Source organism: Aliiglaciecola aliphaticivorans (assembly GCF_054782055.1).
This window is the reverse complement of the sequence record NZ_BAAGTF010000094.1, coordinates 1-115,343: the sequence shown is the minus strand read 5'-3', so window position 1 is coordinate 115,343 and position 115,343 is coordinate 1. Positions and strand designations below refer to the sequence as shown.

Here is a 115,343-nt window from a genome sequence, read left to right as displayed (position 1 = left end):
AGCTTTGCTCGAACAATTACCCAATATTAAGAAAAATATAGTGACTGTCGATTTTGATATTGCAGGTGCGCCTTCCATCAATATCGATAATGAAGAGGCTGCTTATCAATCGGCATGTCTAGCAATTGGTGAACGTAAAGAAACCCCAGCTATTATAGGGTTACGTTTAGTTGCAAGTGATTTAACCTGTACGGTAGAAAATAGGCCATTGATTGGAAGCGGATATTCAATTTCGCACCGACGACTTGACGGATATTTACGTGCATTAGGGCAACGTCAAATTTCTATCGACGAAAGTCACATTTGGCATATTCCTGAAAATATACATAAATACGCAATTAAGGCAGCGAAACAAGCGCTTTCATTAACACCTGTGCCAACCATTGTGTTTTGTATGAGTGATATTATTGCACTGGCAGTAGTGAAAGTCGCGGTTCAAATGGGGATTCGTATTCCTGAAGATCTTCGGGTGGTAGGTTTTGATGGAATTGAACAAGGCCAACAATATCATCCAAAGTTAACCACAGTTCAACAATTCAGTGTTGAAAAAGGTATAAAAGCAGCAGAGCTATTCATAAGCAAAGATAAAAAGAGTCAAGAGTTTGGATTTAAAATTCTGAGTGGCGAAACGGCCCCCATCCAAGATCCAAGTTAATATCCTACGTAAAAACCAATTTTTTCTCGGTTTAAATGACCGAGGATTTATCCTTCACATTTTTGTCCTCATGTTTCATGGCCTAAAGACCATGCTACCGATTTTATATCCTGTAGTCGGGGGATTTATCCCCTACGTGTGTGTCCTTATCATTCATGGCCTAAAGACCATGCTACCGATTTTATATCCTGTAGGTAGGGGATTTATCCCCTGCGTTTTTGTTCTCATGTTTCATGACCTAAAGACCATGCTACAGGGTGGTTTTTATACCAACCTTATACTTTAGGCTAATTTTATTGTTTATTTTTTTATTAAAGATATACTTTTTTAACAGCCTAAAAGGAATGGTTTGTTTTTCAGCGGTAATGTAACTGTATGAAATTAAACAGATATTTATTTTGTTATGTGTGGTTTGCATAACACAAACAAAAGTTTGATGGTTATAATGTTATATGTTAATGTCATTATGTGGTTGGGTCATTATTGAGCATTTTGGCTAAGCTGTGTAATAAGTTAGTGCCTTTTATATGAGGCACACTCTAATTTAATAACGAATTATAATAAAAATATCTGCACCGGGAATCTATTATGAGAATAACGTTTAAAGTTACAGCCCTATCGTTAGCCATTGCATCCGTAATGAGCTCCTCCGTTGTTTCGCAAGTCTATGCACAAGAGCAACAACTTAATGAAGATGAAAGCAGTCTAGAAGTTATCATGGTAACCTCGCGAAAAGCGGTCGAGTCGATTCAAGATGTGCCATTAGCCATTAGCGCATTCAGTGCTGAAGATATTGCTAAAAGAAGTATAGAGGAACTTGAAGACGTCGCTATGTCTACTCCTGGTTTATCTTTTGAAGATTATTCCAATGGAGGTTATGGTACACCGATTATCCGTGGTGCAAGCCAATTTTCTGTTGATCAGTTAGAGCAAAATGTTTCTACCTTTGTAGATGGGGTTTATATTCCAAGAAATTACGCACTAGATTTAGGTGCCATGGACATGGAGCGTATTGAGGTTGTTAAAGGTCCTCAAGGCGCTTTATACGGTGCTAACTCGTTTATGGGGGCTATCAATTATATTACCAGCAAAGCAGATTTAGGTGGGCTGACGGGCGAAGTCGGCTTAGTTATAGGTGATGGCGGCCGTCGTGATATTACCGGTAACATCAGCGTGCCAATTATTGAAGACAAGTTAGCCGTTAAATTTAATTTTACCAACAGTGACTATGATGGTGATTGGACAAACTCTCATCCAGCGGCACAAGCCGGTGTCAGCCCAGGTACTGATGATACCTTGGGTGGTTGGGATAAAAAAACCTACAGTATTTCATTAGTGGCAGAACCCGTTGAAACTGTGCATATAGAAATGGCATATCATTCCTTTGACTCATTCACTGAAGGCAAAGCCCAGTCTCGTTTAGAAATTGGTGACTTTAATTGTGGTGGCAGTTTATTTGGTGGCCCGGTACGGGGTTATTGTGGCGAGTTACCTGAAACACCTCTAGAGTATGGTACAGATACTGAAACTGGTTTTCTCATTGACCCCAGAACCTATGGTCTAGATTCCGAAACCGAAATTTTTAGAGCTTCGATTTCAGCTGAACTAACTAATAATTTTAGTGTTTCTTATCAGTTTGCCAATATTCAAGGTGAGACTTTCAGTGCAGGCATATCTGACCGAACGCCACTTACTGGTACTGACTTAACTCCGTTTGGTATCCCCGCTTTTATGAATGCCTTTACCGTTTTACCTGTGGGTGGTTTTGACTATGACTCCCATGAGTTAAGAGCAGAATACACGGCGGATAATGGCGTTTATGCCATGTTTGGTGTGTATTCGTCTGATGGCGAAGACAGAGATACCGGCGTTTCTGGTTATTTTGCACCACTTTATACAGATAATTTGGATCCAATTACTGAAGACTCATTAGCCAGTAGCACTCGTAATAATAACATTACTATTACCGAAGCTACGGCATTATTTGGGCGAGTTGCAGTCCCTTTGATGGATGATAAGTTAGTGTTGGCTGTGGAAGGTCGCTATACCGACGAAACCAAAAAGCAGAATATCGATTATATTGATGGTACGTCATCAGATGACTATGAAGACAGTTACTTTACACCGCGTTTTACAGCAGATTACAGTATCAACAATAATCAACTGGTTTATTTTTCAGCAGCACAAGGTGTGAAATCTGGTGGTTTGAATCCTGAAATATCAGGTGGCTTGGAAGACTTTGAAAAAGCTTATCAAGCAGATGAAAATACCACGTACGAAATTGGTTCAAAAAATACCATATTAGATGGTGACCTAAGAATTAATGCGGCACTTTATTATATTGACTGGACTGAATTACAGGTGAGCCAGGCAGCAACTAATGGCGGCTTTTTCACCACGTCAATTGTGGGGAATTTAGGTTCTGCAACATCTAAAGGTCTAGAGATGGACGTTACCTATGCACTAACTGATGCGATTACCGTTAATGCAGGCCTAGCCTTAAATAATGCCAAATATGATGATGGAACAATTTCTCAGCGTTTAGCCCGAGCTGCAATTTGTGATGACATTGTATGTGCAGCCAATGGTGATGTCGGTGGTAACTCATTACCTAGAAGTTCTGATACACAATGGAATATTGGAGCCCAGTATGATGGCGTGTTTAACGACAATCTTGAATATTTTGTTCGTGCCGATCTAACTGGACAAACTGAGCAGTATATGTCTGAAGCGAATATTGCCACTTTACCTTCTAGAACACTTCTTAACCTACGTGGTGGAGTGACCGGTGAGAATTGGTCTGCTGAGTTATGGGTTAAAAACGCAACAGATGAGGAATATGTATCAAACGCGTTCTACATTCCTAGCGCGTTCTTCGTATCCGTTGTCCCGACTTGGGGTAATCAACGTCGTATCGGTGTTACTGCAGAATACCGCTTTTAATTGCATGTTGTAGGTTAGTACAAACCGATCCTTGTGATCGGTTTGTTTTTAATCTTATTTTACCCCGAATAAGCTGTGGAGATAGCGTAAATTATGGCTAGACTAATCAAGATAGTCGTGTCTTTGTGTGGCATTGTATTATTAGTCGCGTTAGGTTTTTTGGCGATTAATTATACTTACATTAGCCGTTTAAACAGCCTCGAAGGGGTTGATTTTGTTCATGATACACAATGGTATGAACCATTAGTCACAATGCAGCCTGCGAGCAATACAACCCGTTTGAATATCTCTGACGAGGCTTTTGCGCAACAAGATGAACGTTTCGCTGATGCATTGGGTTATGCCGAGCAAGTTGGAAGCAGTGCATTTTTGGTTTGGCAAAATGGAGAGCTATTGGCACAAAAATATTGGAAAAGTGAAAATGCTGATAGTTATATGCAAACCTTTTCCGTGCAAAAATCCATGGTTGCGCTGCTAATCGGTATCGCAATTGAACGCGGTGAAATCCAATCGGTGAAGGATCCGGTTTCGAAATATATTGGCCAATGGATAGATATGCCATTCGGCGAAATTACCATAGAACACCTATTAACTATGTCATCTGGTTTGTTTTTACCGCCTGTTGATTTAAATAATAGTTTTTCAGCACATAGTACCAAACTCAATTATAGTAATGATATTTCTAAGGTTGCTCGCTCTTTAGAGCAGGTTAAAGCGCCAGGTACTGTGTTTGAATATAATAATTCAAATCCACAGTTACTAGTGGACGTGCTTGAGGCTGCAACAGGTGAAAAGTTTGCTGCTTACATGGAAAAATACCTTTGGTCAAAAGTAGCTGCAAACCCTGGATATGTCTGGTTGGATGACGAGAATGGGACTGCCCATGGTTTTAGTTTCTTAATTGCTAAACCTGAAGATTTGCTGGCCGTTGGTGTCATGCTACTGAATAAGGGTGCGGTAGGTGATGAGCAAGTTGTTTCACAAGCGTGGATTAAACAAACAACTCAACCTTCGTTAAGTAATCCTAATTATGGTTATTTGACATGGCTTGGCAGTCCCTACAAACCTATGCGAACTTATCGTCCAGGCGCTAAATTCGGCGTCATTCATTCAGCTCCTTACTTCGCTGACGATGTCATCTTTTTTGATGGGTTTGGTGGACAGCGCGTCTACATCATTCCATCTAAACAGCTAGTAATTGTCAGAGTGGGGGATGTTCGTTTTGATTTTGACGACGCTGCAATACCTAACGCCGTTATTAACGCTGTTAAGTAAACTTAAATAGCATTGCAAACCGACTGCCCGCAGTGGTTTATGCACAAAATTACTAATATTTAACAGATATAATTCTATATCAGGTTAAATCAACATTTGAACTTAGAATGGCTCAAAACAATATGAATCTAAATACTAATTTTAATAAACAGAGGTCATTATGAAAAACAATCCTAAATCTGGTGGTTTTTTAGAACAATTAGGATTGTTCTTTTCAGTCTTATTTTATACGTTGTTCGCATGGCACTCGTGGTGGTCAGGTGTATCACCCAGACTTATTCGTGGTAGTGCAGAACGTGATGCTATTCATCATGCTCACTTGAACATTGGGGCAACATTGTTTGTATTACTGCTGTTGATATTTGCGGTTTGGTTATTTCGCCCTGGAACATCGGTGATAACACGTCTTAAAAAGGCGTTTTCAGATGTTTCAAATACTGCGGTTTCCTTGTTTTTTATCTTTATGTTTTTTGCCATGCTGGCTGGCTTAGGTCAGGCTTGGGCGAAAGGTGAAGTGACTAAGGTATTAGGAGTCTTTCCGCTGCATGAATTCTTAGATTGGTCTTGGAGTACATCGGGCTATATGCACTCGGCATTATCGACCATTTCTACAGCATTCTTTTCTGCTATTGTGTTTGTCTACTTGTTTACTCATTTACGCAAATATGTAAAACCAGGTGTGGCCGTTGCCTTACTTATTATTCTGCATTTGCTGATCAATTTACCTAAACCGCCATCGTTACATCCTATCGCCGATTTTGGTGCTTATGTTTTAGTCCCATCATATTATTTAATTGGTTTGGCACTTTTTTGCTGGGCTAAAAATCGTCGCTGGGTTTATATACCAATTCTAACGGTTATCGTTGTGTTCTTTTTGTATTTACCTTATTTCGCGTTTAAAGTTTTACCACCTTGGCATCAAAGCGCTGCAGAAGAAACGGTTTTCGTTGAGTCTAAGGAAGTTCTTACGCCTCCACGTCCAAAAACTGAGATTTTCCCTACCTCTGAAAATTTAGCCGCGGCTAAGGAAACGGCATCTTGGTGTACTCAGTGTCACAATGCCGTAGAAAGCAAAGAGCATTTATTGGGGCCAAATTTAGTTGGTGTGTTTAATCGACAAGCAGGCACCGCAGCGGGATATGGTCGTTATTCTAAAGGTATGGTTAAAGCTGGCGTAGAAGGCATGTTTTGGACTAGAGCGAACTTATCAGAATTTCTCTCACACGGTAAAGAATTTGTACCTGGTACCTTAATGAACCAGCAGACTGATTTATCCGATCCAGTGAAACGCAATCAAGTGATTGATTATTTAGAATATATTTCATCTAAATAGATGTAAGGATTGAAATCAATGGGCAAGACTGTCGGTAAAATTTTTATTGGTTTGTTAGCACTAGTGATGTTGGTAGGGGCGGTTTTGTATTTGCAAGATCCTCTTTTTTGGAAGCGATATTATTTAATTGCTACCGGTAAAGGTACGTTACCGTAGTCTGGGTGGGAAGGTTCAGAATATCCAGTAGAAGGTGCTGCTAAGCAACTATTTGACGTAGTCAATGAAGGGCCAGGGAGTATCCCTTCGGATGCCCTTGCTGATGTAAGTGAATATGCCGCTGAACGCCGCAGTACTTCTTTGTTAATTTGGCATCAAGGCAAATTGCGTTTTCGTGAACACTATCAAGGTATGGATGAAAATTCGTTAATTGTAGGTAAAAGTATGGCGAAAATGGTAGCGTCTTTGGTGATTTCACGAGCGATTAAAGAAGGTTACATTGCTGGCTTAGATGAGCCCGCATCGACCTATATCACTGAATGGAAAAATACCGAAAAAGCAGCCATTAGCATTCGCCATCTGCTTCAAATGTCTGCTGGTTTTGAGCGCTATTATACCCTCGATATGAGTCCATTCAGCACTTTTACCCGTTCATACCTTTCAGGTTATACAGAAGATGTGATTATTAACGACTACGAATTGGTAGACGAACCGGGCACAAAATATGACTACAGCCAGGTTGTCTCTGATTTGCTAGCGCTAATTCTAGAGCGAGCAACGCAAAGACCCTATGGCCAATATTTATCAGAATCGTTAATCAAGCCGCTACATGCCCAAGGTGGTGAGGTGATGCTTAATCGCCCTAATGGACTGGCACACAGTGGGTGCTGTTTACTGTTACCTTCTGAGTCCTGGTTACGAATGGGAATTTTGTTATCCAACGGTGGCGAAATAGATGGCAACTCTCTATTTGCAGATAATTGGATGCAAGAGTATTTAACGCCATCACCGGCTAACCCAGCCATGGGCTTGCATATTTGGTTGGGAAAACCTTATTTACCTAAGCGTGCCTGGACTGAAGTGGGTAAACCTAAAGGCTTTGGTGTGATTCACAGTGAGCCGTACCTAGCAGATGATTTATTTTTGTTTGATGGTAGCGGTAATCAAGTGATGTATATCGTTCCATCTATGGACTTGGTGATTTTGCGTACTGGTGGATTTAGCTGGGCACCTGGAAAAGAATGGGATAACAGTTACATACCTAATACTATTATTCGCAGCATTATGGAGCCGTAAACCATGTCAGACGCCAGTTACATTTTAGTGGTCTTAGTGGTGTATAAACTGGTTTTGTTGGGAATTGGTTTTTGGGCGCAACGGCGGGTAAAAAACACCGAAGATTTTTTCCTGGGTGGGCGTGGTTTAGGCCCATTTGTTGCTGCTGTAAGCTACTCAGCTAGCTCATCTTCAGCATGGAAACTGCTTGGTTTTAGTGGCGTTGTGATGGTGCTGGGGATCTCTGGTATCTGGTTAGCCTTAGGCAGTATCTTGGGGATGTTTATATCTTGGTATTGGTTTGCCCCCAGGCTTTATCACACAAGTCTTGAACAAAAAGACCTTACTGTGACTGACTTTTTGAGTTTTGGCAGCAACGGCCAGATTAAAAAACTCATTGTGGTCTGTGCATCCTTAATTATTTTAATCTCTTTTACCCTCTACGTGGCGGCCCAATTCCAAGGCGCAGGAAATATGTTCTCTGCTACCTTTGATATGCCAATGACTGAGAGTGTATTAATCGGCGCAGCGATCATTTTTATTTACACTGTGTTAGGCGGTTTTTGGGCTGTCAGTATGACAGATGCGCTGCAGGGCTCTATTATGGCCATCGCGACTTTGGCATTGCCCATTGCCGCAGTTGTAGCATTAGGTGGACCTGTAGACTTTATTACTACTCTTTTAAACGTTGCCACAGCGGAACAACTCAGTCTAACCGGTGGCAACATTGGCTTATTAGCCGCTGGCGTTATTATTGGTAACTTAAGTGTGTCGGTGTCTTCAATGGGACAACCCCACATGTTGCTACGTTTTATGGCGCTGCAAGATGAAAAGGCAATCAAAACCGGCCGTCGCATCGCCGCTGCTTGGTTTCTAATCGTTGATTTAGGGGTTGTTGTCGTTGGTTTAGCAGGGCTTGCTTTGCAAATGCAGTTGGATAACCCTGAAAATCTATTCTTTGTGCTTACCACAGAACTGTTCCACCCAATAGTTGCAGGTGTTATTACCGCAGCCGTGTTATCTGCCATCATGTCCACTGCTGACAGTCAGTTATTAGTGAGTGCCTCAGTGGTTGCCCATGATTTAGGCTTAGAAAAACGTTCTCGTTTTTCAGCCTTGACCATTTCACGACTGAGTAATTTGTTGGTTGTGGTTTTTTCGGTGTTAGTCACTTTATATATGCCTGAAGCCATATTTAGCAGAGCCATCTTTGCGTGGGTCGCACTAGGTGCGTCTTTTGGGCCTATTATTATTGTGCGTTTATGCAATCGAGATATACAACCCAAAGCGACACTATTGGCAATGATAACGGGTTTTGTGTTAGCGGTTACCTTTTACCTACTACCCAGTACCCCAGGAGACTTTTTGGAGCGGGTAGTGCCGTTTTCCATCGCACTTTGTATCGCATTTGTAGGCTCAAAACCCCGCGCTAACATCACGTAGTGGTTTTCCATCACTGACTAATTAGCCATCATTGCATCCCAATGGTGGCGCTATTTTCCCCTTAATCCAAACTTTCAATATTCATAATGTTGGCAACAAAAATTTCCTCATTTTAATCACATACCTTGATGTGGATCATTCAACTAGAACAATTTTAAACTATGCTTAGGTTTACGTTAACGCATATTGTTGAAATCACTTTAAAAAGATTACTCATTGAATAGCATTGTTAGGAAGGTTTATGAGAGATATTTTAGTTGTTATCGAAAGGAAAGAAAGCGTAAAGCCGATGTTGAAAAAAGCACTCAAGTTCGCGCCTGAGAGTATTACTGTGCTTTATATTGCAAACGACTTGCTCGATTCTAATGTTGAGGCCCTTCATCGGTTAATCGACACTGAAGTGAACCAAGCATGTAAAACAACTATTCTATTAGAAGCCGCTGAAACGGCACCTGAGCGAGAAGAGTTACTGTTAAAAACCCTCAGCAACCACCAATTTGATACAACTTTTCTGCATAGACCGCAATTGGGGCGTGAAACCCTAGACTTTTCATTGATCAAAGCGGCGCTGAAAGGCCCTGTTAAATCCAGTGTTTTACTCTGTGGAGATAATCGCTGGCGGGGACAACCTAAATTGTTAGGCACTGTTGATATTTTCACCAGAACCCCTGCTCAAAAAGAGTTGAATGATAAAGTGTTAATGACTTCTGCACATCTTGCCAATAAGTTGTCAGCGGAAGTCTCTGTGTTAGGCGTGATCCCTATACCTAGGATCAAACAAGAGTTTGATATTACTGAGCCAGGAGAGGTCATGGTTAAACGGGGTAAAGAATCGAAACAGAAACTACAACAAATTGTCGAAGAAACTGGCGTGTTTACAGACTACAACGCGAAAATTGAGGCAGGCTCTGCGTATGTGTTGATACCTTCAGTGGCCAGCAAAATGAAGGCAAATTTAGTGGTAATTGGCAATGTTGGACGCAAAGGAATTAAAGGGTTTTTAATTGGCAATACAGCAGAAAAAATTCTGAACCGATTAACCGTTGATGTGCTAATCGTTAGGCAGTAAAGGTGTCAAAGGCAATAAAGGTATCAAAGACAATAGAGGTATCAAAGACAATAGAGGTATCAACGGAAATGCAGGGCTTAGCTCAACATTAAGGTGTTTTTTGAGCCATTGTAATGGTGGCCGTTCGCCGTCCTGCTATACCTAAAATGTTTGAGGTAGATGACTTGGCTTAACAATCATAACGGAGATAATCATGGCTAAACTGACATTTTTTGGGGCTATTGAAGGCGTAACAGGCTCCATGTATTTGCTGCAATCTGGAAATAGTAAGGTATTACTCGATTGTGGATTGTTTCAAGGCCGACGAGAAGAAGAAGAGGCTAATTTAAAACCCTTACCATTCGATGTCAGTCAGTTGGATGCCGTGGTGCTTTCCCATGCTCACTTAGACCATTCTGGTCGTTTGCCACTGCTCGTTTCTGAAGGTTTAAGTTGTCCTATTTATATGACTTCGGCCACTAAAGAGTTAATAGAGGTGTTGCTCAAAGACGCAGCATCATTACAGCAACGAGATGTTGAATGGGAAAATAAGCGCCGTCGCCGCGCAGGTAAAGAGGAGCTTGAACCTCTGTATAACCTACAGGACGTAGAAACCACACTAGATGTCTGTATTGGCATAAACTACCATCAAAAACGAGATGTCGCTGAGGGGGTGACGATTCACTTTCTCGATGCGGGTCATATCCTTGGTTCTGCCATTGTGGAAGTCTTGATAGATGAGCAAGCAGGGCCGAAAAAATTAGTATTCTCAGGTGATCTTGGAAACTCACAAGCTGCGTTATTAAAGGATCCAGAATTAGTCGATTCTGCTGATGTTTTGCTGCTTGAATCGACGTACGGTGACCGCGACCATCGTTCTATGGGTGAAACACTGCAAGAGTTTGAGGATGTCATCGAAGAGGCTTCTGAAAATGGCGGAAATATTTTAATCCCTTCGTTTGCTGTTGGCAGAACTCAAGAAATCATATTTCGACTCGGCGAGCTGTATCAAAAAGGAAAACTAAAGCAACAAGCGGTATTTTTAGATAGTCCAATGGCGATCGCGGTAACTGAAATTTATCACCGCTATCAGAATGTCTTCAATGAAGAAGACCGTTCAGCAATGGGAGGAGAGAACAAACAACAAAGTTTGCATAAATTCTTGCCTGTATTGAAATATTCCAGCAGCACAGAAGAGTCTATGGCGTTGAATCAGATTGACCGTGGCGCGATTTTTATTGCTGGAAGTGGGATGTGCAATGGCGGCAGAATACGTCACCATTTAAAACACAACTTATGGCGCAATCAATCTCATGTTATTTTTGTTGGGTTTCAAGCCATTGGTACTCCAGGTCGAGCGCTTGTTGATGGTGCTAAAACCTATAAAATAGCGGGTGAAAATATTGCCGTTAAAGCACAAATTCACACCATGGGGGGCTTTTCCGCTCATGCTAGTCAAACGCAGTTGATTCAATGGGCGCAAGGATTCACCGCTAAAAAACCTCAGCTATTCCTTGTGCATGGCGAGGAAAAAGCAAAGCTGACTCTGCAACAGGCGTTCAAAAAAGTGGGGTGGCATGCAACGATTCCTACACTAAATCAAACAATTCAATTTTGAGTAAATCATTTTTAGCAGTAAACTGGCGTATCAGCATTCATTCAGCCCCACGAAAATTAAGGGTAGTTAAAAGTACGTATTATGAAAAAACAATTACCTTGGTGGGGAGAATTTAGCTTTGCACTTTCACAAACAAAGTGTTGGCGAATTAGAGAGCGATTAATTGCTATAAAGCGTGGTCAAGGTGAATGGACAATATGGAACAATGAATCTGCTGTTGAAATTGATTTACCTATTTCAACGGATAATCCGGATTCAACCGAGTCCTTCGAGCAAATTGAATTTTCACGTTATTTGCTAGGGAATACGAGCGATACGTTGCTAATTGAACCCTCTCTTGCAGATAGGGCTATGGTAGTCAGACCGAGTCGGCCACTAGTGGTTTTGCCAGGAGAGAAGATTAACGTTTATGTCAGTACACCGTTGTGGATGACTATCTTAATACCAAACCATCCACTGCCAATGGCCGATATTCCTTTTTGGCGACCTTCAGACTCTTGGTTTGGGCCTTCTACCATGGAAGGAGACCTCTGTTATTCAAAATATACAGATGCAAAAATGGATATTAATCGCTTAGAAAAACGATCTCATCGTGCGACAACCATGGTGACAATAAAAAACGCTCAGGAAAAGCCGCTGTCAATTGATAAGTTAAATTTGCCTGTACCCGCCCTGAAGTTATACGTTAACCAAGATGGCGAATTTTGGACGGATCAAGTGTCTATTATGCAGCGTTTAGAACATACCAAATCGGTTTCTCATGTGCGCCATTCTCCTCCTGACGAAATACAATCAATGGAATTGGTATCTGAATCCCGTGAATTAAGTAAAAAGTCGTCTTTTTTATCTTCTATTGCAAGCTTAATCGATTAGCTTAAACCTGAGAATTGAAATCAATGAAAGAACTAAGTGAAAGTGCGATTTTTCTAGAAATGTTGCCAGCATTTGATGTGATTAAAGCCATCATTATATTAGTTTTAGGGTATTTATTAGCCAAGTTTTTGAGTAATTTAGTATCTCGTTTTAATGTTGCAAATATGACACAACACGGGCAAGTGCTTTTGCGCCGTGCTGTTTTTTACGGTGTCATGATTTTAATGTTTATTTCTGCTTTGCGAGAACTCGGCTTTGATCTTAGTGTGGTGCTCGGTGCGGCGGGAATATTGAGTGTGGCCATTGGTTTTGCTTCCCAAACTTCTGCTTCTAATTTGATTAGTGGACTGTTTTTGATGATGGAGCGGCCGTTTTCCATTGGTGATGTGATTCGAGTAGATGAGACGACCGGAGAAGTGATATCAATTGATTTGCTTTCGGTTAAAATCCGCACCTACGACAATCTGTTTGTTCGCGTGCCAAATGAGTCAATGATCAAAGCACAAGTGACAACATTAACTCGATTTCCAATTCGCCGAGCTGATCTCAAAGTGGGTATTGCCTATAAAGAAGACATTGAAAAAGTGAAAGTCATTCTGGCTGAATTAGCAGATAAAAATCCATTATGCTTGAGTGAGCCAGCGCCACTGTTTATTCTGCTAGGTTTCGGTTCTTCTTCCATTGATATTCAATTTTCTGTTTGGAGTAAAAGAGAAAATTTCTTACTATTGAAAAACCAAATGTATCAACAAATCAAACAAGTTTTCGATGCGAACGGCATAGAAATTCCATTCCCACATTTGAGTTTGTATTCCGGTGAAGTCACTAAGCCCATCCCAGTTTCATTGTCTCAAAGTGAATTTCATGATGAAAATATAGGATCTCAAACAGCCAGCAAAACAGACACGCAAGGGTAGAGAACGCCTCTGCTCATGAATGCTGTTTGTGGGCTGCGTGTTATTGTGTAGGTTGGATTAGTCTAGGTTTTTCTTGAAGCGTAAAGACGCAATCAGTAACCCTAACAGGGTAAACATTATTAGCCAGGAAACATCAAAGGTCATATCAGTAAACTCCACATCTTTGAGGATGACCCCTCGGATCAAGCGCATAAAATGAGTTGCAGGTAAGGTTTCAGCAATATATTGGGCAATGACCGGCATGCCTTCGTAGGGAAACATGAATCCAGAGAGCAGGATTGAGGGCAGTAATATGAATATGGTCATTTGCATTGATTGCAATTGATTGGTGGCAATAGTCGAGATAACCAGCCCTAACACTAAGCTTGCGGCAATGAACAAAATGGTGACAGCAAATAAAGGGACTAAACCACCATTAACAGGCACATTGAAGACAAAATGCCCTAGACCTAAAATGATCACCACTTGCACTAAACCAATAAAAATGTAGGGAATGATCTTTCCCAACATTAACTCGATAGGCTTAATTGGTGTGGCGATTAACAATTCCATATTGCCATGCTCAGTCTCTCTCACTATGGCCGCGGATGTGAACATGATCATGGTCATTGTGAGGATAATTCCTAATAATCCCGGCACTATATTTACCGCTGTTCGTTGTTCAGGGTTGTACAACAAAGTTACTTCAAAGGTGGCAGTTGAACGGTTAGCTGCTTGCCTTTGCAGTTCTACCAACGGCATTGACCGCAAACTTTTAATTGAACTTGCGATCATAGTATCTGAGCCATCTACTATCCATTGGGCAATGGGGCGGCTAGTTTCCTCATCAGTCGAAGCAGGTAACCCCAAACCAACACTGGCACTGCGCGCCAAACGCTGACTAACGTCATGGGGAATAAATAAAATAGCGCGTACTTCTGTACGCTCCATCGCTTTTTGTGCACTGCTAACATCTTGATAATGTTTTGTGAATTCGACCACTTGTGTGGCAGAAACCGTTTGCACTAGGGCTCTACTCAGGGTGGTCTGGCTATGATCAACCAGTGCCACAGGAATATGCCTAACATTGGTATTAATGGCATAACCAAACAATATTAATTGCACTAATGGGATCATTATGACCATCCCAAAGGTCATTTTGTCGCGCTTTAATTGCGTCAACTCTTTAAATAAAATAGCTTGAATACGATATAGGCTAGTGATCATTGTCTACCACCACCTGTACAGGTAATAAATACGTCTTCTAAACTGGGACGCGTCAGATTGAGTTCATGTTTAGGCAGTTGAGTTTGATGTTGCAAATAGCCGCAAGGATCTGATATTGATTTACTTACCAAAACACGCAACCTCGCACCCAATTGAGCCGCGGTGATTACCTTAGGCAGAGACACAACTTGCTGTTTTAATTGACGTATACTTTCGGCCTGAATTTCTACTACGTTTGCCGCCATGTTATTCATCAAGTCTTCCGGGCTTCCGTCGGCGCGCTTTTTGCCATTTTCTAAAATGGCCAGTTTATGGCAGCGCTCTGCTTCGTCCATATAGTGGGTGGAAACTAAAATACTGGTCCCTTGTTCGCATAAATCAAACAGTTGTTCCCAAAATTCGCGACGGTTTTCAGGATCTACCGCAGAGGTAGGCTCATCTAAAAACAGCAGTTGCGGTTTATGCAGTGTTGCTCCTGCAAGGGCTAGTCGTTGACGCTGTCCACCACTTAAACTGCCTGCCAATTGATGTTGTTTTTGATCCAAGCCATAAATAGATAATAATTCACTCAAACGTTTTTTCTGTGCCGAACCTGAAATACCATAAATTTTAGCAATAAATTGTAGGTTCTCTTTAACCGTTAAGTTGTTATATAACGAAAATTTTTGAGTCATGTAACCCATTTTTAAACGCAGTTTTTCGGCGTCTTTAGGCAGTGTTAAGCCTAGTACCTGCACGTTTCCAGAGCTGGGCTTTAATAAGCCTGTTAGCATTCTTATTGCCGTCGTTTTGCCACTGCCATTTGGCCCTAAAAAACCGTAAATCGTGCTTTTTTCTACGTTAAGATCAAGCCCATCTATGGCTTTTAAATCACCAAAGTGACGACTTAATTGTGTTGCCTGTATGACTAACTCTGAGGAGGGGGTAGTCGTCATGGAAGTTCCACTTGCACAGCGACACCGTTGGGAAGATCTGCATAACTATCAGGTAATTGCACTTCTGCTAAATACATTAACCTTGCTCGTTCGTCTTGATTTAAGGCGTAATAAGGAGTGAAAGCAGGTTCAATTGAAATCCAGCGAACATCGCCCTTAATGGGCTCAGAAATGCCATCCACGTGGATTTGCAAAGTATCCCCAGCTTTTATTTTCACGCGATAAGGTTCAGGAACATAAATTCGTGCATAGGGCGCTTTACCAGCAAGTACAATGGCAACAGGACTCCCAGCGGTGACTCTTTCGCCTAAATTCCACGGAAGGTTATCGAGTCGACCATCGCGGGTGGCGATGATGGTTAGGTCTTCAAGTTTTTTCATTTCACTTGCCAACTCAGCCTGCATCATCGCTAAGTTGGCTTTGCCCATTTCTAAATCCTCTGGTCGGGTGCCATTGGTCAATAATAGCAAAGCTTCTTTTGCTTCATGAACCGCTGCGGCTTTTGCATCCCGTGTGGCGAGGGCTTGATCGAGATTCGCTTGACTCACTAGCTTTTGGGCGATGAGGTTTTTAGCTCTGAGGTAAGCCGTTTCGCTTTCTGTTAACGCTGCCTGGGCACCTTCTAATTTGGCGCTAGCAGAGGCCACTTCTTCAGGGCGAGCACCATTTCTTAGTTTGTCTAAATTGGCTTGTGCTTCGGCAACAGAAGCTTTTGCTTTGGCGACCTGTGCTTTTTGTTGGCGAGCATCTAATTGCACCAATACATCGCCTTTTTTGACCAACGAGCCTTGGGGGATAGGTAACTCAGTGACCACTTCGCTGACTGTGGCGGTGTGGGCAATTCTACTTCGTTCTAATGTTCCTAGGGCAAGCCCGGTTTTATCGTCTTGGCATCCACTGATAAAAATTAACAACAGTAGCGAGGTGATCATTAAAACTGCTTGCATTAGCGTCTGTTTGGTCACTAATTTTATCGACAGGAATTGCATTTGGAGCATTAGTTATCCTTACAAATGGTGTTTATCATCGGTAACCTGATCATTTAGTTGAAGGCGAGTCACAGCAAATCTCCTTTGGACACTTGGTTTTAACGACCATCTTTACCTGACTCACTTAGACTACACCTTAACCATTCGTCGATCTAGCTATCACCGAATTGTGTATTTCATTATTTTGCAAATCCTTGATATGGTAATGAAAAAGTCCCGAACAACAATCATTCTAAAAACTAGGGAGAAATATTTTGTCATTGCTCGATTACTCAATTGTTGGATTATATTTATTGGGGTTGTTGTTGATGGGATTGCTTTTCCGGCAACAGCGTAATCGAGATGATTATTTTCTAGGCGGACGAAGTATCCCTTGGCCTGCACTTTCTTTGTCGGTTATGGCCACCCAACTATCCGCTGTCAGTTTTATTTCAGCACCGGCTTTTGTTGGCTTGCGCGAAGGCGGTGGACTGATTTGGCTATCTTATGAATTGGCACTGCCTGCAGCGGTGGCATTAATGCTGTGGCGATTGTTGCCTTCATTGCATAAGTCTGGCGTGGTGAGCGTCTACGATTATCTAGAGAAACGTTTTTCCCGTTCCACGCGATTACTGATTAGTTTTGTCTTTCAATTAAGTCGTTCCGTGGCAACGGCCATTATGATTTATGCCATTTCCCTTATTTTACAAGGCACTATGGGGATGGAGCAGTGGCACAGTATCTTGTTAATTGGAGTGATTACCTTAGTGTATTCGGCCATGGGCGGAATGAAGGCTGTGGTGTATGGCGATGCATTTCAAATGATACTGATTTTTGGGGGCGCTTTAACGTGTCTTTGGGTTGCCTTAGATCATGTGGGCGGGGTTGATCAGGCATTGGCGATTATTGAGCCTGCACGCTTAGTGGCGGTGAAACCTGAACAGTTTGGCTTGTCGGGTAATGATTTTGGGTTATTGCCTATGCTGTTTGGTGGAGTGGTGCTTTATGCATCCTACTATGGCTGCGATCAATCTGAAGCTCAACGCTCTTTGTCTGCACATAATCTTGGGGATCTGAGAAAAATGATGTTAACGGTGGCAATTTGCCGTTTTCCCATCACGCTAGTGTATTGTGCTGCGGGTTTGGTGATAGGTGCTATGGTGATGACTACACCTTCCTTGCAAGCGCAAATTCCAGCAGATAATCCTGATTGGATGATGCCGATTTTTATTATTAATTATTTACCAAGTGGCATTATTGGCTTATTAGTGGTGGCGATTATGGCCGCTGCCATGTCTTCCCTTAGCTCTGCAGTAAACAGTTTAGCCGCCGTTTCAGTTGAAGATATCTGTCGTTTGTTTAAACATCAGCCAAACAATGAAACCTACATTAAATATGCACGTTTAGCAGGCATTGGCTGGGGGCTAGTAACACTGTTTTTGTCATTCATTGCCGGTGACATCGCACCCACCATTATTGAAGCGATCAATAAAATTGGTTCAGTTTTCTATGGTCCTGTTTTAGCGATTTTTCTTTTAGGTATCTACAGTAAAAAAATTGCTTCTTACGCAGCGAATACAGGGTTAGCGGCGGGGGTATTAGTGAATATGGGATTATGGTTATTTGAAAGTCCCATATTTTGGTTTTGGTGGAATTTAATCGGCTTTGTTGTCACCATTGCCGTGGGTTATTTAATGACGTTCATTACCAAACCTACAGACTCTCACCTGCCCAGCATTCGATTGTTGTCACTTCATAACGCTATATTACTCATTGGATTGAGCGGTATTCTAACCTTGTTTTGTTTAATGTTACCTAGTTTGATATCCACATAGTCTTTTGACGTTTTTACGTTTAGATTGTGCATAATTTACCGATGCACGTGTAAATATCACCCAAGTTTAGATTCTCTATAATTCTTAATCGTTGAAATACAAGGGATTTAGAGTGTTATCGGCGAGTTTAGGCATGGCATGAAAATTGGAACCTACATAATTAACCCAAACACATTTTGTTATCTTGGTTGCAACTCAATCCAAGGTAGTAGTTTAAAATTATTGTTAAGGATTATTTATGAACACCAATACAGGCCCATTAAAACTCATAATAAAAACGCCGATTTTGTTGATGCTGACGAGTCTCATTTGGGTTGGTTGTGCAAGCGTACAACCAACCGCATTTGAAGCCGCTGAAGAATATGGCGAGTTTGGCTATAGCGACAAAAAACTCAGTGAAGATCAGTATCAAATTATTTTTAGTGGCAATGCCAAGACGGATACTGTTATCGCCAAAGATTACGCCTTATTGCACGCTGCCAATCTTACACTGTCAAACGGGTTTAGCTGGTTCGAAATTATCCAAAGTGATACTGACGTTGAAACGAAAGAGGTGAGTAGGGTGGTCCCCGAGGTTTCCACTAACCCAACTACTACTTCTAGTTGTGGCGTACTGGGTTGCACAATTTCAACAGCATCTACTTACCAAGGAGGTAGCGTTATATCTAAGCAGGTGGCAGATAAAATTAATGCAACATTGGTGATTAAAATGGGCAGTGGAACACCCCCCAACCCAAATAAAGTGTTTGATGCAAAACAACTTGCTGCCAATCTTGAAAGTTAGATAAGGGGACGTCGTCTCCTTTGCTGGCTAATAGGATTTATAGGGTAAGAACTTTCCTGATAGGACGATATTCACTCTATCACCAGCTGGATTGTTCTCCCGCTGAATATCCATCGAGAAATCAATGGCGCTCATAATGCCGTCACCAAATTCCTCATGTATTAATGATTTTATGGTGGTGCCGTAAACATTCACCAATTCATACAAGCGATAGATCAACGGATCTGTTGGTACAGCCTCCTCTAACGAGCCCTTATACGGTACCACTTGCAACCAAGCAACCCCATTCTCATCCAGGTCAAACAAACTACCAATCTTTTGGGCTTGTTCTGCGCTGAATGTCATTTGTCCTAAACAACCCGCGGTTGTCCACTCTTTAGATTTGCCAATGGCATCGGCCGCTTGCTGCCAAGTAATACCATTCTTAACTTTGTTTACCAAGATTGCGGTTGTGACTTCTTCGCGACTTTTCATAATAGGATCCTCAATTATTTAATAGATAGAGTAAATAGATGTTAAGGAGCGCTAGTAGGGCACTGAACCCTTGCCAAAAAAGCAGGGGACTGCGCTCCAATAGTGGCGCTTTATTTTGTTGTAGAAACAGTGAATTAGGATGGCGTAAATCGTGGATAAATTCAGATAACGCATCGTAGCGTTTGTAAGGATCCACTTGCAAAGCTTTACGTAAACACGCATCCACCCAACTTGGAATATGTCTTTGGGCATCTAAAACCGATTGATAATTTAGCTTTCTTTGCTGTGCAAAGGTACGGGTTTTGGCTACGTGGGTTTCGTATGGATAGCGACCACTTAACATGTAATAGCTTAAAACCCCTAACGAAAATAAATCTGAACGTTGGGTACCGACTTCACCTAAAAAATATTCAGGTGCCATATACAGGGCTGTTCCAGGAAATGCCAGTTTAAGCTGCTCACGTCCCAATTCTTCAATCCCTGCTACCATTGTAGAACCAAAATCGATGATTTTAACTGTGCCATTGAGGTCAATCATAATATTCTCAGGGCGTATATCCTGGTGTAGCATCTCTAAACGGTGAAACGCCTGCAAGCCACGTGCTACTTGTTCTATGATATCTCTAACGGTTTCTAAATCTGGGGTAGGGTTGTCGAGCAACCATTGTTGAAGAGATTGACCTTCAACGTATTCTGATAAAATGTAAAGATAGTTTTTTTGACGTTCAGTTTTAGGTGCTTTTAAAACGTGCACATTGTTAATACGACGAGATATCCATTCCTCTAAACAGAAACGTTCTAAATAACCATTGTCATCTTGTAAATCCACGGACGGCGTTTTTAAAACAACGGGCTCTCCCGTTTCCATATCATGCACCAAGTAAACATGACTGCGAGCGGAGTAATGGAGTTGCCGAATGACGTTAAACCCATCTATTTGTACACCAGGTTGTAAAGGTGGCGGTAGGGGCATCTGTTCAACTAAATCACTAACTGGGCTGGTGCTTTGATGGTTTAGCCCTTGTATTTGCAGGAGTTGCATTGTGATATTGTCGTCGCTACCTTTTTCTAGAACCTGCTTCCCTAAACATTCTGCCAGCGCATCATTAACGACAGATTGTTTATTTAGCTGGGCCAATAAAGTACTGGCGTCAATAAAATCATGAAAACCATCAGTGGATAGTAGTAGTGTATCCCCCTCTAACAGGGCAATTTGCTGGTAATCAATTTCAACAATATCGCCCATACCCAAGGCACGGCTGAGATAACTTTTGCCGGCAGCTGCGATTTGGCGATGGTCATTGGTTAACTGTTGTATGCTCCCTTGACGGCACAAATAAATTCGTGAATCTCCCACATGGAACAGGTGCGCGTAAGTGCCTTTAATTACCACTGCAGCAAAAGTACACACATATCCTTTGTCGGGATCGTATCGGTATTCACTTTGTTTACTATGGGCAAACAACCACGCATTTATGGAAGTGATAACGCGTTTAGCAGAGGTTTCTACTGACCACGCATCCGAGGTCGAATAGTAATCGTGAAGAAAACTATTCACCGCTGCCTGGCTGGCGATATGGCTTACTTGACTGCTACTTATACCATCAGCCAAAGCCGCAGCAAATCCATTTAATTGGGCTTGCATTGGCGTGGGTGCAGCAAAGCCACAAAAATCCTGATTGTTAACTTTTCGGCCAGCACTTGAGTACTGGCCGGTAACAATTTTAGTTGCTTGCATTTGGTGCAACAGTGCCAGACGCAATGGTTTCTGGAGAAACTTGAGCTACTTTTCGTTTCGAGCCAGTGCGAACATGAGTGGTATATAGTGTTAATCCAGTGAAGGCTAAACCACCGACAAGATTTCCTAATGCGGTTGGAATTTCATTCCAAATAAAGTAATCAACAACTGAAAATTCACCACCTAAAATCAGGCTGAATGGGAACAAAAACATGTTCACTACTGAATGCTCGAATCCCATAAAGAAGAACAAAAAGATCGGCATCCACATGGCGATTACCTTACCGCTTACATGAGTCGAAATCATTGCGCCCACTACGCCTAGAGATACCATCCAGTTACACAACATACCGCGAATAAATATAGTGAACCAACCCGCAGTACCATATTCAGCATAGCCTAGCGTTCTAGCTTCACCAATTGACGCTACTTTTTTACCGATGGCCCCTGGGTCAACATTAAAACCGTAGGTAAAAATAAATGCCATCATAAATGCAACGGTTAAAGCACCACCAAAGTTACCTAAAAATACCAATCCCCAATTACGTAATATGCCTTTTATGGTGACGCCAGGACGTTTATCGAGCCATGCTAATGGACATAAAACAAACACGCCGGTTAACAAATCAAACCCCATTAGATACAGCATGCAGAAGCCTACTGGGAATAAAATCGCGCCTAAAAGAAACATACCTGTTTGCACTGCAATAGTTATTGCAAATACCGCTGCTAAAGCGAGTATTGCGCCAGCCATATAACCGCGAATAAGCGTATCGCGAGTGGACATAAATATTTTTGATTCGCCTGCATCGACCATTTTAGTGACGAATTCTGCTGGAAGTAAATAAGCCATAAGTACCCTCGTAAAATTAGTGTTCAAATTTAATTGTTGTTTCTCATGCCAATACATCTGGCTTGTCGTTTTCTACAGGCAAAAAAAAACGTTCAAATTCCTATACAGTGCATAGGAAGTTGAACGCCTTTGTTCGAATATTGTGACCGTAGACTCTTCGTTGAGTTACATTTTATTAAAAGCAAAAAATACGCCAAGAAATAAATCTATGTAAATCAATTCTTTAGTTTTCTGAGACCCTGAGGGTTGAGTGTTATTGGTGCAATCACTCCCTGTTTTAAATCAAAGATCCACAAAAGACTATTAATCAAGATGAGTAAAAAGCAAACACAATCTAGGTCGTTTATTGCGCCATTTAATTACTTTTAGGTAACAGCAAATTGCTGAAAATGAAGCTTCCTAACTAATCCAATAACCATTTCATGGTGGGTAAATCTTCTCCATTTCGACACTTTTCGATGGCAGAGGGTAAGCGAGTTGCAGCATTGTACATGTAACCACTGAGTTGTTTGTTTGCGACAAATGGGCGCAAAAGTCGCTCGGCAGTTTCGAGGCTGATGCAAGCATCGGTTAATCTATCTACATCTCGATACATGTAGGCTAGAATCAAATGGGAAAATGCCCAGGTAGAATATTGGGAAGGTTCGGGTTTAGCTTCTGCCAAGCGCTTTTGCTCTGCAACTATATCAATTTGTTGGGAAATCGCTTGTTCAAAGTCACCCATTTCCGCCAACAATTGTGATTTTGCTTCGCGCATTTGCATGGCAAGACGGGTAATAGAAGCATCACCTTCTTGCAAGGTTTTCAGCTTTTCTGTGGTTGCTGTGGCTTTATCCAAAAATTCTACCGACTGCTTTTGGTCATGTAAATTTGCTGCTGCTCCATAGGCGATGTAATTTGTCCAAGACAATAAATAGAGCAACATAGGGTCGTTGGGCTGATTAGCTTCCAGTGCGCTTAGCCGACGGTCCGCTTCACGAAAATATTGAATTGCTTCAACATTATTCCTGTCAATAAAATCGGCCATGGCCAACCAATAGAAGCTGTAGGCTTGGTCTTGCTTTGCAATTGCACGTTTTTGCATCGCCTTAGGCCATTGTTGGGTATCTTCCCTTAATCGATTGGCATTTTCCCGTAAGTATTGAGAATCACCAGCCTGATCTGCCCTTTCTAAATCGGTATATAGCAAACTTCGTTGGGCCAGATACCAAAGTTCACTTCTTTTGGGATGAGGGACTGATTCCAGTATTTTTCGGCCTTGTGCAATAGTCTGCTGTGCAGCTACTAAATCACTATCATCGTGAACTAAAATCATCCCTTGTGCTGCCATCAACTCTACTTTCGTGGCTTTTACATCGGGTAAGTTGGGCGCCGACGACAGCAGTTCATCCAACATCACTTGGGCTGTAGATAAGTTAGCGCGAGAAATAGTCACATCACCCAAGTTAGGTTCGGCTGGCACGCCAAAAATACGCGCTAAACGAATATATCCTTGCGCCGTTTCAAGTTTGAGCTCAGCTGATGCATTTGCCTGTTTACTCAGGTTAGCCAGATATTGTTGTCCTCTATGGGCCAAGTCAGCACGAATGCTGGTGTTTCCAGCCACGCGTTTTAAATTATCGTACAAATCAAAAATTTGGTACTTTGCCAATGCTCTAACGTCATCGAATCGAGCTTGCGCCTGCACTAAATTTTGTTCGGCACGTTGATATTGATATATTGAGGTTCCCAACGCTGATAAAATTGCCACCAGTGCCAGTCCTGCAATCATTGACGCTTTAGTATGACGCTTAATAAACTTGCTAAATTTATAGGTGTTCGAAGTGGAGTAGGCGGTTACTGGGAATTGCTGTAAGTAGTTTTCTAGTTCGACTATTAACGCATTTACTGTTTGAAAACGGTGCTGTGGTAGCGCGGCTGTTGCTTGATTAATGATTGCTTGCAGTTCTTTTGGGATGCTGCGTTGTTTAAAAATAGCTTCCAGCAATTTACCTAAAGAATAGATATCAACTAAGGTGTTATTACCGTCACCTGTTGCACGTTCAGGAGCGGCAAAGCCTGGGGTAAAACTCATACTTGCTAACGAACTTGAAGCGTCAACATTGTCACTTCGAGTCGATGTAGGTTTGGCGATACCAAAATCAATTAATTTTACTTCACCAGCTTTATCAACCAGTACGTTAGAGGGAGTAATATCTCGATGAATGATCAGGTTTTGGTGCGCATAACGAACTGCTTCACAAGCTTTTATCAATAGTTGAATGCGTGTCGAATCGCTTAAGTTTTGTTGTTCGCACCACTTGGTTAGCGGCAACCCGTCAATATATTCCATCATAAAATACGGCATTTTTTGCGGTGTTTGTCCACCGTCGTAAAGTCTGGCTATATTGGGATGGTTGAGTTGCGCTAGGGTTTGTCTTTCCCGTTCAAATCGTTCGATCAGTTTCTCAGGTAACGCCTTAGTGCGTATCACTTTAATGGCGACATCATGTTCAAAGTCACCGCTGTCACGTTTTCCTTTGTAAACTGCTCCCATACCACCTTGGCCAATTAATTTGATTATTTTGTAAGCACCAATTTTTTCGGGCATATCAATCGTATCGGAATCCACATCGACCTTTCCGGTATGCATTACATTTTCGGAAATCTCATCTTTTTCTAACAGCTGCAAGACCCGATTTCGCAATTTAGTATTTTTCCCTGTTTGCTCTGTTAGCCAATCACTGCGTTGTTCTTTAGGGATATCTAAAGAAGCTTCAAATAGTTGCATGGCTTGTAATTCAAATTGTGTTGATTCAGTGGTCATGGTTTTATCCCAGATAACGATCATTCGGGTTGCAATGGTTTTCAGTTTAAATCGTATATACAATTTAAATATTCGACATATATTACTGATTTTATTATTCTAAACTGAGCATCTATGAAATATATGCTATTTGGGTTTAGTTGCAATTGCTATTTAAGCAACCGTCTTTCGGAATAAACATGTCATCTTCTAGCTCTCATTCTAGCTCTAATACTGGCTCTGTTGAGCAAATGCTAGCTGCCTGGCGAGAGGGAGATATCAGCGCGCGCAACAGGCTTTTTGATGTGTTATACAACGAATTAACCCGCCTTTCTGCCTTTTGCCTACAACGTGAAGGTGGTGTTTCTTTATCTGCCGGCGATCTGGTGCATGAAGCTGCTATTCGTCTAGTTAATCTCGAACAAATAAAATGGCAAGATAAAGCCCACTTTTTAGCATTTTCTGCGCAAATTATGCGTCGCGTTTTAGTCGACCATGCCCGTAAAAAATACGCAGATAAACGCTCTCACCAAAAAGTGACTTTACTCACTAACCATTCTGCAGACCATGATCGTGATGATACTTTTAGTTTGTGCTTGCTCGATGATGCCCTCAACAAATTGGCCAATATCGACAAGTCACGGGCGCAAATAGTTGAAATGCGTTATTTTGGCGGCGTGTCCATTGATGAAATCGCCGCCGTAATAGGCACATCCCCTTCAACAATTAAGCGTAACTGGCGTGCATCTCGTGCTTGGTTGTTGAACGAGCTTGATATGCAAGATCAGATACCCGATGCCGAAACGTAATTTCATCGGCTTAGCTGACTATAAGCTTACGCCGCGTGAAGAACAGCGCAATTCCTGATGCAAATAACAACAAGGACTCAGGTTCTGGGATCTGACTAGGATCGCCGTCATCTACAGGCAGTTTAGCTAATCCCATAAAATCACCGGAACTAGAATAAGCATCCACTCCATCGGCAAAATTCATGTTGAATGACGCTGTGTGTAAGAAATCCGCATCGTAGGCCTCTAATCCGTCTCCGTAATCTGAATTAACAATTACATTGGTAAAAGCAAAAATATCGTAAACCTCGTAATCTGATGCAATCTCCACTGACCCCAACGCACTGGTAAATAGATCGTAGAAACTACTTTCAGCCTCAGCGTCAATAGAATCATAGGCTGAACTATACTCGTATAAAACGGGCGAAGAATCGTTAAAACCAGGCACAAAGTTATTCCACGATACTTCACCTGCATTATAGACCGCAATGCCTACATCATAAAAAATACCAGGTGATGTATCTACGCCTGGAATCAATGGTGCGCCCGCATACACCTCTAAGAAGCCTTCGATATCAAAGCCCACATCCCAGCTACTTCCTGCTCCATTTTTAATGGTCACTCTTTCACCAAAACTACCAAAAGTTTGCAGTCCATCTAAAGTTGACCCATATTCAGAAGAGTACATCTTTACGGTACCTTCACTTAGGTTAACAGTGGATTCTGAATATCCCGAAACACCTTGGCTAAGGGTGGCTTCAGTTTCACTATTTACCCTAATCCCATCTATTATTTCCCCTGCGCTTACTCTAAGGGCAGGTCTAACAAAGTAAGACGGATCATCGATTATGACAGCAGATATTGCCGGTTGAATAGCACAGACACTAAACAGTACTGCACTGCTTGTTCTTATAATGTGTTTTCTAAGTTCCATTTTCTTTCCTAATGTAAATAAATTTGCCTACTTAGTTTCCTTGCAGTACTCCAGTGTTAAACAACACAAACCTGCAAACTTCGTTTTAGTAACAGATATATTAGCGATCGAAAAAACCGCTATTTTAAGTAGGCGTAATTTTGAGAACTTAAGGTCAAAATATGTGCATTTTTTTAATAAAGAGATGTTAAAGAAAAATTTAAAACGGAATAAATGGATTTTATTGATATCAAATAGCCCCATAATAAAATTGTTTTGTAGCCTATAAGCAACACTCGTAGTCGTTTTAAAATAACCATTTTTTACTGGTTAAATGAGAACGCTACAACACTTCATATTTATCCTAAAAATTTTTCGATTTGTTCGGTTAACGAGAACGTAGTTTAGAACCAGTAGTAGTAAGGCTTGCCAACTTATGGGGATTGTTTCTGGTGTATACATTTGATCAAATTATGATCTTTTGGGTCGTTATTAGGTTGCAATAAGTGATAAATCGCCTAATATTTAATCGTTGGTGGTTTTAGGTTTTACCGCTTTAGATATAGGATTTTGCATTTCCTTCCTGAATTTATCTCGTAGTTAATAGCGAGCATTAAGAAAAAATACCCAAGGGTATTGTGATCAATATTTTTTAAATAGCAGTCTAGCAAATCTGTTCAAGTCGAGAGCATATGGAGCCTCGTGTGAATTGGGTGAGTTCATTGATCGTGGCATTTAATTAAAGTACGTGTCGATGCTCCTCAGATAAAGCTCTTATTTTTAAACAGGTTAATTGTTCAATGGATGAGACAATGTTTATGAGTGTACAGAAATGGCTGACTTTGCATCTGTAGCCGCGGTCGGAAGTAGTTTGGTACGGTTTTTAAGCCACTGCTTTGATCAACAGCAACCCATACCCGGTGGATCGAGTTCTACAGACACCACTGTTGTGCTTGCTCGAACCGAAGATTTAAATCTCGAAGATAATCCGCTTATCACACCACCATGCCTTGCTGTGTTTTTGTATCGAGTTGATTTTAACAGTACCAGCCGAGCAGCTTATTCGGGAAAAGCACTGGCTAAAGGTAGGGCGCATCTACCCTTAGAATTCCATTTCTTGATGATCCCATGGGGAATAACGGCAGACCAGGAGTATCGAATTCTTGGTAGAACCATGCAATGTTTAGAAGACAACCCGCTGTTAACCGGGCCCATGCTTGACCCTGTTACAAATTGGGCCAGTAATGACAGCATTCAATTGAGTTTAGAAGACTTATCCACCGAAGATTTGATGCGAATTTTTGATTCGCTCCCCGTTGATTATAAACTCTGTGTGCCTTACATGGCTAAAATGTTAGTGATGCATGGTCGTCGACAAGATCCACTGCGCGAAGTTGGGCTTGCAGATCAAATTCTCACCAGTGGAGTGGTGCAGCCATGACAGTTGCGTTATTCAATTCAGGTATTGTAGTGAATAAACGGCTACTACTTGGCATTTTACCCGTCGACGGGCTGACCCAAGGTGATTTGCCCTTTGCTGTCAACATTGAAGTGGAACAGCCCTCAGGTATTAAATTACTTAGGCATCCTTCAGGACGTTTTTCATTATCTTACCACGCAGATTTAAGTCGCCCCATTCAAATACGAATATTTGATGCTTACCGTCGATACGTACCCCGTAGGCTATCTATTACGGTATTAACGTTGCAACAAATTTTGGACATAGAAGCGAACCAGCCAGAAGATTATTTGCAGTCACGACAGCGACGTCCAGTGATTTTTCCAGGAGCGGCTTACCCCATTAATGCTCGCTCGACCGGTTTGCGCGGCAAAGTTATCTTTGACAATGAACCTGTGCGTTGGTGTTTCATTGAATTACGTTCGCCAACTGATGCAAACACGATTTTAGCGAGAGCAAGAGGTGATGATCGCGGTGAATTTTTAATGCTTATTCCACCTAATGCAGTGCCCGATGAAAGTTTAAATCAAACTGTTTCGTTTGAACTGATGATTTATGGCCGGACTGCTTCGATGTTACCAACAAATAATAACCTGCAGGACCCATATTGGGACTTGCCTCTTGAAATGATTACTGCACCTCAAGCAAATGATCCCGTTAGCTCTGGAGCAGAGATCCCTCCCGAATACGTGGCATCACAAAGTGTCATTCCAATAGCATTTCAATTGAGTCAGATGATGTCGAGTCACGATGTAAACGACATTGTTTTTAACCCTCCTTAAAGAACCCAGAATGGTCAATTTAGGGAGTCAATACGCTGTAAAAACGATTTAAACATCGGAATAACCGATAGGAAAGGAGCACAAGAGCCATGCCAGAATATCTAGCCCCAGGCGTCTTTGTAGAGGAAGTTAGCTTTCGATCAAAATCAATCGAAGGTGTACCAACCAGCACCACTGGATTTGCCGGAATGGCGAAATGGGGGCCGGTTTGTTATCGCGAGCAGGGAATACAAGGGCCAACCAGTTGCGAACCAAGATTGATTACCAGTTTTACTGAATTTGAACGCGTTTATGGCGCGTTAGAAACCATTCTAATTGATGATGCAGGTTCGCCTGTACCACGCCTGCCTTATCTTGCCCATAGCGCCAGAGCATTTTTTGAAAATGGTGGCAAGCGGTTGTACGTATCCCGTGTATTCGCTCCTGGCACGGGTGCTGATTCGGCTGATTTTGATACCGCGGCGGATGCTTGGGGGATTGGTCGTGTATCCATCTCAATTGCGGGAAATCCAGACGCAATTTTACAAGCCCGTTGGCCAGGTGAAATGGGAAATATGTTTGCCAAAGTGTTGGTTTCTCGGAGTAAAAATATTGCTTATGAAAATACCGATTTAAGTTTAGTGCAAGTACGAGGCGTACAAAATGGAGCTGTGGTTGAGGTGACCGCAGAGGCTGACTTGCCTGCACCAGTGGGCAATCAACCTTTGGATATCAATTCCCTCAGAGTTGTTAGTATTGATGCTGATGGGACACAAACATTTCTCTCAGGAGTGGATGGCTCGCCCATAGCACTCAATGACACCGATGTAGTCCAACTGATCCAACTGCGCATCCAAGTCACAATTGGCAGTCAAATTAATGAATATGCTGAACTTGCTACAGATCCTGGACAAAAACGTTATTTAGGTCGAATTTTTGATATCGACAACCCGGAAGATCCCGATTGTCCATTTTGGTTTAACTGGCAGCCAACGGCAGGTAATGAGATTGCCGCTGCGCAGCTTGCAGTTGATCTTCGTGGAACGGAAGGGGCAGAGGAAATTTACGGATATCGATTTGAAGGTGGCAATGACGGCGTGATGGTGAGTCCTGATGATTTAGCTGGCAGCACAGCAGATCCAGATGATGCAAGTCTCAAAGCCACAGGTCTAGAAGCCTTAGCGGAAGTGGAAGATATCGCCATTGTTGCATTGCCCGACTCGGGTGATATGGGGTCAGCGTTAATCAGTCGCGTCGCCGCTCAAAACTTGGTATCTCATGCTGAACGAGAACGTTATCGAATTGCCGTCGTTGATGGACCAATTAATAGTTCATTAAATGATATTCGTGATTTTCGAGCGCAATTTGACAGTAAGTATGCGGCTTTATATTACCCTTGGATCAATATCTTTGATCCCAATGAACGCTTTTCACAAGGTACTCCTCCGCGTCAAATTGCATTACCTCCAAGCGGCTTTATTACCGGCATTTACGCGCGAAACGATATTGAACGAGGTGTGCACAAAGCGCCTGCTAATGAAGTGATCCGCGGTTTAACGCGATTTGAATTGAATATTAATAAACCGCGGAACGAAGTGATTAATCCTGAAGGGATCAACGCACTACGTTATTTCGAAGGACGAGGTTTTAGGGTCTGGGGAGCGCGCACCATGAGCTCTGATCCTGAATGGAAATATGTCAATGTGCGTCGCTTATTTATCTTCATTGAAAACTCAATTGATCAAAGCAGCCAATGGGCGGTGTTTGAGCCAAATAACCGAATTCTCTGGGACAATATCCGGCGCATGGTAGAAGATTTTTTATTGGTTTTATGGCGCGATGGCGCACTTTTAGGGGCAAAACCAGAAGATGCATTTTTTGTACGTTGCGATCGAACCACTATGACTCAGAACGATTTGGATAATGGTCGCTTAGTTTGTTTAATAGGCATAGCGCCAGTCAAACCTGCCGAGTTTGTAATTTTCCGTATTGGTCAATATACAGCTGATGCAAGCTAACGAATTTATAAGAGGACAATTGTTATGGCGACATTTAGAGAAGATCCCTACAGCGCCTTTAATTTTTTAGTATCGCTGAATGATGGACAAGAATCCGAGTTAGTCGGTGGCTTTTCAGACGTGAGTGGCTTGGGGGTTGAAGTCAGTTATGCCGAGTACCGCAACGGTAACGAAAAAATCAATACGGTACGCAAAATTGCCAACACTTTTAAAGTGGATGATATCACCTTAAAACGCGGATTAATTGGCTCTACAGCGTTATGGGAATGGCTGACAAACGTGAGCGCAGGAGCCCATGAACCGCGTTTAGTGGTCATTACCTTACTGGATGAAGCAAGAGAAGCGGTAGCCAGTTGGGAATTGCGCAATGCCCAACCGAAAAAATGGACAGGGCCAACGTTGGCCGCCAAAGGCGGTGGCGAAGTGGCGATGGAAGAACTTAGCTTAGTCTGCGAAGGCTGTAAATACAGCTAAGTAGCTGGGTTTTTAGGAGATTCTCAATGGGCTTAGGCGTGTTACTTGGAGCACCCAATATTATATCCATAATGGATCGAACCCAAACTCAATTGGGTCAGGTCAAGATGGATGTGTGTGCCTTTGTGGGGGTTGCGCCTAAAGGGCCGTCAAGACGTCATCAAGTGTTCGCACATGAGCCATTGGACTTGCAAAGTATCGCCGATAACTGGTTACAAAGAGACAGAACGGTTGCGGTAAAGGTAACGAGTTGGGAACAGTTCAGACGCTTGTATGGTGGTTTCGAATCGCCAGCAAGATTGGTGTATGCGGTGGCAAACTTTTTTGAGCAAGGTGGTCAAGAAGCCTACATCTGCCGAATTGTTCATGAATATGAAGATGATGCAGTGAATCTTGATGCCGTAGCAAGTTGCATGCTCACAAACCTTAAAGCTGATGGCTCAAGCATAGGTTTAACTGCTAAAAACGAGGGCGTATGGGGAAATCAACTTAGCGCTGCTGCAGGTATTTCGTTAACGCCCATTGAGTTTTTAGTGGATAAAAGCAGTATCAATTCGATTTGTTTTGCCAGTACTCAAGGCCTTGAAAGAGGTGGTTTATTGCGCTTAGTTAATGACGATACCAGCAATCCAGGTACGCAATATTCTGAATATCGTTTTATTCATCAGTTTATCCGCCAAGGCGATGATCTTACGGCTTCCGAATATTGGAAATTGGATTTCAGTTCCGCACCTCTACTTAGTGTTCCAACAAAAATTGAATGGGTAGAAGGTCAGTTAAGTATTGTGGATAAAGCAACGGGTATAAGTGAAGAGTTTGCCAACTTAGGGCTTAGTCCAAGTCACCCACGCTTTATGGGGCGGGTGTTATTAACTGATTCGAACCTAGTTGATCCACAAATTGACTGGTTACTCAGTGAGATCTATCCACAGAGTTTAGATCCCTTCAACCAAAACCTTTTTTCCCTGAATAGTGTTAGCCAATTAGCAATTAATCCCAGTGCCTTTGCGGGAGGTGAAGATCGATATCAAGATATCACCCACTCAGATTTTTTTGATAAGCGATGGGTGTTAGGAGATGAACATTTTGGCAGTGGTGTGCATTGCCTGTCGAATTTGAAAGATTGTTCTGTTTTGGTGGTACCGGATTTGTATGCCCCAGAGCCGTTTGAAAAAGTCGACCACAATTTAGCTCCTGAATTGTTTTCAGGTGCGGATTTTGCACCTTGCATTGAAGAACAAACGGTAACCTTAGAGGTTGAAAAAGCCTTACCTTCCTTGCCTAAATTACGTTTAGATCCTCAGGATCCCCTAGATCGAGACGTTATTATCAGATTACAACAAGGGTTAGAGTCTTTCGCCAGTCAAATGAGAGAGTTTGTGGTTTTGCTCGATGTACCGCCGGCACAAACCCCAGAGCAAATTACCCAGTGGCGTTCTAAATTTAGTAGTGAATATTGTGCTGCGTATCATCCTTGGTTGAAAGTAAATGAATATAACGCGGATGGTCAAGTTGGTGACTCACCTAAAATAATTAATCCCTCAGCCGTGGCAGCCGGTGTTATCGCGGCCAGTGAACTGCAATATGGATTAACCCATGGCCCCGCCAATCGCCTGGCTAAATCGGTGTTTTCATTGCAAATAAAGGTCTCTGATAGCTTTCACGATCAATTACATCCATTAGGCATTAATGTCTTTGTGCAACAGCGAGATGGGATATGGCTTAGCGGTGCAAGAAGTATTAGTCATCAAAGGAAGTGGCGGCAATTGAGTGTGGTTAGATTGATGGTGATGTTGCGACGAGTGTTGTTGGAACAAATGCAGTGGGTGGTGTTTGAACCCAATACACCAGCATTATGGGTAGACGTAAAGTTCAAGCTGCAAAGTTTTTTAAAACAACTATTTGTTGCCGGTGCGTTTAAAGGCAGCACTCCTGAACAGGCCTATTTTGTGCGTTGTGATGAATTCCTAAATAGCCCCCAAGTTATCGATTCGGGCAGATTAGTGGCACATATTGGCGTGGCACCAGCAGAGCCATTGGAATACCTCATTTTACAGTTTAGTCGTGAAGCTGATGGCTCGTTAAAAATGGTGAGTAAATAATGGAACGCCGATTTTTACTATCCAATTTCAACTTTGAAATTAGCTTAATTAAAGCAGCTAATATTGAGTCTGGCAGTAACCTTGCCCCCAATCCAAATACCCAAGGTAAAGATGTGCTTGGAGATGGTGGTTTTGCAGAATGTAGCGGTTTAGAAATTCAAATGGATGTTCAGCAAATTCAGGAAGGTGGACGAAATGATGGCGTTATTCAACAAGTTGGCTACGCAAAATATCAAAATTTAGTGCTTAAAAGAGGCATGTTTTATAACAGTGATAACAAGCTTGCAATGGATGTTTGGGAGTGGATCCAAGCGGTGGTAAGTGGCAGCCTTCCGGTAACTCGCTACGACGGCATTATTAAAGTCTATGGGCATCGTCCAAGTCCATCTAAAGATGCTCCAATCATCGCAACATGGGCGTTTGATCGGGCCTTGCCTACAAAAGTCAGTGGCCCATCTTTGAATGCAAAAAGTGGCGATGTGGCATTAGAAGAATTGCACCTAGCTCATGAAGGGTTGCGGATGTTATTCGATTGATCATGTAAATAATATTAGAGGGCAGGTTAAGTGAGTAATTTAGTTAAGGCGACACTGCAAAAGGTATTGGCAGACGAGGCGGAAACCGAAGATGGTGACGCTTTTCCTGTGCAATTTAATCCATCCTCATTAAAAATTCGCATCACCAATCAAGTGGAAGGCGGTCGTTCTGCTGCCAGACAAGTCCGTCAACAAACCGGAAACAGTTCTCGTGTGCTGACCATGGAATTGGTTTTTGATACTGCTGATGAAGGCAGCCAAGATTCGCCAGTTTCGGTTCGACAGAAAACCAAACAACTGGAACAGTTTATATCCACACCTGAAAATAACCCTGATCCACCGCCTAAATTGAAGTTTAATTGGGGGGACCTTACGGTTGTCGGCATTGCAGATAGTATTGATGTCAGTCTGGAACACTTTGCCGCTAACGGTTATCCATTACGAGCCAAAGTTAATTTAAGTATAAAGGAACAAGATCCGACTATCGTTTTTAAACCCGCAGACAGAGGAACCGGCAACGCACAAAGTCCCGGTGAGAATTCCAGTTTGCCAGGGGCGGGAACGAATTCGGGATTTTCGGCAGGTATCAGTGTTGGCGCGGGAATCGGTCTGTCAGCAGGCATTGGTGTGAGTGCAGGTTTTGGCGTCAGTGCGGGCATCAGCGCCGGCGTTGGTGTATCTGCTGGGGCAAAAGTCGGTTTTGCTTTAGAAGGGGAGATGGGCGCTGAGTTTGCCGCGAGAATGGGCGTGGATCCTGCTGCGTGGCGAAGTTTGGAGGTAGATTCAAATAGCGGCGGAAGTCTTGCTGCTGGTAGTCAAATTGCCTTCAATTCGAACACTAATACAAGTCCTGGAATAGGCGTGAGTAGTGGTGTAAACGCCGAGGCGGATGTAAACCAAAAAGCGTCTTCAGGGCTAAACTTGGCAAGTGTTGAAGCAACGAACTCTCCTAAAAACAAAGGTGATGCTGACTCAGCAGGTAAAGCAATCTCAACTCTTGGTGGAATTGAGGCAACGATAAATGGCGTGAAACTACAAAATAGTCAAGGGCAAATAGAAAAGAGTGTATCGGCATTTGGCATCAGTAACGATTTGTTAAGTAAGGTTAATGTAGTAGCAGGAAAAGCCGTTGATGAAGCTGGAATAAATCAATCAATCTCCCGCTCTCCACTGGTGCGAAAGCAGGATTCAGATGTTGCTCAATCTTCCAATGGCGTTGCCCAGCAGTCTAGTTTGCTAGATCAAAGGGCAATGACCTATGGTCAGGGTATCCCGTTAGAGCCTATGTTCGGCGTGTCGCAAACCCAAAGTGTTCAGAAAGTGTATGCAAACCGCGATCTTGCCATTGATCGCCATGCCCAAGGTGTCCCTTTCACTTCCAATGCTTCAACCCCGTCTTGGATAGCCTTACCTCAAAGAGATGCGTTACGACAAGCTATTGATTCTCAATCCCAGAGTAATTCGAGTTCGGGCTTTTCGCGAGCATGCCAATGTACAGGAGCCTCTAAATGACAGCGTATATAGATCGAATTGTAACCGAAGTCGTGGTTCAGCCAGAGTCTGAGCAAGGTAAACAGGAGACCGACAACCGTTGGTTGGAGCAGCAAAAAATTGAAGCCACTGTTAAACGCCAATTTACCCTATCACAACGAACTAGAGCGGAAGGTCTGGATGATTGATGAGTTTCTATTTAATGCCAGACCAGCATTTAATGTCGACGGTGAAGACATAAGTGAATTGATCCGCGATGTGGTGTATTTGAGTGTGAAAGAGGGCTTGGACGGCATGAAAACCCTGGTCGCAAGGTTTACTGCCATTGGGCCTGTAGAAGGACAAGAAACCGAAAATTTATTGTATTTAGATGGACGCTATTTGGATTTTGGCAAACGGGTCAAAGTGGCTATTGGTGCAGGTAGTTGGCAGCGAATTATTTTTGATGGCTATATCAGTGCGTTGGAAATTCAGTTTGAAGAAGGGCTATATCCTGAGTTTAGTTTTTGTGGAGAAGATCGATTAATGGATTTACGGATGATCCGTCGTTCAAAAACGTATATTGAAATGAGCGACCAGCAAATTGTCCAGGAAGTCGCCAATGAACATGGTTTACAAAGTGAGGTAGATGCGAGTGGGCCAACTTATGACCAGATTCAACAATGCAATATGAGCGACCTTGCGTTTTTGCGGGAAAGAGCTCGTTTGCTGCAGGCTGAAGTGTGGTTAGAGGGGGAAACCTTACATTATAAAACCCGAGATAAACGCAGTGGCACTAGTTTGACCTTGATTCGTGGCACTGACTTGAGTCAGGTGCGGATAAGTGCCGATCTAGCCCATCAAAAAACCAAAGTGCAGATAGCTGGATATGACGCTACTCAGGCCCAAGCCATTGATGAATCGGCAGATGATGCAGCCATTAGCAGTGAAATTGCGGGGGGGCGCTCGGGAGTCAGTATTTTACAAAACGCCTTTGGTGAGCGCACTACTAAACGGGTTATGGAAGTGCCTTTGGAGGCTGAAGAGGCATCAACTTGGGCCTTGGCTGAAATGCAGCGCCGAGCCCGACAATTTGTCACCGTTAATGGGATTTCCGTAGGGGCTCCAGATATCGTCGTAGGCAGTACCATTCGCCTGGAAAAAGTGGGGGCACCGTTTTCCGGAGATGGTTATTACGTGACCAAGCTTGAGCATTTATACACGTTGGCAGATGGTCACCAAACTCATTTTGAAGCCCAGCGAGCATTTATTAATTAATAATTTGGTAGTACTTACACTGAATTTTATTGAGAAAAGAGCATGCATTTTAGGAGTGATAGATGACTAATCAATACGCGCCAGATGGCGGCAGGCAGCGCTATTTTGGCGTTTATCCAGCGATAGTTGTAAATATTGTGGATCCGCAAAATTTGGGCAGAGTGTTAGTAACGTTTCCTTGGTTAAGTGATTCATCTGTTGAGGGGTGGAGCACACTAACTACCCCTTATGCTGATGATGAGCAAGGGTTACAGATTATGCCTGAAGTGGATTCTCAAGTTGTTGTGGCGTTTGAAGCTGGAAATTTGCGCCGTCCTTATATTATCGGTTCTTGTTGGAATGGTGCGGCTGTACCACCGCAACAACCAGAGGATGCTAATAATATTCGTACTTTAAAAACTCGTTCAGGAAGTGAACTGACATTTGATGATAGTGAAGGTGCGAGCAAAATAACCTTAAAAACTTCTGGTGGCCATGAATTGGTATTGGATGAGGCATCAAGTGCCATCACCTTGACCCATTCAAGTGGTCACAAAATCGAATTTTCTGCATCGGGAGCCATCGAAATTACCGCGAATTCTACGGTGGAACTCAATGCCGCGGCATTTAATGTGCACGCACCAGTGGCAAATTTTGACGGCATTATCAACTGTACCACTATGATCGCCAGTGCCGCCGTGGTGTCTCCTTCCTATACGCCCGGAGTGGGTAACTTATGGTAACGCAGCTATGTTAGATACAGCAGAACATCCTTGGAAACTCGTTGCTCCCTGGTACCGACCTTCTTCATTAGGGGGCTATACCGACAGTAATACGGCCATAAACCGTTTTTCTGCGCCGATCATCCAAAAGTATGCAGATACTAATTTTGCCAATAATCTTGTGGATGAACCTCAACATTCATTGCGTTTCAATAGTGAAGATTTTGTGCAACCTGTGAGTACCAACCCTAATCAGGTGATCACCCCCATAGAGCATGCGCAGTCTCTTTCACCGTTAAAGTTGTATTTAGACACCCACAGTCGATTTTACGTGGTGATGTGTGAATTACATTGTGATGTAGCTGGCTTTCCTCAGGTTACCCGCGACAAAGTGTGTGAAGCTGGATTTGTAGTCCGTCGTCGTGTTCCCATTATCAGCCCCGAATTGAAAGATAAAGTGAACACCTTATTGGCTCAACGAAGTCAACTGCAAAATGACCTTAATAAAATTAATATCCAAACAAAAACGGCGCAATTAAATGAAGATCAGGACAGCATCAATATTAGTCGTCTATTCAAAACTAACAGTGCACGTTTGTTCTCTGGCTTGCAGTCAGGTACAACGGAAAATCTGACGCAAAAATTGCAAGATATATCAACGCAGCTAACTCAAATGACCGCAACAGGAGACTTTAAGGTCGAGCTGCAAGGCTGGTTGCCCAGCGATCTAAAGGGGGTAGGAAACTGGCAAGCAACTGAAGAAACACCTGAACAACTGATTGAACAAGTGATCCCTTTGTATCCATTAATTGCCGATCCCACCAAATCCGAGCATTCAGCCCATGGCAGAACCCTGTGGTTTGGAGTGATACCCACTAGTTTAGGTGACGTGGATGGCAATAATAATCCTAGGTTTGATGATTCAGATCTTTACGAGATTCGTTGCTTTGTGCGTCGGCATCATAGCCAATTTCCTAGGCAAACCAATCACAGTGATTGTTGTGGTGATTTGATTTGGAGTCAACCGACAGAAAGTTATCAAATCGCGGCGCATTTTGATTTAGATGGCACTAGTCATCGACCAGTGAACATCAAACTCCCAGATTTACCGGCAATTCGCGAGCAAGTGAACAATGCCCCCCCAGGTCGTGGAGCAAATGCGCGTATTATTGCGCCGCCAGAATCATCCCTTAATTTTGCTACTGATAACATGGATATGCCCCAAGGCGGCGAGCCATTGACTCGGGCTGGTCAGCAAATCTGTTTCTTCTCAATTTTTTTATTTTTTATTGTGGCCATGTTTTTGTTTCGGCTGTTTTTACCGATTTTACTGTTCATTTTCAATTTATGGTTTTTGCTAAAACTAAAATTTTGTATTCCTCCCTCGTTTCAGTTTGATGCAGGTTTAGTGGCTAGCTTGGACTTCGATGGTTCTTTTGGCGCTGATTTTGATGCTTCAATCGAAGCTCATGTCGAACTGATGACTGACTTTACAGCCGATCTCGCTGTTCAAGTGGCGGTTGAAGGCCCCGATTTAGAGGCTAAATTTGATCAGCCTAATTTCAGTATCACCGTAAATAAGGGCAAAGATAACGAAAAAACCTACACGGATGAAGCTACTTTAGCTAACGATTTAGGGTTGATGATCGCCAATGGAATAAATGCCAGTGATGACATGCGAACTAATATGAAAGATGGGGGGGATAGCCCTGGTTTAAGCAGTCTTAACATAAATGAATTGGCGGGTATTTTTGTGGCGATGCAAACAGAATATGAAGAGGTTAAACATCCTGAATTAGCAGGGACACTGGTCACTCCAGAAAGTGGTTTAGTGTATTTCTCAAAAGTTGCATTCAGTAAGGAGGTTTCATGAGTCAGTCTTCACCGCTCAAGGCATTTCTAGGTAAAGGATGGGCATTTCCTATTCAACCCAATCAAACTGACAAAACTATCGCCCATGCAGAGGGGGCTGAGAAAGTGCGGCAGTCAATTTGGATGATTTTACAGACTGAGCCAAAAGAACGAATTATGCGACCTAATTTTGGATGCGGTTTACGACGTTATTTAATGCAACCAAACAATTCAGCTACTTGGGCAGGAATTCAGCGCGATATTGAACGTGCCCTGAGTCGTTGGGAGCCTAGAATAAAGCTCGAGGAAGTCAATGTGAATGGTGGCGATGATCCATCCGTGGCAATGATCAGCATTCAATATTCTCATGTTCAGGACGGAAGTCGAGAGAACCTTGTATTTCCCTTTTATCTGGAGTAGCTAAGGATGAGCCTCAATAAACCCATTTTAGATGACCGTTCCTACCAGCAGATACGCGATGAATTGATTGCGCGTATTCCGGTTTATGCCCCTGAGTGGACGGATCATAACCCGAGTGATCCGGGTATTGCACTGATCGAATTGTTTTCCTATTTAACGGAAAATTTACTCTATCGTTTTAATCAAATACCTGATTCCACCAAGATGGAATTTTTACGACTGTTACAAATTCCTCTTAACAGTGCCCATCCGTCAACAGCGCTTTTGTCTTTTACCACCAAAGAGCTGCTCGGTGTTGCCGCTAAGTTAACCGGTGAAGTTAGTGCGGGAGACGTAAAATTTACCACTTTGCAAGAAGTGCATGTATTGCCGGTTAGTGTCTTAGGTGCACTTAAAGTGATTGACCAATTACCTGATGAAGATAGTGAAGAAGGTATATTTTACCAGCAGGCAGCAGCGAGCGTTGAAGCGAACAAAACCCAACCTTACCATGTTGAAACAATTTGGCAGGATGAGCCAGGCGTTGCAAGAGATATGGAAAGTTCTGTTGATGGAATTTTGTGGGTTGCCGTTTTGGCGGAAAAAGCCAGCGAAACTGAATTGGTAAGACAGAGTTTATTAAGTCACCCCAAAGGGCCGCTTTTACTCAATATTGGCTTTATGCCAGAGATCCGCTTAGAAGACGATTTAGATCATCATAGTGCTGACTTTGCTCAACTTTTTCGCTGTCCAGGAGATGCTGAACAAGCAAGTGGCAATCCGGTCAGTTGGCAAATATCTACGGGGCGAATTAATAGCGACAATCAACCTATTTATTACCCTTTGCAGGTACAAGGTGACACCACTAACGGCCTGGAAAAAGAAGGTGTTGTTCGCTTACAACTGCCTAGGGAAGAGCACAATATGTCGGCCTATGAATTCGCTGATATCAATATGCAAGGGGTGGGAGATTTTCCACCCATTTTAGATGATGACACCCAGTCTAGAGTCATTTGCTGGTTGCGCGCATTTCGCAATGATGACACAGCCATTGGCAAAATTATCTATGTTGGTGCCAATGCCTCGTTGGCAGAACAAGCCGTTCAGGCAAAATCTGAATTCATCGGTACCGGCAATGGTCAACCAAACCAAGTGTATAACTTGAATCACCAACAGGTATTGGCAAATTCGGTTAAATTGCAGGTAGAAGAACCCCAGGGATGGACGGACTGGCGGGAAGTGGATGGGTTTTATTCAAGTACGGAAAGTGATCGGCACTTTATGCTTGATAAGCAAGCAGGACAAATTCGCTTTGGCACAGGCATAAATGGCGCGGTTGTACAAATAGGCCAACGAGTAAGAGTGATTCACTATCGCTATGGAGGGGGAAGGGGAGGCAATGTTGCAGCCGAGGCAATTAACAAAGTGGTTGGCAATCCTGTTGTTAAAGTGACTAACCCCCTTAATGCTTATGGGGGCACCGATGCTGAAACCTTAGAAGCCGCATTGCAGCGCATCCCCAGTGAATTGCGGCGGCGTAATCGGGCTGTCACACGTTCTGATTTTCAAGAATTAGCGTTGCAATCTCCCGGTGCCGATTTAGCCCGTTCTGAAGTGTTGCCCCGTTATCACCCGCAATTACCGCAACAAGAATCGGCGGGCGTGGTGAGCGTGGTGGTATGGCCAAAAGAAGATAAACATCATCCCAATGCCCCTGTTCCAAATAAAAATCAGCTGCGCAGTGTTTGTCAATATTTAGATGCAAGGCGTCTGATCACCACTGAGATCTATGTTTTGCCCCCCAAATACGTGCCTGTGGCCATTGCGGTTGGCGTGAAGGTGAAAAACGGCTTTGGTATAGATGCCGTTCGCCACTGGGTAGAGTTAGCGTTGCGACAATTTCTCGCACCACTTCCTCCTTATGGTCCTGGAGGACAAGGTTGGCCCTTGGGACGTCGCGTTCACAGCGCGGAGTTAGAAGCTGCAGCTCATCAAGTGGAAGGAGTTGAATATTTGGAGGGGCTGCAATTGGTCGGCTGGGATGCCGCAGGCAATGAAATCTCCAATACGGTGAATTTGCAAAAGAATGAAGTTCCCGAATTAATTGGTATTACAGTTGAAAACGGAGCCGTTACTCTTAATCCTGGAGAGATGATAATGCCTTCGAAAACTGACGCTATCGCCGTGCCTGTGCCAGTCATTAAGGATGTGTGCTAATGACTCAGTTTGCGATGATAGCAGGTGTTGATCAATGGATGCGTGTTGCCCACGATAATACCAGTGTAGATGTGCAGCAACAGACAGTGCAACTGGCTTGGCAACATAAAGCCATGCAAGACTCCCATGCTTCATCGGTGCAACCCGCAGGCCTAGCCTTTGACCCTTGGTGCCGCCTTTATCACGCTATTCCTGAAGACAATCGCATAGACAAATTACTGTGGTCAGAAAAACGTCAAGGAAGTCGCGCTAGGTCTTTATTTAGCACTTCCCAGCAAATCTATGGCGAATTTGCAGGACAACAGCAGCACTCTGATTTAACTGCGCCTATGGGACTTGTAGTAGACAACAAAGGTCGCTTATTTATTGCCGATAGCGGTAATCAGCGCATCGTGATTTTTGATCTTATTGACAACCAATTAGTGCGCTGTGTTTATCTAGACGGTACTCCCAGTATTTTAAGCTGCGATGGACATCAAGTTTATGCGCTTGTATCGACGCCGCAACACTTAACTTCAACAACCTCGCCTAGCAATATACTGCTAAAATTCACTGCAACCCTTTCTCCGGTCGAGGTGAATCTTCAGCTCCCCGAGTTTATCCAAAATGACCTATTGAGCAGCGTCACAATTGCGGCCGATGGTAGGTTTTTTGCGCTCGCAGGCGGCGGAACGGAATCAGCCGTTATATGGGCAATTGATGGTGAAAATGAGTTGATTGAGGTCCCATTTGCCTGTGATATTTTGGCCACACCAGATGATATTATTGTTGTTGCTGGCGCGCCTAATGCAGATTTTCAGCGTTTTCGAGTAACGCCTAATAGTATTTCCCGTATGCCTCATCTGCAAGCGTCATATTACGACGGCAGAGGCATAGCATTGGACCCTTTTGGTAAAGTCGTCTATTGGTCGGTCAAAGGCTTGATGTATGCAACAGTCGCCAAAATTCACTATGCTAATCAAGGTCGGTTAGTGTGTTTCAGACTTGATAATAATGAAATGCAGCGTCATTGGGGGAGGGTATTTATTGATGCCTGTTTACCAGTTGGTACCTCTGTTAAGTTAGGTTTTATCGTCAGTGATGAGCAGCTTAAAGGGCCACAGATAGCAGCATCTGCGCCACAGAATATTGGTGAATACGAATTAAACCGTCCCGATCTTACTCCGCCATTGCCTTCACTTATCGCCGTTGATCAGGTATCAGTCAATCAAAAATTACATCGACGTAGCCAAAATCGTGAGCTACCTTGGTCTTTTACTGATGAACCCTGGCGCACCTATGAAGCCCCTGTTAGCGCCCCTGCTGGTCGTTATCTCTGGTTGGTCATCGATCTTTACGGAAAGTCACATGCATCACCTAAACTCAAAAATATTCGAGTGGAATATCCAGCCAAAGATTTATTACGGCGTTTGCCTCGGGTTTTTGCGGAGCAAGGTTCTGCCAGTGATTTTCTAGATCGATATTTAAGCCTGTTAAATAGTAACTTTGACGAATTAGAACAACGTTCAGATGAACGTCATCGTTTACTTGATCCTCTTTCTACACCTTTCACCGTGCTTCCTTGGCTTAGCGCCTTATTGGGACTTGAGCTAGATAATCGTTGGCCAGAAATTGCCCAACGACAACTTATTAAAGAGGCCATGTGGTTATTTAAGTTTCGCGGCACTGTCGCTGGGTTGAAACGCTTTATCGAAATCTATTTGCAGCGCAACATTACCATTATTGAACATTATCAAGTACGAGGGTTAGGTGGTGCGTTTGTAGGCGAAGATGATGCCTTCGGGGCTAATTCGATTCTCGGTGCGGGCTTTCGTATTGGCGGAAAAATAGGTGCAACCGAAGATGCTCAAGTGGCCATTTCGGATAATAACCTAGCTGGCGAAGAGCAAAATGTCACTGATACCCAAACCGCAATTTCTTATTTAGACGCTATTACACTCCACGCCCATAAATTCAGTGTCATAGTACCTTTAGTGTTAGATGAAGAGAAACGCGCGGTCATCGAGCATATATTAGAGATCCATCGGCCAGCTCATACTGTTTTTGACCTCTGCTCTGTGGACTCGGGCATGCGCATTGGCACAGGTCTGTATTTAGGTATGTCTTCAGTGGTGGGTCAAAGCTCAGGATTCGGCCAGTTGCAAATCGGTAAATCTGTTTTGGCTACCAGTGATGTTTTAGGACAAGCTAAATCTGGCACTATCGTCGGCAATAGCCAAGTGGGTCGGGATTCGAGGGTGGGATGATGGATATTCAAATTAATCAAGTATTACGTCGTTACCAGCTCAGTGAATCGCAACGCCATTATAAAATGAGGTTAGATGCGCTAACTGAGCAGCTATTTCGTGAATACCTTGATTTGGCCTTAGCCCGGCATGGATATACACAAAAAGATATTCTTTGTATCCGAAATTGGTATCTGCCAATGGAATTTGATCACCGTAAAACAGATATTGATATATTCCAAGATTGGCTTAACGAATTAGAAGCCTCGTTGCAGACGTTATTAACAACAGCTAACCCTAATCGATGGTTACATTACCCCTCAGAAGTTGAAGCGCTCAAATCCGTCGCCCGTGAGTTGGCTGTGGGTCAATTAGGCAATACATGGGCGTGGCAGCAGATGGGTGTCATTTCTCATTCTAAGGTTAGCTTGGAAGACGCGAAAGCAGCTTGGCTGGCCTATTTGATCAGGCAGCCATGGTTACTCAAAGGCGTGGTCATTGGGCTTGCGGTGGAAGCGAGACTTGACCTGTTATTCGAACACAAGTTTATTGCATTTAAAGATAGCATAGCGCTGATGGATGTTTTGTTAGAATTTGTCCCTAACTGGACAGCCATAGTGGATGATATTAACCACCAATATGCCGGTAATTTAACCGAGTTAATGGCGAGTGTTCAACCTTATTTAACTTCACAGAATACACCTCAAGGTTCTGAAATTACCGGGCTTCCCCAATGGTTTAAATATTTCTTAAAGATTAAAGGCAATTGGAGCCGTACCTATGCTGATTTTAATCAACGGGGCAATCAGCAAGCTAGTCAAATCGCCAAATGGCAAGCAAATGATGTTAAGTCTATGGTTTTCATCCGGTTTTTATTTGCCTGCTCAGTCAATGGCCATGCTCACAATATCGTTAATAATCAAGGATTGAAAACCTATGTTTGCGAACTTGTTGAGGAACTTACCCAGCTAGCTCAAATGTTCTCTGATTCTGCCATTGGCTTAGGCAGCGAACCAAAAAACCTGCAGACCAGCACATTGCAAGATGTGCATCATCTCAATCAACCAAAGCAATTAACGTCGCTATCTATTTTACCCGAAGAAAATGAAGACTTATTAAGTGAATACGCAGGGTTACTCTTTGTGTTGAATATTTTAAAGCAGCCTGAGTGGCAGCATGATTTAGCCATTTTACTTGATAACCCTTACCCAGTTATTGAACAACTAAATTTGCTAGGTCAATACTTGTTGCCTCAAGGGATGCTCGACCCTGTTATCAAAGTTTTCAGTGGTGAATTATTTGCAGCTCAGTCAACTAAAGCTGTTAGTAAACAAATCAAAAATGCGGATTATTCTGCTTACCAAAGCTTTGCTAAGCAAATTAAATTGGCGTTAATGAACCACTTAGGTGAACCACCGAATAGCAATGGGAATATGACATTTGAATTCTTATGTCGGCGTAAAGGGCGCATTGAGTATCAAGCCGGGTGGGTCAATATTGTATTTGAAATGGATACCATTGACACTCAGATACGTGGGGCAGGGTTAGATTTGAACCCTGATTATGTGCCATGGTTAGGTTACGTAGTGAAGTTCTACTATGAATGATTCATTGCAAAATTTAACGGGCGCAGCCGAAGATTCTTTTCCTGAACAAGCGATGCCGAAGCAGGCCTCCAGCGCGAGTGCTAAACCGCTAAATAGGTGTCGAGGCCCAGTATTGGAACATGTTGCCCTGCTTACCAACAAATTAATTCAGGTGTTAGAGCTTACGTTTAGTAAAGATGATCCTTATATTCAGTCTGGCCTAGATTTTTTAAATAGCTATTTTCAATCCATAATTGATTATGTGCCCGGGCAACAACCTGCCAAGCCAGGTGCAGTCGCAACAGGGTCCGTTAGCTTGTCATTTGATTTGCCTTGTTCGTCTTACAAAACCGAGGAATTAACCGATGTTAGCCCTTTGCAGCATCTTGTTAGCGGCTTGAAGCTTTCATCCTTGGAAATACACTTATTGGTGTTAGGCGGAATGGCCCAAGAACATGAAGGTTTTGCAAACTTGTTTTGTCATTTGCATCCTCAGCATCAGCCTTATCCAACACCAGCCTTGTTGGCCAAGTTGGTCTGTATGGAGCCTTCACAACGGCAATCTTTGTGCACTAGTTTAAATGAGTCGGCGTTGTTGGAGCTCGGAATAGTGGAATTGTCAGAACAAGTGCCAATTCTTACCCGTTCAATTGTGGTGAATGCGGGCATCTGGCACGCTTTAAATACAGGGGAAGCCCGCACGCTATTATCACACCCTGTGCATCTGCAAAGTTGTTTTCAGGGGCTTGATAAGTGGTTAAAAAGCCCCCTTGTAGAAGACGCAAAACAGTGTATTGCTAAATTACTTGAGTCCCATATTGTAATTCAAAATAGTGATAATTGGCTGAGTTTAAATCGAGCCCTGGCGCTACTCAATGAAACTAAGCGGTCATCAGCCGTGGTGCAACTTAATGAGCCGTTTAGCGTGCAAGAAATTAAACAGTTGGCATGTCATTGTGTGCTGAGTGCTGCTATCCCTGTTTTAGTGTGCGATTTTCAGCACAACGCTTCACCACTGGATTTTAATTTACTCAATCGCTACTGCCCATGCGTGATTATTTGTACTAGCAACAATATCAATATTGTGGGTTCAGGAAGGATCAAAATTGATCTTTGCACCCAGCGCCTTGAGCATAACGAACTTCTACTCATGTGGCGGGCGTTATTACCTGAATTTAGCGCTGATGCTGGACAACTCGCTGCATGGTTCCCACTAGATCCCTATCAAGCTAGGCAGCGGGTCAACCAGTGGATTGCTTTGCACAAAACTAGTCAAAAGTCCTATTCACTGAGCGACCTTAGCCATGCATTCAAGCAGTATTCTGGCGCTGTATTGCCCCAAGGTATTAAGCGTGTCACACCTCATTTGGGCTGGTCAGATTTAGTCCTACCACAAAGTAAATTACAGCAACTTAAAGATGCTATTGGTCGATTAAAGTTGCAATACAAGGTGTTAGATGAGTGGCAGTTTCTGCGTAACCGTCGAGGTGCGAAAGGGGTTAGATTACTTTTTTCAGGTGTGCCTGGGACGGGTAAGACCTTATCGGCAGAAGTGCTAGCGAAGGCGTTACAAGTTGATTTGTTAATTGTGGATCTGGCTGCGGTGGTTTCCAAATGGGTAGGCGAAACGGAAAAAAATCTTGCAAAAGTATTTAGTTATGCCGAGCAGACTCAGTCGGTTTTATTGTTTGATGAAGCCGATGCCATTTTCGGTCGGCGAACAGAGGTTTCTGACTCCCATGACCGCTATGCAAATCTTGAAACGGCTTATTTATTAACCCGTTTAGAAGCCTATGACGGCATGACAATTTTAGCCACGAACTTTAGAAATAATATCGACGTGGCGTTTATTCGTCGACTTGATTTCATCGTTGACTTTCGTGAGCCCAGTGTAACGGATAGGGAACACCTCTGGCGTTGCCATGTGCCGCAAACAGCGCCTTTACACAAAGATGTGAATTTTACTCAACTGGCCGCGTTATTTCCGTTGGTTGGTGGAGAAATTAGAAATGCTGCTGTTGCTGCCGCTTTTTATGCAGCGCAACAGCAACAAGATATACACCAAGACCACTTCATTATGGCTATTCGAAAAGAGTTTGAAAAAACCGGTAAAGCCTTCAGAGAAGTGAACCCATCATAAGGATTATTGGAGAATTATTGTGAGCGCAGAAGCATTAGTGAATCAAACGTCAGGAACTGCTGGCTTATCCAACCAAATGCTGCCAGTGGATCCATTTCGATCTCTGTATGTGCATTTTGGGATGCTTTTAGGGGTCGACGATTTTCAAACGTTGGATGCCTATCATCGAGGGAAAATGTGGTATCACAACGCATGGCTTCACGGCCAGGGAGTGGTTTGGGGCCTTGACGTGAGCTTGCCCCAACGGGAAAGTGAAGATACCGACGAGGTCGCATTTCTCGGCGAAGTGAAAGTCACACCTGGATTGGCTATGGATGCCGTGGGTAGAGAATTATTACTCGAACAAGCAGCATGTTTAAATTTAGCTGCCTGGTACGAAGCCAATCAAGATGACGTGGCACTGCAACAAGCTGTCACCCATGATGAAGAAACCGGTGATGTGATCTTTGATGCCCATGTAACCTTGGAGTTTCATAGTTGTTTAACTCGGCAAGTGCCTGCACTGAGTGAAAGTTGTGATGCTAGTAGCACTTCAACGGCTTATTCTCGTGTGGTTGAAACCGTAAAAGTGTATCTGAGAGCTGGCGAATATCAGGCTTCATCTGTGACAGAATATCACCGCTTAAATGTGTTATTTGGTTTGCAAGAAGCCAGAGAAGATGACGACGGAAACGTACTAGATAGTGACGCTGAAGTGTTGCAGGCTAAAGCACAGATTATGGCTGCAGAAGAACAACAAAAAGCGGCACTATGTCAAAAGTGGTTCACCCATTTCGCGGTGTTGGATGGCATGGATATCAGGCCACAAACTAATCTCGATACCAGTCAATTTGGCAGTTTTCCGCAACAACCTCCTTGCAAGGTGTTGTTAGCCAATTTACAAGGATTAAGATTACATAAACAGCAACAAAGCTGGCAGCTAATTGATGGTGTTGTGGATCCCTTCGTTCGACCGTATTTGTTGCCGACATCTACTTTGCAACGGCTATTATGTGGTAGTGGTCATTCCCCACAAACTGCAGAACCTAGTCTTCCTGAAGTTCCCGATGATGATGCCGGAGGACCGCGCATTGATGCACAAAGTGTTGCGATGCAAGGAAGCGAACATATCAATATGCAGGTTGTTGGTTCCCCGTTAATGAAAGCCAGTGTGGACGCCAAAGGGATCAGTGTAACTGCCTTTGATACCCGAGATGGCTGGGTAAATTGCGATATTAAAACAGTGTCTTACAACAGTTCTGAGAATCGTTTGCAGATTGAACTGCGAGATGCTCCCGCTGGCGTTCTAGTTAGGTTAATTGTGAAAGGGACTGGTGGAACTCCCATTTTAGGTCGTAATCGAATTCCCTTAGCGGGTGGTATAGACAGTCCTGCTGGTTCGGTTTTTCAGGGCAATGATTTTATCTACATGTTTAAAACAAGGAGTGGATCATGAGCAGTCTTAAAACGACCAGTGTTACTGGTAATATATCAAGCAATTCAACTCAGTTGGGGAACGCTAGCGGATATACTGTGATTGACAGCGCCAGTCCACTTACTCGTTTAAATTATTTTGATGGTAAGTTTTTACGCGCGCCTGATTTACAATTAGAACAAGCCGCATTATTGAATCAGATCCGCTTATCAAATCAAGCGGCAGGTGGGGGGATTGTAAATGGCTTTGATTGCAGTTTAACCTCTGGTCAACGAATAACAATTAGTGCTGGACTGGGCTATGACTGGCAAGGAAGAGCGCTGGTATTAAGCCAGGATATCGAAGTAACGGTTAACCAATTATTGGCTGACAATAGTAGTTCTGCGGCAGCACTAGCATCTAAAGAAGTGGAGACTTCTGCTACGCTGACGAGCAGCGATTTTAAAACCTTTGAATTGCGCAGTGCTGAATTGGCAGCAAATAATATTGTTGCCAATCAAGAATTGTACTTGCTCGTTGTATATCATCTGGAAGCCTACTGTGGTGAAGAAGATGTGTATGGTAAATTATGTTCCGAAGCTTGCATTAGCAGTACTCAACGTACCCACATTGTTGAGGGATTGAGTATCCGTGCTGTGCCTCTTAGATTAACCGAGGCACTTAAAGATTCTAATCAAGTGGCCTTAACCCAAAAGCATCTTCGTTCTCGCACGGTAAGTGCCTTTTTTGAGCAAGAAAAGAATACCATTTCGTCTTTGATTAGCCAGCAGGGCCTAAACGCTGCAACTTGGTGTTTGGGCGCTGAAGCGCTAACGGGGGAAGGGATTGCCATTGGTATGTTATCAAAAGTGGGTGATACCCTGGTATTTTTAGATGCTTGGGGCGCTCGTCGTGAGCGCATTGTACCACCACCGCAGCAATATTGGGCGGCACGCATGGGGATGCGAAACTGGCAAATTTATTTAGCTCAAATATTACAATTTCAATGTCAATTACGGGATTGTTTGGGGAGTTTTGATCCGCAAAACCCACCTGTTACCAGTGATCCTTGTGCTGAAGAGAAAACCCTGATCAAAAGTGCAGCAGCCGACATGCAACAGTTATTGAGTTATTACACCAATGTGTCAGCAAAGCTCACCCAGATTGAGAGACTGCCGGGAGCCACAGAAGTACCGGGAGCCACAGAAGTGTCGGGAGCCACAGAAGTGTCGGGAGCCACAGAAGTGTCGGGAGCCACAGAAGTACCAGCAGCAAGTAAAGTGTCGGTAGCCAATGAAGTGCAATTTGCCAGCAAAGAGACACAAGCCAGTATTATTTCAAAAGGCAGTATTACCCCGCAGAGTGATAACCTATCTCAATTCAATATGACTGGCATAGATGTGCAAGAATTACAGGCCAGTATCGACCGACTGCAAGCCGTTGGAAACAGTCAGTTGAGTCAGCAATTACTCATCGATTGCGGGATTGTCGAGTTGCCCAGCGCTGGCTATCTACCTGTGGTGGCTGATTCATCTCTATCAATTAATCATCAAGTTCGTCAATTAATGGGCCCAGGAGTCGATTTACGGTTCTGTGCTGTGCGCCCTGATTTTGTTCATCATGCTCTAGAAGAAGCACAACATATGCAACGCATATGTTTGTTATCAGGTTTGGATAATCCCGAGAACTTGCAAGAGGTGGATATATTGGTTCCCGAAGGGCAAATTAATCGCTCTAAACCAGTGCAAAATCAACCTGCTTTCCAAGGGCATATTGATTCATCAGATACTATCCTTGGCATGATGTTGCATTTAGTCGCCGACGCATTTAAAGACTCATTGGACAAAAATAGTATTCGTGACGAAATGGTCATGCGTTCTGCATCATTGAGCTCTCGTGCAAGTGTGAGCGAGGTAAATTTGTCTGCAGGCAATCTAGACTTTGGTAAAGATATGACAGGCGCAGCCAGAGGCGAAAATCTAGACGATAAATTGGGCTTTTATTTAGCCACTGAAAATTCTGCGTCTACCCAAGTTGACGGTCAAAAAATAAAAACAGATATTAATTTATGGGGTCAGTTGCAATCTGATAAAAATGTTTTCGTCCTAAACTCAGGTGCAAGAGCACAAGTATCAGCCCGTTTTATTTTGGAAATGAGTTTAGTGTATGCCGGCAATGATCGAGATATTACCCTTGATACCATAGTTGAGTTAAATATCAGTGGGCAAGTGATTATTGAAAATGTGGCCCAGCGCGAGCAAACCAGAAGATTAGTAGGTCGTTTTGTGGGCGACAGTATATTGCAGTACACCACCACCCATAACGGCGTTCCTAAAAAACAGGTATCAAGCGCTAGTCTTAACGACGATATCGTACTTAGTCGAGAAGTTACCGATAAAGGCGCAAATATTGTCATTAATATTCCCAGTCCGTCACTATTTGGAAACTCGGATTTAGTCGACATGACTTATACACAAACCTGGAATGAGGCCGGAGAATGTGAAGTCGTCGGACAGCTAAGTACCCTTGTAGAGGGAAAACCTAGCGAAGTTAACTTTTTATCGGCAAGGTTTGTACCTGATGATCAGGTGCTCACCCCAGGAAACCCTTTTTATAACAAGTCTTTGGTGGCTCTCAATCAAATAGCTGGTGCCCTTGATAACCCTGGGTTTGTAGAAAGTGCCAGTCATCTATTATTTCCCCCACCGGTTAAAATGCCCGATGAGTTGATAGTTAAAGGGCAATACCCCTGGGTTTTATTTCATCGAAGACGAAGTAAAATTTGTGAGGGGGATTCCGTCCCAGAGGTTGTGCAAGAAACCAGACAATATCAAATTTATCTTGTGGAAGTCACAGAAGATACCAGTACTGAAAAATTACTGGCCGCATTGGACAGGGCATTCGAGACTACTGTAGACAAAGCAGAGCCAGTCGTTGAGGTTATATTCTCTGCTAGTTCAGCGGTGATAAATAGTTCTCACAACACTTTGCAAGAAGCATGGAAGTCCATGCTGCCTGGTCAAGGACAAACCATAATAGCCGCTATTGCAAGCACCGGTGATGTGGTTAAAGAAGGTAATGCTATTGCAACTTCACGGGTGAATAGTACTAGCGCCGTATTGGATGATGTGAGCAATTTCGCAACGAATATGCCGATTGTGGTCAAACAGACATTACCCTCATCGTTGAATGCACAGGGGCGCGACGGTGCCATAGTGTATTTTATTAAGCAAGCTGAGCAACAAGTGGAAACTGATTGCCACAGGGTATATCAAGTTGTTACTTCTAATCCCGAGGACGTGTTATTTAGGATCAACACTTTCGTAGAAAAATATGAACCGGGATCAAATATCACCTTAGATAATGTGTTTGAATTTGATAATGCTAGTAAGTTAAATGTGAAACCGCTGTTTAAGACAGGTACCGGGGAGTTTACCTCACAACAACAAGGAGATGATTTAAAAGCGGCTTGGCAGGAAGCGGGGAGTTTCACCACGACCCATGCAGGTGCGCTGCATCCCCTAGAAGACCCCAATAACGCACACATAACTTTTAAGCAAACCAATCAAATTGTGAATACCCTTGGAATAGCCAGTGACAATCCTGACGACAATATGGATACCATTAGCATTCCGCTAGGTATGTTTGATGAGTGCCAAAAAGCCACGGTTCTTGTTAGTGCCACCCAGTGTCATCAAGTGTATTTAGTTACATCCGCGGCCTTCGATATTGAAATTATTGCCGGACAACAAGTCGATGAGGCGCAAAGGGCAGCACTAGATATTATTCTGATTGATTTTGACATAGATGTCGGTCGCAACCAGGCGGCTTACTATGACCTTAATGCCTTGCAATTTTATTGGGATACCGCTGAATTTGAAGCAAGTTCTAAACAACTATTTAGCAATAACTGGCAATCTCACCTAAGCAACAATATTGCCCTGCAGGAAATCTTGAGTAGCTCCAATGCAATTTCATATTTTTCCAGCATCAAACCAATAGTCGATGACAACGGCAGTTTTTATCACAAACCCAACGAGGAACATACGCAACTACAAAGCCAAGCCATTGCTGAGTTACTTAACCTAAATAACGATTCAAATCATGTGGTTCAAGGGAGTCAGCGTGATTCGTTTCCGAGTAATTGCCCGGTGATCACTTTTATTTTGGTAGCGCCTGGCAAAGTGATTAATGAGGTACCAGGAAATTTGGCGCGGGTGGTTAGGTTTGATGAAAACAATCAAGTGATTCGAGACGACGAGTTAGAGAAGGAATTGCAGAGTTTAAAGGATTCTTCTACGCAAATTAAAAGTATTGAACTCATTAGTGAAGATGACTCTGCTGAATCGGTAAAAATCGCTGATACCCAAGCGCGATCATTAAAAAAGGTGTTGCAAGATGCCGGGGTAGCAACCCGCATGGCAAAAATAGACGCGCATATTCCCACTGCAACAGATAAGAACATGAATAAGAATTTGTTCTTAAAGCTTAACTAGTCAGGTTAGGGGAAGTCTTATGTTGAAAGCTCAGTCAACGGGTGACAGTCAGCATCAAACCTGTGCAGCGAAAGCGGCAAAAAAGCCTGCTGATGCTTTCCATTCAGGTAATTTCCCTGAGCATACATCAAGCAAGCAAGGGGGAGTCGGATCTGGGATTAGAACATCAGTTAATCCCTTGTGGGAGCGGTTGGCTAGCAACAATATGCCAAGCAACGTCATTCAACGTAAGTGTGAACACTGTGAACAAGAGCAGGAGGAGCCTTTATCGGTACAACCAAAATTAACCGTGAGTGCAGCCAATGATGTTTATGAGCAAGAAGCCGATGCTGTTGCTAATCAAGTGATGAGCGGCAATAGCAGCAAGGTGAGTCATATTTCTCGTCTTCATTCTCCACAGGCATCGACCAAGAAGGATAACGCAGCTGCCAGGCAGTCTGATTCTCAAAATCAACAGCCCAACCGATTGAGCTCTTACGTTAATAGCTTAAATGGTAAGGGAAGTCCTTTGTCTACTGCGGAGAATCGATTTTTCTCTAGCCGCTTTAACCATTCATTTGAAGGGGTGCGATTACACACCAACAGTGAAGCAAATCAAGCGGCCAAAGGAATACAGGCGAAAGCTTTTACCTATGGTAATCATATCGTTTTTAATCAAGGAGCGTATCGGGCTCATCATCCAAATAGTATGCATTTGTTAGCTCACGAATTGACTCACGTAGTCCAACAAGGTGGGGCTAATGGTGTTGTTAGTAAAAAAAGCGATGATGCCAGTGGCTGGATTCAAAGAACCCCTGAAGGTGATTTAACCCCAGAACAAGTCGGTCAAGATCCTGGCTTACTCTTATGTTTTATTCTATGTGAACTAGGAGTACCACCGTCTATTTGGCGAGATTTAACGGGTTTATTACTACAGGCAGTTTGGGAAGAATACAAAGCGACCTATTCACAGGCGCAGGCCAGTGTGGCATTTAGACGCTTTGAATTAGCATTTCAAACCTATACTCCGCTAAAAATTGTGCAATTACTTTTAACGTTCATTGTGCATGGAAAAATCGGTCTTGTGGCGGTCAGAGCGGCCAGTGCAGAGGCCATTCGGGCTAGATTAAGAGCTATGTTAATCTCCCGTGGGGCCTCATCGACTGCCATCATTGGTGCTGAACAAATTGCTAGAAAAGTGGTAATTGTGATTGAAGTGGCAATTGCCGCAGGTTGTGCTGTGTATTGCGGTTCACTAGCCCTAGGTAGGGCAATCGTTGAACTAACCCAAGCAGCCGCAGAGGGGATTATTGCATTTGCAGAAGGATTAGAAGCTGCGGGTGAAATAGTAGGCTCAATAGTTGGAGGCATTGCCACTGAAATCTTTGTCCGTCCTATTCTTACAAGTTTAGCCATGGCTGACGTGTTTAATTGGGATGTAAATGGGTTGCCGTCGTCTACTAGAGCCGACACTGTTGTAATGGGGCTGTATTTATCATCGCAATTAAATGGCGAAGATATGGATACACTACTGACTCAATTAGCTAAACCAATAAATCAATATCCAGATGATTTTCAACATTTAATTTCGTCCACTTTTGCTGAAATTGTCACCGAGCGACAAACTCTCAATGAAGAACCCTTGCCTTATACTGCTCAAGAAATTCTACAACTGACTCCCATCGCTTTTATTCGACTGCTTAATGAACGAGCCTACCTACTGTTTGATCAAGATCCTAATGATATTGCCGATAGGATGATCAATGGTGGAGTAGAAGCTGATGATACAGAGTGAGGCGTTTAGCTGACAGCTTATTATTGCAGGTATAAAAGTATTGCTTTCTAGCTATCGCGACATGTTTCGTCTGAAAACTCGAATTCTATTGTGGTATGAGCGAGGTTAAATTGGGCCAATTGAGCATGAAGATCCGCTTTTATTTCTTTCATGATGGGAACGCCAATTTGTTCGTTTAAAACCAAATGTGCAGTCATAACGTGTTGCTCTCCATCCAATGACCAAATGTGTAGATGGTGCACATCATCTACACTACTAGGAGACAACAGAATACGTTTTACGGCTTCACGAGTGGTATTGTCTGGTGTGGCTTGAAGAAAAAGTACCAGGGTCATTTTCAGGTTTTTTAATACATTGATGAGAATAAATAAGGTAAAAGCGATGGATAAAATAGGATCTAAAATTGGCCAGGGTTTAAACATTAATACAACAGATACTATCAGCACAGCAACCCAGCCTAAAACGTCCTCTATTAAATGCCAATTTAATACCCGTTCATTTAACGTTTCACCATCACTTAGTTTATAAGCTGCATAACCGTTAACTAAAATACCAAAAATAGCTAAGGCAAACATCCCTTCGGTGTGGGGCATTTCAGGATTACTGAGTCTAGGTATGGCTTCAAACATAATCCAAATGGAACCCACAATAAGCACCAAACTATTTACTAATGCACCCAACAATGAAAAACGTTTGAAGCCATATGTGAATACCTGATTGGCATCTTTTTCGCCTAGTTTATTCAGGCCCCAAGCAGTACCAATTGCTAAGCTATCGCCTAAATCATGCACCGCATCGGCCATAATTGCGGTGCTGTTGGTTAACCATCCCCCAATAAATTCGATGATAGTAAAAGTGACATTTAAAAAAAATGCCCAGCCAATTCGGTTAGACGCCGTATGCTGATGAGCATGAGCATGAGCATGAGCATGAGCATGAGCATGAGCATGAGTATGAGAATGACCTTGCTGATGAGAGTGTTTACCCATGACGATTTTTGTTTTTCCTATTGGTTTATTCGTTGACGTATTTGTTGTTCTATCTCATCAATAATTTTTTGATTATTTGCAGATATTGGCAAAGGTTTAAAAGGGCTGACATTGGTGCCGCCAGTATTACCAGTGGGTATTAAGCCAATCCAGGTTTTTGTCAACGCTCCGACTAGTCGGAATGCCTGACCGGCAATTTCCATCAAACTCAGGGTTATTAAACCATGTTTTAGCATTAAGTAATGGACAAGACAATGTAAGTAAGTGGATTTTTGAGCAATGACATGGGCATCTTCTAAAAAGCTAAATGCGTTTTCTAGCTTGCCATTGTTTTTTGCCTGCTCAGCTAGGACTATTTTATGTTGCACAAAGGGTTTCGCATAATGAGTGTAGTGCATTATAGGTCACTCCAATATTGATGACTGATAAATACAAGTGTAAAGTCTATAGTTACTATAGAGTCAAGTTTTCGATGATGGAAATGAAAATAGGTCTAGTTGCTAAAAAATCCGGCTGTTCCGTGCAAACTATCCGTTTTTATGAAAAACAAGGTTTGCTTAATCAACCACTACGTAACGCGAGTAATTACCGTGCTTATGATGATGATGCATTAAAACAGTTAACCTTTATTCGTCAATGTCGTTCTCTAGGTATCTCCATAAACGAAATTAAACAACTGATTATTTTGCGAGAAGAGCCAGATAAAAGTTGTGAATCCGTCAATCAAATGGTCAATCAACATATTCAAGAAGTGTCAAAACGCATGGAAGAATTAGCGCGCTTGCAGCTCGTTTTAACTGAAATTGCATCCTCTTGTTCTGCAGGCCATTCTATTGGTGAATGCGGTGTATTAAAAAAACTTGATGTATAAACAGTTGAAAATCATATACCATTTTTAAATCTAAACCTTTACTTATGAATTGGGAAATCGAATGAAAAAGATAGAAGCGATTATCAAACCGTTTAAAATTGATGAAGTTAGAGCAGCGCTGACGGATGTTGGTGTCACTGGCCTAACCGTGACTGAAGTAAAAGGTTATGGCAGACAAAAAGGTCATAAAGAGACTTATCGTGGGGCAGAGTACAATGTGGATTTTTTACCTAAAGTTAAAATAGAATTGGTGGTAACAGATTCAGAAGTGGAACGTTGTATTGAAGCGATTATGGAAGTGGCTGCTACCGGTAAAATTGGTGACGGAAAGATATTTGTTACTCCAGTGGCGCAAGCTATTCGTATTCGTACTGGCGAAGAGAACGACGAGGCACTTTAACGCTACTGATATTAATGGGTTACGCTAGGGTGGTGTTAATCAATAATGGCGCTTTCCCTTAGCTGTTACTACTCGACGAAAAGAAGATGAATGTTAAGTTGAAATTGGATTAAGTCACTAAGGTTGTTTTGGGGTGATAATAGTCGAAGTACACCAATTTCCTTTGCTAAAAATCTATGAAATTTTAGCCAAGTAAAAAACTGCCGATATTGAATGATAGCCAACCTAAAAGGATCTGCTCCTTTTGTAGACTCAATACTTGTAAATCGAGTTGCTAGCGTCAGTAGCACAAAGCCAATCAAAATATTCAAAGCACTCATTGAATCAATCTCTAACTAATTGATAATTTGCGTATTTAATGTGATTGTTAATCAATTGTTAAGGTAGATTAGGGTAATCTATTTTTCCAATAACCAAACGCACCTCAGGCGTTGATTTTAGGTCTATAGTTTGTTTGCACTCATACAAACCGACTACAGGACTTAACCATGTTCAAACGTACGCTTCCTATTGTTGCCGCTATTTCTATTGCTTTATCGCCAGGGCTGGCTACCTATTCAGTAAGTGCTTCTGAAACTCAAAAAAACATGCATTTTTGGTGGCCGGATAAACTCAATTTACAGCCTCTACGGCAGCACGATCCGCGCTCAAACCCATATGGAAATGAGTTCAATTATGCTGAGGCATTTAAAACACTCGATCTTGATGCAGTAAAAAAAGATATTAAGGCTGTTTTGACAAACTCCCAGCCATGGTGGCCAGCCGACTATGGGCATTATGGGCCTTTTTTCGTGCGCATGGCGTGGCATAGCACTGGTACCTACAGAATGTCTGATGGCAGAGGCGGGGGCGCTGGTGGACAGCAGCGATTTGAACCCCTCAATAGTTGGCCAGATAATGTCAGTTTAGACAAAGCAAGGCGCTTACTATGGCCAATAAAACAAAAATACGGCCGAAAAATTTCTTGGGCTGATTTGATGGTATTAACTGGGAATGTTGCCATGGAATCAATGGGCTTTACGATTTATGGTTTTGCAGGGGGCCGCGAAGATGATTGGGAACCGGATATGGTCTTTTGGGGACCAGAAACGACTTGGTTAGCTGACGAGCGCTACAGCGGTGAGCGGGAACTGCAAAAGCCCCTTGCCGCGGTGCAGATGGGACTGATTTATGTCAACCCAGAGGGGCCTAATGGCAACCCTGATCCATTGCTCGCGGCAAAAGATATTCGAGATACCTTTGGTCGCATGGCAATGAATGACGAAGAGACTGTGGCGCTAATTGCTGGTGGGCATACATTTGGAAAAGCCCATGGAGCGCACAAACCCGAAGAATGCTTGGATGCAGAACCCGCTGCTGCCGGTATTGAAGAACAGGGATTGGGTTGGAAAAACAAATGTGGCAAAGGCCATTCAGAAGACACTATCACCAGCGGTCTCGAAGGTGCATGGTCGGTTAATCCAACGGCTTGGACAAGTCAATATTTAGACAATTTATTTGGCTTCGAATGGGTTAAAACCAAAAGCCCAGCAGGCGCGACCCAATGGATACCAAAAGACAACGCTGGAGCAAACTTAGTACCCGACGCCCATGACGCGTCTAAACGTCATGCACCCATTATGTTTACCACAGACTTGTCGTTAAAGGTTGACCCTATTTATCGGGAGATTGCTAAACGTTTTCAAGAGGATCCTAAAGAGTTCGAATTAGCGTTTTCTAAAGCCTGGTTCAAATTAACCCATCGGGATATGGGGCCGCGATCGCGCTATGTTGGAGAAGATGGGCCAAAAGTCGATTTAATTTGGCAAGACCCCTTGCCCCAAGTGGATTACAAAATCATAAGTGACAGGGATATTAGAAAGCTTAAAACGGCAATTCTTGATACAGATTTATCCATTGCTGATCTGGTTACAACCGCCTGGGCCTCTGCAGCTAGTTTTAGAGCCACTGATATGCGTGGCGGTGCTAATGGTGCGCGAATTCGACTCGCGCCTCAAAAGGATTGGGAAGTCAATAACCCCCAGCAATTGTCACGGGCTTTAGCTACGTTAGAGTCCGTTCAAAACGAGTTCAACAGAAAATTAAAACGAGGCAAAAAAGTATCCTTGGCAGATGTCATCGTTCTAGGTGGCGCCGCAGCAATTGAAAAAGCAGCCAAAAATGCAGGCTTTGACGTTGACGTTTCTTTTTACCCTGGCAGAGTCGATGCTACTCAGGCACAAACTGACGCCGCGTCCTTTGCCGTCCTAGAACCCGCTGCAGATGGTTTTAGAAACTATTACGCAACAAGCGCCGCTTACTCACCTGCTGTTATGCTAGTGGATAGGGCAAATACACTCAATCTAACGGTGCCTGAAATGACCGTACTGGTGGGAGGAATGCGAACCATGGGAGCTAATGCAGATCTAAGTAAACATGGGGTTCTGACTGAGGATACGAATAGTTTAAATAATGATTTCTTCATTAATTTGCTTGATATGTCCACGAAGTGGAGCAAGTCCAATGACCAAGAGGGACTATTTGAAGGTAGAGACTGGGAAAGTGGGAAGTTGAAATGGACAGCAACCCCTGTTGATCTTATTTTCGGTTCAAATTCAGAGTTGCGAGCTGTCTCTGAAGCCTATGCTTCTGATGATGGAAAACAACAGTTTGTCGATGATTTTGTTAAGGCTTGGTCAAAGGTAATGACAGCGGATCGTTTTGATATCCAGCAGTGATCAATAATCTCGGATAATTTAGCGGCAACCATTATGGTTGCCGTATTTATCTTTTCTATTTTGCTTGTGCCCGCTTAACCTAGCGCTTAGCGGTTAATTATATGCACCGCTTGAATAAATTAGCTCATAGCTGTGGCTATAAATTTCTAAAATATTGCCAAAAGGGTCTTCCATATAAATCATCCGATATGGCTTTTCACCAGGGTAATAATAGCGTGGTTCTGGCATACGTTTCTTACCGCCCGCAGCAACTATTTGTTCAGCTAACCCTTCTACGTCGGGATCTTGAACACAAAAGTGGAAGATACCTGTTTTCCAATATTCGAAGTTATTATCTGGATTTTGTTGATTGTTAAACTCAAAAATTTCCACACCTACTCGATCACCTGTGGATAAATGGGCTATTTTGAAGCTCTTCCACCCAGCACCAAACACATCAGTACACATTTCACCGATGGGGCTAGTGTCTTCGAGTATTTCTGTGGGTTCCATTATCAAATACCAACCTAGGGTCTTGGTATAAAATTCGACGGCTTTTTCTAAGTTTGGCACTGAAATTCCAATGTGCGAGAAGGCACGTGGGTATTGTTTGTTAGGTATCATTGTTGCTGACTCCATAGTCTGTTTTAACTTGGAATCCATACTACAAAGTATTTTATATTGTGGTAAATTATCAATAATTATTATTTTGATAACAAAATTTTATGAAGTTAAATCCTGTTTGGTTAAATACCTTTAAAACCTTAATAGAAAATCGCCACTTCACCCGCACAGCTGAGGTGTTGCACATGACCCAACCTGGCGTGAGTCAACATATTCAGAAGTTAGAAGCGGCTTGCGGATATGATTTAATAAAACGACAAAAAAAATCATTTGATATAACCCACTCAGGAGAGCTGTTGTACCACTATATTTTAACCAGTCAACAGCATGAATCTGATTTTTTTGAGACCTTAGGGGCTAACGACAAAACCGCTGGAACTTGCGCGTTATCCTGTTCTGGTTCTTTGGCTACATTACTATATTCTAGTTTTATTGAGCTGCAAAAAAAGTACGAAAATTTGGTTATACATTTAGAAGCAGCACCGAATAACCGAATTTTACAGCAAATTAGCAATGGTCAAACGGATTTAGGTATTGTAACTCAAAAGCCCGATCCTCTGCTTTTTTCAAGTGAAATTATAGGCAAAGAGGAGCTGGTTTTGGTGTTTCCTTCTACTAAATCACTGGGCTGGGATACCCTGGCAGATGAGATAACAAAGTTAGGGTTAATTCGCCATCCAGATATTGACCATTACCTACGTTTGTACCTTGCCCATTGTGATGAAACGATTTTGACCAACTTAGATGTGCGTAATATAAAAACCAAAGGTTATGTGAATCAGATACATCAAATTTTGTTGCCGGTTTCCCAAGGGTTGGGTTTTACCGTATTGCCGCGAAGCACAGTCAATAACTTTGCATTAGCCAGGGGATTAAAAATTTTGGACATCAATAGCGTTGTCGCGGAGACCTTATATTTAGTTAAAAAGCGTAATCGCCATATGCCAGCAAGGTTTGAAATGATTAAAAGCCAAATTAAAAGGTCACTCAATTGAATGGCTGAAAGATAACATCAAGGTCATTTTTTAAAGTGACCTATTGGGTTTTGATTTATTGTTCTCTTGGTCTTAGCTTTAATATCAAATTTGTATCAAAAAATTCACATTTCTCATTCCCCCATTGACTAGGATCAATACGAGTTTGTTAAAAAGTGCTTTACTTAAAGCTAGGGCAGGGGTTCGTCCTATTAGATTTCAGTGTGAGGTGATCCATGTCTACGCAGCAAATAAATATTAATGAAATTCTTGATGATACCTATGTTGTGCTGCTCGCGGGAGGTCAGGGGAGCAGGTTGCATGAGTTAACTGAGTCCAGAGCTAAACCTGCTTTGGAGTTTGGTTGTACCCATCGAATTATTGATTTCCCGCTGTCAAATTGCGCCAACTCAGGACTTAAAAGAATTGCTGTTGTGACTCAATATAAAGCCCAAAGCCTGATACGACATTTGGTCAACGGGTGGACGAATTACCAAAGAGGGTTTAATACTTTTCTGGAAATTATGCCAGCGTCTCAGCAACTTAATACCGACTGGTATAGTGGAACTGCCAATGCACTTTACCAAAACTTAGCATTTTTGAAGTCTAGTAACGCAAAATTCATTTTGGTTTTATCCGGTGATCATATATATAAAATGGATTATCGAACATTATTAGCCGATCACGTACGTTCAAAAGCAGATATGACAGTGTCATGTATTGAGATGCCTAAAATTGAAGCTGCAGGTAAATTTGGTGTGATGAATGTTGATAGTTGCGACAGGATCATCTCATTCGAAGAAAAACCCCAGGATCCCCAATGTTTGCAAGACTCCCCTGGAAATGTTTTAGCCTCAATGGGGAATTATGTATTTTCCATGGACTTTCTCACCCAGCAATTGGAAAAAGATGCCAATGATGTTGGTTCACAGCATGATTTCGGCAAAGATATTATTCCCAAAATCATTCAACAATCCCATATACACGCCTATCGTTTTCATACACAAAGTGATGAAAAAGAAGTTTATTGGAAAGATGTCGGTACTATTGATGCCTATTGGCAGGCAAATATGGCGTTGTTAGGGCCTCATCCTGCGGCAAAAGTAAATGATGTCCACTGGCCGATTTGGAGTAACCCCAGCTGCCATGCACCCACTCAAATTGTTAGTGACGAATTAGGGCGAAGTGCACGGATAAAAGATTCACTCTTGGCAAACGGTACATTTTTACAATTCTGCTCTATCAGTGGTTCTTTATTATGCACTAATGTGAGGGTTGAAGAGGGAGCAAACTTAGTTGATTCGGTGATTTTACCCAATGTCACTATTGGCAAAAATGTTCGGGTAACTCGATGTATTATTGATCAAAATTGTCATATTCCAGATGGTCTTAAAATTGGCATCAATATGCAAGAGGATAAAAAACGAGGCTTTCGAATTAGTCCAAAAAGGATTAGGCTAGTCACTCAGGCTATGATAGATAATTTAGTTTCCATTCAGCAGTATGAACATAACCAATCTAGTGCTCAAAAACGAACTGAAATTGATGAAACCGTAAACCTTGGGCCACATATAGTTGAACTTGAAAATGAAATTAGTCAACGGCCAATTTTATAAATATCAAATAAACATCGTATTCATGGTTTTTGTAACCAAAGACAGAAAATAACAATAGGAGGCACCATGCTAAAAACGATTCCTGATCTACTACAAGAAGCGAGACAAAATGTCCGAACTATAACTGCCAAAGAAGCGAATGCTGAGCGAGAACAGAATAATGGAATCATTATCGATGTGCGAGAGCCGGCAGAATTTGAAGCTGGTTCTGCAAGTGGCGCTGTGAATGTCCCAAGAGGACTGTTGGAAGTCAAAATGCTAGAGATGGAGAAAGATCCTAATCGTCCTATTTACTTGCATTGTGCGTCTTCATTGCGCGCCGCACTTGGAGCGGAACAATTGGCAAGAGTGGGTTATCAAAACGTCAGTGTGATCACCTGCTCCATGGATGATATTAAAAAAGCGTGTTGCTAACTGAATACGTGATGTTAAGTAAGAAGTCAGAGCAGAGTTATCTGTCACACTAAACCAAAGGTTAGCTTAATAACACAGCAACAGGGGGCTACTTGAAATGCCCCCTAGCGATAAGGAAATCACTCCGTCATGGTTTTGGCTTCTGATTCAAATATTTCAGCGATGTTCAAGGTCATGTGTTTATCTTTTGCTTTCAATATATAGACCCATTGTTTGTCACAAAAACACTTATTTATTTCATTAAGTAAGTGTATTTGGCGATTTTGCGAGTTTAAATCCCTCCGTTTAATGATTAATCTTACTTTGATGTGTCGTGCTAAACCTGTGAGAAATTGAATGTTTAACTAGAAGCCCAGTTTGAATCCCTGAGTTTCCTAAGGGATAGAGTGAACTAAGGTAAACTACATTCATCGTGAACTAAGATAGATTCAACCATAAGCGTTTGTTTCTGAAGCAGTGACAAGATAAAGTGAATGCAAACAACAGCATAGAAACAGGTTTTATGACAACTCAGCGATGGTCTATCGAATTTGACAATGTGACTTTTGGTTATCCTAGTCCACGCCCTTCGAATTTAGGGGAGGCGCAAGGTCTCACAATTGACATTAAAAAGTGGCAAGTAGAAGAAAACCAAACTGTTTTTATTTCTGGTCAATCTGGCTCAGGTAAGAGTACCTTGCTAAACCTGATTTGTGGTACTTTGCAGCCATCTAGTGGCAGTATATCAATATTGGGGCAAGCTTTTTCAGCACTTTCTGAGAGTAAGCGAGATCGATTCCGAGCAGAACATATTGGTGTGGTTTTCCAACAGTTTAATTTGATCCCTTATCTTAGTGTGAAACAGAATATTGAATTAGCCGCATATTTTGGTAAGGGACTCAAAATCGCTACAACTGAGACGATTATCAATATTTGTCAGCAACTGAACCTGCCATCTACATTGCTTCAGGCACCGGCAAGCCAACTTAGCGTTGGTCAGCAGCAACGGGTGGCAATTGCACGTGCGCTGATTAATCAACCTGAGCTACTAATTGTCGATGAACCGACTTCTGCCCTTGATTCTTCTGCGCGAGACAGTTTCATGCAACTACTGATGGATAGCGCTAAACGCTATCAGTTTACCTTATTGTTTGTGAGCCACGATTTAAGCTTGGCAGACTATTTTGAACAGCATATTAAACTTGCTGATATCAACCAAGCAGGGGAGATAAGTGAATGATACTCAGTATTGCTTTAAAGAGCCTGAATCATCGTCTAACGGCGGTACTACTCACCATGTTATCCATAATAGTGAGTGTTTCCCTGCTGCTCAGTGTCGAGCATCTCAGAATTCAAGCTAAAGACAGTTTTGGTCGAACTATTTCTGGTGTCGATCTTATAGTTGGTGCGCCAACAGGGCAATCCAATTTGCTGCTGTACTCGGTATTTCGAATAGGTAACCCAACGAATAATGTGTCTTGGGATAGTTACCAAGCGTTGGCAAAACTACCCAGTGTTAAGTGGATAATACCTATTGCATTGGGAGACTCCCATCGCGGTTTTCGGGTTTTGGGTACCAACAATAATTACTTTCAACACTTTCAATACGGCAGTAAACAACCTTTAGTTCTGGCACAAGGGACACAATTATTATCAACTTTTGATGCAGTAATAGGTGCCGCCGTTGCCAAAAAGCTCAATTATCAATTAGGGGATGAAATTGAGATGTCCCATGGCTTAGCTGAGGTTAGCTTTACTAAACATTCCCATTCTCCCTTTGTTGTAAAAGGGATTTTAGAACCCACAGGCACGCCAGTAGATCAAACCATTCATGTTAGTTTAGCTGGCTTGGAAGCTGCTCATAAAAGTGAGTCTGAAATTGACGAAATTCTTCACCAGATAGAAGCTGGTGAGCAAGTCGATATAGACATCGATGGTGTGACAGCCATGTTTATTGGATTGAACTCGAAAATGCAATTGTTTCAATTACAGCGCGGGATAAATCAATACAAAAAAGAGCCTATGTTAGCCATTATACCTGGAGTGGCATTTTCTGAATTGTGGCAATTGGTTGGCAATGTTGAGAGCATGTTGTTATTTATCTCGGCACTTATTTTGTTTTCTTCATTACTTGGCTTAGGGACGATGTTACTCACCACGGTTAGAGAGCGACGACATGAAATGGCAATTCTTCGTGCCATAGGTGCCCATTCAAGAGTGATTTTTTTGTTGATTCAGATGGAAGCAATGCTGCTTAGCCTATTTGCTAGTGTCATTGCGTTGATATTGGTTTGGTTAGGTTTTCAATTTGGTGCTAAATGGTTAAGTGCTGAATACGGTTTATTTATTGAAAATAGCATTTTAGGATTACGTTCATTGGCGATTATTGGCCTTGTCAGTGGTGCTACCTTTTTAATCGCATGTATTCCAGCCATAAGTGCCTATCGTCAATCGATTCAACAAGGATTGATTAGTAAATGAGCCAGCTTGATAACCCCAAACCGCTTACTCATCAACAAGCCATGCGTTACAGTCGGCAGATTATGTTGCCTGGGTTTGACCTAGATAAGCAAGAGCGTTTACTGACTAAAAACATCTTGTTAATCGGTGTTGGCGGCTTGGGTTGTGCAGCCGCTCAATATTTGGTGGCCAGTGGGGTAGCTGGAATAACCTTGGTCGATGATGATGTGGTGGAGCATTCAAATCTACAACGACAGGTTTTGCATCATGAGTCTGATATTGGAAAGCGTAAATGCGAATCTGCAAAAGAGAAATTAACGTCCATCAATAGTCAAACAACAATCAATACCATCCAGCAACGTTTAGATGACAAAACCTTAGAAATGGTCTTAGCCAAGCATCATATTGTATTGGATTGTAGCGATAATTTAGCCACCCGAAATCAATTGAATCGAGCTTGTTTGCAAGCAAATATTCCGTTGGTGTCTGGGGCGGCGATTCGCATGGAAGGGCAAATATTTAGCATGCAACCGCAAAACAATGATGCCTGTTATGGCTGTTTAAGTCGATTCTTTGGGGAGCCGCAATTGAGCTGCGTGGATGCTGGCGTGCTTTCTCCTGTGGTGGGGATCATTGGCGCAATGCAAGCGTTAGAAGGGATTAAAATACTGGTTGATTTTGGCCATTCGTTAAGTAATAAATTAATGTTATTTGATGCAATGACCATGCAATGGCAAACATTCGCGGTAAAAAAGCATGGAGATTGCCCAGTTTGTTCTGTTCCTACTTAAACAACGTTGTTTAGTTAACATTAAATCGATTGAGCACAACCGTCTGTATGGTGTGACATGCCAAAAAATACTACACTGGATAAAAAACGTAAAAACCTCTGTGCGGGTTAGAAATATCTGCCAAGTCACCTAAATTGCCAATTAGGCGAGTTATTTTATGCGTATAAATCCATACCCAGCATATGAATAATGGTAAGCAGTCTTGGTGTCCACTGGACGTATTTTATCAAGAACGCTTTTACGTTATAAAAATTTTAATGCTTTAAATATTGGATTGGATGTGGGAGTCACTTTGAAAATTCTATCTAAAACCAGCATGCGTGTGTTGAATTCTATTGTGGTCTTAGGGCTGTTAGCAGTGTCTTTTCAAGGGCAGTCTTTTGACGGGCAGTTGGTAAGGCAATTGTCTCAGGGCACGGTAAAAGGAGTACATCAGGGCAACAGTATTATATTTAAAGGGATCCCATACGCTGAGCCTCCTATTGCTGACCATCGTTGGCAGCCACCTTTACCTCCAGCTAAGTTTGTGGGTGAATTTTCCGCAGAACAATATGGTCCAGTTTGCCCTCAAAAAAGTCAAAAATTAACGCAAAGTGAAAACTGTTTAACCTTAAATATATTTAGTCCAGACTCAATCGACATAGAAGCGCAAAGTTTGCCCGTTTTGGTCTGGATTCATGGCGGCGGATTCGTTTTTGGATCTGGCAACATGACAGCCCAAGGACATAAAAATTGGAATGATAATGAGATTATTTTAGTCTCATTTAACTATCGTTTGGGGGCATTAGGAATTTTTGCACCTAGCGATATGACGTTGCCGAAAGGAGCGAATTTCAGTGTGATGGACATGGTTGCCGCACTGAAATGGTTAAAAGCGAATATAAGTGCCTTTGGTGGTGATCCAAATCGTATCACCATTGCCGGTGGATCTGCTGGCGGTATGGCAGTTCAAATGCTAATGGTTAATCCACAAAGCCAAGGATTGTTTCAAGGGGCGATCTCACAAAGCGGTTATGGAGCCTGGCCTTTACCAAGAACAAAGGATGCCGCAGAATTAAAGTCCAGTCCCAGTGCTGAAGAGTTATCTGATCAGATTGCTCGCAGAGCGCTAAATATAGAAGGGGAGGAGATTGTTTCTGAAAACCTGAATGAATTATTGTTTGAGGTCTCAGCGGCGTCGCTTGTGGCAGCCATTGATGGATTTCACATTCCTATTGTTGATGGCAAAACCTTACCTGAAGAGCCTGCCATTATGTTTGTGCAAGGCAGACAACATTCAGTACCCTATATTAGCGGTGGAAATAGTTACGAAGGCAGTGTTTACCCTTATTCTGGGGTCGAACCAACAGCTCTATTTTCCCTAATGGGGAAACATAAAGAACGGATAAAACAACTATATAAACTCGATGAAGTTTCCACCTCTGCGGTACCTTATCAACATTTATTTGGTGATTTACGCTATCTATTAGCCGCTAAGTTGACCTCCCAAAGCATGGACAATATTGGCCAGGCTGGATATCGATACTTTTATAATTATGTAAGTGACAAACAAGCGTTTTTCAATGGCGCTAAGCATGCCTCAGAGACCTATAAGTTGTTTCAAGCTGATAATGTGCCGGTATTAAATCAAATGCGTCAATATTGGTATAACTTTATTAAACAGCAAAATCCCAATGGTCCTAACTTACCCAAATGGCCAAACTTGAATGAAAACAACCAAGGGTGGCTAGAGATTGCTGACAAAATAAACGTCAGGCCTGAAGTCCGTGCTGACAAACTAGCCATTCTCGAAAGTCTATTTCATCAGCGTCGCGATGAGATAAAAACTGGTAACTGAGTTAACAATTTGTTCACAGTTAATTATGAATGAGGCGGCGAATTTACATATAAATCGTGCTGATTAATGTACTGCGCCACTTCTTTGGGCACTTGATTGTCGATATTTTGATGATTAATTAAATTATTTCGAACTTCTGTAGAGCGTATGGCTACGCGTTCGGGAACGACTAAAATTTCCCAATTATCAGTTACTTCCTGAGATTTATAAAATTTATGCCAGTTGACTTTATTATCAGGACCCATAACGAATGTCAGCTTGGCATCAGGGAAGTATTCAGCTTGTAAATAGGTTAGTAAATCAAAGGTATAAATAGGGTTAGTGCCATCGCTTAGTTGTTCTTCAACAGGGAATACTTCAACCTTGGGATCGTTTAGTTGCTGTGCAAATAAATGCAACATTGATACTCTGTGTTCGTAAGACAGCATTTTTTTAGAAAATGCATGGGCATATGAAGGGATAAGCAATATGCTGTCAAAACTTGGATGTTGAGCGGAAATGTATTCTATTGCGTCTTGATGCCCTAAAGTGGGGGGGTTAAATGCAGCACCAAAAATCGCTATTTTCATATTTTCAGGTTCCAATAAAAATAAGTGTAGTTGCAAATTAGAGTCAGTAAAAACACCGACTATTGAGCCATAACTTTGACCAAAAGTGTAGTCAAAACCGCGAAAAATTAGAAACATAAAAATAAATTGTTGTCAAAATGTATACTGCGTAAACGTGGTATTAAAATTCAGGGAAAGGTGTTAATGAAATCAAAAATCGCATCGATTAACGTGGATCCACAAAAAGGATTTACACCTATTTGTCCTGATGAACTGCCAGTGGAGGAGGGGGACCAAATTGTGCCTGAGCTTCTTGCCCAAAATGCATTGGCTGATTTCATAATAGGTTCAAGTGATGCCCATTGTGAACAGGCGTTGTTTCGAGTTGAACGTGATGAAGATCAGTTTCAAAGCCTAGACTACGCGAATACTGACTGTACATTTAAAATGCATTGTCGTCCTGGCACCAAAGGGTTTGAGTTACTAGATGGACTTCCAAGTGCTACTGAATATGATTTTTTTGTGTGGAAAGGGGTTGCGCCTGATCTTCACCCATATGGTGCCTGTTACCACGATCTGGCGGAAAAGTTATCTACGGGTATCATTGAATATTTGGTGTTTAACAATGTTGATACGGTAATTGTTGGCGGTTTAGCTACTGATTATTGTGTTGCGACCACGGCAATCCAATTGCAAGATTCCAAGCGTTTCAATGTCGTTTTAAACTTAGGGGCGTGCAGGGGCATTACTCCAGAAGGGGTAAAACAACAGTTGGCATTAATGGAAGCGAAAGGGATTACCATCTTGCAGAATAGTCATGCAGTAGAAACATGGCTAGGGAAGGAGGGAGCAAGTTAGTGAACTTTTCAAAGGCTTCAGTTAAGCGCAATTCTATATTTAGAAAAAACCTCAACTTTTCTACCTTAGACAACGACTACTACAAAATGAATATGTGGCAATGTTTTATGCATCAATATCCCTATATTGAAGAAGCCGAATATCGTTTTTTTATGCGCAGTGATGTGGATTTGAGGCCCTACAAAGCAGAGATCCAGCAGGAGTTACACAAACTTGATGGCTTAAAGTTCACCGATGATCAAATTCGTTGGTTAGAAAAAACACCTTGGTATACTAAAGATTTTATTGAGTGGGCAAGGATGTGGTCGTTTCAAAGTCGATTTTTGTACGTAACAGAGGTTAATGATCAGTTGGCCATCAGTGCACGTGGTCCTTTGATGCATATTCATAATTTTGAAATGCCAGTCTTGTCCACTGTAGCCGAAGTGTATAACCGCCGTAATTACCCTGATAAGTCTTATCAGGATGTGCGTAAACCGCTATTTAACAAAATCGATTGGTTAAAAGCGCAGCATCAAAAGCATGATCTCACCGGCCTAACCTTAGCCGATTTTGGTACTCGCCGAAGGTTTAGCTACGAAACTCAGTTGACTGTGGTGGATATGCTAAATAAGCAATTACCGGAGTTTTTCCTTGGAACATCTAATATGCATATTGCCAAAGAGTTAGGGGTGACCCCTATTGGTACTATGGCTCACGAGATCTTTATGTTGTCCCAGCAAGTGGGGGTGCAATTGGCCCACTCACAGAAACATACATTAGAGTGCTGGGTTAAAGAGTTTCGTGGGCAATTGGGTTACGCCCTCACCGATGTCATTGGTATGGATGCTTTTGTTAGAGATTTTGATTTATATTTCGCTAAGTTATTTGAGGGGTTGCGCCAGGATTCTGGTTGCCCGTTTGAGTTAGGTGAAAAAGCCATAAAAATGTATAGGGACCTTAAGTTAGATCCGACAACAAAAACGGTGATTTTTAGTGACGCTCTTAATTTTGAAAAAATGGTAGAGTTATTTTTACACTTTCGCGGCAGGATCCGTACTTCTTTTGGTATTGGAACCTTTTTATCCAACGACGTCGAAGGGGTAGAGCCGCTAAATATGGTGATGAAGCTGGTTAAAGTAAACGGTAAACCCGTTGCAAAAATATCTGATACTGCGGGTAAAAACTTGTGTGATGATGAGAATTTTGTGCGCTATTTAAAAGATGTCTATAACGTAACTTGGGCCTAAAAAAGTTATTTGAAAGGGGTAAAGAAAGCCTGAAGGACATAAGGTGACTAAGGTAATAAGTCACTTCAACGGTATTCAGGCTTTAGCTATTGATGATGATTAATTAATGGTTACTGCTGATAAGTTGGATAATCTTGGCTAATGCGATAAATCAATAGCGCTGCTTTATGCATGTTTTTGGCAAAACTGTCCATGTCAGCAACCTCATTTTTTGTATGCCCCCCGGTTCCCATTAAACCTAAACCATCAAGGGCCATATTCACGTGCTCAGCGGCAAAAGATATGTCCGCTGCCCCAGCATTGCGTGGGTTAACCGCCTCCACTTTGCCGTAACCTAGGGAATCACTTATGTTGCTATACCATTCTAATAATTGGTAGTTTTGCGGGGTTGGCGCCATAGGCGGATATCCTTCACCTATCGTTAGGGTGGCACTTGTATGCAATAAATTCTGTTTAACAATGTCTTGCATGGTCGTTTTGGCTGTGATTAATTCCTCGTGGGTCAATGCGCGTATTCCACCTTTGACTAACAGAGTTTGCGCAACCACGTTGTTTTTACCAAATGCGCTACCTTTAGTCGTTTCATCATTAAAGGTTACTTCAGTTCCCCCTAAAATCACTCCTGGATTAAAGGTTAGATCTCCCAGATTGGCCAATGCCTGGCGAAAAGTATCGAGGATCCGCGCAGCTTCAAACACTGCGCCATAGCCAACTTTATCACTAAAGATTTGTGATGAATGTGCTGGCCGTCCAGTGACTTCTAATTGCCAGTCTACTGAGCCTCTGCGTGCCACTACTGCGGTTTTGATACTGCCATCACCATCTTCGAAACCTAGGGCAATATCCGCCCATTTAGCTGCTTCTATTATGGCTGCTTTTGATGCGGATAATGGTTTACCACTGCGCTCTTCATCTCCGGTCATTACAATCTGAATGCTGACATCATCCAATAATCCTAAGGTTTTCAAGGCACGCATTACCTCAATAATGATAACGTCTCCGCCTTTCATGTCAGTAACACCGGGCCCGGAGGCTTTGTTATCAGCTAAACTTTGATAAGTTTGAAAAGTGTCTGATTTAGCAAACACAGTATCAAGATGACCTATCATCAAAATCTTAGGGCCTTTGGTCCCGTAGCGAGCGACTAAATGTCCGGCGCGTCCAAAACTCGCTCCATCTTGCCATTGCACATCAAATCCAAGCTGCGCCAATTCCGCTTTGAATAACATTCCAACTTTTTTAACACCGCTAAAATTCATGGTGCCACTATTAATATTTACCGATTCAATTAACAAAGCTTGGGCTTGTGGCAAACGTTGATTTATGGTTTCTACGATTTTAGCTTCTATTTGTGGCGGAGTTTTAGCTGCATTTGCTATGAATGAGAATAGTATTAAAGAAAGCAGAAAAGCGCGTTGAAATGTCATAGTCGTCCCAAGGTATTTGATTTATTCAACAGCATAAAATTTGCTTCTTATAAAGTCTAGTTATATGAAAAATGCTTAAAACTGAAGATTTTACGCAATTGATTAAGTATCGCGCTATAAATGCAACCCATATTCCTGTAAATTACGCCCACTTTTTGTCATCATACTTAATCAATCTAGCGCGGTCTTAATTATCATTGCGCATACAGCACAGTAGATTGAACATTTATTCAACGAGGAAATTTATGAAAGCACTTTCTGACATAGCCGTAGTTGGCTTAGCCGTAATGGGTGAAAACCTGATCTTAAATATGGCTAGTAAAGGGTTTACGGTTACAGCCTATAACCGCTCCTATAGTAAAGTGGAAAATTTTCTAGGAACCCGAGCAAAAGATAAAACCATTCGTGGTGCCGATTCCATAGAGTCACTTGTTGCATCTTTAAGTTCACCACGAAAAATCATGCTTATGGTTAAATCGGGACAGCCAGTAGATGACTTTATCGAGCAACTTATCCCGCATTTAGATCAAGGCGATATCATCATTGATGGCGGCAACAGCCAGTTTGAAGATTCTAATCGACGCACCGCTATGCTAACCGAAAAAGGGTTGTTATACGTGGGAACTGGGGTATCAGGTGGAGAAGAAGGCGCTCTCCTTGGGCCATCAATTATGCCCGGTGGAAACCCTCTAGCATGGCCCCATGTAAAACCGATATTCCAAGCTATTTCGGCTAAGGTAAAAGACGAAAATGGTGAGTTATCAATTCCCTGTTGTGATTGGGTTGGAGAAGGTGGAGCAGGTCACTTTGTGAAAATGGTTCACAACGGCATTGAATACGGTGACATGCAAATCATTTGTGAAGGTTTCATTTTAATGCAAGATCTGTTGGGCATGAGTACCGATGAAATGCAGACTGTTTTCAAACAGTGGAATGAAACTGAATTATCGAGTTATTTGACTGAAATTACCGCGGATATTTTGGGCTATAAAGAAAACGGTGAAGCCCTGGTGAATAGTATTTTAGACACTGCGGGACAAAAAGGTACAGGTAAGTGGACAGGCATCACAGCGTTGCATTTAGGCGTGCCTTTAACCTTAATTGGCGAGGCAGTTTTTGCTCGTTGTCTATCGGCAATAAAAGAACAACGAGTGCAAGCCGCTAAAACCATAAGCGGACCAAAAGTTGAATTCACTGGTGATAAAGTCGCCTTTCTTGAAAGCTTACGTCAAGCATTACTGGCATCCAAAATCGTTTCATACGCCCAGGGGTTTGCGGTTTTACAAGAAGCCGCTAAAGAATATAAATGGAATCTAGACTATGGCAGCATCGCCATGATGTGGCGTGAAGGTTGTATTATACGTTCAGTATTTTTAGATAACATCAAAGCCGCTTACGACAACAATCCTGACTTAGACAATTTATTGTTAGATGACTACTTTAACCAAGTGGTTGCTAAAGCCCAGCAAGGGTGGCGGGAAGTGGTAGCAACAGCAGCAATGCAAGGTGTTGCAGTGCCTTGTTTGTCATCTGCCCTTAGTTATTTCGATGGATATCGTACGGAAAACTTACCGGCTAATTTATTGCAAGCTCAGCGAGACTATTTTGGTGCTCACACCTATGAGCGCAAGGATAAACCTCGTGGTGAATTCTTCCACACAAATTGGACGGGCAGAGGCGGAGATACGGCTTCAACTACCTATGACGTGTAATTCATTCTTATCTTAAAAAAAAGCTGCTTATGCAGCTTTTTTTATGCCTGTGTAATAGCAAAATTCACCATTTTAGAACGTCTTTAAACATGGGCGATAAGTGTGTGGCCATAGAAAGGTGTTGAGCACGGCTAGGATGGGGATCAAATTCATCTCCTTCACAGTCTATGCAAGGCAAGTAATGAAGGTGTGGGTGATTGAGTTGCTTTACAATGGTTTCAAGACATTGGATTAAAATGCGTTTCTTTACTTTATTTTCGGCGCTATTACACAACATGGGTCCTTCTGAAATCATCATTTGGACATTAGGATATAAGGCGAATAAATGTTGAATCCATTCTTGATAGCGCTGCTTGAACAAGTCTATATCAGGTATGTCGCTGTAAAAGTCATTAGTACCTAAGCAAATGAAAATACCATCAGGTATATAGCTATTCATGGGCCACGAGTGAGTATGAGATGGGATAGTCAGAGGAAAAATCTCTGGTAGCTGTGGATTATCGGCTAAAGTATGTGAGCCTTGAAGTAGCCCTCGTCCGCCATAACCAATTAGATGCACTTGAGCATCTAGCATCCTACCGATATGCATGCCAAAAGATTGGTTAGCATTCGATAAATGGGGACCTTTACGCGCATTTTCGCCCCTCGCTGGTCTTTCCATTAATGCCCCCGATGTTATTGAGTCACCAATGAAAATTAATTTACGTGAGGGAAGAATAGGGGCCGCTAACAGCTCACCCTGATTTATGTGGAGAGCTTTTAATTGAATATTCCCATGCCAACTTTCCCCGCGATTGATAAGTTTAATTGTGCAATCTTTTATGTGATTAGCATTAAATAACTGAAAGGTTTTTGGCGTCGCGGAAAGCACCAATATTTTTGCCAATTTATGATTAATTTCAACATCAATTCTGCCTTTGCCTAACAGCGAGTGCGCAATCAGTTGGACACTTTTGGCAGCCACATTAAAGTTTACGCTAACCCCTGGATAACTGAAGACTAGGGTGCTATCTGAGCGTAAAGTTCTGCGCATTACCGCGAACCGCGGATCTGCAATGTGGATTTCTTTTTTCATTTTTAACCAAAACTCAGTTGGTTATGCGATATATAGTGGGAATTATACGGTAGATGGTATGTTGAATTACATAGCAAAGGGTAAACTATCCTAGAACTTGTTTTATTGGGTTGCTTTAATTGATTCACTGTCTTTCAATAGACAATAAGATAACTCTTGGTTATCTAAGCTTCTAATTACTGCAACGAGTGAAACGCTTCTCCCCTATTTTCCAGTTTTGCTGGATGTTTTAGCCCCGCTTTTTGCGGGGCTTTTTTATTTTTCACGTATTTTCGTCCAAAGTGGCACTTATATTTCCTAATCATTTCTATGTAATTCTGTTTATTGGAAAGCCCTTAATCGCCCTCAACTAAAGTCTAATTGTGATTAAATTACAGTTTGTCTATCGTCTAAAAATTGATGTAAAACAAATGGATAAGGATGTTTAATTGAATGTTATTTACGCATATTTAACATTTGTTAAGTGGTTCTGAGGTTCGTCTCTTAGACTAACTTATTATTTTTTAAAAGGTTTATTGTGAAATAATTTGAATATTCAGAATATGCCAGCTATAAATAATACTGTTAGCAAGCACAAAAAAACTTATACATTTAAATGTGCTTGTTCACCGTGGGAAATCGGTATCAGTGCGAAGATAAGCGCTTAACTGGCAACCATGCTTACCTCAAAAAGTGGTTAACACTAGACGGAAAATTAAAAACTATTATGGGAACACACATGAATAAAAATCTATCCAAACTCTCTATGAGTATCAAAGTAGGGTTGTCGGCTACTGCTGCCTTGTCTTTGGCGTTTACAATGCCGGCAATGGCACAAGATGCCGAAAGTGATACCGCTAACGTTGAAAAAATAGCCGTCGTCGGTAGCCGTGCAGCGCCGCGGTCCGTAGGGGATTCTCCCGTTCCAATCGATATTATTGGCTCTGACGAGTTAGCCAAAGCCGGTAATACCGATATGCTGGAAATACTAAAAGGTACAGTACCTTCACTTAACGTTCACACTAACCCAATTAGTGATGCCGCTACCTTGGTACGTCCCGCAAATTTACGTGGACTATCAGCGGATAGCACACTGGTATTATTAAATGGTAAACGCCGCCATCGTTCATCCGTTATCGCGTTTTTAGGCGGTGGCATTAATGATGGTGCACAAGGCCCTGATATTTCAGTTATCCCAAGTATTGCTTTGAAACAGGTTGAAGTATTGCGTGATGGTGCGGCAGCTCAATATGGTTCTGATGCTATCGCAGGTGTAATGAACTTCGTTTTAAAAGATGATGCTGAAGGCGGCTCATTGCAAGTTCGTCACGGTGAATATTATGAAGGCGATGGCACGACAACAGAAATTTCTGGAAACGTAGGTATGCCATTCACTGACAGTGGTTTTGCAAACTTGAGTTTTCAATATAAAAATGCAGATGCAACCAGTCGAAGTGTGCAACGTCCAGATGCAGCGGCGTTTGCAGATGCTGGATTAACGGTTGAAGATCCCGCACAAATTTGGGGCTCTCCTGAAATAAACGATGACATTACTATCTTTGGTAACGTTGGTTTAGATTTAGGTAATGATAAAGAATTCTACATGTTTGGTAACTACTCCGAACGTGATGTAAAAGGTGGCTTCTACTATCGTAACCCTACAACCCGTCCGGGTGTTTATGGCGGTATTGTGCGTAACTTAGATGGCACACCTTCTTATCGTCCTGGTGATGATGATCCAACCGGTCAAGCTGCTTGGGATGCAGCACCTGCAACGGTTCTTGTTGGTTCTTTAGATGGTTTGGAGCAGCAATTAAATTGTCCAGTAGTTGAAATCGGTGACAATGGTCTTCCTGATCAAACGGCACTAGATTCATTAACTGCGGCAAATTGTTTCTCTTTCAACCAAATGCTCCCTGGAGGTTTTACTCCAAACTTTGGTGGTAATATAACTGATACTTCTTTAACAATTGGTACCAAAGGTGAAATTAAAGAAGGTTTCGCTGAAGGAATTTTATACGATATTAGTGGTGCTGTTGGTCGTAATGAATCGCAGTTTTTCATCTACAATACAGTCAATGCTTCCCTTGGTCCTGATACTCCTCGCGATTTCTCACCGGGTAAATACATTCAATTAGAGAAAACCTTTAATTTCGATTTGGTTAAATTGATTGATGCCGACTTATATGATGACATTAACCTTGCCGGTGGTCTTGAATGGCGTGAAGAATCTTTTGAAGTGATTGCAGGTGACGAAGCATCTTTTGTTGCTGGCGATCTTTTCTCTCAAGGGTTTAGCGTAGGCTCTAATGGTTTCCCTGGATTTAAACCTTCAGATCAAGGGGTTTCAACTCGTCGCAGTGCTGCCTTGTATGTTGATGCAGAAGTTCCCTTCACAGAAGCTTTCTTAATGGGTTACGCTTTACGTTACGAAGATTATGATACCTTTGGTTCAACGACTAATTACAAGATTTCAGCACAGTTTCATGCCACAGATGATCTCTCATTCCGTGGTTCTGTAAGCACAGGTTTCCGTGCTCCTACTGTTGGTCAAGCGAACGTAAGTAACGTGCAAACTAACTTAGACAGTGGTGTATTAGTTGATTCAGCGTTGCTTCCGCCTACTAATCCAATATCTGTGCAACTTGGTGGTACTGAACTAGAGCCAGAAGAGTCTCAAAGCTATACCTTTGGTATGATTTATCAAGTTGGTAGTGTGTTCGTTACAGTTGATTACTACAACATTCAAGTTGAAGACCGTATTAGTCAATCGGATAAAATCAATCTGTCTGATGAAGATAAAGAAGTCCTTAAAGATGCAGGTGTACAAAACGTCGATGGTTTGGCACAGGTTAGCTTCTTTACTAACGACTTTGATACAACTACACAAGGGATTGACGTAGTGGCAAATTACACTACCAGTCTTTTTGATGGGAGTTCAACGTTTGCCTTAGCGTATAACTGGAATGAAACCGAAGTTGATAAATTTTCTGATATCACCGGTGAATTCAAAGTTAAGCGTATTGAAGAAGATTTACCCAATCACAGAGCTACGCTGACATGGTCACAAAGTTGGGATAGCTTCAGTATGTTCACGCGCTTGAATTACTACGGTGAGTACCAAGGTGTGCATGTGGATTATGATGCGACAGCTATTACGGCTGATTCAGCGGTTACCGTTGACTTCGAAGCGAGTTATTTCGTGAACGATGCCATCACACTCTCTGCTGGTGCGCAAAACTTGTTTGATCAGGATGCTGAAAAAATCAATATCCCAGCCGATCAAGGAATCGCAAACAACACTTGGGGTGGCGTATATTACGAGACGTCTCCAATGGGGTTCAATGGCGGCTTTTATTACTTAAAAGCTACTTACAACTTCTAATTTAAACTGAAGTATGAAAGCCTTGTCAGTAGACAAGGCTTTTTTTTTGGATTAACGCGAGATAAATATTGAATAATCACATTCGCAGCGGAAATGACTATTTAACCAAAGGTGATTTAATCAATGCGCAGAACGTATTTGTTCAGCTATTGAAAAGTGAACCAAACAACGGGAGGGGATATCTAGGCTTGGGCAAGGTCGCAAAAGCGGCTTTCCAATATGATCAGGCAATCAATTTGTTGCAAAAAGCCTGTCATCTACTGGATAAACAGCCTGAGCCGCTGTTAGAACTAGCAGATGCTTTTAGTGTTGTGCATGCTCCTGAAGATGCTCAGACCGTATTGCGTTATGCTTACGAAAATTGTCCGCAAGACAAAGCAGTGCATTCTGCATTGGTTCAGCATTATATTTCGACGGCTCAGAACACCCAAGCACTTCCACTGTTGCGGTCGCAAATAACATCTACAGATCCCGTATTTGCAGCCTATGGTTGGTTAGATTTAATCCGTATTCAAGGGCAAGCTTTGAGCAATGATCAGTGGCAGTTAATTCATATCAGTTACCAAAGTTCGACTGCCAACTCACACCATCGCATGCTACTCGACTATGCATTAGGCCAGGCATACGACAAACAAAAAAATTATTCTCAAGCCATTGAATATTTGCAAAAGGCCAACGCCCATCAATTAACATTGTGTACTTATCGCACTGAACAGATGTCAGATTTTTTTTCGACTTTAAGAGCATGTTATCAAAAGGTCAGTTTTGCAAAAGACTCGGCTAATCCACTAAGAAATAGGGTAACCCCAGTGTTTATCCTTGGCTTACCGCGCACAGGTTCAACCTTGCTAGAACAACTACTCTGTCAACACACTGAGGTTGCCACTTGCGGTGAAAAAGCCTATCTGAGTCAATTTAGCGTACCCTATTTGGAAAAAATGACCCAGTTAGCCTATCCTCATTTAGCCAGTAAACTAGCGGAATTGGATACTTCAAAAGTGTCAGAACACTACATTAAATTGCTATCTATGGGCTTAAATGAGCCTTTTATTATCAATAAATTACCCGCAAATTTTCAAAATATTGGTTTGATTTATCAGCTATTCCCCAATGCCAAAGTGATCCATATTACTCGCAACATAAAGGATGTTTCTGTATCCATATTCAAAAATTACTTTGCTGAAAATGAACCTTACTTTTGCGATTTGGATGAATTCAGTAAATATGTGAGTTTATATAAAAAACAAATGCAGTTTTGGGAGGCGTTGCTGCCCAACAGTATCCTCACTGTTAAATACGAAGATTTGGCCGCAGAGCCGAAACAAGTCATCAACAAAGTACTCAAGTATATAGGACTCGAATGGCAAGATTCTTGTGTCACCGCCATGGATGGTAAAGGGGCCATTAATACCTTGAGCGCAGCTCAAGTGCGTAAACCCATTCATAACAAGTCAATTGGTCAGTGGCAAAACTATCAAGGGCTTTTCAATTAGCTGAAAAAGCGCCAAATCCCTTCCAGCCAGACAAGGGTCAATAGGGTTAATGCAATAAATACCCCAGATGATCCCATGTCTTTGGCGCGACCAATAAGAATATTGTTTTCCAGGGTAACTGCATCAGCAATTGCTTCAATGGCTGAGTTAATAATTTCCGCAAACAAAACAAATAACAATGTGCCAATAAGCACCAATAGATGCAGAGTGGAAGAAGCAATCACAAATGAAAAGGGCAGTAAAACCAATGTCATAAGTAGCTCTTGACGAAATGCCGACTCATGTTGCCAAGCCGCTACGAAACCTCGAAAGGAGCATTGCGTGGCTTTGAAAATCCGCGACAACCCTGTGCCATTGGGTTTATTTACTATCACCGATTCATCTTCAACAATCTTTGCTTGAGTCACGTTTTTTTTCATATGATTGTACTTCTGATTTATTCATCAACTAGCGAGACGACGTCCCATTGCTTAAAGTGATTTAGTTCGGATAGCGTTTTTGTAGCCCTTGATAAACACAATCACTGTAGTTGTGTAGGGTGATATCTAGTTCATTTAGTACTTCTACCAGATGTTCGTTATCTTCGCGGCCTAGCCAAACCTTTAAATAGCTACCGTCTTTATAACCGTTATCTTGTCGGAAGAAATTGAGTACATTCTTCCCAACGTATTGCCGATAAAGTTCATCTGAATCCATTTCGGCTTGTTCAACAATTTTAATAAACAAAGGTACCGAAAAACGTTTTGCTGCACATAAACCAGCTAATAACTCTAAATTTTCTAAAATGTCTTGGTTATTAAACGCATATTCTTTACCGTCGAACGTAACCGACTGGACACCACTGACTAATTCACTTGCAATAGTTTCGGCAGAGGACTCTATGTTGCCATCAAAGTCGATAATGATTGCGGAAAGCGCAAAGTGCCAAATATCCACTAATTCCATTTGCAACTGGGGTAGGTCTTTTTGTTGTGCTTTCCACCATTTCCACCCATGATGTTCAATTCCTTCAACCGCCTCTATCATTGCAGCTCTAAGGTATTGGTATCCGGCAGTTAACCACTGGGCATTAACCTTTTGATTCATTTTAGCTTGGAGGTTAAGCATGGTGTTAAGTTGAGTAGAGGAAAGCATAAAAGTCCTTATGTAGAATTAGCGAGTGCATAGTGTACTTGTTTTGTGAGAATCGGCATAGCCTGAAACAGACTAATCATAATTATAATATTAACCTTAGATAGTACGAACATCCTTATGTTTATGCATGGTTTAGGATGATTTTCTATCCGGTAATAAAAACTAAAATTTAGGAGACAGGTGTGAAGAAATACGTAATTATTTGCTTGATGTTATTTTCATCAGTAGCGTTTTCCCAAAGTAAATCAATTAATGATTTTACCAGTGGAATGCAATCAAAGGAGGGGTTTTACACCGTTTATTATCAGCCAGATAGTGGTAAGTTGTATTTGCAGATCCAAAACTTTGGGGAGCAGGTATTATTTCAAAGTAGTTTGCCACAGGGGATTGGTTCAAATGATATTGGCCTAGATAGGTTGCAGCTGGGTAAAACCCGTTTAGTGGTGTTTGAACGCTTTGGAGATAAAGTCCTACTCAAACAACTCAATACACAGTTCCGTTCAACGACCGATAATGCAGCAGAAGCGGCCAGTATTGACGAAGCTTTTGCTGATTCTGTGATTGCTGGCTTTAAAATTGTTGCACAGCAAGATGACGCTGTTTTAGTCGATTACACAGATTTTTTGTTATCTGATATTCATGGAATTTCCGCGCGCTTGACCCGAGCTAAACAAGGTAGCTTTAAAGTTGATTCAAAACGTAGTGCCGTGTACATGCCACGTACTAAATCCTTTGTTGATAATACGGAGATGGAATCATTAGTTACCTTCGGTGGTAGCAACCCTGGTAAGTATTTACAGCAGGTCACGCCTTCTCCAGATAGTATTACTGTGCATTTACATCATTCTTTAATTAGATTGCCTGACGACAAATATACTCCACGAGCATTTAGCCCTAATTCTGGTTTTAACAAGATGACCTATCAGGATTATTCTGTTCCTATTGAATCATCGATGGAACAAAGTTTAATCACCCGTCATCGCCTATTTAAAAAAGATCCTAATGCTGCAGTGAGTGAAGCAGTTGAACCTATTGTTTATTATCTAGATCCCGGTGTGCCAGAACCAGTGAGAAGCGCTTTGTATGAAGGCGCTATGTGGTGGGATCAAGCCTTTAGTAAATTAGGTTATAAAAATGCCTTCCAAGTGAAAATGTTGCCTGAAGGTGCTGACCCCATGGATGTTAGATACAACGTCATTAATTGGGTTCATCGCGCGACACGTGGCTGGTCATACGGTATGTCAGTGCGTGATCCGCGTACTGGTGAAATCATCAAAGGACAGGTTACATTAGGTTCTTTGCGTGTTCGTCAGGATTATTTAATTGCGTTGGGTTTAACCAGTCCATTTAAACAAAGCGATAGCAGCATAGAAGCACAAAAGGAGATGGCGTTAGCCAGAATCCGACAATTATCCGCTCACGAAGTGGGACATACTCTAGGTATTGCCCATAACTTTGCCACCAGTGCTTATGGACGTGAGTCGGTTATGGATTATCCTCATCCTACCGTTACGGTAAAAGATGGCAAAGTCGACATTTCCGATGCGTATGCCGTAGGTATCGGCAAATGGGATGATCATGTTATTGCTTATGGTTATCAAGACTTGCCAGATGACGCAGACGAAGTCGGTTACTTAAAAGATACCATTCAAAAAGCACTTACCTCCGGAATGACTTATATCAGCGACCGTGATGCTAGACCTAGCCACGCCATTAGCCCAATTGGACATTTGTGGGATAACGGGGAAGATCCGGTGGAAGAACTGTATAATCTTATGGAAGTGCGTAAAGTCGCGTTAGCCGACTTTGGTATTGATTCCATACCTGAAGGGAAAACCCTTGCCTCATTGCAAGAAACATTAGTACCTGTTTACTATCTGCATCGTTATCAGTTAGATGCAGTGGCTAAATTGATTGGTGGTATAAACTACGCGTACGAAAGCAAAGGCGATTACTCCAAGCCTAAAGGCGTTTCCTTTGTGGAGCAAAGTAAGCAAATGGCAGCATTAGATGCCATGATAGAAACACTTTCGCCTAAGTTTCTGCATATTCCCTCTAATATTAGTTCATTAATTACCCCTAAAAGTTTGGGAGAGTCTAATTCACGGGAAAGCTTTAATGGCAGAAATGGATTGAGCTTCGATCCGGTAAGTGCAGCTGAATCGGGTGCGGGTTATACCTTGGGTTTATTGCTTAAAGCTGAACGCTTAAATCGCCTTGCAGCGCGTCCTATCAATAGCCGAGATCAATTGACTATCCCTGTATTATTGGAGAAATTATTCGATGCGACAATACAACAAAAATCGAGTAAATTTGCTGCGGATGTTAAGCTACGCGTAGACTACGTGGTACTCAATAGTGTTATCCAAGCAATGCAGTCAGAAGAAATTGCTCCAGAAGCCGAAGGCGCGTTATTAGCTGGAGTGATGGACTTACACACTTGGTTGAAAAAGAATTCACGATATGGTCAAAATAAAGTGATGGCCAAACAGTTGGATTGGTTTATGGCAACCGGTGAATGGAAAGGTGACTTTGAAGTGAAGCCACTTCCACCAGGTTCGCCTATCTAAACACTGACGTATTTTATTTTAGGTTAGATGTAAGCCGGCTTTTGCCGGCTTTTTTGGGTCAGTTAGAAATTGGCTATTAAATGGAAATTAAAATGAAAAGTAGAAAAGTACATAGAATTATTGGTTTGATGCTAATTTTGCCGATGATTGGTTGGGTGATCACAGGCTTTATATTTTTCACTAAACCGGGCTATCAAGGTGCTTTTGATCAGTTGGCCATTAAAACTTATCCCTTGCAACAATCTTTTGTGATTGAGCCTGCAAGTAATTGGCTTGAAGCAAAGGTTGTTAGAACCATATTGGGTCATCATTTATTGGTCAAAACAAGGGACGGCTTTGCGCATTTAGATCCCATTTCTTATCAACCCAAAGAAGTGGCTGACAACGCAGGCTTACAATTACTCATCAATGATACGTTTTCCCATGACTCAAAACGCTATGGTGTAGTGTCATCTATTCAAGGTCATAAAGCATTAACCAATACTGGGGTGGAAGTGACTGTTAATTGGACAAACTTGACTTTGAGACAAAGCGGTCAAGATACCAAGTTAATCAATTTTTTATACAAAATACATTATCTGCAATGGACATGGTCCGAAGGATTCAATCAAATTTTTGGTTTTTTAGGCCTAGTGTTATTAATTCTATTGACCCTATTTGGTATCAAAATTTTTATATCCCCTGGACACAAACAGTCGTAATCCTAAATTTGCTTTTACATCTTTCGTTATTTTTCGTTGACATATGAAATTTCATATATATGATATTTCACATATATGAATTATCGAATGTGTTTATGAGTCCTTTACAATTTTTCAAATGTCTTTCAGACGATACGCGTCTTAAGTCGTTGATGCTCATTGCTGAGTCTGGCGAGTTATGTGTGTGTGATTTGATGGAAGCACTCAATCTTGAGCAACCCAAAATTTCCCGTCATTTAGCTGAGTTACGTAAGTGCGAACTGCTGCGGGATGAAAGACGAGGGAAGTGGGTGTATTACCGACTTCATCCTGAGTTGCCGGAATGGGCAAACAAGGTGATCAGCGAGTCTAGTCAGCACAACAAGTCATATTTTGAAGAAGCGCTGAGTAGGCTGAAAACTTCGAAAATTTCCCCTTCTAGCTGTTGTTAATTAAGGTTTTAGCATGAAAATTTTATATATTTGTACCCATAATCGTTGTCGTAGCATCCTGTCTGAAGCTATCACCAATCAGTTAGCAGGAGAGGTGATTGAAGCTAAGAGTGCAGGCAGCCAACCTGCGGGAGAAGTGCACCCACTATCCATTAAATATCTGCAAGAAGCGGGAATTTCAGTTGCGGGTTTGCAGAGTCAATCGTGGGATGATTTTGAAGATTTCGATGCTGACGTGGTAGTCACTGTATGTGATTCAGCTGCTGGGGAAGCTTGTCCTTTGTGGTTCGGAAAATCATTGAAAGTCCACTGGGGACTCAGTGATCCGTCTAAAGTGGAAGGATCAGAAGCCCAAATCGCCGCGTCTTTTAAAGCTTGCATCGAAGAAATCACTACCCGTGTTAAGCAATTAAAAGCACTGGCAGAAAGAAACCTTGATTCCGAACAGTTGAAACACGCCCTCGCCGAATTAGGAGCACGTTAATTATGTTCCATGATATGTCCTTAGCAAACGTTGAAGCAGAAAGTTTACATACCCCCACAATTGAAAAATGCTTGGCAGATCCTGCGGAACACGCGCCACGTATTTTATTATTGCATGGTTCTATGCGTAAACGCGCATTTAGTCGGTTGGTTGTAGAGGAATGCGCACGATTACTGATCCATTTCGGCGCGGATGTAAAAATATTTGATCCTGAAGGTTTACCGCAAACAGATACAGAAGATGAAAATCATCCCAAGGTGCAAGAATTGCGCAAACTTATGATGTGGTCAGAGGGGCAAGTATGGTGTTCACCCGAGCGTCATGGCTCTATGACCAGCATATTTAAAAGCCAAATCGATTGGGTACCTTTGAATATTGGTGGAGTCCGTCCAACTCAAGGCAAAACCCTAGCTGTGATGCAAGTTTGTGGGGGATCACAATCCTTTAATGTGGTGAATCAACTTCGAATATTAGGTCGTTGGATGCGCATGGTAACCATACCTAATCAATCAAGTGTGGCAAAAGCGTATCTGGAATTTGATGAGAACGACCGCATGAAACCCTCTGCCTATTACAACCGTATTGTCGATGTGATGGAGGAGTTGATGAAATTCACCCTGTTACTGCGTAACAACAAAGATTATTTTGTTGACCGCTATTCTGAGCGGGTTGAGTCTGCTGAGCAGTTAAGCCAGCGAGTCAATCAACGTTCAATATAAAAGGAGAAAATAAAATGGGATTATTTGAACGTTTCTTAACGGTCTGGGTTGGTCTGGCCATTATCGTTGGTATTGTCGTTGGTAGTGTTGCCCCTGGTGCATTTGCTGTAGTAGCAAGTTTTGAGTATGCCCATGTCAATCTTGTCATTGCCGTTTTGATTTGGTTAATGATATATCCAATGATGGTGCAAATTGATTTCTCTTCTATTAAGGACGTAGGTAAAAAACCCAAAGGTTTACTCCTGACCTTGGTGATCAATTGGTTGATTAAACCTTTTACTATGGCGTTTCTGGGGTGGTTGTTCTTCAAAGGACTATTCGCTGACTGGGTTGATCCTCAAACTGCCACAGAATATATCGCAGGCATGATTTTACTCGGTGTGGCTCCCTGTACCGCTATGGTATTTGTCTGGAGTCAGCTCATCAAAGGCGATGCAAACTACACCTTAGTTCAGGTTTCCATAAACGACATCATTATGATTTTTGCGTTTGCACCTATTGCTGGATTACTTCTAGGGGTCACTGATATTGCAGTGCCTTGGGATACATTGTTTTTGTCTGTGGTTTTGTATGTGTTAATTCCTCTGGTCGCCGGAGCGGTTACCCGTAAAAAACTAGATAAAGCGGACGATCACTCTAGATTAGAAGGGTTTCTTGCAACCATGAAGCCTTGGTCAATCATCGGCCTTTTAGCGACAGTTGTGTTGTTGTTTGCGTTTCAATCAGAAACGATTTTAGCTAAGCCTGAAGCTATTGTTCTCATAGCTATTCCTTTATTGATTCAAACTTATGGGATTTTTGCTATTGCTTACTTCATTGCCAAGAAAATGAAATTACCTCACAAGGTGGCAGCTCCCGCTTGTATGATAGGCACATCTAATTTCTTTGAGCTGGCAGTTGCAGTGGCTATATCATTGTTTGGATTACATTCAGGCGCAGCCTTGGCAACAGTTGTTGGTGTATTAGTCGAAGTCCCCGTCATGTTGTCATTGGTCTGGTTTGCTAACCGCACCCGCCATTGGTTCACAGAGTAAAACAAGTTGGGTCTTTATGATCTTTGTGGATGATTAAATAATCTATGGCTAATGCTCTGCTAGGTTAGCATTAGCATTAGCCTTAGGGGCAGTAATTTTTGTTGAGCAAGCTTAAGAATAAAAGGACACATATGATTGTTATACATCACAACCCCGAATGCGGAACATCTCGAAACGTGCTTGCAATAATTGAGGACGCTGGGTATCAGCCTAAGGTTATAAATTACTTAACTGAAGGGTGGACGAAGAGTCAATTACTGGGTTTATTCGCCGCGGCGAACTTAACACCTCGCGAGGCCCTAAGAACCACAAAATCACCAGCAAGTGAACTTGGTTTATTGGACGGCAATGTCTCAGATGAAACCATTTTAGAAAATATGTTGCAATATCCGGTGTTGGTGAACCGCCCAATCGTATGCAGCCCAAAAGGGGTTAAGTTATGCCGTCCCAGTGAAGCCGTGTTAGATTTACTCGATAATTGGCCTGCTGGCCCTTATTTTAAAGAAGACGGCCAACAGATTATTGATTTAGCAGGCAATCGAGTGGAGGGGTCACAAAGCTAAAACTAGCCTATTTATTTTAGTCACGAGTACAGGTTTAAACTAGGCGCTTTTATGGATTAGACAATAATTGCAAAGCGTCCTATTTATTTCGCTACCTAACAGTAACTCGTTCTGTCTTTCTTATTGCCTTAATACTTACAATAAATAACCTTCAACTAAGTGCTTTAAATGTCCGTCAATAATAGCTTTTGAATCCGATTTATATTTTAATGTAAATTAAATGTAACTGTTTTTATCGGTTTCTCTTGTCGCTAAAATCACTTTTTTGCTCTATAGCCCAGCAAAATCAATAACTAGGCAATGAATGCTACAACCTTGAAACAATTTATACATATTACTAATACAAAAGTATTCGAATAATTAATTAAACTTATAGACGGAATAACTCTACTATTTTTGTATTCTAAATCAGAGGATACATTTCATGCATTTCGATTACTCTCCTAAAACCCAAGCTTTACTTGACCGTCTTAACGCATTCATGGACGAACATATTTATCCTGTGGAACAGGAATACATAGAGTTGGTTGACAATAATCCACAACGTTGGACAACGCCTCCCTTAATGCACGAACTCAAGGAAAAAGCCAAAGCAGCAGGGTTGTGGAATCTATTTCTACCTGAAGAATATTTACCTTATGGTGCAGGATTGACTAATCTAGAGTATGCGCCTTTGTGCGAAGCAATGGGACGAGTGTTATGGAGCCCTGAGGTGTTCAATTGCAGTGCACCAGACACAGGCAATATGGAAGTGTTGTCTAAATATGGCAGTGAAGAGCACAAAAAGCAGTGGCTTGAGCCTTTACTCAATGGTGAAATTCGCAGTGCATTTGCGATGACTGAACCTGCAGTTGCCTCTAGTGATGCAACGAATATCGAAACGGCAATTGTTCGAGAGGGTGATGAGTATGTGATCAATGGTCGTAAGTGGTATACCAGTGGGGCGATGAATACCAACTGCAAAATTATGGTAGTAATGGGTAAAACAGACCCCTCTGCCGAGCGTCATAGGCAACAATCTCAAATTTTAGTGCCTATGGATACTGCTGGTGTAACCGTTGTGCGTCCGATGCAAGCTATGGGTTTTTATGATGAGCCCATAGGCCATGCGGAAGTGTTATTCGAGAATGTTCGCGTGCCTGCAAGTAATTTATTAGTTGGTGAGGGAGAAGGGTTTGCTATCGCTCAAGGCCGCTTAGGGCCAGGCCGAATCCATCACTGTATGCGCCTGATAGGTTGCGCTCAACGAGCGCTAGATTTAGCCTGTGAAAGGGTAGATGAGCGAGTTGCTTTTGGTCAGCCTCTTAGCAAACAGCAGTCGGTGAGAGAAGCTGTAGCGCAAATGCATTGTGATATCGAGCAGGCTAGACTGCTTACTCTTAAAGCGGCAGACAAGATGGATCGTTACGGCAACAAGGTCTCACGAGACATTATCGCCGCGATTAAGATTGTCGCGCCCAGCATGGCATGTCGCGTTATCGATCAATCTATTCAAATGCATGGGGCAGCAGGCACCAGCCAAGATTTTGTATTATCAGCTATTTATGCCTATGCAAGAACGATTAAATTGGCCGATGGCCCAGATCAAGTGCATATGATGCAATTGGGGCGCAACTTGATAAAAGATCATGTTGGAAAGCAAAAAAGCTAGGATTAAAGCCAGCATTATTTAATCGGCTAACGTAACTATTTAAAGGGGATAAAGTGAGCAAGACAGATTCAGTTAACCAGCTCGATATGGAATCATTAGAAGCGTATTTTCGTGCCAACGTATTTGATTTTACAGGGGAATTTAAAGCTGAAAAGTTTAGTGGCGGTCAATCAAACCCGACGTTTAAGATCATGGCAGGAGACCAGAGCTATGTGCTCAGGCGTCAACCACCCGGGAAGTTGCTCAAATCCGCACATGCGGTGGATCGAGAATTTAAAGTCATCAATGCCTTACAAAACACCAAGGTGCCCGTGGCCAAGGTTTATCACCTTTGTGAAGACACCAGTGTTATTGGCAGTATGTTTTACGTGATGGAATATGTCGACGGAGCGGTTTACTGGAACAGTAGCCTTCCGGAGATTGATAGCAACCAAAAACGTCACGAGATGTATCAGCAGATGAGTCAAGTTTTGGCTGATTTGCATGCTGTTGATGTAGACAAAGTAGGGCTAAGTGATTACGGCAAGGCAGGCAACTACTTTGAACGACAACTGAGTCGTTGGTCCAAGCAATATAAATTATCCGAAATCGACCCTATCCCCGAGATGGATACATTAATCACCTGGCTAAATCAGCATATTCCAGATGATGATGGCAAGGTGGCCTTGGTTCACGGTGACTATCGCCTAGATAATTTAATGTTTTCGAAAACATCGACAAAAATCATCGCCGTTTTGGATTGGGAATTATCCACCCTAGGCCATCCGTTGGCTGATTTGGCGTATCAATGTATGCAATTGCGTTTACCTGCAAATATCGGCCATTCCAGTGGTTTGGGAGGCGTGGATAGACAGGCTTTAGGAATTCCCAATGAACAAGAGTTTGTTGGCTGGTATTGCCAACGGGCAGGTTTAGCTAAAATTGAAAATTGGCATTTCTATCTTGCCTTCAGTTTTTTCCGCCTAGCTGCCATTGCCCAGGGGGTGGCGAAACGCGCGCAAGAAGGTAATGCCTCTAGTGCGCAGGCCAATAAAGTGGGTGCCATGGTACCGCCATTAGCAAGAATGGCGATAGAATTAATCGAGGAACATCAATGAAAGCAATAGTGTGTAAGGAATTCGCCAGCGTTGAAAAATTAAGTTACGAAGAAGTCGCAGATCCAATAGCGGGTAAAGGTCAGGTGGTTGTTGATATAAAAGCCGCTGGCGTGAATTTTCCTGATGGATTGTTAGTACAAGGTCTGTACCAAAGTAAACCGGACTTTCCGTTTATTCCAGGTGGCGAAGTGGCCGGTGTGATCAGCGAAGTTGGTGAGGGGGTTCCCCATTTAACCGTGGGACGTCGTGTTATCGCCCTGTGCGTGTTAGGCGGTTATGCAGAAAAAGTGGCTGTTCCTGCTACCCATGTTCTACCTTTACCAGATCAAATTCCAGATGAAGAAGCTGCAGCTTTAGTGACAGCTCACGCTACGGCCCATCATGGGTTGAAACAGCGAGCGAATATTCAACCTGGTGAAACCTTAGTGGTAACAGGCGCGGCTGGTGGCACAGGATTGGCCGCAGTACAAATCGGCAAAGCCATGGGCGCGAAAGTGATAGCGGTATGTTCAACACAGGAAAAGCTTGATATTGCTAAGCAAAATGGTGCTGACGTTCTGATTAATTACACTGAAAATGATCTTAAAACAGCCTTAAAAGAAGCGACCGACGGCAAAGGTGCTGATGTGGTGTATGAGTGTGTAGGTGGCGATACGTTTCATGCGTGTTCTCGGAGCATGGGCTGGAATGGTCGTTTGTTAGTTGTTGGATTTGCTGGTGGCACTATTCCTGAGTTCCCGGTTAATTTAGCCTTAGTCAAAGGCTACTCTGTGGTGGGGGTGTTCTGGGGATCCTTTACTCAGCACCAACCAAAAGACTTCCAAGCCAACATGAAAGAGCTTCTTACTTGGTATTTAGAAGGTAAAGTCAAAGTGATTGTTGACCAGACGTTGCCATTAAATCGAGCTCCTGAAGCCCTTAATAAAGTGCTGGGCCGTGAAGTGAAAGGCAAAATGGCACTCAGACCTTAAGGCACAATGTACGGTCATTGACGCTAGAGAGGGGAATAATCCTGCTTGAATCCGAGCAAATGAAATAATACACTGCGGCCTCACTTGTATGAGGCCCAATTTATTCATGGATGTATCTGCGCGTCAGTTTATTGCTTTGTTGGTAACCCTTGTTGTGCTTTCAACAGGGTGTTCAACACCAAAGGTTTTATCAGAAGATGAACTTACAGAGCTCAATAAACATAATCAACTGTTGAGTGAGGCTGAGCATTTCGTGCATGCCAATCTATTTACTGGCATGGTGCATGTAAGAGCGACTAATTTGCAAGATTGGAATCAACTTCTCATCGCTTATTCGTGCTCAGCAGATCTAGATCATACAACCCTTGATAACTCATACAATCAAAATTATCCTATTTTTGTTGACGCCATGAAGACCTTGGCAGAGCAAGAAGATCTGTTTACCTCAACACAAGCTAAGAATGTACTAGCCGATGTTTCTCAGCTTGCTTACCGACTTTTTAGTGTTAGTTACGCCACAGGCTATGCTCGGCAAATACAACTTGCTGACAAGTTATCACCGGGGATCCGTGAAGAGTTATGTGATGGACGAGTAGGAACGGTGAATTCCTACTCCCTTGGATATCGTAATTCTGTTGCTTGGCGCTCTTTTGATACCGCGCTTTTAGCAAATAACAATGGCTTACAGGCCCATGCAAAAAATGGCGATAAGGCATTTCAAACCCTGCTGAACCAACAATATGAGCAATTTGACGCGTTAGTTTATAGCCACGCTTACCAACAAACTGATGCGTATCAATCTTTGTTTTTTGAAGTGAATAAATTTGAAAATGTTGAACTCTATGGTAAAGAGGTAACTAGGTTGTCACTAACCTATATTGATATTGAAGCCCAAAATAAACATAATGATTTTGCTTATCTAATGTTATCTTCAGGCTACCATTGGGGGATGATGTCGGTATTAGCGTTGCTAGAGGAAGAGTACCCACGGGTTCATGCTCTTAAACAACATCAAGGGGTTGAATTGGTTAAAGACGCTGTAGGCAATTTAAATCGTCGCCAATAGTGTCTGAGCAAACTTTTAGATTTTATCCCCTAAAGTGTTAGCGATAGGTGAGCCCGCAAATTCTGTTTCATTGATCCATTGCAACAGTGTTTTACCATCATGTTCAGGCATCCTCAATTTGCGCTTTGGCAGGTGCTCTATCAACAATTCGGCAGTATGATTAGCTTTATTCAACAAAGCGGTTCTAATTAAACTCTGACCATCACAACTAATCCCATCGTAATAATGTTGCAGTTTCAATCGATAATGGGTTCGCATCTCTGTTATTTTTTGCTGTAAGGTCGAAGTGTCATCGGAAGCTACGAGGCTGCATAGGTTTTTTAATGCGACATTTATATTTGCTTTAGCATTGCTGGCATAAAATAATGTTACTAAAAAAATAGCGAAAACAAACAACAGTGTCTTTATCACCTGGAATATTTCCTTTTCATTTTAATATTCCCTTTGGTATTAAACATTGGACTTAAATTGAGGGGTGTTTTTAGCTAAGCGCCGCTTTAAAGCCACAAGTCCAATTATTAATAGTAACAAGGAAGGGGCGTTAGACACTGCGGAAGCGCTACTTTGGAAGCTGAGTAAAATATAATCTTCTGATGACCATCTGGTATTATTGAAATTCAATGCCAGTAGTTCTTGGTTAAAATCAATATCAACCGCATCAAAGCCTTCAACCGACGTCAGTAGGGCAAAATCACTTGGGCTGAAAAGGTTGGGGGCGAACGACAAGCTCAGCATTTCATTCGCACCCATGCTTAAATTATCTTGCAGATTACTAATTAACAAAGCGTCTTTTTCAAAATTAACACTGAGAAATGGAGTGCCCATTAACAATAAGTCAAACTCACTGTTATTTGCATCTGCGATGGCTATCTTATCGTCACATTCCCAAATAATTGAGGGCTCAATATCACAAACGACTTGCGTCCCTATAATGGAAGCATTGCTTGACCACGAGCAAAGTAGAAACAGTATGCAACCCGCAAAATTTTTCATTCTAGTTAAGGCCTTTTAACCCATGGCAATTGATTGCTGTTAATTTAACGTGAATAAAAAACTGAATGGAAGTTGCGGCTTGATACCAAGGTATGAGGAGGTATACATTAAATGCGGTATAACATAAATGGGCAAAGCTTCATGTTATACCGCCTGAATATTAATTATTGTGGAAATTCATAGTCTTTAAATTCGTCCCTCAATGCTAATTTATTTAATTTACCCGTGGCCGTATGGGGAAGTTCATTGGCAAACACAACATCTTCTGGCAATGACCACTTATGCATTTTATCTTTTAAATATTCCATGACGTCGTCGCGGTTTAAATTAGCATTCTCAGCGGGCACTACAACTAATAGCGGCCTTTCAGTCCATTTAGGGTGATATCGTCCTATTGCAGCGGCTTCGGCAATTTGTGGGTGGCTCGCTGCTGCATTTTCAATGTCAATAGAACTAATCCATTCGCCACCTGATTTAATCACATCTTTAGTGCGATCGGTTATTTGTAAATAGCCTTGTGGGTCAATTGTTGCAACATCACCAGTATTCATCCAACCATCTTCGTCTACAGGACAGTCTGCATCCCCTGGGGTTTGTGACATACCGTAATAACCTGTTGCAATCCATGGTCCTTTGACTTTTAGCGCACCAAACGCGACGCCATCCCAGGGTAACTCATTATTTTGCTCGTCGACTATTTTCATTTCTACACCATATACGGTTTTACCTTGTTTAAGCCGTAGTTCGGTATCTTCTTCATCGGTTAAGTTTTCCATCCCTGGGGATAGGGTAAAGACGGTGCCAAGTGGGCTCATTTCGGTCATGCCCCAACCTTGTTTTACTTCGGTTTGATAATCGTGTTTTAAGCGCTCTATGATGCCTCTTGGGCAAGCTGCGCCGCCAGAAGTAACAGCACTTAAAGTGGGTATTTTTTTACCACTTTTATCGAGATATTCCAATAACGCCATCCAGATAGTGGGTACACCTGAACTAAGGGTAACGCCTTCCTCTTCAATTAATGATTGCAAGGTTTCGCCATCTGCCATTTTAGGCCCTGGCATGACTAACTTACTGCCTACCATTACACCAGCATAAGGGATACCCCATGCATTGACATGGAACATAGGTACGATGGGCATAGTCACCGCTTTACAAGACGCGTTGGTGGCGTCGGGCAGGGAGCCCGCATAGGCATGTAAAATAGTGGAGCGATGACTGTATACCACGCCTTTTGGATTACCTGTTGTTCCCGAGGTATAACACATACCAGCAGCACTATTTTCATCGAACTCGGGCCATTGGTAATTGTCGTCAAATTGGGCCAATAGGTCTTCGTAGCAAATGACGTTCTCCAAGGTCGTTTGTGGCATATGTTCCTTGTCTGTAAGTACCACAATTTTCTCAACACTTTTAAGTTGGCTATAAAGGGCCTCCACTAAAGGCATCACTAATACATCAACAAACAACACTTTGTCTTCTGCATGGTTGATTATGTAATTAACCTGTTCGGGAAATAGTTTGGGGTTGATCATATGGCAAACCAAACCTGTGCCCGAAATCCCGTAATACAGTTCAAGGTGACGGTAATCATTCCAAGCTAAGGTACCAATACGATCGCCAAATTCCAGCTCCAAGGATTCCAGTGCATTGGCCAATTGTCGGGTGCGCTTAGCAAAATCTTTGTAGGTATAACGATGTCTCGGATTGTCTGCGGTAACAGATACGATTTCGCGGCTAGGGAAGTTTCGTTCGGCATGACGCAATATTGACGATATCATCAATTGCGTATTCATCATTAGGCCTTGCATATAATGGTTCCTACTGTACTTGGTCAACTCTGTTCAAATAACAGAGCTCACTTTGGAAAATGTGCAACCATAGTTAGCGTTAACCACGGTTGCCTTGTTTATTTTTAATCGCGTACAAATATACTATTGGCTATTACCAGGCACTCACACCACCATCTATGGCGATGGTTTGTCCGTTCATGTATGAATTTCCAGGAGATAAAACCAAAATCATAGTGTTGACGATTTCCTGAGGGGTGCCTAAACGTCGCATTGGTGAACCTTGAGCCATACGTTGCTGTGATTCTGGAGAATCAAACCCGTCAGTTGCTAAAATATTTGTTGGACTATAAAACGGACATATTGCGTTAGCACGAATACCTTTTTTAGCATACTCGACTGCAGCGGTGCGGGTTAATCCTACTACTGCGTGTTTTGCTGCCACATATGCAGCACATTTAGGTGCACCACCAATACCGGCCATTGAGCTTACATTTAGAATGTGTCCTGCGCCTTGTTTTAGCATGACTTCGATTTGATATTTCATGCCAAACATTACACCATTCACATTTACAGCCATTTGTTTGTCCATTGTGGCCTGTTCCAACTCATGAAAAGGAACTAAACTATGGGCGATACCTGCATTGTTAACACCAATATCGAGTCGACCAAAATTATCCATTGCAGCGTCGACCATTGCTTTAACTTGTGATTCATTGCTCACGTCGCAACTCATTGAAATTACTTTGTTTTTATCCAGATTAAGCGACGAAACTGTGTTTTCTAACTCGTCAGTATTAATATCACTAATGACTAAATTACAGCCTCTAGCTGCCAAACCTTGTGAAAGCAAACGTCCAAAGCCACTGGCGGCTCCTGTAATCATGGCCACTTGGCCGCTAAAATCGAGAAGTGAGTCCAAAAAATGTACCTTCTTTTAAAACGTTAAATCCTATTAATTGCCTATCAGTTCTGTTTTAGAAGCAACGTGAACTGGAGCGCGATGAGTTAATACCTAGCCACTTTTTAACTGAGCTAAAAAATAGTTTGGTGTTAACGGCATGTAAATCTAAGTCCCTAGAAAATCAGATGCAAAACCGAATGTCAATATCTACAAGATAAGGGTTTCTGGGCGATTAGGCGAATGATCAACAAAATCAACTGCTATCGGCAATATCAATTTCATTTATTTTCTATTATAAAATCAATAAATTTGGATGATTGGTTAGGCTGACCTAGTATCTTCGCTCTAGTTATTTTTAAACTATAAATAGAGGATTTTATGAGTGCTGCACAATCTGCTTCCGTTGTAAGTCAAACGCAAGGTGAAATAGCCTTAGTGATGATGCAAAACCCTCCTGTTAATGCATTATCGAAGTCGGTGCGAATAGGATTGATTGACGAAATTAAAAATGCTTTAAATGATATCAATATCAAAGCAATTGCTATTTCATCTCAGTTAGGATTATTTTCAGGTGGTGCTGATATCAGCGAATTTTCTTCAGGGGATATTGAACCGCCGTTACCCGAAGTTCTCGATTTAATAGAAAACGCAAATAAACCCATTGTTGCAGTATTAAATGGGCCAGCTTTTGGTGGTGGACTAGAGGTCGCTCTAGCATGTCATTACCGCATTACCTTCGCTGCCAATAAAGTGGGTTTGCCTGAAGTGAACTTAGGCATTTTACCTGGCGCTGGCGGCACTCAACGTTTGCCTCGATTAGCTGGCGTGGCAAAAGCATTAGACATGATCGTTTCTGGAAAACCAGTGAAAGCCTCATCTGTAAGTGGTGTATTCGATCTAATTGTTGAGCAACCCGATACTTTACTCAGTGACAGTTTGGCATTTATTAAAGGCTTAATCAGCGATGGTAGCAAGATTAAGCGAGTAAAGGATATTGAAATTGATCCCGCCACTGCACCTGCCGAGTTGTTTTCTCAATATCGTCAAGGAATCGCTAAACAAGCCCGAGGATTTTTCTCGCCTGAGCGCTGTATCCAGGCTGTTGAAGCTGCAGTGAGTTTGCCGTTAGAACAAGGCCTCAAAAAAGAGGGGGAATTGTTTATGGAGTGCATGAATTCACCGCAGGCTCGTGCGCAACAGCATTTCTTCTTTGCCGAGAGAGCGGCAGGACATGTCTCGGATTTTGATAAATCTACGCCAGTTAGAGAAATTAAATCCGTTGGGATTATTGGTGCCGGTACCATGGGCGGCGGAATAGCCATGAACTTTGCCAATGTGGGTATTCCCGTTGTTATGCTTGAGCTTAAACAAGAAGCCTTAGATAAAGGCTTAGGTGTTATTCGCCGCAATTACGAAAACTCGGCGAAGAAAGGCAAGTTAACGCAACAAGATGTTGAAGATCGCATGGCATTGCTGCAAGGCACAACCGAATATGCAGGCTTAGCTGACGTCGACTTAGTCATTGAAGCAGTATTTGAAAAAATGGAGGTGAAAAAACAAGTTTTCACCCAGCTTGATGCTGTTTGTAAACCTGGTGCAATTTTAGCGTCTAATACCTCTACTTTGGATGTCAATGAGATTGCTGATTGTACCTCGCGTCCTGAAGATGTCATTGGTCTACATTTCTTTAGTCCAGCCAACGTGATGAAGTTGCTGGAAGTGGTTAAAGGTGAAAAGACTTCCGCAGATGTGATTAAAACCAGTATGCAGCTGGCCAAGAAGATCCGCAAAGTGGGTGTGCTGGTGGGGGTTTGCTTCGGATTTGTGGGTAACCGAATGATTGAACCCTATAGTCGCGAATCTAACCGAATGCTATTAGAGGGCGCGTCTCCTGAGCATGTAGATAAGGTCGTCTATGATTTTGGCTTCCCCATGGGGCCATTCACCATGGGAGATATGGCCGGTTTAGATATCGGTTATTTCATTCGTCAATCTAGACAAGAACACATTGCCCATGATCCAACTTATGCGGTGGTAGCCGATCGTTTGGTTGAGGATGGGCGAGTGGGCTTAAAAGTCGGTAAAGGTGCTTATCTTTACGAGAAGGGTAATCGAAAGCCCATACTCGATCCTGCTGTAGCTGAAATTGCTAAAAAAGAAGCAGAGCGTTTAGGGGTGGAACAGCGCAAGCATAGTGATCAGGAAATACTGGAACGATGTATTTTCACACTGATTAATGAGGGTGCTCATATTCTGGAAGAGGGGATTGCTGCCAAATCAAGCGATATCGATGTGATTTATGTGTATGGATATGGCTTCCCTGTATACCGCGGTGGTCCGATGCAATATGCCGATGAAATTGGTTTGGACAAAGTCTATGCCGCCATGTGTAAGTATCGTGATGAGTTTGGTGACTACGGAAAAGCCTGGTTTGAACCTGCTCCTTTATTGAAACAGTTAGCCGAGCAAGGAAAGAGATTCGCTGACTTTCGAAAGTAAGCAAGGCAGACATTAAACCTAACTTTAAGAATTTACCAAAACAAGAATTTAAGGAAAGACTATGAAAGAAGCCGTAATTGTTTCAACCGCACGTACTCCGATTGGTCGTGCGTATCGCGGGGCCTTTAATAATTTAGAAGCACCCAGTTTAGCCGGACACGCCATTAGTGCTGCGGTTAAAAAAGCAGGTATTGATCCAGCAAGTGTCGATGACGTTATTTTAGGCAGTGCCTTAACGCAAGGTTCTGGTGGTATGAATATTGGCCGCTTAGGTGCCCTTGCCGGTGGATTACCGGTAACAGTAGGTGGTATGACTTTAGATCGCCAATGTAGTTCTGGGATGTATGCTATTGCTACTGCTGCAAAACACATTATTACTGATAATGTTCCGGTTATGGTAGCCGGTGGATTAGACTCCATCAGCTTAGTACAAAACGATAAAATGAATATGTATCGTGCAGTAGACAAAGCTCTGGTAGCCAAACATAAAGATATTTATATGCCGATGTTGCAAACCGCTGAAGTGGTGGCTAATCGTTATGGTATTGGTCGTGAAGAACAAGATGAATATGCTTATCAAAGTCAAATGCGCACTGCCGCTGCTCAGCAAGCAGGTAAATTTGACGATGAAATTGTGCCAGTCACTGCCACTAAAGTGGTTGTAAACAAAGAAACCAAAGAGCAAAGCTTAGAAGAAGTGACTTTGACGAAAGACGAAGGAAACCGCGCTGAAACCACTCTAGAAGGGTTAAACAGTCTTAAGCCTGTAATTGAAGGCGGTAGTATAACTGCGGGGAATGCAAGCCAGTTATCTGATGGCGCTTCAGCCAGTGTTTTGATGGACGGCAAACGAGCTGAGCAAATGAATCTTAATGTGTTAGGTGCATACAGAGGTATTGCCGTAGCCGGTTGTGAACCTGATGAGATGGGGATCGGTCCGGTTTTTGCGATTCCTAAGTTGCTAAAACAGCACGGTTTAAAAATAGAAGATATTGGTTTGTGGGAGCTTAATGAAGCGTTCGCAGTGCAAGTGCTCTATTGTCAAAAATTCTTAGGAATTCCTGCTGAACTACTGAACGTAAATGGCGGCGCGGTTTCTATTGGGCATCCTTATGGAATGAGTGGTGCGCGTATGGTTGGACATGCATTAATTGAAGGTAAACGCAGAGGTGCTAAATACGTAGTATGTACCATGTGTATTGGTGGTGGCATGGGCGCTGCTGGCTTATTTGAAGTTTATTAAAAAATTATATAGGTAGTATAAAATTATGCAGAATTATAAATCTCCGGTACGCGATACCTTATTTGTCATGAATGAACTGCTTGGTTTCGAAAAGCATTATGAAAAATTGGGTTTTGGAGACGCGTCTCCCGAAATGGTGGAAGCGATTACGTCTGAAGCCGCTAAGTTTACTGAAAACGTATTAGCGCCTATCAATGCAATTGGTGACGAGGTCGGTTGTAAATGGGAAGACGGTAACGTAACCACACCACCTGGTTTTAAAGAAGCTTACCAGGCTTACTGTGAAGGCGGCTGGCCTTCGATGACCCATCCAGTTGAGTTTGGTGGTCAAGCCTTACCTTATTCCTTAGCATCTGCCATTGCTGAGTGGACGTCCGGTGCCAACCATTCTTGGGCCATGTATCCTGGTTTGAGCCAGGGCTGTATAGCCACTATTAACAGTCATGGTACGGAAGAGCAAAAACAGACTTTCTTACCGCCTTTAATTGAAGGTCGCTGGACAGGCACTATGTGTTTGACCGAATCACACTGTGGTTCAGATCTAGGTATGTTGAAAACCAAAGCCGTTCCAAATGACGACGGAACTTACAGTTTGACAGGAACTAAAATCTTTATTTCAGCAGGGGAGCATGATTTTTCTGATAATATCGTGCATATCGTACTTGCGCGTTTACCAGATGCGCCTGCTGGCACTAAAGGTATTTCGTTGTTTGTAGTCCCTAAATTTAACGTTAACGAAAAAAGTGAAATTGTGGATCGAAATAACGTTAACTGTGGGTCAATTGAACACAAAATGGGGATCAAAGCGAGTGCCACTTGTGTGATCAACTTTGACAACGCCAAAGGCTTTTTGATTGGTCCACCAAACCGCGGCTTAAACTGCATGTTTACTTTCATGAACAGTGCGCGAATTGGTACCGGGTTAGAAGGCCTTGCTGGAACTGAAGCGGCATTTCAAGGTGCATTAGCTTATGCCAAAGATAGATTACAGTTCCGTTCTACAAAAGGGGCGGTGAATCCAGACGGTCCTGCAGATCCCATTATTGTGCATCCGGATGTGCGTCGTATGCTGCTAACCCAAAAAGCCTTTGCTGAAGGGAATCGAGCACTGGCTATTTACTGTATGCAAATGGTTGATATCACCCTTTACAGTGAAAATGAAGAACAAAAACAAGTGGCAGAAGCGAAACTGGCACTATTGACCCCAATCGTTAAGGCATTCTTAACTGAAACTGCACAAGAAGCGACTAGTTACGGCATGCAGGTATATGGTGGACACGGATTTATTAAAGAGTGGGGCATGGAACAACTTGCCCGCGATACACGAATTTGCACTATGTACGAAGGCACAACGGGGATTCAAGCAATTGATTTACTTGGTCGTAAAATTCTCGGTTCTAACGGCGAACTCCTAAAAGTCTTTATTAAAGAAGTGCAAGAGTATTGTTTAAGTGTTCGTGATAAATCTCAGTTCAATGCATGGTCTAACGCAATTGAATCACACATTGACGAGTGGGCTCAAATGACACAGGAAATCGCTAGGCGTTCAGCTGGAAATCCTGATGAAGTAGGCGCAGCATCCGTCGACTATTTAATGTATTCCGGTTATATCATTGTTGGCTACCTATGGTTGAAGATGGCCGTTGTCGCACAGGAAAAGCTTGATGCTGGCAACTCTGAAGTGGCATTTTACGAAGCGAAATTACAAACTGCTGACTTCTACTTTGCACGTCTGCTTTCGCGCACTCGTTCTCATGCTTCAGCAATAGAAACTGGCTCTGAAAATTTGATGAATATGCCAGTGGATTATTTCTTAATTGATTAATAAGCTGCTTTTAGCAATGCCAGTCCAAAAATAAACTAAGCGGATGAATTATCATCCGCTTTTTTGTTTTTATTGAGTAATGTTTTGGGAAATAACAATGCAAAGTAAACTCGTTCAAATTGATGACTGCTATATTCATTATGTAGAAATGTGTGATTGTGAACCTCCCAAGGGAACTCTAATATTTTTACACGGTTTCCCAGAAAATTGGCGCACCTGGCACAATCAATTGATGCACTTTTCGAAACGCTATCGTGTAATTGCTCCGGATTTGCCAGGTTATAATCAATATCCGCAACAAGTCAATGAGCAGATCCAACGATTTCTAGATTAGTATAGAGAAGATGCCAAGGGTTTTTGTTTGAGTGTGTTTAATTGCAGGGGAGAAAAACGAAAAACAGCCTCAAAAGAGGCTGTTTCCCGAGGACGTAGGCAGCGCCCTGCCTACTTACCATGTTGAACTGTGTCAGTTCTTAAGTAGCTTCCTAGATTCTTTCTTTTATTACTGCCGAGATAGGCGAGGCATCTAAGCCATTCTCTGCGATCCAAGCCTGCAAGGTTTTGCCGTCGTGCTCAGGAGACGTTAGCTCAGATTTTGGCATTTTTTTCACCATTAGTGTGCCGGTTTTCACTGCATCACTTAACATTGCGGTGCGGATTAGACTGTTTCCGTCACAAGTAACACCAGCATAATAATCTTTTAGTTTCAATCTGTAATCAGACTGCACTTTTTTCATTTTCTTACGAAGCTCACCTTTATCATCGGTTTTTACAATGGTGCAAATGTTTTGCAGGGCATCATTGATGTCGGCTTGGGCAGTACCCGTTAAAAGTAAAGATGTGGCTGCGATGGCGATAGAAGTTTTAACAATTTTCAACATGGTTAAATTCCTCATTAGTTAATAGTTTGGGTTCGTGTTTCGACGGATTTAATTAAATAGGAATCGACACTAATTTAAAATCTCTACCTCGATACTTAGGTATGTCGCGCCATACCAAACAGGTTTAAAGATTGCATATGTCATTGAATTTGTTGTGTAATTTAATTTTTTAAAGTGCCTAAAATAATGTGTTTGCTAACGTTAACCACAGGCTATCTGTTAAGTTGAAGCTCAATATTCTTAAAAACTGCCAAAATTCACGATTAAAAGCTAAGGGGGTAGAGTCCACCGTTCACAACGAAAAACAGCCTCATAAGAGGCTGTTTTCCGAGGATGTAGACAGCGCATGCCTACCTACCATGTTGAACTATTTCAGTTCTATATCATTGATTAGATACGATCTTTGATTACGGCTGAAATCGGTGAAGCATCCAGGCCTTTTTCTGCTATCCAAGCCTGCAGTGTTTTACCATCATTTTCAGGAGAGGTTAAATCAGACTTTGGCATTTTCTTTACTAGCAGTGTGCCTGTTTCAACAGCGTCATTTAACATTGCTGTGCGGATCAAGCTGTTTCCGCCACAAGATACGCCTGCGTAATAGTCTTTTAATTTCAGTCTGTAATCGGATTGGACTTTTTTCATCTTCTTACGAAGTTGACCTTTATCATCGGTTTTGACAATAGTGCAAATGTTTTGCAATGCATCATTGATATTAGCTTGGGCGGTTCCCGTTACTAAAATAGAAGTTGCTGCGATGGCGATCGAAGTTTTAACAATTTTCAACATGGTTAAATTCCTCAGTTATTTAATTTAATCGTTGTGTCTGCGTTTGACGATTAGTATTAAAGACTACTGTTAGAAAACTTAAAATCTAATAGTTGATACTTAGGTATGTGGCTAAATACAGCAAATGGTAAACAACTTTTTCGAGGTATTTAATATGGAGAAGTTGAATTATCAGAATTACCTCACTCCCCAAAAGTTAGGGGAGTAAGATATTGGCTGAGGAACAGCAAGAGTAAATTGGAAAGTTTTAATTAACACCCTAATGATGATTAAATTGACGTGCAACTTCTAAAATTTGTTCTCGCATCCAGATGTGTGCATGATCATGATCCGCACTTACGTGCCAGTATAAGTAATGTTCTACAGGTGGCACATCAAACGGCATTTCATAAAAAGATAAGTCGTAATGCTTAGCTAAATGATAGGGAATACACGCAATTAAGTCGGTTTTCACTATGATACTGGGGATTGTCAAGAAATGTTGGCCACGCAATACTATTTTGCGACGTTTACCAATTTTGTCCAATGCTAATTCTATCGGGCCAGGATCACTACGTCGATGGGATACATTGATTTGACCTAATCTTAAAAATGTTTCTAAATCAATACCATTACGTAAATCAGGGTGGTTTTTCCGCGCCATTACTACAAATCTGTCTTGGGCAAATTGATGTTTGCACAAATGGGGATCTGTGAAGGTCGATGAATCAGCAAAAAAGTCTAAGCTACCACTTGCCATTGCTGAAACGACTGCACTGCGAGACAGTTCAAAATTGGTTATCGCAATTTTAAGAGCTCTTGTTTGCAAATTCGCTAGAAGTCTGGGCATTAGACTGGCTTCAAAAAGATCACGGGTGGCAAAGTGGAAGGTCTTTTCCGCAGTTTCAGGGTTAAAAGTATGGCTGTCTTGTACACTTTTTCGCAGTAATGACAGCGCATCCCGCGCCGGCCCAATAATATTTTGAGCCACAGGGGTTGGTGTCATACTATGGCCCGTTCGAACAAATAGTGGGTCGTTTAACATATCCCTTAGTCTGGCGAGGGAGTTACTCACCGCAGGTTGGGTAATACACAAAACATCAGCTGCTTTGGTAAGACTACCAGCAGTGTAAATCGCATCAAAAACAGCAAATAAATTCAAGTCAATTCGATTTAAATTCATGTGGTTCCTATATTAAATTGGACATTGCTAAGAAGCATGTTTCATTAGAAATCATGATAGAACATTATACATAACATTCATTTTATTAATAGTAGTTAGGTTGGTAAGATTTAAAAAATTTGTTAATTAATGTAAATAAATAAGGATGATAGATGTCGAAATCATTAATAGATTTAGTGGAAGGTGATGAGTTGGGTCACACTGATTGGATTACCATTGACCAACAAACAATTAATCAATTTGCTGATTCAACCAATGACCACCAATGGATACATGTAGATCAAGCTCGCTGTGAAACAGAAAGCCCGTTTGGGATGACCATTGCCCATGGATTATTGTCCACAGCGTTAATGCCAGACGCATTTTATCATCTCATTGAATTGGATTCTGCTAAACAAACCTTACTAAATTATGGCATCGACAGCCTTCGTTTTTTGGAGCCAGTTCGAGTGAATGATCGCATTAGATATCACGTAAACTTAGAAAATAAAACGACTAAGTCGACTGGGATCCTGTATCGATTTAATACTCAGGTAGAAATTGAAAACCGAGATAAGCCGGCAATGATTGGTAAATTTTTGATGTTATTGATTCAATAGAAATTATTTTACCTACCTAATGACTGGTAGGGCCATATAATTATCAAATGTTCACATATAAATAACATAAAATTTACATAAGGCAAATATGTCCCTAGTATTTGAATGAGGCTGGCAGAAATTGTTAGCTCAAAACAAAAACTAAAAACTATCAAGTGAGAGTGTTGGTTTTATCACATTGCGATTGAATGTTGTTTAGACCGCTGCTACTCACATTGATTTAGGGGACACTCAATGAAAATCAAGACTCGTATCAGCGCGATAGCGGCAATTGTCTCTACGCAATTTTTAGCGATGCCTCAATTGGCTGTTGCACAAGAGCAACAAGCTAATGAAGAAGTAGAACTAATTATGGTCACCGGTAGCTTTGTAAGACGCTCCGAAAATTTTGAATCACCTTCGCCATTAGCGGTAATCGATAGCGTAGCGATAGACGCAATTGGTGCTAAAAATATCGCGGACATCACACAAACTCTAACAACTAACTCAGGCTCTGAAAATAACCCAGATGCTTTTACTCAGAATGCGACTGCAGGTACGTCAAATATCAATTTACGTGGTCTTGGGGTCGCTTCAACATTAGTGCTATTAAATAATCGCCGCCAGGTGGTAAATTCTCAACCAACGAATGAAGGGTTGAACTTCGTTGATACTAGTTCACTGGTGCCGATGATTGCAATAAACCGCATGGAAGTAGTCAAAGACGGAGCTTCAGCACTATACGGATCTGACGCTGTTGCAGGGGTGGTTAATTTCATAACCAAGCGTAATTATGAAGGCGCTATGATGAGCTTTGATTATCAAGATGGTGCCCATGGTGATAACAAAGAATATGTCGTGCAAGGTTTGTGGGGAGCGAACGGCGATAAAGGCAATATTATGGCGGCGGTCAGTTACACCAACCGCTCTCCGTTGTTTATTAGTGACCGTCGCCTAAGTCGTCCTCAAGATGATACCAGTGCCTTAGGTAATCCTGGTTCGTATTTTTTAACTATTCCGGGTGTAGGGACGTTACCCATTATCGACCCTTATGGTTGTGAAGAGTTTGGTGGCTACCCTGATTTGCGTGCACCTAGTGGAACTATACCAGGACTTGAAATCGGTCTTTGTGGATTTGACTTTGGCCCTTATTATTCCTACGTTGCAGATGAATCTAGGACTAATATTTATGCCCAAGGTACTTATCAGCTAACCGACGAAATCATGTGGACAACTGAATTTGGTTACGCTAGAAACCGAGCTGAGCGGGGGGGCGCGCCAAGCTTCCCAATTTTAATCTCACCTATAGTTCCCGCAGATCATCCGCAAAATCCCTTTGGTGCTCCTGTTGCTTTCTTCGGACGTGCAGAGGGTAATGGCTTTGACGGTGATCCTGCACAAACTGAATCAGATACTTTTAGATTTAATACTGCTTTGCAAGGAGAGTTAGACGATGGTTTTTGGGAGGTGAGTTATACACGCGCCGTCAATGACTTCTTATTTAAAGTACCTGATGTGTTAAATACCGAATTTAACTTAGCGTTAAATGGTTTAGGCGGAAGTCAGTGTAATCCGCTCACTGGGACGCCCGGGGAAGGGGATTGTGAATACTTTAATCCGTTCGCTAATTCTTTCACAACAGCGCCTAACTCTCAGTATGTGGTAGATTCATTTACTGGTGAAGAATCGATTGATTCGAAAGCGGATTTAGAAGTGTTTGAAGGTTTTGCTTCCTTTGAAGCATTTGATTTGGAAGGCGGTGCAGCTGCAATTGCGTTAGGTATGCAATACAGAGAAGAAAAACTATCTCAAGATTACGATTCTCTGGCTAACCAAGATAGCTTTACTTTTGTTATTGGTAACCCTGATTTTGAAGGCTCATTAGATGTTTGGGCTGTATTTGGCGAATTGGCATTACCAGTTAGTGAAAACCTCGATATTCAAATCGCATTGCGCTACGAAGATTACGGCGGTTCTGTAGGGGATACGTTAGATCCAAAACTCGCTTTTTCTTATCGAGCAAGTGAGATGTTGTCGATACGCGGATCTATCTCAACATCGTTTAGAGCGCCAACGGTATTCTTACGTAATGGTGGTGCGACCTCGTTACAACAGTTGATCGATCCGGTACAAGAAGCACAGGCATTTGCTGCTGTGCGCACCACGGGGAATGAAGATCTTACTCCCGAAGAATCAACAGCCTATAATTTGGGTGTATCTTTTGAACCTATTGATGACTTATCTATTGAGATAGATTATTGGAGTTTCGAGTTTGATAATCTAATTATTCAAGAGAACGCACAAGCAGTTCTCAATGCTGATCCCTCTAATCCTGACAGAGTTGTTCGTGCTGGAGACCCTCTCACTGGTCCAGTTTTACAGGTTAACAATACTTATGTTAATGCGAGTTCTTTGGAAACTGCTGGATTAGACTTTGTAAGCAGTTATAAAATAGAAACAGAAAATGCGGGTACCTTTACGCCTTCAATAAATGCAACTTATATTACTAAGTATGACCTGAATGACCCTCAAGCGGGTGAAATTGATGGTGCAGGCAGACGTAACTTTAATAATATCGGGGTATCTTCCCCCGAATTGCGCATGAACTTAGGACTAAATTGGAATACTGGCGTTCACGCGGCTAATGTATTTGTTCGTTACATTAGTGGCTATGACGATGACCAAAACTGCAGCGATGGCACCTTAGCTACTGGCGGCGTATGTGCTACTAATAGTTTTTATGAAGTTGATAGTCATGTCACCGTTGATGCTCAATACAACCTCGATTTGGGAACAATGTTGGAGTCTGATATGAGTTACGTTCTATCAATAGGTGGTATTAACTTAATGGACGAAGAGCCCCCTCAATTGTTTACCAATAGTGGCTTCGACTCTAAAGTACATGATCCACGTGGTCGGCAAATCTATGCTAGATTAGCAATCGAGTTCTAGATTTTACTATGTCCAATAGAAATCCCCGACTTAGTTCGGGGATTTTTGTAAATAACCCCTTCCATAAAATCTTGATACTTTTTTTGTGGATCTCTTTCAATCTTTGTGGTTTTTTTCAACACTGGTACTTCACACTTAATAAGGACACGTAAGCATGGCTGAAAAATTTACACAGCAACAAATCCTAGACGCACTTTTAGATCTTAATGATGGTAAAAGCGAAGAACAAAAGTGGCAGGTAAATGGCAATAAACTAATCAAGACATTTAAGTTTAAAAGTTTTGTTCGTGCTTTTGGTTGGATGTCACAGGTTGCGATTTGGGCTGAGAAATTAAATCATCATCCTGAATGGTTCAATGTTTACAACAAGGTAGACGTTGAATTAACCACCCATGATGTTGGCGGACTCAGTGAATTAGATTTTAAACTTGCAGAAAAAATGGATTTATTTCATTAATAGGCACTTATCAAAGCCCCGCAATCGTACGTAAAATAAGCGTTGAGTGGTATTTTTGACCTATTGGTCAGTTATATTAAACTTTTATTGCAATAATTTGCATATCCCTCTTGCGCGGCCTCAATGGCTATGTATAATACGCTCCACTTGAGAGGGAAGAGAGTTAATTCATTCCTCCAATCAACACCAGTTTCAAGCGCGGGATGGAGCAGTCTGGTAGCTCGTCGGGCTCATAACCCGAAGGTCGTAGGTTCAAATCCTGCTCCCGCAACCACATTCAAGGCTTCGATAATTCGAGGCCTTTTTTGTTTTTTTTATTACTAGTTAAATGCCGTTTTAAGTGTATTTTTTTAACGCACTACTTGCACTACTCAAATGGCTATGTATAATACGCGCCTCTTGATAAGGAAGTGACATGAATCACTATCTAATCATCACCAGTTTCAAGCGCGGGATGGAGCAGTCTGGTAGCTCGTCGGGCTCATAACCCGAAGGTCGTAGGTTCAAATCCTGCTCCCGCAACCATTTATTCCTACCTCATGTTTTCCAGGTATCTGGAAACATTGAGGAAGGGAAATGTCATCAGACAAATCATTGTTATTCTTAGAAAAATGCTCTAGCTCAATAAATTGATTAATCAGTGGATTAACCAAATCTTCGTTACCAGAAGCTAAAGACAGTACACCAGCAAGCTTGCCATGCAAGTCTATTGAGTATTTGCTTCCGCATGATTCAGGGGTAAGAACAATCTTATCAATCAAGCTCCTCAGCAAGTTAGAGGCTTCTGTTTTAACATTCCCCTTATTGAGTGATGCTGTTAGAGAAGCTACTTCCTGTTTATAGCGTTCTGCCATGTTGGGATGCATAATGACTTTGGGTTCATCCTGCTCAAGCAAAAAAGCTTCAATTTCCTCTCTGCGCTTTATAATTTTATCCAAAGGTGCCTTAACCTCTGATGCTGGAATGCCATTTTTAATGGCTTCGATAATGTTTTTCTTATCAGCAGCCAGCTTATCAAGCTCGGCTTTGAGCCTATTAACTTTAACAAACCGCGCTTTTCTCAGGGCATCGGCGTATTTAGCATACTCATCACAAAATACTTCTACGCGCTCTTTGCGCATTAACTGTTCCTTAAGGCCGCTTAATATCGTTTGTTCCATGACATCTTGTTTGATGGTTAAACGGTTATCACAGGTGCCTTTATTTCTAGCAGTAGAACATCCGTAACGGCCTGATGAAATAATACTCATGCCTCCGCCACAGCACCCACACTTAAGCTTGAATGAAAACAAGTTCTTTGGACGGCGCTTGGCTTGAGTGCTCGTCTTTTTATCCAGAATTTTTTGTTTAGCTTTCAACTTTTCCCACATATCTTGCTTGACAATTTGCAGGTGAGGTACATCTACAACATGCCATTCACTTTCAGGGTTTAATTTCGATACGCGCTTACCTGTATCGGGGTCTTTGATATATTTCAGTTTGTTCCAGACGAGCTTGCCGATATATAGCTCGTTATTGATAATGCCTGTGCCACGCCGTCTATTGCCATAAATAGTGCTTGCTCCCCAGCTCTTACCCGAAGGGCAAGGAATACCGTCTTCATTTAGCTGTTTAGCAATTTTTGTTGGGGCAACTCCAGCCGTATATTCGCTAAATATATGTCTGACAACCTCAGCTTCTTCTTCGATAATTTCTCGTTCGCCTTTTATTAGCTCGCCATTCGTACCAATTTCTTTCACAACACGATAGCCATAGCATAAACCACCGCCAGATTTGCCTTTTTCCACTCTGCCGCTCAAGCCTCTATGCACTTTGATGGCAAGGTCTTTTAAAAACAAAGCATTCATTGTGCCTTTCAAGCCAATATGAATTTCACTGACAATGCCGCCGTCACTAAGAGAGTATATTTCAGCTCCACCAAACTTGACGCGTTTGTATATACCTGCCACATCTTCTTGGTCGCGGCTCAATCGGTCTAGGCCTTCTGTTAGCACAATATCGAACATCGACATTTGTGCATGTTGCATAAGAGTCTGGATACCGGGGCGAAGCATCATGCTCGCCCCGCTTATGCCATGGTCAGTATAGATTTGAACGACAGTCCATCCTTCTGCCTCTGCGCGGGATTTGCAGGTGCGGACTTGATCATCAATGGAGCTTTCGCTCTGCAATTCCTCATCACTGTATCGTGCATAGATGGCAACTTTCGTCATGCAAATCTCCTTTTATCGTTAATGGATACTGTCGGTATTCTCTTGTGCCAGCATATCTTCAAAATCTTGTTTAGCAGCACCCCGTGCCAATATTCTTACCAGCTCATCTAAAATCTCATCCTTATTTTGACTCGGATTAAGGGGAGATTTCCAGTCTTTAGCGTGATCTATTTTAGGATTCTCAGTCAATGTAAACCTCCTTATGGAATATTGTGTGTTGTGGATAACTTGTTTAAGGTAATTGTTAACTACAATTGTGGTTGTTCAGGGTGACTGTCTTTAAATTGTTTGGTTTGTTGTGAGTTGAATAGACGATGTGTCAACGATATCTTCTGGTGCTGATTATGTCGCAGCTCAATTCTATGGAATTTTTTAAATATTTGAGCATTGAGACTCATGATTTCGCGCTGTTGACGGTGCTTGATGATATCAATCTGTTTTTGGAGTTGAGAAACTTCTTCTCGCTGTTTTTGCATCAGTAATTTACGCTCTTCTTTGTCGCGCCCTAAGCCCTCTTGATAGGCTTGCTCATGTTGCAACTTTTGTTTTTTGTATCGGCCTGTAACATAGAACCAGAGTCCCTTTAAACCTTTGTGGTATTCGCTTTGCCGCTTAGTTTGCTCCTCTTTTTGCCGCTCTTTATGAAATGCAGTTTGTTTTTCGCGTTCGATGCGCTGCGTATTGACCACTGCGTATTTTCTTTGTTTAATCGTTCTACGCTCAGCTTCGTGTCTTCTTGCTTGTTCAGTGCGCAGACGCTTGTGAATAGTGCGTTGTTCGGCACTGATACGTGCTTTTATATCCTCAACATTGTATAAGGATTTTGCCGCGCCTAGCCGTGCTTTGAGATCTTTCGTTTTTATGCCTGTCGCACGGGAAAGTGAATGCACTTCACCGAACCAATCTACGGCGACATAGCCGCGTCTATCGCCGCGTGCGAGAAAAAAACCTTCATGTGCCAACGCATGTTCAAAGGATGCTTTCGTATCAGAACGCCCCCAGCAATGTGCAAGTTTGGCTTTAATGTGTTTTGGGTTAAGTTGATGGCGCTTTGCGGCTTGCCATTCTGCAAGATTATAGGTGCGCGGGTCGCGACTATGGCTGTGCTTGTAACCATCGGGCATGTCCCAGCCATGCTCAATGTATAAATCTCGGCTAATGCCGTTGAGACGTTGTTTGTAATATGGCAGTTTGATAGCTTTAATTTCTTGTGCATCAATACGTGACCAAACGCAATGGGCGTGCATGCGGCCTTGCTTCTCATGAATAACCAATGCTCTGGGCTGATTGGCAAGTCCCAACTCTTGCTCTGCCAAATCGGCAGCAGCGATAAAATCATCCTCACTTACTTTGGCGTTTTCTGGCGGATTAAAACTCACCGACAACAAAAATGATTGCGCTCTGGTTGCTTTGGAAAGGGCTTCAATTTCACGCAACCCACCTTCTAAATCTTCAGCCACAAAACCGCGCAAAGAATGAACATAGACATGGTCATTTTCCTTGTCGTTTAACAAGTGTTTGGCTAACGCAATCGCTCCTTTGCGCTGTGACGCTTTCACAATCATTGTTTACGCAACCCCAAAGCTTGCGTTAATGCACCGCGCATCCATTTTAGCGTTTCACAAGCATCAGTAATTTGTTTGATTACATCGGGACTTAAAACCAATGTGCCTGTGTTGATAGCATATGCGATTTGATTCAAATTACTTGCCATCCTACTGGCACCGAGCGCAGACAAAATTAGTGCAATATCCTTGCGCTCTTCTATTGGTGTCAATGCATAGCGCTTAACTTCCTCAATATCGTCAGCCAAAGTGCGTGCGCGAATAAACGTCGCGGTCTTCAAATTCAAGGCCTTAGCCTTTTGCGTGATATTATCGTATTCCTTATCGGAATAACGAATGGTGCGCTGTTTACGGATGTCCTCTGGGGGAATAACTCTCATTGTTGACTCCATTAATTAGAAAATACACTAGCAAAGCACGCGCTTGTTATCGTGCCTTACTGGTGAGGTTAGCTTAAGGTTTTTGCTCTAGACTTTGTTCCTGTGTCTGAGTAGGATTTTGCGCTTGTTCTGCACGTATCTCCTGCAAGGCTTCTCTTGCTTGAGTGGGCGCAAGCACCAACTTTCCATGCAAGGTTTGCCCAGTGATATAGCCTTTATTATTTTCAAACACACCGCCAATATGCATCAGTTGCTTATGGCGCCCCATCTGCACTTCTTGCAAGACGTCATAATCAGGCTGCCTGCCTTTTGAAATACTTGGATTTTCGTTATTAGTGCCACTCATGGGTTAACTCCTCTTCTTCAAAAAATGTAATTTCCTCATCAGCTTGTATCGCTGTGAACGGTTGCTTCGGTGAAATTGATTTGTGCAATACATCAGCATCATCCATATTGACGATTTCAAACACGCCTAATAAGGTGTCAGCATAGATAGCTGCTTGCAGAGGTATCGCAGAGTGCGCATAACCAATTTGGTGTCGCTCGGTTTTTCCGCGATACTCAATCAGCTCAAAAACGATACAATTCGCTTTGTCGCAGGGCTTGCCATTTACAGCAGGCCCTTGAGCAAGGGTTTCAAAATATTGTGAATGCATGGGCATTCCTCCTTTCTGTTGTAAAAACGTTGGTTTATGCAACCATTAAGACGCGTTAAATCTAAATAAAACGTTAAATAACAATACGTTGACAGACCGCAGTTTTTTTAAAACTGCGACATTGTCAACGGTATTCGAATACTGACCCACTAAACTGCTAAATTCGGTAAAGTAAAATTGACCCACCCTTAGCGGTTTTAGTTTAATTGGTCTCTGTGATTACAGGAACGATCCCTGCTGTTTTCTTTCCTTTTAGCCGATAACTGTTTCCAGATATTTGTACGATATGAGCATGATGTAGCAGCCTATCGAGTAGTGCAGCGGTTAGTGTCTGATCATCTGCAAATGCCGTTGACCATTGTGAGAACGGTAAGTTGCTGGTCACAATTACACTGCCATGTTCATATCGCTTGGCTATCACATTAAAGAACAGATTGGCTTCTTCACGCCCGAAGGGTAAATATCCGATTTCGTCAATCACCAACAATTTAGGGCCAAGCACACTGCGCTTAATGTAGTTATCAAGGCGATCTTGTTTCTTTGCCGTTGCCAGTTGCAGCATCAGGTCCGCAGCGGTAACGAAGCGTACCTTGATCCGTTTCTGTATTGCTTGATAGGCATAGCTTAAAGCTAAATGACTTTTACCCACGCCACTTGGCCCAAGCAATACAATGTTTTCCGCTCGTTCGATAAAGCTCAACCCAGTTAATTCCTGTAGCTGCTTTTTCGGAGCGCCAGTGGCGAACTTGAAATCATACTCATCGAAGCGTTTGATGGCCGGTAAGCCTGCAAACTTTAATAAGGTCTCACGTGTTCGCTGCGCTCTAGCATCAAGCTCTACACTCAATAGCTGTTCAAGGAAGTCGGCTAAGGTATTGTCGGTTCCTGCTGTCGTATCGGCTATCGCAGACCATTCAACGGCCATGGTATCGAGTTTAAGGGCTTCACACGCGCTGTGTATTCTGTCCATTTGTAAGTTCATAACGCCACCTCAAGGAGTTGGTCGTAAATGCTCAGTGGGTGTTGGAAGCTTTCAACCGGTAAAGCGTGTCGAGTTATGGGTGCAATGGTATTGGCTAGCCCCGGTGTCACTGGCAACTCGCTCAGTGCCAACTTCTCTTTTATCAATAAGACTTCTGGCTTCTGTTTGGTTGTGCCGTGAATGCGCTGGTGCGCGACATCATGTAACCATTGTCCTATTTGCCCAT

Annotated in this window: 96 protein-coding genes, 2 tRNA genes and 1 pseudogene (1 of these 99 running past the window's edge); 68 read left to right on the top strand and 31 right to left on the bottom strand. The window is 42.3% G+C overall.

Annotated features, from left to right (window positions below; genetic code table 11):
- The 11 genes from ACYVIL_RS21255 to ACYVIL_RS21205 form a co-directional block, all read left to right on the top strand.
- Positions 1–655, top strand: the 3' portion of a protein-coding gene (locus tag ACYVIL_RS21255) for a LacI family DNA-binding transcriptional regulator (protein ID WP_460314830.1). Its footprint begins 392 nt before the window's first position; 655 of the gene's 1,047 nt are visible here — the last part of the coding sequence; the start codon falls outside the window, past its left edge; it ends in the stop codon at positions 653–655.
- Between the two features lie 588 nt (positions 656–1,243).
- Positions 1,244–3,598: a TonB-dependent receptor gene (locus ACYVIL_RS21250; protein WP_460314828.1), complete on the top strand. Its 2,355-nt coding sequence runs from the start codon at positions 1,244–1,246 to the stop codon at positions 3,596–3,598.
- A gap of 93 nt (positions 3,599–3,691) precedes the next feature.
- Positions 3,692–4,873 (top strand): serine hydrolase domain-containing protein, encoded by a 1,182-nt coding sequence (locus ACYVIL_RS21245; protein WP_460314826.1) that lies wholly within the window; start codon positions 3,692–3,694, stop codon positions 4,871–4,873.
- 160 nt (positions 4,874–5,033) lie between these two features.
- Entirely contained in the window at positions 5,034–6,206 is a 1,173-nt protein-coding gene (locus ACYVIL_RS21240) for a c-type cytochrome (protein ID WP_460314824.1), read from the top strand.
- An 18-nt stretch (positions 6,207–6,224) separates the two neighbouring features.
- Positions 6,225–6,362, top strand: coding sequence for a hypothetical protein (locus ACYVIL_RS21235; protein WP_460314822.1), 138 nt, complete (start codon positions 6,225–6,227; stop codon positions 6,360–6,362).
- An 81-nt stretch (positions 6,363–6,443) separates the two neighbouring features.
- Positions 6,444–7,439 carry a serine hydrolase domain-containing protein gene (locus ACYVIL_RS21230; RefSeq protein ID WP_460314942.1) on the top strand — a complete coding sequence of 332 codons (996 nt, stop codon included), beginning with the start codon at positions 6,444–6,446 and terminating at the stop codon, positions 7,437–7,439.
- A gap of 3 nt (positions 7,440–7,442) precedes the next feature.
- The gene (locus ACYVIL_RS21225; RefSeq protein ID WP_460314820.1) at positions 7,443–8,861 is read left to right on the top strand and encodes a sodium/proline symporter; all 1,419 of its coding nucleotides are present in this window, start codon (positions 7,443–7,445) and stop codon (positions 8,859–8,861) included.
- Between the two features lie 241 nt (positions 8,862–9,102).
- A complete protein-coding gene (locus tag ACYVIL_RS21220) occupies positions 9,103–9,930 on the top strand; it encodes a universal stress protein (protein WP_303474087.1) in 828 nt (275 codons plus the stop codon).
- Between the two features lie 193 nt (positions 9,931–10,123).
- Complete coding sequence (locus ACYVIL_RS21215) at positions 10,124–11,527, top strand: MBL fold metallo-hydrolase RNA specificity domain-containing protein (RefSeq protein WP_303474088.1); 1,404 nt, start codon at positions 10,124–10,126, stop codon at positions 11,525–11,527.
- An 81-nt stretch (positions 11,528–11,608) separates the two neighbouring features.
- Positions 11,609–12,400, top strand: a complete 792-nt coding sequence (locus ACYVIL_RS21210; RefSeq protein ID WP_303474089.1) for a DUF432 domain-containing protein — start codon at positions 11,609–11,611, stop codon at positions 12,398–12,400.
- 23 nt (positions 12,401–12,423) lie between these two features.
- Positions 12,424–13,317: a mechanosensitive ion channel family protein gene (locus ACYVIL_RS21205; RefSeq protein ID WP_460314817.1), complete on the top strand. Its 894-nt coding sequence runs from the start codon at positions 12,424–12,426 to the stop codon at positions 13,315–13,317.
- Positions 13,318–13,374: 57 nt separating this feature from the next.
- Here the strand turns inward: ACYVIL_RS21205 and ACYVIL_RS21200 are convergent, their stop codons facing one another.
- From ACYVIL_RS21200 to ACYVIL_RS21190, 3 genes are read right to left on the bottom strand one after another with little or no spacing between them, the layout of a single operon-like run.
- Positions 13,375–14,523 (bottom strand): ABC transporter permease, encoded by a 1,149-nt coding sequence (locus ACYVIL_RS21200; protein ID WP_303474091.1) that lies wholly within the window; start codon positions 14,521–14,523, stop codon positions 13,375–13,377.
- The gene (locus tag ACYVIL_RS21195; RefSeq protein WP_303474092.1) at positions 14,520–15,458 is read right to left on the bottom strand and encodes an ABC transporter ATP-binding protein; all 939 of its coding nucleotides are present in this window, start codon (positions 15,456–15,458) and stop codon (positions 14,520–14,522) included. Before ACYVIL_RS21195 ends, ACYVIL_RS21200 begins: the two co-directional genes overlap by 4 nt.
- Entirely contained in the window at positions 15,455–16,405 is a 951-nt protein-coding gene (locus ACYVIL_RS21190; RefSeq protein ID WP_460314940.1) for an HlyD family secretion protein, read from the bottom strand. Before ACYVIL_RS21190 ends, ACYVIL_RS21195 begins: the two co-directional genes overlap by 4 nt.
- A 296-nt stretch (positions 16,406–16,701) precedes the next feature.
- Here ACYVIL_RS21190 and ACYVIL_RS21185 point away from each other — a divergent pair, with 296 nt between their 5' ends.
- Together ACYVIL_RS21185 and ACYVIL_RS21180 are read left to right on the top strand one after the other, a co-directional pair.
- The gene (locus ACYVIL_RS21185; protein ID WP_460314815.1) at positions 16,702–18,261 is read left to right on the top strand and encodes a sodium:solute symporter family transporter; all 1,560 of its coding nucleotides are present in this window, start codon (positions 16,702–16,704) and stop codon (positions 18,259–18,261) included.
- Between the two features lie 238 nt (positions 18,262–18,499).
- Positions 18,500–19,045, top strand: a complete 546-nt coding sequence (locus ACYVIL_RS21180; RefSeq protein ID WP_460314813.1) for a CC0125/CC1285 family lipoprotein — start codon at positions 18,500–18,502, stop codon at positions 19,043–19,045.
- Between the two features lie 27 nt (positions 19,046–19,072).
- Here the strand turns inward: ACYVIL_RS21180 and cynS are convergent, their stop codons facing one another.
- The 4 genes from cynS to ACYVIL_RS21160 form a co-directional block, all read right to left on the bottom strand.
- A complete protein-coding gene (gene cynS, locus ACYVIL_RS21175; RefSeq protein WP_460314811.1) occupies positions 19,073–19,519 on the bottom strand; it encodes a cyanase in 447 nt (148 codons plus the stop codon).
- Between the two features lie 10 nt (positions 19,520–19,529).
- A complete protein-coding gene (locus ACYVIL_RS21170; RefSeq protein WP_460314809.1) occupies positions 19,530–21,257 on the bottom strand; it encodes a protein kinase domain-containing protein in 1,728 nt (575 codons plus the stop codon).
- A complete protein-coding gene (locus ACYVIL_RS21165) occupies positions 21,244–22,110 on the bottom strand; it encodes a formate/nitrite transporter family protein (protein WP_216047004.1) in 867 nt (288 codons plus the stop codon). Before ACYVIL_RS21165 ends, ACYVIL_RS21170 begins: the two co-directional genes overlap by 14 nt.
- 403 nt (positions 22,111–22,513) lie before the next feature.
- Positions 22,514–24,916: a serine/threonine protein kinase gene (locus tag ACYVIL_RS21160; RefSeq protein ID WP_460314806.1), complete on the bottom strand. Its 2,403-nt coding sequence runs from the start codon at positions 24,914–24,916 to the stop codon at positions 22,514–22,516.
- Between the two features lie 179 nt (positions 24,917–25,095).
- On the opposite strand from ACYVIL_RS21160, the gene ACYVIL_RS21155 reads away from it, so the two are divergent.
- Positions 25,096–25,704, top strand: a complete 609-nt coding sequence (locus ACYVIL_RS21155) for an ECF-type sigma factor (RefSeq protein WP_303474099.1) — start codon at positions 25,096–25,098, stop codon at positions 25,702–25,704.
- Between the two features lie 10 nt (positions 25,705–25,714).
- Here the strand turns inward: ACYVIL_RS21155 and ACYVIL_RS21150 are convergent, their stop codons facing one another.
- On the bottom strand, positions 25,715–26,617 hold the full coding sequence (locus ACYVIL_RS21150) for a PEP-CTERM sorting domain-containing protein (RefSeq protein WP_216047001.1): 903 nt from the start codon (positions 26,615–26,617) through the stop codon (positions 25,715–25,717).
- An 811-nt stretch (positions 26,618–27,428) separates the two neighbouring features.
- On the opposite strand from ACYVIL_RS21150, the gene ACYVIL_RS21145 reads away from it, so the two are divergent.
- From ACYVIL_RS21145 to ACYVIL_RS21055, 19 genes are all read left to right on the top strand, one after another.
- Positions 27,429–28,037 carry a Pvc16 family protein gene (locus tag ACYVIL_RS21145; RefSeq protein ID WP_460314804.1) on the top strand — a complete coding sequence of 203 codons (609 nt, stop codon included), beginning with the start codon at positions 27,429–27,431 and terminating at the stop codon, positions 28,035–28,037.
- The gene (locus ACYVIL_RS21140) at positions 28,034–28,837 is read left to right on the top strand and encodes a hypothetical protein (protein WP_460314802.1); all 804 of its coding nucleotides are present in this window, start codon (positions 28,034–28,036) and stop codon (positions 28,835–28,837) included. Before ACYVIL_RS21145 ends, ACYVIL_RS21140 begins: the two co-directional genes overlap by 4 nt.
- 89 nt (positions 28,838–28,926) lie before the next feature.
- Positions 28,927–30,834 carry a phage tail sheath family protein gene (locus ACYVIL_RS21135; RefSeq protein ID WP_460314800.1) on the top strand — a complete coding sequence of 636 codons (1,908 nt, stop codon included), beginning with the start codon at positions 28,927–28,929 and terminating at the stop codon, positions 30,832–30,834.
- 24 nt (positions 30,835–30,858) lie between these two features.
- Complete coding sequence (locus tag ACYVIL_RS21130) at positions 30,859–31,308, top strand: phage tail protein (protein WP_303474104.1); 450 nt, start codon at positions 30,859–30,861, stop codon at positions 31,306–31,308.
- Positions 31,309–31,334: 26 nt separating this feature from the next.
- Positions 31,335–33,410, top strand: coding sequence for a phage tail sheath family protein (locus tag ACYVIL_RS21125; RefSeq protein ID WP_460314797.1), 2,076 nt, complete (start codon positions 31,335–31,337; stop codon positions 33,408–33,410).
- The gene (locus ACYVIL_RS21120) at positions 33,410–33,946 is read left to right on the top strand and encodes a phage tail protein (RefSeq protein ID WP_303474106.1); all 537 of its coding nucleotides are present in this window, start codon (positions 33,410–33,412) and stop codon (positions 33,944–33,946) included. The genes ACYVIL_RS21125 and ACYVIL_RS21120 overlap by 1 nt, the downstream gene beginning before the upstream one ends.
- 30 nt (positions 33,947–33,976) lie before the next feature.
- Positions 33,977–35,458: a CIS tube protein gene (locus ACYVIL_RS21115; protein WP_460314795.1), complete on the top strand. Its 1,482-nt coding sequence runs from the start codon at positions 33,977–33,979 to the stop codon at positions 35,456–35,458.
- The gene (locus ACYVIL_RS21110) at positions 35,455–35,625 is read left to right on the top strand and encodes a hypothetical protein (protein ID WP_303474108.1); all 171 of its coding nucleotides are present in this window, start codon (positions 35,455–35,457) and stop codon (positions 35,623–35,625) included. Before ACYVIL_RS21115 ends, ACYVIL_RS21110 begins: the two co-directional genes overlap by 4 nt.
- A complete protein-coding gene (locus tag ACYVIL_RS21105; RefSeq protein WP_460314792.1) occupies positions 35,618–36,694 on the top strand; it encodes a phage late control D family protein in 1,077 nt (358 codons plus the stop codon). The genes ACYVIL_RS21110 and ACYVIL_RS21105 overlap by 8 nt, the downstream gene beginning before the upstream one ends.
- A gap of 62 nt (positions 36,695–36,756) precedes the next feature.
- Positions 36,757–37,416, top strand: coding sequence for a phage baseplate assembly protein V (locus ACYVIL_RS21100; RefSeq protein WP_460314790.1), 660 nt, complete (start codon positions 36,757–36,759; stop codon positions 37,414–37,416).
- Positions 37,417–37,423: 7 nt separating this feature from the next.
- A complete protein-coding gene (locus ACYVIL_RS21095; RefSeq protein WP_460314788.1) occupies positions 37,424–39,268 on the top strand; it encodes a hypothetical protein in 1,845 nt (614 codons plus the stop codon).
- Positions 39,265–39,666 (top strand): GPW/gp25 family protein, encoded by a 402-nt coding sequence (locus ACYVIL_RS21090; RefSeq protein ID WP_460314786.1) that lies wholly within the window; start codon positions 39,265–39,267, stop codon positions 39,664–39,666. The genes ACYVIL_RS21095 and ACYVIL_RS21090 overlap by 4 nt, the downstream gene beginning before the upstream one ends.
- Positions 39,667–39,672: 6 nt before the next feature.
- Positions 39,673–41,862 (top strand): putative baseplate assembly protein, encoded by a 2,190-nt coding sequence (locus ACYVIL_RS21085; protein ID WP_460314784.1) that lies wholly within the window; start codon positions 39,673–39,675, stop codon positions 41,860–41,862.
- Positions 41,862–44,108 (top strand): phage tail protein, encoded by a 2,247-nt coding sequence (locus ACYVIL_RS21080; protein WP_460314782.1) that lies wholly within the window; start codon positions 41,862–41,864, stop codon positions 44,106–44,108. Before ACYVIL_RS21085 ends, ACYVIL_RS21080 begins: the two co-directional genes overlap by 1 nt.
- Positions 44,108–45,694 (top strand): hypothetical protein, encoded by a 1,587-nt coding sequence (locus tag ACYVIL_RS21075; protein WP_460314780.1) that lies wholly within the window; start codon positions 44,108–44,110, stop codon positions 45,692–45,694. The genes ACYVIL_RS21080 and ACYVIL_RS21075 overlap by 1 nt, the downstream gene beginning before the upstream one ends.
- Positions 45,687–47,813 (top strand): ATP-binding protein, encoded by a 2,127-nt coding sequence (locus tag ACYVIL_RS21070; RefSeq protein ID WP_460314778.1) that lies wholly within the window; start codon positions 45,687–45,689, stop codon positions 47,811–47,813. The genes ACYVIL_RS21075 and ACYVIL_RS21070 overlap by 8 nt, the downstream gene beginning before the upstream one ends.
- 19 nt (positions 47,814–47,832) lie before the next feature.
- On the top strand, positions 47,833–49,248 hold the full coding sequence (locus ACYVIL_RS21065) for a hypothetical protein (RefSeq protein ID WP_460314776.1): 1,416 nt from the start codon (positions 47,833–47,835) through the stop codon (positions 49,246–49,248).
- Complete coding sequence (locus ACYVIL_RS21060; protein ID WP_460314774.1) at positions 49,245–53,702, top strand: hypothetical protein; 4,458 nt, start codon at positions 49,245–49,247, stop codon at positions 53,700–53,702. Before ACYVIL_RS21065 ends, ACYVIL_RS21060 begins: the two co-directional genes overlap by 4 nt.
- Positions 53,703–53,721: 19 nt before the next feature.
- Positions 53,722–55,476, top strand: a complete 1,755-nt coding sequence (locus ACYVIL_RS21055) for an eCIS core domain-containing protein (RefSeq protein ID WP_460314772.1) — start codon at positions 53,722–53,724, stop codon at positions 55,474–55,476.
- 47 nt (positions 55,477–55,523) lie between these two features.
- On the opposite strand, the gene ACYVIL_RS21050 is transcribed toward ACYVIL_RS21055, so the two are convergent.
- Both ACYVIL_RS21050 and ACYVIL_RS21045 read right to left on the bottom strand, forming a co-directional pair.
- On the bottom strand, positions 55,524–56,465 hold the full coding sequence (locus ACYVIL_RS21050; protein ID WP_460314770.1) for a cation diffusion facilitator family transporter: 942 nt from the start codon (positions 56,463–56,465) through the stop codon (positions 55,524–55,526).
- Between the two features lie 17 nt (positions 56,466–56,482).
- Entirely contained in the window at positions 56,483–56,863 is a 381-nt protein-coding gene (locus tag ACYVIL_RS21045) for a DUF3703 domain-containing protein (RefSeq protein WP_303474121.1), read from the bottom strand.
- An 83-nt stretch (positions 56,864–56,946) separates the two neighbouring features.
- Between ACYVIL_RS21045 and ACYVIL_RS21040 the strand changes: the two genes are divergently transcribed.
- The 3 genes from ACYVIL_RS21040 (at position 56,947) to katG (ending at position 60,453) form a co-directional block, all read left to right on the top strand.
- On the top strand, positions 56,947–57,336 hold the full coding sequence (locus tag ACYVIL_RS21040; protein WP_303474122.1) for a Cd(II)/Pb(II)-responsive transcriptional regulator: 390 nt from the start codon (positions 56,947–56,949) through the stop codon (positions 57,334–57,336).
- Positions 57,337–57,397: 61 nt separating this feature from the next.
- Positions 57,398–57,736, top strand: a complete 339-nt coding sequence (locus ACYVIL_RS21035; protein WP_303474124.1) for a P-II family nitrogen regulator — start codon at positions 57,398–57,400, stop codon at positions 57,734–57,736.
- Positions 57,737–58,224: 488 nt separating this feature from the next.
- Positions 58,225–60,453: a catalase/peroxidase HPI gene (katG, locus tag ACYVIL_RS21030; RefSeq protein WP_460314767.1), complete on the top strand. Its 2,229-nt coding sequence runs from the start codon at positions 58,225–58,227 to the stop codon at positions 60,451–60,453.
- Between the two features lie 93 nt (positions 60,454–60,546).
- Here the strand turns inward: katG and ACYVIL_RS21025 are convergent, their stop codons facing one another.
- Entirely contained in the window at positions 60,547–61,056 is a 510-nt protein-coding gene (locus ACYVIL_RS21025) for a lactoylglutathione lyase family protein (protein ID WP_303474127.1), read from the bottom strand.
- A gap of 101 nt (positions 61,057–61,157) precedes the next feature.
- On the opposite strand from ACYVIL_RS21025, the gene ACYVIL_RS21020 reads away from it, so the two are divergent.
- From ACYVIL_RS21020 to ACYVIL_RS20990, 7 genes are all read left to right on the top strand, one after another.
- Entirely contained in the window at positions 61,158–62,051 is an 894-nt protein-coding gene (locus ACYVIL_RS21020; RefSeq protein ID WP_460314765.1) for a LysR family transcriptional regulator, read from the top strand.
- 215 nt (positions 62,052–62,266) lie between these two features.
- Positions 62,267–63,646: a glucose-1-phosphate adenylyltransferase gene (gene glgC, locus ACYVIL_RS21015; protein ID WP_460314763.1), complete on the top strand. Its 1,380-nt coding sequence runs from the start codon at positions 62,267–62,269 to the stop codon at positions 63,644–63,646.
- A gap of 66 nt (positions 63,647–63,712) precedes the next feature.
- Positions 63,713–64,060: a rhodanese-like domain-containing protein gene (locus ACYVIL_RS21010; RefSeq protein WP_303474131.1), complete on the top strand. Its 348-nt coding sequence runs from the start codon at positions 63,713–63,715 to the stop codon at positions 64,058–64,060.
- Between the two features lie 502 nt (positions 64,061–64,562).
- A complete protein-coding gene (locus ACYVIL_RS21005; protein WP_460314761.1) occupies positions 64,563–65,279 on the top strand; it encodes an ABC transporter ATP-binding protein in 717 nt (238 codons plus the stop codon).
- Positions 65,276–66,520, top strand: coding sequence for an ABC transporter permease (locus tag ACYVIL_RS21000; RefSeq protein ID WP_460314759.1), 1,245 nt, complete (start codon positions 65,276–65,278; stop codon positions 66,518–66,520). The genes ACYVIL_RS21005 and ACYVIL_RS21000 overlap by 4 nt, the downstream gene beginning before the upstream one ends.
- A complete protein-coding gene (gene moeB / locus ACYVIL_RS20995; RefSeq protein ID WP_460314757.1) occupies positions 66,517–67,290 on the top strand; it encodes a molybdopterin-synthase adenylyltransferase MoeB in 774 nt (257 codons plus the stop codon). The genes ACYVIL_RS21000 and moeB overlap by 4 nt, the downstream gene beginning before the upstream one ends.
- Positions 67,291–67,582: 292 nt before the next feature.
- On the top strand, positions 67,583–69,127 hold the full coding sequence (locus ACYVIL_RS20990; protein WP_460314755.1) for a carboxylesterase/lipase family protein: 1,545 nt from the start codon (positions 67,583–67,585) through the stop codon (positions 69,125–69,127).
- 23 nt (positions 69,128–69,150) lie between these two features.
- Here ACYVIL_RS20990 and ACYVIL_RS20985 read toward each other — a convergent pair whose 3' ends face one another.
- The gene (locus ACYVIL_RS20985) at positions 69,151–69,696 is read right to left on the bottom strand and encodes a nicotinate-nicotinamide nucleotide adenylyltransferase (protein WP_303474136.1); all 546 of its coding nucleotides are present in this window, start codon (positions 69,694–69,696) and stop codon (positions 69,151–69,153) included.
- 183 nt (positions 69,697–69,879) lie between these two features.
- Between ACYVIL_RS20985 and ACYVIL_RS20980 the strand changes: the two genes are divergently transcribed.
- Together ACYVIL_RS20980 and pncB are read left to right on the top strand one after the other, a co-directional pair.
- On the top strand, positions 69,880–70,533 hold the full coding sequence (locus ACYVIL_RS20980; protein WP_303474137.1) for an isochorismatase family protein: 654 nt from the start codon (positions 69,880–69,882) through the stop codon (positions 70,531–70,533).
- Positions 70,533–71,762 (top strand): nicotinate phosphoribosyltransferase, encoded by a 1,230-nt coding sequence (pncB, locus tag ACYVIL_RS20975; protein ID WP_460314751.1) that lies wholly within the window; start codon positions 70,533–70,535, stop codon positions 71,760–71,762. The genes ACYVIL_RS20980 and pncB overlap by 1 nt, the downstream gene beginning before the upstream one ends.
- Before the next feature lie 110 nt (positions 71,763–71,872).
- On the opposite strand, the gene ACYVIL_RS20970 is transcribed toward pncB, so the two are convergent.
- The gene (locus ACYVIL_RS20970; RefSeq protein WP_460314749.1) at positions 71,873–73,189 is read right to left on the bottom strand and encodes a M20/M25/M40 family metallo-hydrolase; all 1,317 of its coding nucleotides are present in this window, start codon (positions 73,187–73,189) and stop codon (positions 71,873–71,875) included.
- Between the two features lie 245 nt (positions 73,190–73,434).
- Between ACYVIL_RS20970 and gnd the strand changes: the two genes are divergently transcribed.
- Positions 73,435–74,901 (top strand): decarboxylating NADP(+)-dependent phosphogluconate dehydrogenase, encoded by a 1,467-nt coding sequence (gnd, locus tag ACYVIL_RS20965; protein ID WP_460314747.1) that lies wholly within the window; start codon positions 73,435–73,437, stop codon positions 74,899–74,901.
- Positions 74,902–74,965: 64 nt separating this feature from the next.
- Here the strand turns inward: gnd and ACYVIL_RS20960 are convergent, their stop codons facing one another.
- Complete coding sequence (locus tag ACYVIL_RS20960; RefSeq protein ID WP_460314745.1) at positions 74,966–75,976, bottom strand: GDSL-type esterase/lipase family protein; 1,011 nt, start codon at positions 75,974–75,976, stop codon at positions 74,966–74,968.
- Between the two features lie 718 nt (positions 75,977–76,694).
- On the opposite strand from ACYVIL_RS20960, the gene ACYVIL_RS20955 reads away from it, so the two are divergent.
- Positions 76,695–79,340 carry a TonB-dependent receptor plug domain-containing protein gene (locus ACYVIL_RS20955; RefSeq protein WP_460314743.1) on the top strand — a complete coding sequence of 882 codons (2,646 nt, stop codon included), beginning with the start codon at positions 76,695–76,697 and terminating at the stop codon, positions 79,338–79,340.
- A 68-nt stretch (positions 79,341–79,408) separates the two neighbouring features.
- Positions 79,409–80,833 (top strand): tetratricopeptide repeat-containing sulfotransferase family protein, encoded by a 1,425-nt coding sequence (locus tag ACYVIL_RS20950; RefSeq protein WP_460314741.1) that lies wholly within the window; start codon positions 79,409–79,411, stop codon positions 80,831–80,833.
- Here the strand turns inward: ACYVIL_RS20950 and ACYVIL_RS20945 are convergent.
- Positions 80,830–81,252, bottom strand: coding sequence for a diacylglycerol kinase (locus tag ACYVIL_RS20945; protein ID WP_303474145.1), 423 nt, complete (start codon positions 81,250–81,252; stop codon positions 80,830–80,832). The two genes, ACYVIL_RS20950 and ACYVIL_RS20945, sit on opposite strands and share 4 nt — an antisense overlap.
- A gap of 61 nt (positions 81,253–81,313) precedes the next feature.
- Positions 81,314–81,967, bottom strand: coding sequence for a dUTP diphosphatase (locus ACYVIL_RS20940; protein WP_460314738.1), 654 nt, complete (start codon positions 81,965–81,967; stop codon positions 81,314–81,316).
- A gap of 209 nt (positions 81,968–82,176) precedes the next feature.
- Here ACYVIL_RS20940 and ACYVIL_RS20935 point away from each other — a divergent pair, with 209 nt between their 5' ends.
- From ACYVIL_RS20935 to ACYVIL_RS20885, 11 genes are all read left to right on the top strand, one after another.
- Positions 82,177–84,537, top strand: a complete 2,361-nt coding sequence (locus ACYVIL_RS20935) for a zinc-dependent metalloprotease (protein ID WP_460314938.1) — start codon at positions 82,177–82,179, stop codon at positions 84,535–84,537.
- Positions 84,538–84,629: 92 nt separating this feature from the next.
- Positions 84,630–85,238, top strand: a complete 609-nt coding sequence (locus tag ACYVIL_RS20930; RefSeq protein ID WP_460314736.1) for a hypothetical protein — start codon at positions 84,630–84,632, stop codon at positions 85,236–85,238.
- 95 nt (positions 85,239–85,333) lie between these two features.
- On the top strand, positions 85,334–85,669 hold the full coding sequence (locus tag ACYVIL_RS20925; RefSeq protein ID WP_460314734.1) for a metalloregulator ArsR/SmtB family transcription factor: 336 nt from the start codon (positions 85,334–85,336) through the stop codon (positions 85,667–85,669).
- A 13-nt stretch (positions 85,670–85,682) separates the two neighbouring features.
- A complete protein-coding gene (locus tag ACYVIL_RS20920) occupies positions 85,683–86,153 on the top strand; it encodes an arsenate reductase ArsC (RefSeq protein ID WP_460314732.1) in 471 nt (156 codons plus the stop codon).
- A gap of 2 nt (positions 86,154–86,155) precedes the next feature.
- A complete protein-coding gene (gene arsH / locus ACYVIL_RS20915; RefSeq protein WP_460314730.1) occupies positions 86,156–86,872 on the top strand; it encodes an arsenical resistance protein ArsH in 717 nt (238 codons plus the stop codon).
- Positions 86,873–86,886: 14 nt separating this feature from the next.
- Positions 86,887–87,906: an ACR3 family arsenite efflux transporter gene (gene arsB / locus ACYVIL_RS20910; RefSeq protein ID WP_303474153.1), complete on the top strand. Its 1,020-nt coding sequence runs from the start codon at positions 86,887–86,889 to the stop codon at positions 87,904–87,906.
- Between the two features lie 131 nt (positions 87,907–88,037).
- Positions 88,038–88,469, top strand: coding sequence for an arsenate reductase (glutaredoxin) (gene arsC / locus ACYVIL_RS20905; RefSeq protein WP_460314727.1), 432 nt, complete (start codon positions 88,038–88,040; stop codon positions 88,467–88,469).
- A gap of 424 nt (positions 88,470–88,893) precedes the next feature.
- Entirely contained in the window at positions 88,894–90,120 is a 1,227-nt protein-coding gene (locus tag ACYVIL_RS20900; RefSeq protein ID WP_460314725.1) for an acyl-CoA dehydrogenase family protein, read from the top strand.
- 53 nt (positions 90,121–90,173) lie between these two features.
- Complete coding sequence (locus tag ACYVIL_RS20895; RefSeq protein WP_460314723.1) at positions 90,174–91,217, top strand: phosphotransferase; 1,044 nt, start codon at positions 90,174–90,176, stop codon at positions 91,215–91,217.
- Complete coding sequence (locus tag ACYVIL_RS20890) at positions 91,214–92,188, top strand: NADPH:quinone oxidoreductase family protein (protein WP_460314721.1); 975 nt, start codon at positions 91,214–91,216, stop codon at positions 92,186–92,188. Before ACYVIL_RS20895 ends, ACYVIL_RS20890 begins: the two co-directional genes overlap by 4 nt.
- 106 nt (positions 92,189–92,294) lie before the next feature.
- Positions 92,295–93,254 carry a hypothetical protein gene (locus ACYVIL_RS20885; protein WP_460314719.1) on the top strand — a complete coding sequence of 320 codons (960 nt, stop codon included), beginning with the start codon at positions 92,295–92,297 and terminating at the stop codon, positions 93,252–93,254.
- A 15-nt stretch (positions 93,255–93,269) separates the two neighbouring features.
- On the opposite strand, the gene ACYVIL_RS20880 is transcribed toward ACYVIL_RS20885, so the two are convergent.
- The 4 genes from ACYVIL_RS20880 to ACYVIL_RS20865 all read right to left on the bottom strand — a co-directional run bounded on the left by ACYVIL_RS20880 (position 93,270) and on the right by ACYVIL_RS20865 (position 96,956).
- Entirely contained in the window at positions 93,270–93,665 is a 396-nt protein-coding gene (locus ACYVIL_RS20880; protein ID WP_460314717.1) for a DUF3718 domain-containing protein, read from the bottom strand.
- A gap of 39 nt (positions 93,666–93,704) precedes the next feature.
- On the bottom strand, positions 93,705–94,247 hold the full coding sequence (locus ACYVIL_RS20875) for a hypothetical protein (RefSeq protein WP_303474159.1): 543 nt from the start codon (positions 94,245–94,247) through the stop codon (positions 93,705–93,707).
- Between the two features lie 164 nt (positions 94,248–94,411).
- Complete coding sequence (locus ACYVIL_RS20870; protein ID WP_303474160.1) at positions 94,412–96,055, bottom strand: long-chain-fatty-acid--CoA ligase; 1,644 nt, start codon at positions 96,053–96,055, stop codon at positions 94,412–94,414.
- A 133-nt stretch (positions 96,056–96,188) separates the two neighbouring features.
- Complete coding sequence (locus ACYVIL_RS20865; protein ID WP_460314714.1) at positions 96,189–96,956, bottom strand: SDR family NAD(P)-dependent oxidoreductase; 768 nt, start codon at positions 96,954–96,956, stop codon at positions 96,189–96,191.
- A 360-nt stretch (positions 96,957–97,316) separates the two neighbouring features.
- Here ACYVIL_RS20865 and ACYVIL_RS20860 point away from each other — a divergent pair, with 360 nt between their 5' ends.
- From ACYVIL_RS20860 to ACYVIL_RS20845, 4 genes are all read left to right on the top strand, one after another.
- The gene (locus tag ACYVIL_RS20860) at positions 97,317–99,437 is read left to right on the top strand and encodes a 3-hydroxyacyl-CoA dehydrogenase NAD-binding domain-containing protein (protein WP_460314712.1); all 2,121 of its coding nucleotides are present in this window, start codon (positions 97,317–97,319) and stop codon (positions 99,435–99,437) included.
- A gap of 61 nt (positions 99,438–99,498) precedes the next feature.
- Positions 99,499–100,680: an acetyl-CoA C-acyltransferase gene (locus ACYVIL_RS20855; protein ID WP_460314710.1), complete on the top strand. Its 1,182-nt coding sequence runs from the start codon at positions 99,499–99,501 to the stop codon at positions 100,678–100,680.
- A 25-nt stretch (positions 100,681–100,705) separates the two neighbouring features.
- Complete coding sequence (locus tag ACYVIL_RS20850; RefSeq protein WP_460314708.1) at positions 100,706–102,505, top strand: acyl-CoA dehydrogenase C-terminal domain-containing protein; 1,800 nt, start codon at positions 100,706–100,708, stop codon at positions 102,503–102,505.
- 97 nt (positions 102,506–102,602) lie between these two features.
- Positions 102,603–102,839 carry an alpha/beta fold hydrolase gene (locus ACYVIL_RS20845; RefSeq protein ID WP_460314706.1) on the top strand — a complete coding sequence of 79 codons (237 nt, stop codon included), beginning with the start codon at positions 102,603–102,605 and terminating at the stop codon, positions 102,837–102,839.
- 151 nt (positions 102,840–102,990) lie between these two features.
- On the opposite strand, the gene ACYVIL_RS20840 is transcribed toward ACYVIL_RS20845, so the two are convergent.
- From ACYVIL_RS20840 to ACYVIL_RS20830, 3 genes are all read right to left on the bottom strand, one after another.
- Positions 102,991–103,386, bottom strand: a complete 396-nt coding sequence (locus ACYVIL_RS20840) for a DUF3718 domain-containing protein (protein ID WP_303474167.1) — start codon at positions 103,384–103,386, stop codon at positions 102,991–102,993.
- 390 nt (positions 103,387–103,776) lie between these two features.
- A complete protein-coding gene (locus tag ACYVIL_RS20835; RefSeq protein WP_303474168.1) occupies positions 103,777–104,172 on the bottom strand; it encodes a DUF3718 domain-containing protein in 396 nt (131 codons plus the stop codon).
- Between the two features lie 259 nt (positions 104,173–104,431).
- Positions 104,432–105,334 carry a LysR family transcriptional regulator gene (locus tag ACYVIL_RS20830; protein WP_460314703.1) on the bottom strand — a complete coding sequence of 301 codons (903 nt, stop codon included), beginning with the start codon at positions 105,332–105,334 and terminating at the stop codon, positions 104,432–104,434.
- 152 nt (positions 105,335–105,486) lie between these two features.
- Here ACYVIL_RS20830 and ACYVIL_RS20825 point away from each other — a divergent pair, with 152 nt between their 5' ends.
- The 5 genes from ACYVIL_RS20825 to ACYVIL_RS20805 all read left to right on the top strand — a co-directional run bounded on the left by ACYVIL_RS20825 (position 105,487) and on the right by ACYVIL_RS20805 (position 109,846).
- Positions 105,487–105,933, top strand: a complete 447-nt coding sequence (locus ACYVIL_RS20825) for a MaoC family dehydratase (protein WP_303474170.1) — start codon at positions 105,487–105,489, stop codon at positions 105,931–105,933.
- 234 nt (positions 105,934–106,167) lie between these two features.
- Positions 106,168–108,864, top strand: coding sequence for a TonB-dependent receptor plug domain-containing protein (locus ACYVIL_RS20820; protein ID WP_460314700.1), 2,697 nt, complete (start codon positions 106,168–106,170; stop codon positions 108,862–108,864).
- A 154-nt stretch (positions 108,865–109,018) separates the two neighbouring features.
- A complete protein-coding gene (locus ACYVIL_RS20815; protein WP_303474173.1) occupies positions 109,019–109,321 on the top strand; it encodes a 4a-hydroxytetrahydrobiopterin dehydratase in 303 nt (100 codons plus the stop codon).
- A gap of 197 nt (positions 109,322–109,518) precedes the next feature.
- A tRNA-Met gene (locus ACYVIL_RS20810) sits at positions 109,519–109,595 on the top strand.
- A 174-nt stretch (positions 109,596–109,769) separates the two neighbouring features.
- Positions 109,770–109,846 (top strand) — tRNA-Met (locus ACYVIL_RS20805).
- Here the strand turns inward: ACYVIL_RS20805 and ACYVIL_RS20800 are convergent.
- The 8 genes and pseudogenes from ACYVIL_RS20800 to ACYVIL_RS20765 form a co-directional block, all read right to left on the bottom strand.
- Positions 109,825–111,534, bottom strand: a complete 1,710-nt coding sequence (locus tag ACYVIL_RS20800; RefSeq protein ID WP_460314698.1) for a recombinase family protein — start codon at positions 111,532–111,534, stop codon at positions 109,825–109,827. The two genes, ACYVIL_RS20805 and ACYVIL_RS20800, sit on opposite strands and share 22 nt — an antisense overlap.
- Positions 111,535–111,552: 18 nt before the next feature.
- On the bottom strand, positions 111,553–111,723 hold the full coding sequence (locus ACYVIL_RS20795; RefSeq protein WP_460314696.1) for a hypothetical protein: 171 nt from the start codon (positions 111,721–111,723) through the stop codon (positions 111,553–111,555).
- Positions 111,724–111,782: 59 nt separating this feature from the next.
- Entirely contained in the window at positions 111,783–113,099 is a 1,317-nt protein-coding gene (locus ACYVIL_RS20790; RefSeq protein ID WP_460314694.1) for a relaxase/mobilization nuclease domain-containing protein, read from the bottom strand.
- Positions 113,096–113,479, bottom strand: coding sequence for a plasmid mobilization protein (locus tag ACYVIL_RS20785; RefSeq protein WP_460314692.1), 384 nt, complete (start codon positions 113,477–113,479; stop codon positions 113,096–113,098). Before ACYVIL_RS20785 ends, ACYVIL_RS20790 begins: the two co-directional genes overlap by 4 nt.
- Positions 113,480–113,552: 73 nt before the next feature.
- Complete coding sequence (locus tag ACYVIL_RS20780; protein WP_460314690.1) at positions 113,553–113,825, bottom strand: hypothetical protein; 273 nt, start codon at positions 113,823–113,825, stop codon at positions 113,553–113,555.
- Complete coding sequence (locus ACYVIL_RS20775; RefSeq protein WP_460314688.1) at positions 113,812–114,135, bottom strand: hypothetical protein; 324 nt, start codon at positions 114,133–114,135, stop codon at positions 113,812–113,814. Before ACYVIL_RS20775 ends, ACYVIL_RS20780 begins: the two co-directional genes overlap by 14 nt.
- 202 nt (positions 114,136–114,337) lie before the next feature.
- Positions 114,338–115,117: an IS21-like element helper ATPase IstB gene (istB, locus tag ACYVIL_RS20770; protein ID WP_460314686.1), complete on the bottom strand. Its 780-nt coding sequence runs from the start codon at positions 115,115–115,117 to the stop codon at positions 114,338–114,340.
- Positions 115,114–115,343 (bottom strand): annotated as a pseudogene (locus tag ACYVIL_RS20765) (IS21 family transposase); the annotation flags it as partial. The gene istB and the pseudogene ACYVIL_RS20765, both read right to left, overlap by 4 nt.

What these genes read in the sequence shown, in the direction of transcription:
- ACYVIL_RS21095 (WP_460314788.1), top strand. Translation starts at nt 37,424, where the DNA reads ATGTTAGATACAGCAGAACATCCTTGGAAACTCGTTGCTCCCTGGTAC.
- ACYVIL_RS20840 (WP_303474167.1), bottom strand. Translation starts at nt 103,386, where the DNA reads ATGTTGAAAATTGTTAAAACTTCTATCGCCATCGCAGCCACATCTTTA.
- ACYVIL_RS20790 (WP_460314694.1), bottom strand. Translation starts at nt 113,099, where the DNA reads ATGATTGTGAAAGCGTCACAGCGCAAAGGAGCGATTGCGTTAGCCAAA.
- ACYVIL_RS21220 (WP_303474087.1), top strand. Translation starts at nt 9,103, where the DNA reads ATGAGAGATATTTTAGTTGTTATCGAAAGGAAAGAAAGCGTAAAGCCG.
- ACYVIL_RS21100 (WP_460314790.1), top strand. Translation starts at nt 36,757, where the DNA reads ATGACTAATCAATACGCGCCAGATGGCGGCAGGCAGCGCTATTTTGGC.
- ACYVIL_RS21000 (WP_460314759.1), top strand. Translation starts at nt 65,276, where the DNA reads ATGATACTCAGTATTGCTTTAAAGAGCCTGAATCATCGTCTAACGGCG.
- katG (WP_460314767.1), top strand. Translation starts at nt 58,225, where the DNA reads ATGTTCAAACGTACGCTTCCTATTGTTGCCGCTATTTCTATTGCTTTA.
- ACYVIL_RS21085 (WP_460314784.1), top strand. Translation starts at nt 39,673, where the DNA reads ATGAGCCTCAATAAACCCATTTTAGATGACCGTTCCTACCAGCAGATA.
- ACYVIL_RS21170 (WP_460314809.1), bottom strand. Translation starts at nt 21,257, where the DNA reads ATGCAAGCAACTAAAATTGTTACCGGCCAGTACTCAAGTGCTGGCCGA.
- ACYVIL_RS21155 (WP_303474099.1), top strand. Translation starts at nt 25,096, where the DNA reads ATGTCATCTTCTAGCTCTCATTCTAGCTCTAATACTGGCTCTGTTGAG.
- ACYVIL_RS21200 (WP_303474091.1), bottom strand. Translation starts at nt 14,523, where the DNA reads ATGATCACTAGCCTATATCGTATTCAAGCTATTTTATTTAAAGAGTTG.
- ACYVIL_RS21040 (WP_303474122.1), top strand. Translation starts at nt 56,947, where the DNA reads ATGAAAATAGGTCTAGTTGCTAAAAAATCCGGCTGTTCCGTGCAAACT.
- ACYVIL_RS20830 (WP_460314703.1), bottom strand. Translation starts at nt 105,334, where the DNA reads ATGAATTTAAATCGAATTGACTTGAATTTATTTGCTGTTTTTGATGCG.
- ACYVIL_RS21215 (WP_303474088.1), top strand. Translation starts at nt 10,124, where the DNA reads ATGGCTAAACTGACATTTTTTGGGGCTATTGAAGGCGTAACAGGCTCC.
- ACYVIL_RS21090 (WP_460314786.1), top strand. Translation starts at nt 39,265, where the DNA reads ATGAGTCAGTCTTCACCGCTCAAGGCATTTCTAGGTAAAGGATGGGCA.
- ACYVIL_RS20955 (WP_460314743.1), top strand. Translation starts at nt 76,695, where the DNA reads ATGAATAAAAATCTATCCAAACTCTCTATGAGTATCAAAGTAGGGTTG.
- ACYVIL_RS20900 (WP_460314725.1), top strand. Translation starts at nt 88,894, where the DNA reads ATGCATTTCGATTACTCTCCTAAAACCCAAGCTTTACTTGACCGTCTT.
- ACYVIL_RS20980 (WP_303474137.1), top strand. Translation starts at nt 69,880, where the DNA reads ATGAAATCAAAAATCGCATCGATTAACGTGGATCCACAAAAAGGATTT.
- ACYVIL_RS21140 (WP_460314802.1), top strand. Translation starts at nt 28,034, where the DNA reads ATGACAGTTGCGTTATTCAATTCAGGTATTGTAGTGAATAAACGGCTA.
- ACYVIL_RS20930 (WP_460314736.1), top strand. Translation starts at nt 84,630, where the DNA reads ATGAAAAGTAGAAAAGTACATAGAATTATTGGTTTGATGCTAATTTTG.
- ACYVIL_RS20960 (WP_460314745.1), bottom strand. Translation starts at nt 75,976, where the DNA reads ATGAAAAAAGAAATCCACATTGCAGATCCGCGGTTCGCGGTAATGCGC.
- ACYVIL_RS20785 (WP_460314692.1), bottom strand. Translation starts at nt 113,479, where the DNA reads ATGAGAGTTATTCCCCCAGAGGACATCCGTAAACAGCGCACCATTCGT.
- ACYVIL_RS20920 (WP_460314732.1), top strand. Translation starts at nt 85,683, where the DNA reads ATGAAAATTTTATATATTTGTACCCATAATCGTTGTCGTAGCATCCTG.
- ACYVIL_RS21025 (WP_303474127.1), bottom strand. Translation starts at nt 61,056, where the DNA reads ATGATACCTAACAAACAATACCCACGTGCCTTCTCGCACATTGGAATT.
- ACYVIL_RS21130 (WP_303474104.1), top strand. Translation starts at nt 30,859, where the DNA reads ATGGCGACATTTAGAGAAGATCCCTACAGCGCCTTTAATTTTTTAGTA.
- ACYVIL_RS20835 (WP_303474168.1), bottom strand. Translation starts at nt 104,172, where the DNA reads ATGTTGAAAATTGTTAAAACTTCGATCGCCATCGCAGCAACTTCTATT.
- ACYVIL_RS20935 (WP_460314938.1), top strand. Translation starts at nt 82,177, where the DNA reads ATGTTATTTTCATCAGTAGCGTTTTCCCAAAGTAAATCAATTAATGAT.
- arsB (WP_303474153.1), top strand. Translation starts at nt 86,887, where the DNA reads ATGGGATTATTTGAACGTTTCTTAACGGTCTGGGTTGGTCTGGCCATT.
- ACYVIL_RS20885 (WP_460314719.1), top strand. Translation starts at nt 92,295, where the DNA reads ATGGATGTATCTGCGCGTCAGTTTATTGCTTTGTTGGTAACCCTTGTT.
- ACYVIL_RS21165 (WP_216047004.1), bottom strand. Translation starts at nt 22,110, where the DNA reads ATGGCTTATTTACTTCCAGCAGAATTCGTCACTAAAATGGTCGATGCA.
- ACYVIL_RS21035 (WP_303474124.1), top strand. Translation starts at nt 57,398, where the DNA reads ATGAAAAAGATAGAAGCGATTATCAAACCGTTTAAAATTGATGAAGTT.
- ACYVIL_RS20815 (WP_303474173.1), top strand. Translation starts at nt 109,019, where the DNA reads ATGGCTGAAAAATTTACACAGCAACAAATCCTAGACGCACTTTTAGAT.
- gnd (WP_460314747.1), top strand. Translation starts at nt 73,435, where the DNA reads ATGAAAGCACTTTCTGACATAGCCGTAGTTGGCTTAGCCGTAATGGGT.
- ACYVIL_RS20800 (WP_460314698.1), bottom strand. Translation starts at nt 111,534, where the DNA reads ATGACGAAAGTTGCCATCTATGCACGATACAGTGATGAGGAATTGCAG.
- ACYVIL_RS21020 (WP_460314765.1), top strand. Translation starts at nt 61,158, where the DNA reads ATGAAGTTAAATCCTGTTTGGTTAAATACCTTTAAAACCTTAATAGAA.
- ACYVIL_RS21250 (WP_460314828.1), top strand. Translation starts at nt 1,244, where the DNA reads ATGAGAATAACGTTTAAAGTTACAGCCCTATCGTTAGCCATTGCATCC.
- ACYVIL_RS21125 (WP_460314797.1), top strand. Translation starts at nt 31,335, where the DNA reads ATGGGCTTAGGCGTGTTACTTGGAGCACCCAATATTATATCCATAATG.
- arsC (WP_460314727.1), top strand. Translation starts at nt 88,038, where the DNA reads ATGATTGTTATACATCACAACCCCGAATGCGGAACATCTCGAAACGTG.
- ACYVIL_RS21225 (WP_460314820.1), top strand. Translation starts at nt 7,443, where the DNA reads ATGTCAGACGCCAGTTACATTTTAGTGGTCTTAGTGGTGTATAAACTG.
- ACYVIL_RS20860 (WP_460314712.1), top strand. Translation starts at nt 97,317, where the DNA reads ATGAGTGCTGCACAATCTGCTTCCGTTGTAAGTCAAACGCAAGGTGAA.
- ACYVIL_RS20870 (WP_303474160.1), bottom strand. Translation starts at nt 96,055, where the DNA reads ATGCAAGGCCTAATGATGAATACGCAATTGATGATATCGTCAATATTG.
- ACYVIL_RS20890 (WP_460314721.1), top strand. Translation starts at nt 91,214, where the DNA reads ATGAAAGCAATAGTGTGTAAGGAATTCGCCAGCGTTGAAAAATTAAGT.
- ACYVIL_RS20820 (WP_460314700.1), top strand. Translation starts at nt 106,168, where the DNA reads ATGAAAATCAAGACTCGTATCAGCGCGATAGCGGCAATTGTCTCTACG.
- ACYVIL_RS20940 (WP_460314738.1), bottom strand. Translation starts at nt 81,967, where the DNA reads ATGCTTTCCTCTACTCAACTTAACACCATGCTTAACCTCCAAGCTAAA.
- istB (WP_460314686.1), bottom strand. Translation starts at nt 115,117, where the DNA reads ATGAACTTACAAATGGACAGAATACACAGCGCGTGTGAAGCCCTTAAA.
- ACYVIL_RS20945 (WP_303474145.1), bottom strand. Translation starts at nt 81,252, where the DNA reads ATGAAAAAAAACGTGACTCAAGCAAAGATTGTTGAAGATGAATCGGTG.
- ACYVIL_RS21005 (WP_460314761.1), top strand. Translation starts at nt 64,563, where the DNA reads ATGACAACTCAGCGATGGTCTATCGAATTTGACAATGTGACTTTTGGT.
- ACYVIL_RS21205 (WP_460314817.1), top strand. Translation starts at nt 12,424, where the DNA reads ATGAAAGAACTAAGTGAAAGTGCGATTTTTCTAGAAATGTTGCCAGCA.
- ACYVIL_RS21145 (WP_460314804.1), top strand. Translation starts at nt 27,429, where the DNA reads ATGGCTGACTTTGCATCTGTAGCCGCGGTCGGAAGTAGTTTGGTACGG.
- ACYVIL_RS20845 (WP_460314706.1), top strand. Translation starts at nt 102,603, where the DNA reads ATGCAAAGTAAACTCGTTCAAATTGATGACTGCTATATTCATTATGTA.
- ACYVIL_RS21080 (WP_460314782.1), top strand. Translation starts at nt 41,862, where the DNA reads ATGACTCAGTTTGCGATGATAGCAGGTGTTGATCAATGGATGCGTGTT.
- ACYVIL_RS21150 (WP_216047001.1), bottom strand. Translation starts at nt 26,617, where the DNA reads ATGGAACTTAGAAAACACATTATAAGAACAAGCAGTGCAGTACTGTTT.
- ACYVIL_RS21055 (WP_460314772.1), top strand. Translation starts at nt 53,722, where the DNA reads ATGTTGAAAGCTCAGTCAACGGGTGACAGTCAGCATCAAACCTGTGCA.
- ACYVIL_RS20985 (WP_303474136.1), bottom strand. Translation starts at nt 69,696, where the DNA reads ATGAAAATAGCGATTTTTGGTGCTGCATTTAACCCCCCCACTTTAGGG.
- ACYVIL_RS21045 (WP_303474121.1), bottom strand. Translation starts at nt 56,863, where the DNA reads ATGCACTACACTCATTATGCGAAACCCTTTGTGCAACATAAAATAGTC.
- moeB (WP_460314757.1), top strand. Translation starts at nt 66,517, where the DNA reads ATGAGCCAGCTTGATAACCCCAAACCGCTTACTCATCAACAAGCCATG.
- ACYVIL_RS20855 (WP_460314710.1), top strand. Translation starts at nt 99,499, where the DNA reads ATGAAAGAAGCCGTAATTGTTTCAACCGCACGTACTCCGATTGGTCGT.
- ACYVIL_RS20825 (WP_303474170.1), top strand. Translation starts at nt 105,487, where the DNA reads ATGTCGAAATCATTAATAGATTTAGTGGAAGGTGATGAGTTGGGTCAC.
- ACYVIL_RS21235 (WP_460314822.1), top strand. Translation starts at nt 6,225, where the DNA reads ATGGGCAAGACTGTCGGTAAAATTTTTATTGGTTTGTTAGCACTAGTG.
- ACYVIL_RS21210 (WP_303474089.1), top strand. Translation starts at nt 11,609, where the DNA reads ATGAAAAAACAATTACCTTGGTGGGGAGAATTTAGCTTTGCACTTTCA.
- ACYVIL_RS20970 (WP_460314749.1), bottom strand. Translation starts at nt 73,189, where the DNA reads ATGACATTTCAACGCGCTTTTCTGCTTTCTTTAATACTATTCTCATTC.
- ACYVIL_RS21075 (WP_460314780.1), top strand. Translation starts at nt 44,108, where the DNA reads ATGGATATTCAAATTAATCAAGTATTACGTCGTTACCAGCTCAGTGAA.
- ACYVIL_RS21050 (WP_460314770.1), bottom strand. Translation starts at nt 56,465, where the DNA reads ATGGGTAAACACTCTCATCAGCAAGGTCATTCTCATACTCATGCTCAT.
- ACYVIL_RS21160 (WP_460314806.1), bottom strand. Translation starts at nt 24,916, where the DNA reads ATGACCACTGAATCAACACAATTTGAATTACAAGCCATGCAACTATTT.
- ACYVIL_RS21105 (WP_460314792.1), top strand. Translation starts at nt 35,618, where the DNA reads ATGATTGATGAGTTTCTATTTAATGCCAGACCAGCATTTAATGTCGAC.
- ACYVIL_RS21180 (WP_460314813.1), top strand. Translation starts at nt 18,500, where the DNA reads ATGAACACCAATACAGGCCCATTAAAACTCATAATAAAAACGCCGATT.
- ACYVIL_RS21195 (WP_303474092.1), bottom strand. Translation starts at nt 15,458, where the DNA reads ATGACGACTACCCCCTCCTCAGAGTTAGTCATACAGGCAACACAATTA.
- ACYVIL_RS21135 (WP_460314800.1), top strand. Translation starts at nt 28,927, where the DNA reads ATGCCAGAATATCTAGCCCCAGGCGTCTTTGTAGAGGAAGTTAGCTTT.
- ACYVIL_RS20775 (WP_460314688.1), bottom strand. Translation starts at nt 114,135, where the DNA reads ATGCATTCACAATATTTTGAAACCCTTGCTCAAGGGCCTGCTGTAAAT.
- ACYVIL_RS21070 (WP_460314778.1), top strand. Translation starts at nt 45,687, where the DNA reads ATGAATGATTCATTGCAAAATTTAACGGGCGCAGCCGAAGATTCTTTT.
- arsH (WP_460314730.1), top strand. Translation starts at nt 86,156, where the DNA reads ATGTTCCATGATATGTCCTTAGCAAACGTTGAAGCAGAAAGTTTACAT.
- ACYVIL_RS21190 (WP_460314940.1), bottom strand. Translation starts at nt 16,405, where the DNA reads ATGCAAGCAGTTTTAATGATCACCTCGCTACTGTTGTTAATTTTTATC.
- ACYVIL_RS20850 (WP_460314708.1), top strand. Translation starts at nt 100,706, where the DNA reads ATGCAGAATTATAAATCTCCGGTACGCGATACCTTATTTGTCATGAAT.
- cynS (WP_460314811.1), bottom strand. Translation starts at nt 19,519, where the DNA reads ATGAAAAGTCGCGAAGAAGTCACAACCGCAATCTTGGTAAACAAAGTT.
- ACYVIL_RS21120 (WP_303474106.1), top strand. Translation starts at nt 33,410, where the DNA reads ATGGAACGCCGATTTTTACTATCCAATTTCAACTTTGAAATTAGCTTA.
- ACYVIL_RS20875 (WP_303474159.1), bottom strand. Translation starts at nt 94,247, where the DNA reads ATGAAAAATTTTGCGGGTTGCATACTGTTTCTACTTTGCTCGTGGTCA.
- ACYVIL_RS21245 (WP_460314826.1), top strand. Translation starts at nt 3,692, where the DNA reads ATGGCTAGACTAATCAAGATAGTCGTGTCTTTGTGTGGCATTGTATTA.
- ACYVIL_RS20925 (WP_460314734.1), top strand. Translation starts at nt 85,334, where the DNA reads ATGAGTCCTTTACAATTTTTCAAATGTCTTTCAGACGATACGCGTCTT.
- glgC (WP_460314763.1), top strand. Translation starts at nt 62,267, where the DNA reads ATGTCTACGCAGCAAATAAATATTAATGAAATTCTTGATGATACCTAT.
- ACYVIL_RS21060 (WP_460314774.1), top strand. Translation starts at nt 49,245, where the DNA reads ATGAGCAGTCTTAAAACGACCAGTGTTACTGGTAATATATCAAGCAAT.
- ACYVIL_RS21010 (WP_303474131.1), top strand. Translation starts at nt 63,713, where the DNA reads ATGCTAAAAACGATTCCTGATCTACTACAAGAAGCGAGACAAAATGTC.
- ACYVIL_RS20780 (WP_460314690.1), bottom strand. Translation starts at nt 113,825, where the DNA reads ATGAGTGGCACTAATAACGAAAATCCAAGTATTTCAAAAGGCAGGCAG.
- ACYVIL_RS21110 (WP_303474108.1), top strand. Translation starts at nt 35,455, where the DNA reads ATGACAGCGTATATAGATCGAATTGTAACCGAAGTCGTGGTTCAGCCA.
- ACYVIL_RS21240 (WP_460314824.1), top strand. Translation starts at nt 5,034, where the DNA reads ATGAAAAACAATCCTAAATCTGGTGGTTTTTTAGAACAATTAGGATTG.